Genomic DNA, 112,007 nt, shown 5'->3' on the forward strand with positions numbered 1-112,007 from the left:
TTTTGCAATGGACGCAAAGATGGAATCCGGCGCCGACCGCGCCCGATCGCTTGAGGTCTTTGCCGCGGTGGCCACGCACGGCAGCTTTTCCGCTGCGGGGCGCCTGCTCGGCCTGACTCCCTCAGCGGTCAGCCGCACCGTCGACCGGATCGAGGCGCGACTAGGTGTCCGCCTGCTGTTGCGTACTACGCGTGCGCTCACGCTCACTGCGGAAGGGCAGGCCTATCTGAGTGCCGCACGCCGCATCCTCACCGATCTGGACGACGCCGAACAGGCGATCGCCGATCAGGGCGCACCGCGTGGCCGGTTGCGGGTCAGCGCGGCGCTGTCGCACGGACGGCTGTGCATCGTTCCGTTGCTCGGCGAGTTTGCGCGCCTCTATCCGCACATCCTCGTCGATATCAGCCTGAGCGATTCGATCGTCGATGTCGCGGCGGGGCAGGCGGATGTCGCGATTCGCTTCGGCCCGCTCGCCGACAGTGGCCTCACCGCGCGCAAGCTGGGCGAGAATGGCCGGGTGATCGTCGCGTCGCCTGACTATCTCGCGCTGTACGGCACCCCGCGCGTGCCCACGGACCTGCACGACCATAATTGCCTCAACTTCAACTTCCGCCGTGCCGAACCGGTCTGGCCCTTCCGGTGTGAAGGCCGCGACGACGCACTCACGGTAAGCGGCAGTATCGAGGCCAACAATGGCGAGACGCTGGGCCAACTCGCGGCGGCCGGGGTCGGTATCACCCGCGTCGGCGCATTCAGCGTCGCGGATGAGCTCGCCGACGGCCGACTTGTGCCGATCCTTGAGGAATTCAATCCCGGCGATATCGAGGTGATCCACGCCGTGTTCGTCGGGGGAGCGAATACACCGGCCCGGGTCCGCGTCTTTGTCGATTTCCTTGCGGAACGGTTGCGCTGACTCCGACATGTTTTAGTCGCAAAGCCGTCCTAGCCACGCTCTGTCCCAGTCTCCCGAGGTTCATTGTCCCAGCCAGTCCCTCCTGCACCATCGTCGTTTGATCGGCTCCGCGAGCGCCTTGGGCCGCGGGCCGGCGGCATCGCGTTCGCGCTGCTGATCGAAGGGCTGGTGGTCGTGCTGCTGCTGTTCAGCCTCGCGCCAAAGCTGATGCCGCGTCGAGAACGGGCCTCGGACCTGACGGTGTTCACCGCGCCGCCCCCGCCTCCGCCGCCGGCCAAAGAAGCCGCACCGGCTGCGAGTTCCGTCGCGAAGCCCACGCCAATATCGGTCCAGGCCCCACCTAGCCCGACTGCGTCGGTTCCCGATCCGGTGGCGGAGGTGAAGCCGGAGCCTCCCGCGATCCTCAACATCCCGCTCAACCGGATTCCCGACATTGCGTCGCTTCCACGCGGCGCAGCGCCCGCGGCGCCGCGTGGTCGTGCTGCGGGGCCGCCCAACCTTGCCAGCCTGCCCGGCGATACGCCGCGGGTGGCGGGGCGGGGGCCGGGGGGTGAGGCGCTCTATGCCGAGCGCTGGTATCGCGAGCCCTATGACAGCGAGCTCTTAGGCTATCTCTCCACCGCGCGCGGGCCGGGCTGGGCGACGATCGCGTGCCGTACCGTCCCCGATTTCCGGGTCGAGGATTGCGTGAAGCTCGACGAATATCCGGACGGGTCGAACATCGCCCGTGCGGTTCTTGCCGCCGCCTGGCAGTTCCAGGTCCGTCCGCCGCGGCTCGGGGGCCAGTACAAGGTCGGCGAGTGGGTCCGTATCCGCATCGAGTATGATTTCAAGCGGCAGGCGCTGCCGCGTTGACGCCACGCGCGGCAAGTGTGGCGCGGATTGCCACCGCCGCCACCGCCAGCGCTGCAATCGCCTCCAGCGCGGGGAAGGCAAAGGGCAGAGCGATCACCGCGGCGGCGAATACCGGCAGCACCCATCGCGCCGCGCCATTCAGCTCGAACCGGTCGCGCACCAGCCATAGCGCGAGGAAGTAGATGCCAAGCGGGATCGCAACCGCCAGATCCCCGGCCTGTATCCCGATCTTCGAATGACCGGTGAGGATTTCGACCAGCACCGCGAACCCTGCGCCTACCGCCGCGCCCGATGCGAAGACGAACATATGGCCATAGCCCCATTGAAGGGCACGGCTCAGCCGGCTGCTCGAAAGCTGCGGCTCGCGCGCGAAATAGAGCCACCACATCGCAAAGGTAATGACGAGCGCGGACATCGCGGTGTGCACCAGCCGCACGTCGAAGCTGCCGTCCCATGCCTTCTCAAGCGCGAGCGTCGCAGCGAGCAGCACCTCGCCGAGTACGATGATCGTCAGCAGGCTATAGCGCTCGACGATATGGTGCCGGTGCCACGGCGTGGTGTTTGTTCGCTCCGCGATGGCTGGAACCGCGAGCTCGATAACCCAGCCGAGCAGGATCAGCGCGATGAATGCGGGGGCGTGCGGATCGCCGAGCAGATAGAGGCCGATCCAATAGGCCTGCGCGATCGCGATTCCGGCGGCATAGCGCAATGCGCAGGCTCGCCGCGCCGGATCGTGCCACGCCGCCCGTAGCCACAGCGCGATCATCGCTACGCGCATGATGGCATAGCCGGCCACCACCAGACTGATGTCGAGATGCGCGGAAAACCGCTCGATGCCCGCGGCGATCAGCAGCGCTCCGGCCATGATCACCATCGTCAGCAGCCGGGTCGGAGCGTCGTCATTGTCATAGGCGGAGGCGAACCAGGTGAAGTTCATCCACGCCCACCAGATCGCGAAGAAGGTGAACAGGTAGCGGACGATCCCTTCGCCCGCATGATCGGCTGCGATGCCATGGTGCAGCGATGCCGCGGCCGCCGCGATGGCGATCACGGTGACCAGATCGAACAGCAGCTCCAGCGGAGTGGCGGCGCGGTGCGGTTCGTGCGGATCGCGCGGTATCATCGGCCGGATTGCTGCGTGTCCCATGCTTTCCCCTTCCAATGTTGGAACCCATCTGCTTTGCCGGTCTGGCGATGCGATCTGAATTCCCCCTGCCGATGCCTTACGCTCCCCGCGCCATCGATGCCGCCAAAACACATGTATTGTGTCAACTTTGTCAACTTGCGACGGAGCTGCGCATATGACTCCCGCGGCTCGGACACAGGCAGCAATCGAGCTGCTCGATCAGATCATCGTTGCGGCACGTGATGGTGGCGCCTCCGCCGATGTCCTGATCCAGCGTGGGTTCGCCGCGCGCCGCTATGCCGGGTCGAAGGACCGGCGCGCGATTCGTGGGCTGATTTACGATGCGATCCGGCTGTGCGGGGAGCGCCCGGACAGTGGCCGGGCAGCGCTGCTGGCACTGGCGGAAGGGGACGCGGTGCTCGCGGATACGTTCGACGGTTCGTCCTATGGCCCGGCGGCGATCGGAGCGGATGAAGCTGCGGCTCAGCCCGGCGTCGCGCCGGAATGGCTGATGGCTGCGCTCGCGGCGTCGGGTATCGATGCCGATCAGGCTGCTGCCCTGCTCGGGCGCGCCTCTCTTGACCTGCGCGTCAACACGCTCAAGGCCAGCGTCGCACAGGTCCGCGCCGCCTTGCCTGAGGCGGTGCCGGTCGACGGGCTCGACGCCGCGCTGCGTCTCCCATCCGATACCTCGGTCGAGAAGACCCAACCCTATATCGACGGCTGGATCGAAGTGCAGGACGCGGGCAGCCAGATCGTCGCGCTCGCTGCCGGCGTACAGGCTGGGGTGCGGGTGGTGGATCTGTGTGCGGGCGGCGGCGGCAAGACGCTGGCGCTCGCCGCGGCGATGGAGAATTCCGGAGCTTTGCTCGCCAGCGATACCGACCGGCCCCGCCTGTCCCGGCTGATGCCGCGTGCTGAGCGGGCAGGGGTATCGATCGTTGAGACGCGGCTGCTCAATCCCGGGCACGAGGCTGAACCGCTTGCCGACTGGATGACAACGGCGGATGTGGTCCTGATCGACGCGCCCTGCTCTGGCACCGGCACCTGGCGCCGCAACCCGGAGGCGCGCTGGCGGCTTACCCCCGCGCGGCTCGGCAGGCTGGTCGAGACGCAGGCGCGGCTCCTCGACATCGGCGCCGGGCTGGTCAAACCCGGTGGTGCGCTCGTCCACATCGTCTGCTCGCTGCTCGATGCCGAGGGGGCAGGGCAAGTGGAAGCCTTCCTTGCGCGCCATTCCGGCTGGACCGCTGCGCCGCTTGCGCTTGCCCTGGGAACCCCGCATGGACCGGGGATGCGCCTTACCCCGCTGTCCCATTCGACCGACGGCTTTTTTGTCGCGAAGCTGCGGCGCCCATGATAGCCCTGCGGTTTCCACGTCCGGAGTCCCTGATGCGTATCACTTTGGTGTCTGCCGCCGCCGCGCTCGCGCTGCTCAGCGTCTCGACCTCGCTCTATGGCCAGCGTGCCGACGATCAGATCGATGCGCGCTCGGTGGCACTCCTCGAACGCGGCAAGGCGGCGCGGGCGGCCGGCAATCTCGATGGCGCGAACGACCTGATCGAAAGCGCGCTCGCGGTCGATCCGCGCAACCGCCAGGCCTTTATCGTGCTGGCGGAGATCGCGCGGACCCAAGGCCTGCCGGGCAAGTCGATCCGTTTTTACCGCGAAGCGCTGACACTCGAGCCGAACGACGTCGTCGCACTGCGCGGGCAGGGCGAAGCGATGGTGCAGAAGGGCGCTGTCGAGCGTGCCAAGGAGAATCTGGCACGGGTGAAGACGTTGTGCGGCAATGGCTGTGCGGAAGCGACCCAGCTCGCCGCCGCGATCGCCAAGGGCCCGCCCGCGACCGCGACCGCGCAGGCGGTGCCCGCGGCCAAGCCGGAAGAGAAGAAGAACTAGCGGGTCAGGCTGAAAGCGCGCGGGCGAGCGCGACGAATTCGTCTACGCTAACGGTCTCGGCGCGTCGTGTGGGATCGATTCCCAGCCTTTCGGCAGTCTCCACCGCGCCCGGCACGGCCCTCAGGCTCTGGCGCAGCATCTTGCGCCGCTGTCCGAACGCCGCTGCGGTCAGTTTCTCGAGCACCGCGAGCCTGACGCCCGGCGGCTCGTCGCCCGGCACGATGTGCACCACCGCTGACATCACCTTGGGCGGCGGCGTGAAGGCAGAGCGGTGGACGGGCATCGCGATCTTCGCGCTGCTCCGCCATTGGGCGAGCACCGCCAGCCGCCCATAGGCGCCAGTCCCGGGTGCGGCGACGATGCGCTCGGCGACTTCCTTCTGAAACATCAGCGTCAGGCTTGCCCACCATGGCTGCCACGCGGCCGACAGCCAGCCGACGGTCAGCGCAGTCCCGACATTGTAGGGCAGGTTCGACGCGATATGCGGCTTGCCGTCGAACAGCCCCGGAGCATCAACTTCCAGCGCATCGCCCTCGATCACGTGGAGCTTGCCCGGAAATGCCTCGCCCAGTTCGGCCAGCGCCGGGATGCAGCGCCGGTCGCGTTCCACCGCCGTCACCTTTGCGCCGGCTTGCAGCAGGGCGCGGGTCAGCCCACCGGGACCCGGGCCGACTTCGAACACTTCCTGCCCGTTCAGATCGCCAGGCACCCGCGCGATCCGGTCTAGCAGCTGCGAATCGAACAGGAAATTCTGCCCCAGCGCCTTGCTGGCGCTCAGCCCATGGTTGCGGATGACTTCACGAAGCGGGGGAAGGGCGGTCACGCCTCTGCCAGTGCCCGTTTCTCTGCCGCTTGGCCAGCCATGCGGATCGCTGCGACCATGGCACTCGGTTCGGCGAGATCCTGCCCGGCGATCCCGAACGCAGTGCCGTGGTCGGGCGAGGTGCGCACGATCGGCAGCCCAAGCGTCATGTTGACACCCTCGTCGAAATGCAGCGTCTTGAGTGCCACCAGCGCCTGATCGTGATAGGCGCAGATCGCGGCGTCATAGGTGGCGCGGGCGCGGGCGTGGAACATCGTGTCCGCGGCAAGCGGCCCGACCGCGTCGATCTCTTCGGCCTGCAACTGGCGGATCGCGGGCTCAAGAATATCGATCTCCTCGCGCCCGATGGCGCCGCCTTCGCCGGCATGCGGGTTGAGGCCGGCAAAGGCGAGCCGCGGCGCGTCGATCCCGAAATTGCGCGACAGGCCCCGTGCCGTCACTCGCGCCTTGGCGACGATCAGCTCGATCGAGATCGCCTGCGGCACAGCGGCAAGCGGGATATGCGTCGTCACCGGCACCACGCGCAGCGTCGGTCCGGCGAGCATCATCACCGCATTTTCCGGTGAGATACCGCAGCGTTCGGCGACGAACTCGGTTTGCCCGGGGTGCGTGAAGCCGATGCGATAGAGCTGTGCCTTGGACACCGGCCCCGTCACCAGCGCGCCCGCGGCACCCGATCGCGTCAGGCCGGTGGCCAGCTCAAGGCTGTCGAGCGCGCAGCGGGCGCCGGCATCGTCGGGCTGGCCGGGAATGATCTCCCCGGAACCGGCGACGGCAAGCACGGGCAGAGCTTCATCGAATAGGGCGCGGGCCTCGTCCGGGTTTGCGATTGTCGCAACGGGCCCGTCCCATACCGCCGCGATCGAACGCGGGTCACCGACGGCGAAGAAGACCGGCAGTGCCTGAAGCTCGCGATCCCGCCACGCCTTGGCAACGATCTCCGGTCCGATCCCGGCAGGATCGCCCAAGGCGACCGCAAGGGGGCGGACCGGGATGCTCATGGCTCAGCGATAGTCGATGATGGCGTCGCGGCGCAGATCGCGAAGGTAACGCTGCGCGCGCAGGTTCGTGCGCGTTTCCTCGATCCCGTTGCGGATCTCTTCAGCGCTGGGCAGCGATGCGGTTTTGGGGTCATCGCGGCCGCACAGTACCAATGCGCGCACGCCCTCTTCGGGCGAGCCGAAGGGCGGGGTCGCCTCACCGACCTGGAGCTTGAGGACGATGTCCTGCAGCTGCGGCGGCAGATCGCGCGCGCGCACCGCTTCATTGTCCACGACCTCCGCGCCCAGCGTCTCGGCGGCCTTGCCCACTGCGCCGCAGCCGGCGGTCGAGCGCAGCACCGTGGCGAACTCCGACGCTTTGGCCTGTGCCTGCGCCTGGCTGGTTCCAGCCGGGAATTTGACGGTGAGCTGGCGCAGGCTGAGCTTGGCGTCGCGCGGGTCGGCCATCAGCACCTGGCGCTTGTCGACGAGATAGAGGACCGAAAAGCCGCCCGGGACTTCGATCGGACCGGCAACCTGACCCACCTGCATCTGCTGCGCGGCCTGCGACAGCTGTGCAGGAAGCATACCGGCACGCACCCATCCCAGATCGCCGCCCTGCGCCGCGGTCGTCGCTTCCGAGAAGCGCGCGAAATATTCGAAGGGACGACCCTGCTGCATCTGCTGGATCATCTGCTGCATCGACTGGAATACTTCGCCCTGCCGTTCGGGCGTGGCGGAGATGTAAATCTCGCGCAGGTGGAACTCGTCGGTTCCCTTGGCTTCCTCCAGCCGGTCGATGATCGACTTCACCTCTTCGTCGCCGACGTTGATGAAGGCGCCGACCTTGCGCTGGATGACCCGTTGCCAGGCGATTTCACCCTCGATCTGACGTTTGAAGGAACGCTCCGACGCACCGATCTCGCGCAGCCATGCACGCATCTGGTCAGGGGTGCGCTGATAGCGGCTGGCGATCGAGGCAAAACTGCGGTCGATCTGATCGGCGCCGATCGTGATATCGTTCGACTTGGCTTCCTGGATCTGGATCGTTTCGTCGGTCAGCAGGCGAAGCACCTGGAGACGCAACCGATCCTGCTCCTCAGCGGTCAGCTTGAGCTGGTTGAGCGCAACGAACAGCGCGAAGCGCTGGTCGATGTCGGTGCGGGTGATCACATACCCGTTCACAAGCGCAGTCGGCTTGCGGACGTTGGGATCGGGCTTGCCCAGAAGCTGGATTTCCTTGGGCAGATCGAGGTTGGCGGCGCTGGACGGCGGCGTCTCGGTCGCCTGCTGCGCAGCGATTGCGGCGCTTCCCGCGATGCCAAGGATCAGAGCTGCCGACCGGCAGAAATATACGACCTTCGAAGTCATCTTCACCTGTACCTGAAACCTGTTCCCGTGGGGGAATGCGGCGTTTAATCGCCAATTGTGCCTGAACTGGGGCTTACATGATTTTAGTGACGGCACCAGCCCGCTCCCACGCTCCGTGTGCCGGACTGGTGTCGAGATTTAACCTAACGCCCCAAATTCTTGAGCGCCAGCGTCAAGAGGTAGCTGTTGCCGCGCCGGGCGTCACCGCTCGTCTGGTAGTCACGCTTCCAGGTGACGCCAAGGCGCAGGCAGTCGTCTTCATATTCGACGCCCAGACGGTGGCGGATCGGTTCGAATCCGTTGCCGAGCGAGGCAGAATCTTCCTCAGCGTTGGTAAGGTCGATGACCGCCGAGCCGAACACCGACCAGAAGCGCGTGACCTTCACCCGCGCGCCGACCCGCGCTTCCTCGCGGTCCTGCAGATCCTCAAGCGCGAAATCCACGTTCCGGTTGAGCCGGAGATAGCCGATCGTTGCAAAGGTGTCGCGTGAACCGACCGTCGCGTCGATCTCGTTGCGGCGGATCGCGAGATTGTCCTTGTCGAGCCGGTAGCGGTGCGTGAAGGATAGGAAGTCCTTGTAGCGCACCACCGTTCGTCCGACGATGTCGGAGAGGCGGTCGGTCAGCCCGGTGCCGTCGGGCAGGATGGTCGGCCGCGAATCGAGGCGGTAGCTCTGGCCGATATTCGCTTCGACTGACAGGCCTGGCAGGTAGAGCGCGTAATCCAGCCCGAAGGTGAAGCGCGTCGAATCCTCGAACCGGTCGTAGCCGGGGAAGCGGTTAAGCGCGAACAGGTTCGAATCTTCGAGGTCGACCGAACGCGCGTCCTCATTCGGGATGTCGAAATTCTCGAGCCTGGGTGCTGCGACCACCTGGAAGCGGGGGGTGATCCGCTGCACCCCACCGAACGCTTCGCCGATCAGCGGCCATTTGATGTCGAGCGCGAGCGCACCGATCGCGCGGCCGCGAAACCCCTCGAGTCCGCGATAGGTGATCTGGCTGGTCGCCGCGACATCGTCAGTATTGTAGAGGTCTCCGCGGCCATAGGCGGTCAACGTAACCTCCTGACCCCAGGCGGTGAGCTTGCGCAGGTCGTACCGCAGAGAAGCGAAGGCGCGCTGTGTATCCTGCCCGCTCGACCGGCCGATCGCGAGACTGTTGAGCTGAAGCTCGAATCGTCCACCCTCAAGCAGCGACTGACCGAAGCGCAGGCGATAGTCGATCTCGGGCAACGCGATCGGCTGAAGGCCTTGGCTCTCGCCAAGACGCAGCGTCTGCACCGCCCACCCGTTGATGCTGAGCAGCGAATTGCGGTCGATCCGCTCGATCCGGATATTGCTGCGCAGCCGGTCGTCGCTGGAGATGTCGTAGCGGCGCAGGAAGGTGCGGTCACTTGCGACGCGCAGCGATCCGCTCACGCTCCAATTAGGGTCGAGCTGGAAGCGTCCCGCCGCGTCGAGATAGCCGCGGAACGCGTATTTGTTCGGTACCGAGAGCGTCGGCGAGACGAAGTCGTCGCTGCGGCGGCTGTAGGTGCCATAACCGGACACGCGGAATGCGCCATTGCCGGTCAGCTGGCGGTACTCCGCCTGGACCATCGGCAGCGTCCTGGTGAAAATATGCGGGGTGACGGTGACGTCGCGATTGGGGCCCAAGGTGAAATAATAGGGCAGGGCGACCTCGAACCCGTTCACCGCGTCGAGACGGATGGAGGGGGCAAGCAGGCCGCTGGCGTTGCCGGCGCCAACCGAATGCGAGAAGGCCGGCAGCGGCAGCGTCGCAAATCCGAACAGCGAGACGCGCGCGCCCTGATAGCGCATCCGCTTCTTCGCCGGATCATAGACCACCCGCACCGCGGTGATCTTCCACGACGGCTCCTTGGGGCAGTTGCTGGCATCGACCACTGCGCAAGGGGTGTACGCCGCACGCTCGACATTGATGACGCCATTGGCATCGCGCGTGCCGCGTTCGGCGGCGAGACGCCCGCCCTGCTCAAGCACGACGAGCATATTGTCGATCGCGCCGTCCTTGAGCGAATCGGTCAGCTCGATCTTGTCGCCATAGGCGGTGTCGCCCTCGGGATTGGTCACGGCGATATTGCCGGTCGCAACGACCTGTCCGGTCTTGCGATTCCACGTCACCTTGTCGCCGCGCAGCCGGTTGCCGTCGCGGAACAACCGCACGTCGCCGCTCACCGTTACGACGTCACCTTCCGAGTCATACTCGGCGAGGTCGGCAGAGAACTGAATCTGGTCGGGGTCACCCGGCAGCGGTGTTTCCGACGGCGGTGGCGGATCGACCGGCCGATCCTGCAGGTCCTGCGCCGCGACGGCGGGTGCGACGCACAGCGCGAGCGGCAGAATCCCGGCGAGTAGCAGAGCCTTGCGCGTCACGTCCGAACCAAACCCCTTTTACACCGACCCGGCATCCGCGCCCGTTGCGCGCTTACCCGCCAACCCTATTGCACCCAGCGCCCGGCTTCGCAATCGCTAGGGGAAGCTGGCCTTTGCCGTTCGCCGCGCACTGGCCTAGAGAGACCGCAAAACCACAACGATCCACAGGAACAGGAAGCTTCATGCGCGTAACATTTTTCGCCGCCCGTCCCGTTGATGCGGGCGTGATCGCTCTGCCGGTCGAGAAGGACGGCCTCGATCGTGTGCCCGCCGGGGTGCTGGACGACGCGACGCTGGCGCTCGCGCGCGGCGCGGCGAAGGCGGGTCGGTTCGAGGGTGAAGCGGGCTCGATCGTCGAGATTTTCGTGCCCGGAGCCGAGGGTGCAAACCGCATCCTGCTGCTCGGCGTCGGCGCGGGGAGCGAGGCGGATTACGAGCGCGCGGGCGGCGCATTGACCGCGCGCTTCCTGACCTCCGGCGTTACGACGATTGCCGTCGATTTCGGCAGCCTCGGCGGTGCACCTTCGGCCCGTGCGACGGCGCGTCTGGCTTCGGCGGCGGTACAGCGCGGCTGGCGCCACGACGTCTATCGTACCCGGCTGACCGATAAGCAGAAGCCGACGCTCGACGCGATCGTCCTTGTCGGCGCGCCAGATGGCAGCGAGGATGCGTGGAAGGATCAGGCGGCGATCATCGACGGGTTGGACCTGACCCGCGGTCTCGTCTCCGATCCGCCCAACATCGTCTATCCCGAGAGCTTCGTCGAACGCTGCCGTCACCTCACCGAGCTCGGCATCGAGATCGAGGTGCTCGACACCGCGGCGATGGCGAAGCTCGGCATGGGCGCGCTGCTGGGCGTTGCGCAGGGCTCTGTCCGCGAAGGCCGGCTGCTGGCGATGCGCTGGAACGGCAGGGGATCGGGTGACATCGACGTCGCGCTGGTCGGTAAGGGCGTCACCTTCGACACCGGGGGCATCTCGATCAAGCCTGCCGCGGGCATGGAAGACATGAAGTGGGACATGGGCGGCGCCGGCGCCGTCGTGGGCGCGATGAAGGCGCTCGCCACGCGCAAGGCGAAGGCGAATGTCATCGGCGTGTGTGCGCTCGCGGAGAACATGCCCGACGGTAACGCCCAGCGCCCGGGCGATGTCGTCACATCGATGTCGGGCCAGACGATTGAGGTCATCAACACCGACGCCGAAGGGCGGCTGGTGCTGTGCGATGCGATCACCTGGGTCCAGCAGGTCCACAAGCCCAAGACCATCGTCGATCTCGCGACGCTGACCGGTGCGATGATCATCAGCCTGGGCAGCGAGCATGGCGGCCTGTTCGCCAATGACGACGGGCTTGCCGACGAGTTGCTTGCTGCGGGCCGTGCAACCGGCGACCTGCTGTGGCGCTTCCCGCTCGGCGACGCCTATAACAAGCTGATCGACAGCCCGATCGCGGACATGAAGAATGTCGGGCCGCGCGGCGCCGGATCGATCACGGCGGCGCAGTTCATCCAGCGTTTCGTCGACGAAGGCGTGCGCTGGGCACATCTCGACATCGCCGGGATGGTCTGGGCAGACAAGCCGGGCAGCACCTATGACAAGGGTGCGACTGGCTACGGCGTCAAGCTGCTCGACCGCTTCGTTCGCGACAATTTCGAGCGCTGAGAAGGCGTCTGACGCGCCGTTCCATGATCGCATGGGACGGTGTGCCGGACGTTGACGGACGCGAACGCATCGATAGTCTTCGGCCGCCGGCGCTTGCCGGCATTCGCCAGAGGGGAAGTCAGATGACGGTTTTGCAGATCAGTGCCGCCGCGTTGTTGATTGCGCTTACGCCCGTGGCCATGCCCGCGCCGCCAGCCTCAGCGGACCAGAGCCTGTGTCAGACCAACTGCGCGGGAAATCGTCTTTGCGAGTTCTGGCAGGACATTCTTTGCGCCTGATGCGCGACGCCTGAAGGCGCTGGAGGACTTGTGCAGGTCGATTTCTACCATCTCACCGTGACGCCGCTGGAGCGTGCGCTCCCCGGCATCGCGGTGAAGGTGGTGGAGAGCGGCCAGCGGTTGTTGATCGTCTCCGCTGACGAACACCAGCGCCAGCGGATCGACGGGTCGCTCTGGACCTGGCAGGTCGAAAGCTTCCTGCCGCATGCACAGGCAGGGGCAGGGAACGACAGCGTCCAGCCGGTGCTGATTGCGGGCGAGGTCGCTCCTGCCAATGGTGCGCGTTTCGTCGCGATGATCGACGGTGAATGGCGCGATGCGGCGCTCGAGTTCGACCGCGCGTTCCATTTTTTCGACGGGGACAAGATCGCTGAGGCGCGCGCGGCGTGGAAGCGGCTGGCAGACCGCGAGGGCGTCGAGCGCCGCTACTGGAAGCAGGACGAGAACGGGCGCTGGGGGCAGGCGGCATGAGGCATTCGCTTTGGCCCCTCGCGCTGGCCGCCATGATGATTACCACGGTCGCTGATGCACGAGAGGCGAACGCGCCGGAACCCGGCGATTTGCTTGTTGTCCGTGTCGGGGAGGCGCTGATACCCCCACGCGAATATGGCCATAGCGACGGACCTGTTGATCCGGCGCGCCACGACCCGATCGAGTCCGGGAAAATCTACGACATCGCCTATGCCGGAATCGTCAAGGGCAGGATGCGGTTTGAACGGCGAGGCTATTCGATCGCCGATCTGGTCAATCCTGCCTTCAGCCAGTTCGAGGATGCGCCGCGTGCGGCGCGTCGCGTCGTGATCTCCGACATCGTGCTGACCATTGTCGATGCCGGGCCGGATCGGCTGCGCTACCGCTGGGCCTACCTGAAAGGCGGGGGCGATCCGGTGTTAGATACTTCGGTGACCGACGAGAATCCCGGGATCGCGGTATCGGTCAAGGAGCGCTGAGGTGCGGCGCTTCGCGGCTCTCGCTATGTCGCTCATCCTGTCCGGCTGCTGGTCGGGTCCGCCGTTGTTCGATGCGCGCGATGCCGTGTCCGTCATCGCCGACGGCACCTATTATGCGCGAGAGCCGATCGCGCCGGGCGGCCCCTATCCGGTGGAGAAGCCGGGCGACGAGGTAATGACGGTGCGCCGTCAGGCGGACAATTCACTGCTGGTCACCAGCGGTGGCTCTGATGATGCCGAGCGCGTCGACTTGCGCGTCCTCGCCGTGCCGCTCGACCCGGCCCATGCCGACCGGTTCGTGCTGCAGATCGAACGCCGCCGCCGCGGCGAGCCGCGCCATGATGTAAGTTACATCCTGCTGGACACGCGCCCTTCGCCCGCGAGGCTGGTCATCCTGCCCTGTTCGTCTGCGGTGCGGAGCGCGGTTGAGGCGGGCGGCGGCTATGTCTCGCGCGACCCTAATTCGGGCGCACAATGCATTTTTCGAGACCGAACAGCGCTCCTGGGGCAGTTGCGCGCGTCCCTTGTCGCAGAGACGGCGCCCGGTAACGTGCTCGAGCTGATCAGGGTTTCGGACAAGCCCTGAGCGCACCCACCTTGCGGCGCGGCCCAAGCCCGGCTAGAGGCGCGCGCAATCCCCACCCCTAATGACAGGAGCCGCACGGCCATGGCCGCGAACCGGACCTTTTCGATCATCAAGCCCGATGCCACCCGCCGCAACCTGACCGGCGCGGTCACCAAGATGCTGGAGGAAGCGGGCCTGCGCGTCGTTGCCTCCAAGCGCATCCAGATGACCCGCGAGCAGGCCGAGGGCTTCTACGGCGTTCACCGCGAGCGTCCCTTCTTCAACGACCTGGTCGAGTTCATGATCTCGGGTCCGGTGGTCGTGCAGGTGCTGGAAGGCGAGAACGCCGTGCAGCGCAACCGCGACATCATGGGCGCAACGAACCCTGAGAACGCCGACGCCGGCACGATCCGCAAGGAACTGGCCGAATCGATCGAGGCGAACTCGGTTCATGGTTCGGACTCGGACGAGAATGCGGCGATCGAGATCGCCTATTTCTTCAAGCCGGAAGAACTGGTCGGCTGATTTCGGGCGCAGGCCTGAAGGACAAGGACAGGCCTCTCCCCGCTGTGGGGAGGGGCCTTTCTTTTTGGCCGTCTACTTCGTTCCCAGCCGCGCGGCTTCCTGAGCCCAGAGCGCGTCGATCCGTGCCCGATTGCCTCCGCGCTCACGGACCCGCGCCGCCTCGATCCGCAACTCGCGGCCCGCGAGCATCCGGCCATTGGTCCGCCATACCAGTTCGACGATCGCGCGGTCCTGCTTCGTTGCATCACCCGCACGATAGCTCACCGTCACCAGCACCGGCAGTCGCCCCTCGCGCTCGTCTGCGCCTTTGTCGGTGGCCGCGAGCACCGCGCCGCTGAACCAGCTCGATTCGATTCGCGGCAGCACCGGTGCCTGCTCCCCAACGCCAAGCGCCTTGGGAAATGCGACTACAGTGTCGAGAATTTCGTGAGCCGGGTCGCTCAGCACGACCTGACGTCCGCCTTCCACGCTCGCACGCAGGTCGAGTCGGGTTTCGGCGGCCTTCGCCTTGCTGGCCTCGACGGCCTTCTGGCTCGCCTCATTACGCTTGTCCGCCCAGCTTACCCAGAGCGACACCCCGGCGATGATCACGCCCGCCACCGCCACGATCTCACCGATTGTCAGCCAGCGTCGGCGGATCGCGCGGGCTTCGGCCTTTTCCGCAGGAGTTTCGTTCATGCGTTGCTGCATATCGTCCGGCGTGGACTGAGTCACCGTCGGGGCAGCGCGATCGCCGCGGAAAGTCCGCCGCCCTCGCGATTGGCCAGCGCGATGTCGCCGCCTGCCTCACGCACGATCGCGCGGGCGAGCGTCAGCCCCAGACCGACCCCGCCGGTGGTGCGGTTGCGCGAGGGGTCGAGTCGGGTGAAGGGGTCGAATACCGCAGCGACCTGCTCCGCGGGAATGCCGGGGCCGCGATCGGCAACCTCGATTCGCACGGTTGCCGCATCGGATGACAGCGTCACCTCACCGCCGCCGCCATATTTGACGGCATTCTCAATCAAATTGCGCACCGCGCGGCGCATCAGCGCGGGCCGCAGGCGGACGATCAGCCGCTGGCCGTCCTCATAACCGACGGCGTGGCCGAGCTCGCGGAAGTCGTCGACCACCGCGTCGATCAGCGCGGACAGGTCGGTCTCGGTCGGCGGTTCGCTCGGGCGGCCAAGGCGCGCCAGCGACAGGATATCGTCGAGCGTGCGGTTCATCTCATCGATCGTGTCGGCCATCCGCGCGCGATCTTCGTCGTCATCGACCGATTCGATCCGCACGCGCAGCGCGGCGAGGGGGGTGCGCAGGTCGTGCCCGATCGCGCCGAGCATCTGGTCCTTTTCGTCCAGCATTGCCGTCACGCGCTGGCCGAGTGCGTTATAGGCGCCGATCACCGCGCGTACGTCACTGGGGCCGGTCTCTTCGACCGGCTCGGCCTCGACCCCGGGCCGGAAGCGGCGTGCGGATGCTGCCAGGGCATGCAGCGGCCGCGAGATCCGCCGGGTCGCCCACAACACCGGCAGCAGCATGATGACGTAGAGGATGAGCGTCTGGCCCGCGAGCAGCCAGAACAGCCGGCGCGGATTGCCCGGCCAGGGGGCGATGGTCGTCACCCAGCCCTTGCCCGGCAGCTCGATCGCGATCAGCAGCGTCGGTCCGGGTTGTCTGTCGCGCACGCGGCGACGCTCCGCGAATGGCAGGGGCTCGTCGGACTCCGGGCGCAGGCCAGTGTCGATGCGACCCGCCGTCACTCCCTGTTCCGACAGCTGGCGGCGCAGTTCCTCCTGCACCTCGGGCCGGCGGGACAGGTAGGGTGGGATGGGGTTGCTGGCGGCCCGGCGAACCCGCCCGCGATCCTGCGGGATCGGGCGGCCGGTCTGCACCTCGCGTTCGAGCGCATCAGCGACGCGGGTCGCGACGGGGCGGGTCGCCTGCGCCAACCGGAAGCTGGAGCGGTCGCGTAGCGCCAGGCCGAAATTGATCGCCTGCGCCAGGAACAGCGCAATGGCGACCACCAGCGCCATCTGGCCCATCATGCTGCGGGGCCAAAGGGGGATGCGCCTCATAGCCGGGTGACGTCGCTCGCCAGCGTGTAACCGCCGCCCCATACGGTCTTGATGAGCGTGGGGTTCTTCGCGTCCGGCTCGATCTTCTTGCGCAGCCGGCTGACCTGATTGTCGATCGCGCGGTCGAATGCCGCCGCCTCGCGCCCCTGAGTCAGGTCGAGGAGCTGGTCGCGCGTCAGCACCGCGCGCGGGCGCATTACCAGCGCGAGCAGCAGGTTGTACTCGCCCGTCGACAGTGGCACCGACACGCCCTGACGGTCGACCAGCGCGCGCTCGCCGGTCTTGAGCACCCAGCCGGAAAAGGCGAAGCTGCCGCTTTCGGGCGCGTGCTGGCGGGTACCGCCTGCCTGCATCCGGCGCAGCACCACCTTGATCCGCGCCGCCAGCTCGCGCGGGCTGAAGGGCTTCACGACATAGTCGTCGGCGCCCATTTCCAGCCCGACGATCCGGTCGGTTTCTTCGCTCTTCGCAGTCAGCAGGATCACTGGGGTCTCGCTGGTCGCGCGGATATGGCGACAAAGACTGAGACCATCTTCGCCCGGCATCATGATGTCGAGCACGACCAGATCGATCGAATAGGCCGACAGGCGCGCGCGCGCCGCCTCGGCATCGGCGACCTGAGTTACACGGAAATTCTGCTTCGTCAGATACTGGGCCAGCGGTTCGCGGATCGATCGCTCGTCGTCGACGAGTAGCAAATGCGGAGTTTCTGCGGTCATCTCTGCCGGGGTAGCAGATTCGTCGGGTTCGGAAAGTGCCGGGCGGGCGGCACGGAGGAGGTCGTAAAGCCCGCCCGACACCGACGTCACTCGCCCTGGGGGGCAGGGGGCGGCGTCATTCCGCGGCGACCGCGCTGCGGCAACTCGGACGCCTCGATCTTGCCGTCCTTGTTCGTGTCCATCGCGGCGAAGCGCGCGGCGTTGCTTGTGTCGAACTCGGCGCGGGTGATGACGCCATCGCCATTGGCGTCAGCCTTCATGCCGTGGCGCTTGCCGCCATGCATCGGGCCGGGCGCGCCTTCGGTGGCATCGCCGCCACGGCGTCCGCCACCGCGCTTCCACCGTCCCTTGCCGCGCTCGTCGGCGCCGATCGTGCCATCGCCATTTGCGTCCATCCGGGCAAAGCGGGCTTCGGCGGCGGCGCGGTTCTCGGCCTTGCTGATCAGGCCGTCGCCATTGGTGTCGACGCGCTGGAGCATGCCTTCGCCGACCATGCCGCCGCGACGCCCGGCACCGGGCATGAAGTCGGCCATTTCGCCACCCTTGCGTTCCGTGATCGCGGCGCGCGCGGCGTCGTTACCGGCCTTGCGCTCATTGGCGTCGAGCTGGCCGTCCTTGTTGGTATCCATCCGGTCGAAGCGCGCGTCGGCGCGGGCAAGCATCTCGGCCTTGGTGATCGGCTTTTTCGGGGCGGCGTCGGGGGTTTCGCTCTGCATCGCGATCGCAACACCGGCGACCAGCATCGCGCCGAGCGCGCTGGCGGTCAGAAGAGTCTTCATCACAGGGCTCCTGTCGAGGGCGGCAGGGGGCGCCGCTGTGATGCTCTTACTGAACGCCCGCTGTCGCAGTCCTTTGTCAGCCAGACAGGAAAGTGTCGCAAATTGTATCGGGGCTCGCCCCGTGCAGCCTCCGTCGCCCCGGGGTTCGACCTTGCGCGATCGGGTGGATTCCGGAAATCGTCGGTCGGCGGCAAGCCGCCGCGAAGTTGACGAAATTACGCGGAACGCGGTTCATTCTGTCAACTTCGTCGCCTTTGTCGGGGGAGGTTCGGCCGGGCCGTTTTGCCGTGGGGGTCGACTGAATCAAAGAGCGGTGCTGAGCACCAAAGGACGCAAGCAAATCAATTCCAACATTGCAAGCGGGGCGGTTATCGGATGGCCAGCGGTCGCCAGCGCAAGACGCGTTAGTGCCTCATCTCCCGATCGCTTTCGAGGCGGTGGGGTCCTTCGGATGTAGCCCAAAGGCTCACGTCATTACTTGGATAAAGGGGATCGCCGACAGTGGTCCACCTCAGCCCAATTTCATAGGGTTCCTCGTCTTCGCCCGAGAAAAACTGATACTCGATCGTCCAGCCCAACCGCGCGAGTTCCGCCGCGTGGCGACTGGATCCCGTCCGTAGCAACCCACTTGGCATCCCTGCCTCCGAGAATGTAACGCTGGAACTATGGCCTTAATGGCGTGAGATACAACGCACGTAACGCGACTCTTCCCGACCGACCGGTTCTGCTGCGGCCTATCCGAAAATAGCCACCCCTTGCATCCCCTCCGCCACCCGCACCCCATCGGCGTTGGACATGCGCATCGACTGGCTGGAATAGCCGTCCCGCGCCCGGTCGGTCTCCGCTTCGAGCAGCCACCAGCCATCGCGCGTCGTGGCGCGGGGCTGGAGGATGTTGACGATCCAGGTGAGCGAGGAGAGCGGCGTCATCTTCTGGAACAGCTTGAACGCCGCGGGGGGCAGTGCGTCGCCCATCGCCATCAGTTCGACCTCGGGGTCCAGCCCCTCGCGGTCGATCAGCCGGCCCCAGCGCAGCCATTCGGTGGCGCCGGGCGCCTTGAGGTCGAAGAAGTTGAAGTTGCCGGTGAAGAACTCCGCCGGGCCGGTGTAGAGCGGCGCGTCGGCGGGCGGGGGGCGGTGGTCCGAGGGGGCCGTCACGTCATGGTCGATCGCCGACTGGAGCTGCGCCATGAAGACGAAGGTCGTGCGCAGGCCGAGGCCGGCTTCGGACACGATATCCGCCTGAATGAACGCAGCGTTGCGCCCGCGGCGCAGCTTGGTCGCGGTGACGGTGACGGGGCCGGAGAGCGGGCCGACAAACGCTACCTGCGCCGAGCGGAGCGGTGGCAGGTCGGGCTCAATCTGCTTCGCGGCAGCCAGAGCCAGCGCGGTCGACAGCCCGCCATAGGCAGTGCGGCCCTGGAGCCAATTGTTCGGGATTTCGGTGGTGAAGCCTGTATCGCTGCGCTGCGCCTGCACCAGAAGGGCGGGGAGCGAGGTCATACCGCAACCTCCAAATAGCGATCGCGCAGCTCGCGCTTGAGCACCTTGCCGATCGCGCTGCGCGGCAGTTCGTCGATCGGGAGCAGTGCGGCGAGCCGTTGGGTCTTGCCGAGCACGGCGTTGATTGCCGCCAGCACTTCGCTGGCCGGGGTTTCGTCGGCGGGGACGTAGAAGCCGACCGGTGTCTCCCCCCATTGTTCGGACGGCACGCCGACCACCGCGCAGTCGCGCACGGCAGGGAGCCGGACCAGCTCCGCTTCGATGTCGCTGGGATAGATGTTGAACCCGCCGGAGATGATCAGGTCCTTCTTGCGGTCCAAGAGGGTGAGGAAGCCCTCCGCGTCGAACCGGCCGACATCGCCGTGACGGATATAGCGGTTGCCGTCGGCATCGAACCATTCGGCGTCGGCGCTGGCCTGTTTGCGGCCGTGATAGCCGCTCATCATCGCCGGGCTGCGGCCCACCACTTCGCCCATCTCGCCCTGCGGCACCTCGTGCCCCTCGTCGTCGATCAAGCGGATGTCGTGGCCGGGCACCGGCATGCCGACGGTGTGGAGCTTGTTCGGGAACATGTTGCACATCAGCACACAGGTGCCGCCGCCCTCGGTCATGCCGTAATATTCGATCAGCATCCCCGGCCAGCGCGCCAGCACATCGGCCTTGAGCGCGGGGGAGAAGGGGGCGCTGGTGCAGGTCTTGATCCGGAAGGACGAGAGGTCGAAGCTGTCGAAATCCGCTTGAGCCATGATCCGCTGATACTGCACCGGGACCAGCATCGCATGGGTGCCGCGATGCTTCGCCGCCGCTTCGAGGAAGCCGCGCGCGTCGAACTTGCCGAGCAGCACCGCGGTGCCGCCCCAGCCGAGCGTCGGGATGAAGCTGACCAGCGTGGTGTTCGAGTAGAGCGGGGTGGCGATCATCGTCACCGCATCGCCGAACCCGGCGGCGGCATTGTGCACGATGTGCGCCCAGCGCATCGCATGCGGCTGAACGATCCCCTTGGGCGTGCCTGTGGTGCCCGAGGAATAGATGATGTTGAACGGATCCTCGGGCGCGATCGCGGCCGGGGCGGGCGTGGCCGCATCGCCGAGCCAGGCGTCGAACGCGATGCCCGCATCGCTCGCGTCGAGCGCGACCCGCTTCGCCGAAACCGGGCGGTCGCCGAGCGTTGCGGCGGCATCGGCATCGAGGAACACAACCCCGGTGCCGCTGTCGGCGATCATCGCCGCCATCTGGTCGCCGGTGGAGGAGGGGGCGACCGGGGCCGGGGCGCCGCCCGCGCGGATCGCGCCGAGGAAAATCACGGCATAGTCGAGGCCCATCGCGCCGACGATCGCCACCGCCTGTCCGGGGCTGAGGCCGTCGCGCTGGAGCGCCGCCGCGACCGCGTCCATGCGCGCATCGAGCTGAGCATAGGTGAGACCGGCATCGCCATGAATGATCGCGGCCTTGTCCCCGCGCTCGCGTGCATGGGCGGCGATCAGATCGGACAGGGTACCGAAGGGCTGGGACAGGATTTCGGCGGCGGTTTGCATGCTCTCTCCTCGATTCGGATGAGGTGCTAGGCGAAACCGCCATTGGCTGCCATACGCGATCTTCGAAAATGTGACATGGAGCGGATATGAGCGGTTCGATGGACGGCATGGTCGCGATCGTCACCGGCGGCGGAACCGGGATCGGCGCGGCGGTGGTGCGCAGGCTGGCGGAGCGTGGGGTGCGCTGCGTGATCAACTATGCATCGAGCAAGGACGCGGCCGAGGCGTTGGCGGCAGAGGTCGGCAACGGATCGATCGCGGTGCAGGCCGACATCGCCGACGATGCGCAATGCCGCGCGCTGGCACAGGCCGCGGTCGAGGCGTTCGGGCGGATCGACCTGCTGGTCAACAATTCGGGCAAGACCAAGTTCGCCAATCATGAGGATATGGAGGCGCTGAGTGCCGATGATTTCCTCGACATTTATCGGCTCAACACCGTCGCGCCGTTCCAGATGATCCGCGCCTGTGCCCCGGCGATGCGCGAGGGGCCGGCGAGCGCGGTGGTCAACATCGCATCGGTCGCCGGGGTGTTTGGCAACGGATCGTCGGTCGCCTATGCCGCGTCAAAGGGCGCGCTGGTGACGATGACGCAGAGCCTCGCCCGCGTCCTTGCGCCTGCGATCCGCGTCAACGCGGTCGCGCCCGGCTATGTCGGCACCGGCTGGTTCAGCGAGCGGATGACGCAGGAGGCGTTCGAGGCGTTCGAGAAGTTCATCGCGGGCCAGACGCCCATGCAGATGGCCGCGCATGCCGAGGATATCGCCGGGCCGGTGGTCAACCTGCTCGATCCCGCCAGCCGGGTTATCACCGGAGAGACAATGCTGCTCGATGCGGGTGCACATCTCGACATCGGGCTGTCGAGAAGGCCGGGCAAGGGCTAGCGCCGCGCCTCGGTCGCCATCCGCACCGCAAGCCCGGCCAGCACGGTTCCCATCAACCAGCGCTGGACCAGCGCGAAACCGGGGCGGCGCTGGAGGAAACTCGCGATGAACGCGGCCGAGATGATGATCGCCGTATTGACCGCGACGCTGGTCGCGATCTGCACCGACCCCAGCACGACGGCCTGACCCAGCACGCTACCCTTCGCCGGATCGATGAATTGCGGAAGCAGCGAGAGGTACATCACCGCGATCTTTGGGTTGAGCAGCGCGGTGAACAACCCCATCGAGAAGAGCCGTGCCGGGCCGTCCTGAGGCAGGTCCCTGACCTCGAAGCTCGATCGCCCGCCCGGCCGGATCGCCTGCCACGCCAGCCACAGCAGATAGGCGGCGCCCGCGATGCGGATCGCGTCATAGGCATAGGGCACGGCCATGATCAGTGCGGTCAGCCCATAAGCGGCGCACAACATGTAGGCGACGAAGCCGAGCGCGATCCCGCCCAGCGAGATCAGACCCGCGGTCCGTCCCTGACTGATCGAACGCGAGATCAGATAGATCATGTTCGGCCCCGGCGTCAGGACCATGCCCAGCGCGAGCGCCGCAAAGGTGAGCAGGTTTTGGGTTTCGGGCATCGCGTCCTCCAGTCAAGCCGATGCCCAGACGCGCGGCGAAAACCCGTCGCGCTTCCCGATGGTGGTCCATCTTCAAGCGTCAGTCGCGTGACGGTGCGGAGACGCTAGGCGCTCGCGCGGCGCGGGCAAACGCAGGGCTGCTATGATCGTCGCAATCGGAACTTTGTTGGCGCGGCGTTCTCGCATGCCGGCAGGGTGCGGGCGCTTTTCAGCCTTTCCTCACCTGCTGCTCATGTCACTCACCGCGAGGTGTGCGAAGGCGGGACGACAATTTCCAAGGAGGCAGGCATGACCGGATCGAGCAAAGCAATCGACACGAGCGCGAGCGGAAATTTGTCCTATCGCGCGGGAGTCGCCCTGGCAGCTCTGACATCGTTCCTGATCGTGTGGACCACGATCGTTCGCGACGACAGCACCGGCGAGGGCTTCTTCCTGCTGATCATGGCGCCGGTCGTCGGCGGGTTCGCCGCGCGGTTCCGGCCGGACGGTATGGCGCGGACGATGCTGGGCGTGGCGGTGATGCAGGCGCTGTTCACCCTTCTCATCGTGACCGCACCGGTGACCGCGCAGGTGCCGGACGGCGTGTTCAAGGCCTGGTTGTTCGGCGGGGTCTTCACGGTGCTGTGGCTCGCCTCAGCGACCCTGTTCCGTACCGCGGCGAAGGCGGATCGGGAGGGCTAGGACGGACCGGGCCGGCGCGACGATTGCCGTCGCGTTGCCCGATACCAGCCATGTGTTGACGCTCTGCGGTCCGGGAACTAGCGGCGCGCGTTCATGACAGGCAGGCGGGGAACAATGTTGACCACATCGCGCGCATGCGGGCTGCTTTTGGGGCTCGCATTGGCCGGGAGCTCGCTGCACGCCAAAATGCCGGCATCAGCGGCGACGACCGTAGCGACGCCGGCCGCGATCACTCTCGCCAACGAACAGACCCGGGCATTGCTGAAAGCAAAGATGGCGGAGCGGCACATCCCGGCGCTTCAGGTGGCGGTTATCGTTCAGGGGCGTGTCGTCATGTCCGAAGCCTATGGCGTCGCCAATGTGGAGCAGAAGCTTGCCGCCAGTCGCCAGACGCTGTTCCCGATCAACTCGGCAACCAAGTCATTTGCCGGGGTTGCAATCATGCAGCTTGTCGAAGCGGGGAAGGTCGATCTCGAGGCGCCGATCGCGCGCTATCTCGACGGGCTTCCCGAAGCGTGGCGCGCGATCCGGATTCGTCAACTGCTCGCGCATTCGTCTGGCCTGCCCAACATCGTGGATGAGAACGGCCTGATCGGCGGAGGCACGGATGCCGAAGCCTGGGCTAAGGTTCAGACGCTTCCGATGGATGGCGCGCCCGGGGCGGCGTTTGCCTATAACCAGACCAACTATGTCCTGCTGGGCCGGTTGATCGAGAAGATGAGCGGACGCCCGTTCGAGCAGTTTCTGGCCGAGCGTCAGTTCGCGCCTGCGAACATGGCGCATGCGCGGTTCGGGGACGGGTATGACATCGTACCCGGCCGTGCGGGCGTGTATATCCGTGAACGTGCGGGGCGCGGTTCCGGCGCTGCCGACCCGGATGCGCTCTATCACTGGATCGACAATATCCCGGTATCGACGCGCGCCGGTGCAGGTCTTTACACGACCGCGGACGATGTTGCTGCGTGGATCATCGCCTTGGAGCAGGGGCGCCTGCTGTCGAAACCGGCCAGTATCGACCGGATGTGGCAGCCGGACGTGCTCAACAGCGGGAAACCGAATATCTGGGCAATGGGCTGGCCGATCCTCTCCGGGACGAAGCGCCGCGCGGTCGGTGGTATCGGCGGTGGCCGGTCGACCTTCTTCGTTTATCCCGACGACGGCGTCGCAGTGATCGTGATGACCAATCTGGTCGGAGCCAATCCGCAGAATCTGATCGATACCATCGCCGGCTACTATATCGCGACCGCGCCGCGCCCGAGCCGATCAGCCGTTTCCCGGCCGTGAGATGAGGTGGTGCGGCCCCAGCCTCATCCCTCGATTTTCACGACCGGCAAATTGCTAACCTGCCGCAACGACCCTCAGGGGTTCCGGCTGCGCCGCATTGAATCTGCGGCCATATTCCGCGGCGAAGTTGCGGTGCACCTTTGCTGCAGAGCGATCGGCGGATGCGTCCGCCTGTGCCAGGCACATATCGCGGCGACGCGCGAGATACTCGTGATCTTGATCGGACATAGTGAGCCTCCGTCAAAAGCGGCAGCTCTCTGAATTGCTGTCGGTCGGCGCCGTGCTTGAAAACCCCGTTGCGCCAATATCGGGATGATGGACCTTGTCGGCGGCAGAGTCAAAATCGGCTGATTTCCGTAGACTGGGGCATGCTAAACGGTGTTGAAGTCCGCAACGGCCTGACCGAACACGATAAAATGCCCGTCAGGCCCCCGCACCACGAACTCGCGTTGTCCCCAATGCGGGTTGCGTAGCGCGGCCGGTCGCCCGCGGAGGCCGGGAAAGGAAAGGGCGGAATGAGCGCCGGCTCATCCCGCTCTCCGTAAGCGGGTCGGATACGGTGCCTACGCCTTCGCCGTGTTTCCTGCGGTCTGGCCGAACAGAATTTTCTTGTCCGCGTCGGTCATGGTCGGGTTGCCGGGACGGACTTCCTCGCCCTTCTCATAGGCGCGGATCGTCGCGGGGCGGGCTTTGACCGCTTCGAACCAGCGCCGGAGATGCGGGAAATCGTCGAGATTCTGACCCTGCGCCTCGTGCGGGACGATCCACGGATAGATTGCCATGTCGGCGATCGAATAGTCCTCGCCGGTAACGAACGGCTTCCCCGCGAGCTGGCGGTCGAGCACGCCGTAGAGGCGGTTGGTTTCGTCGATATAGCGCTTCTGCGCGTAGGGAATCTGCTCGGGCGCGTAGCGGTTGAAATGGTGGTTCTGCCCGGCCATCGGGCCAAGGCCGCCCATCTGCCACATCAGCCATTGCATCTGCACGACCTTGTCGCGCTGCGCCGGGCCGAAGAACTTGCCGGTCTTGTTGGCGAGATAGGTCAGGATCGCGCCGCTCTCGAACACGCTGATCGGCTCGCCGCCGTCGGCAGGATCGGTGTCGATGATCGCGGGCATGCGGTTGTTGGGGGCGATCTTGAGGAAATCGGGTTTGAACTGGTCGCCCTGACCGATGTTGACCGGATGGATGGTGTAGGGGAGCCCGGCCTCCTCAAGGAACAGTGTGATCTTGTGGCCGTTCGGGGTCGGCCAGTAATAGAGATCGATCATGTCGGGGGAAGCCTCCGGCTTGGGTTGCGGAAGCGAGATAGGAAGCCGTTTCGCCGGCGCAACTGCCGTTACGCGGCCGGTCCGGATTCGGCTTCTTCGCGCTTGTGGACCTTGGGCACGACGCGCAGCACGATGATGATCAGCGCGGCGAAGGCAAGGGCGGCGGCGACGACGAAATTGCCTGCGTTGAACCCGTGTTCCGCTCCCCCTGCCAACGCCTGGGTGAGCGCCAGCGGCCCGACGATCAGCGCGACGCTGTTTAGGCTGGCGATGCCGCCCTGCAGCGCGCCCTGACGGCTGGCGTCGGTCATGCGCGAGAGCAGGGCGTTCATCGACGGGAAGGCGAGCGCCTGGAACGCGCTGACCGCGAGGATGACGTAGATCATCCAGGTTTCGCGCGCGAAGACATAGGCGGTGAAGGCGAGCCCGCCCGCCGCCATGCCGAGCACGACGGTGCGTTCTTCGCCCCACGCCTTGATCGCGCGGCCGGTGACCAGCATCTGCACCGCGGCCATGCACAGGCCGGTGGCGGCGAGCGACAGGCCGATCATCTTCTCGTTCCAGCCGAGCGTGATCTCGCCGAAGAACGCCCAGGTCGCGGGATAGACCATGTGCGCCAGCTGCCACAGGAACATGGCGGCGAGCAGCCAGCCGGCGTTGCCCGCATGGAAGATCGGCTTGAACCCAGCGAAGATGTGCGCGTCGCCCCAGCGGAACGGGCGGCGGCCCTCCGGCTTGATCGTCTCGGGCAGCATGGTGAGGATCCAGATCGCGTTGAGCCCCGCCAGCACCGCCGCGGCGATGAACGGGGTTCGCGGACCGAAACCTGCAAGCAGGCCGCCGAGCGCCGGCCCGAGGACGAAGCCGATACCGAATGCTGCGCCCATCAGGCCGAAGGTGGCACCGCGTTTCTCGGGCGGGGTGACGTCGGCGAGGACGGCATTGGCTGGCCCGAATGAGGCGCCGGCGATCCCGGCGATGACACGGCCGAGGAACAGCCAGCCGATCGTCGGGGCAGCGGCCATCAGGGCATAGTCGATCGAGAAGGCGATCATCGAGAACAGTAGCACTGGTCGCCGTCCGATCGCGTCGCCGAGCGTACCGAGGATCGGACCCGCGAAGAACTGCGCGATTGCGAAGGCGAACAGCATGTAACCGCCGATCCGCGCGGCATCTTCAAGCCCGACATGGGCGAGCTCGACGATCAGCCGGGGAAGCACTGGCATGATGATGCCGAAGCCGATCGAGTCGACCATGACGGCGGCCAGCACGATGGGCACGGCACGATGATGGAAGCGCATGGGATCCCCTTTGGGTGCGGCTTTTAGCCGGTGCGCGGCGGCCTGTCGCGGGGGATTGCGAGACTGCTGCCAAAACGGCGCTTGACCTGCTTCTGGCCATACCGCAAACTCGAAAAATGACTTCGAGGCCGACTCCGACAGGGGGCGGGCCGGAGAGCAAAAGAGAACATGTCGGTGCCGATATTTGGTCGCGTGCAATAGCGCGTGTCTCCGGCGCGGAGGGTAAGAGGAGAGTAAAGTGGCAACCCTGGCAGAACCGGCGACCGAAAACGGACTCGATCCATTCCGTACCGAGGTGCGCGAATGGCTGGCGGAGAACTTCCCCGCGTCGCTCAAGGGCAAGGACAACACCATGTCCGCGGTCGAGGGGCCGACCGAGGAGACGCCCGACCAGGCCGCCTGGCGCAAGGCGATGGGCGCGAAGGGCTGGGGCGTCCCGACCTGGCCGGCCGACTATGGCGGCGGCGGCCTCTCCCGCGCGCAGGCCAAGATCCTGGCGGACGAGATGGCGAAGGTCGGCGCGTGGAACCCGATCGGCGGCATGGGCGTGATGATGTTCGGCCCGACCTTGCTGGAATATGGCAATGAGGCGCAGAAGCGCGAGCATATCCCGGCGATCGCCAAGGGCGAGGTGCGCTGGTGCCAGGGCTATTCGGAACCCAATGCCGGTTCCGACCTCGCCAATTTGCAATGCTTCGCTGAGGATAAGGGCGACCATTATCTGGTCAACGGCCAGAAGACCTGGACCAGCGGTGGGCAATGGGCGGACAAATGCTTCTGCATCGTCCGCACCGACAAGACGCAGAAACAGGGCGGCATCACCTTTGTCCTGATCGACATGGACACGCCGGGGGTCGAGGTGAAGCCGATCCAGATGATCAGCGGCATGTCGCCGTTCTGCGAGACCTTCTTCACCGATGTGAAGGTGCCCAAGGAAAACCGCGTCGGCGAGGAGGGGCAGGGCTGGACGATCGGCAAGCGTCTGCTTCAGCACGAGCGGACGAACCTGTCGGGCGGCGGATCGCGGCTGATGCCGAGCGGGCCGTCATTGGCCGATATCGCCAAGAAATATGTCGGCGCGGATGCTGAAGGCCGCGTCGCCGACCCCGATCTGCGCGCGCGGATCGCGAAATGGGAGATGGACTGGCGCGCCTTCCTGCTCACCGCGATGCGCGTGCAGGCGGAGAGCAAGGCGGCGGGCGGGGTTTCCGAGGTGTCGTCGATCCTCAAGACCGTCGGCACCAAGCTGGGGCAGGAGCGCGCCGAGCTGCTGATCGAGATCCAGGGGATCGAGGGACTAGGCTGGGAAGGCGAAGGCTTTAGCGAAGCGCAGCTCAAGGGTACGCGCGGCTGGCTCTTCGGCAAGGCGACGACGATCTATGGCGGGTCGACCGAGATCCAGAACAACATCATCGCCAAGCGGATTTTGGGGATGCTGGACCACCAGTGACGCGCCCATAGCCATCATCCCGGCCCTGTGCCGGGATCCACGGTGCCGCGGGCTCCGCGCGAGAGGCTCGATGACATCGTTCGACGCGCGGTGGATGCCGAACCAGTCCGGCATGACGAAGGGTTTTGAGAGGAAAGACAGATGGCGGTTCTGACTGACGAACAGACGATGCTGCGCGACATGGCACGCGACTGGGCGGGGAATGAAAGCCCGGTGAACGCGTGGCGCAAGGTGCGTGATGCCGATGAGCCGGCGGGCTATGATGCCGGCACCTGGACGACAATGGCCGAGATGGGCTGGACCGGGATCATCATTCCGGAAGCGCAGGGCGGCAGCGACTTTGGCTGGCTGAGCCTGGGGCTGGTGATCGAGGAACTGGGCAAGACGATGACGGCGAGCCCGCTCGCGGCATCGGCGGCGGCCGCATCGGCGATCCTGCTCGGCGGGAGCGAGCCGCAGAAGGCCAAGTGGCTGCCGCGCATCGCCAGCGGCGAGCTGGTGGCGACGCTGGCGGTGGACGAGGGGCCGCGCTTCGATCCGGCGGCGATCGCGGCAAAGGTCGAGGGCGGCACGCTCAGCGGCACCAAGGCGTTCGTCGCCGAGGGCGACAGCGCCGGGCTGTTCGTGGTTGCGGCGACCGACGGGCTGTATCTGGTCGAGGCTGGTGCTGGCGTGACGGTTTCGCGCCGGCATCTTGCCGACTTTCGCAGCCATGCGCAGGTGGTCTTCGACGGCGCGGCGGCGGACAAGCTGGCGGAGGGCGGCGACGGGCTGTTCGACGCGGTGCTCGATCGCGCGGCGGTGCTGGCGAGCGCCGAAATGCTGGGTATGGCCGGCGCGGCGTTCGACACGACGCTCGCTTATTTGAAGCAACGCGTGCAGTTCGGGCAGGTGCTGGCGACCTTCCAGGCGCTGCAGCATCGCATGGCCAATCTGTTCAGCGAGATCGAGTTGATGCGATCGGCGGTCGAGGCCGGCTTGGCCGCGATCGATCGGGGCGGGGACACGCGCCAGGCAGCGTCGCTGGCCAAGGGCAAGGCCAATGAGGTCGGCCATCTGATGAGCCGCGAGCTGATCCAGCTGCACGGCGGCATCGGCATGACCGACGAATATGACGCCGGCTTCACGCTCAAGCGGATGCGGGTGCTCGAGCAGATGTGGGGCAATGCGGCGTACCACCGCGACCGCTTCGCGCGGCTGAGCGGGTTCTGAGGGGCGGCCATAGTTCGGGGCGGTCGCTAATGGCCGCCCTGGCAATGGGCGAAGATCACTGATCCGGCTTTCAGATCGAACTCGACATCGATGTTTTGGCATCCGCCGTCGAAGATGAGCGGCAGGGCTTCGGCGTCCTTGAACCAGCGGCGTTCACCCGCCTTCATCCCGTCGGGCGGGGGGCAGTTGAGCGCGACCGCCCCGGCGCTCTTCGGCCCAAAGTCCCTGGCGATGCGGCAGGCCTCATCATTGCTGGGATGGTGTGGGATATAGTCGTGCGGGATATAATAGACTGCTGATACCCGATCCCGGGACTTGAACGCATAGGTTCGCGCATAGCGCTCGAGCGGCTCGGCGTCTGCCGACAGCTTCACCTGTCGCTCGATGCTGTCCATGATCTCGGCTTGTCGCCGCTCTTCGGGAGACGAGCAGGCCGAGAAGCAGAGGATCACGAACAGGGCAGTGTGCGGTTTCATGCCGGCCAGCGTCGCAGGCGCCGGAGCGCTCCGCAATGGGGTCCTTGGTGTGGTTGGGTGGGCCTTGAGGGGCGGCAGCAGCGATTGGAGAGGTGGCCGTCGGTTAGCGGGACCGATCCGGCTTCAAACCGCCAGGGTTCTAGCCACGATGAAGGGGATCGCACCCACGATCGCGACGATGACCATGCGGACGAGCAGATAGCTGCGGACGTCGCGGCGCGAGAACATGGTGCGCAGGTACCGAAAATTCCCGGCCAGGGTCAGCAGCGCGCCACTGAGGACGGCGTAGGCGAGAAACGTCGCGACTGGCACGCCTGAGAGGCCAAGCTTTGCCGGCAGAATGACCATGACGGCGAAGTTGACGGCGAATGGCAACAAGAGGTCGGGCCTGATGAAGGGCTGGATCATGCCTGACCGCCCCTGCGCGCGCGACGGATGATGCCGGCCAGCGCGAAAATCAGAAATTCGGCGGCGACGAGCGCGATCGACGCCCGCAAGCCGACATCGAACAGGGAGCGCGAGGTGCCCTTCAGGACGAAGCCGAGCAAGAGGAAGGGCAAGTTCCAGACAAGAATGCCAAGCGTCGCAGCAGTGAGGAATGAGATTGCCGGCAGCTTGAGGACTCCCGCGGGCAACCCGAGATAGACCCGCGCCACCGGAATCGTCTGGCCGAATGCCGTCGCCCGAAAGCGGTTGCGCCGATAGGACGCTGCCAGCCGCTGGTAGGTCGGCAGCGGGAACAGGACATATTTGCCGAAGCGCGCGACAAGCCGCTCTATGCGCCGTTCGCCCAGCGTGCGACCGATCGCGAACCACCCGGCCGAACCGCACAGCGAGCCGATCACCGTGATCCCGAGCACCATGGTCAATCGCGGCAGATCGGGCGCGCTCATCCCCAGCGCCATCAGCATGACATAGGACGGAACGACGGGGATGAACTTCTCAAGCGCCGTGACGAGGAAAACGCCCATCAATCCAAGGGATAGCAGGTCCGCAACCAGGTCGGGGCGAGGCATGCGTCAGTCTGCCTTCGCCTGGCGGGCGACGATCCGGTAGACCGAAGCCGGGGGTATATTCCGCCGGATCGTGGCGACGCGAAACGCTTCCAGGCCGAGCCGCTGAAGCACCGCTTCCGGGACCGGGCAGTTGCGGCCATAGGTGAACAAATAAAGCGGCGCGCCACCGCGCATCCGCATGAAGGTGGCGCGCAAAATCGCCTCGACCTTTGCCGGCTTCATGTTGAGCAGACCGAGCCCGCAAACCGCGGCCCCGAACAAATGCGAGGGCGACCCGTGCGTCTCGGCCAGGTCGGCGGCATCGATGCTGAGGATGTTTGCCTGCGGAAAGCGCCGCTTGAGCAGTCGCGCGAAGCCGTCGTCATATTCGACAAGGGTCAGATCGCGTTCCGCGACACCCCGATCGAGCAGCGCCTGCGTGAAAACCCCGGTCCCCGGGCCGAGTTCGAGCACCGGCCCGGTTCGCGCATCGATGTCACGCGTAATCAATTGAGCCAGCGCCTTGCTCGACGGGGCGATCGCCGCGACGCTCAGCGGGTTACCCAGCCAGGCGGTAAAGAAGCGGAGGCGGTCGAGGGACGATGTGACCGCCGGCTTGCGCATCCTGTTGGTCTTTTTATGGGCATTCCAACGCATAAAGGGGCGTCCAGTTCGTCTCATGATGCTTCGCATCGATCCGGTGGCGGCGACTAGCCAATTGGCGGCGGAAGGAAGCGCGAGGGGAAACATGGAATCATAGCGCTACCAATAGCGATGTACTATGGCAATACAGTGATACACTGACCGTGAATGCGGCGTGCATCTCAACCCTCCGCAGGCGGGCCGCAGATATCGATCCATTCGGCTTCGAGCAGGGTGGCGAGGCGATCCGGCGCGATTTCGACCGAGCTGTTGCGCGAGCCGGCGGCCGGGAAGACGGTGGCGAAGGCGCGCAGGCTGACGTCGCAATAGATCGGCAGCGGGTCGGGGAGGCCGAAGGGGGAGACGCCGCCGATCGGGTGGCTGGTGGCGGCGAGCGTCTGCTCCGGGTCGAGCATGCGCGGTTTGCCGCCGAGCGCTGCCTTGGTCTTCTGATTGTCGAGCCGGGCGTCGCCGCGCGCCACCACCAGCACCACGCGCTCATTGACGCGCAGCGCCAGCGTCTTGGCGATCTGTCCGGGCGTCACGCCGAGCGCCGCTGCCGCCTCGACGACGGTGGCGGTGCTTTGTTCGGCTTCGATGATCGACAGGTCAGGCGCGCGCCGGGACAGGTCGTCCCGTACCGATTCATAGCTCATGGCGGGCAAATAGAGCGGACGGCCTGAAACGCCAATGCGCTGATCACATCATTTCAAAGTTGATATAATAGACGTTGACGCTGCGGACGCGCCCGCCGCTGAACTCGACGATCATTCCGCTCCAGACGCCGCGCGGGTCGCGCCAGGAGAGCTGGCTCTGCTGCAGCATCATGCGGTGCAGTTCCGACTTCTCGTACAGCGCCGCGCCGCCGCGCCGGTCGTCGCCCCAGCCCGCGGGCACCACGATGTACCCGCCCGCTTCCGCCGCGCGGATCGCCGTCTCCTTTGAAGAGCCGATCGCGATTCCGAGCGCCGTGCCGTCGGTATAGGTCTCTGAGAAGTTGAACAAAGGCGGGCGGTAGCTGGCCGCGCGGTGCGGATCGGTTCTGCCGAGCTCATAGGATCGCGCATAGGCAAGCGCCCAGACGCCGATACCGACGGCGAGGACGATTCCGGGAAGGAGCCACTGCCAGCGCTCGCGCATCGGGTCAGCATATCGTGAATGCGACGCTGTGCAACGCGCGGCACGCGCACGGAAATGGGGCGGTTTCGAACAAGCGTTCAGCATACCCTATATGCTGCACTGCCGCGCGAAACGTCCGAACTCCGCTAGTGTAAGTGGCAATTTGCAACGGTTTTGTTGGCTTGACCGCAAGCCGTATAAACGATCTATTCGAGTTTGCGGTATGGAGCCGGGAGGCGCTCCAACCCGAACGGGAGTGGGATCTATGAAACGGATTAGCCTTTTCTCGGCTGCGGCCATTCCGGCGCTTGCCATTGCCACGGCGTCGCCCGCCTTCGCGCAGGATGCGCAGTCGGAAGCCGAGCCTGCGGCCGCCGCCGGGGAAATCGTCATTACTGCGCAGGGACGTGCGCAGCAGCTGGCCGACGTGCCGCTGGCCGTGTCTGCGGTGAATTCGGAGCAGATGCAGAATTCCGGGGCGAACGACATTCGCCAGCTCAATCAGGTCGCGCCGTCGCTGCTGGTGTCATCGACGGGCAGCGAGGCGAACGGATCGGCGCGCATCCGCGGCATCGGTACGGTGGGCGACAATCCCGGCCTCGAAAGCTCGGTCGCGGTGTTCATCGACGGCGTTTATCGCTCGCGCTCGGGCATCGGCCTCAACGAGCTGGGTGAGATCGAGCGCGTTGAGGTGCTGCGCGGGCCGCAGGGCACGCTGTTCGGGCGCAACGCATCGGCGGGCATCATCAGCATCGTGTCGAAGGCACCGTCGTTCAGCGGTTTTTCGGGCGGCGCGGAGGCGACTTACGGCAATTTCGACCTGTGGCGGTTCAGCGCCAACCTCAACGTGCCGCTGGGCGAGACGCTCGCAGCGCGGGTGGACGGCGTCTATGTGAAGCGCGACGGCTTCTACTATGACTCGACCAACAAGACCGACGTCAACGATCGCGACCGCTTCTTCGTGCGCGGACAATTGCTGTTCGAACCGTCGAGCGATCTGCGCATCCGCCTGATCGGCGACTATACCAAGCGCGACGAGAAGTGCTGCGGTGCGACCTATGTCAGCAACAGCGTCAATCCGTATATCGGCAATCTCAACAACCCTGCGATCCCGCTGCAGCAGCCCGGCGCAGTGCCCGGGCGCACCAACGACAGCGGCAACAATATCGTCAACGTGCTGACGGCGCTGGGCCAGAAGCCCGCGCTGCTCAACGCGGGCTGGTCGCGCGAGCTGTCGGTGTCGCCCGGCCGGACCTATGGCGGGCGCACCGAGGATTATGGCGTATCGCTTCAGGCCGACTGGAGCTTCGGCGACACGACGCTGACCTCGATCACCGGCTATCGCAATTACTTCAGCAGCCAGGCGTCGGACACCGACTATAGCGCGGTCGACATCCTCTATCGCGCCGACAATGACGGCTCCTCGCGCCGGTTCGAGACGTTCAGCCAGGAACTGCGGCTGCAGGGCGCGGCGTTCGGCGGCAAGCTCGACTGGCTGGTCGGCGGCTATTTCGCGAACGAGAAGCTGACCGCGACCGACAATCTGCGCTTCGGTAACCAATATGGACGGTTTGCGAGCTGTCGCATCGTTTCGCCGGGCGGGCTTTCGGCGCTGTATTCGCCGACCTCGCCCGCATGTCTTGCCGCGCGCCCGGCGCTGTTCGGCGCGGCCTCACCGCTGATCTACGCCGCGTTCGACAATCTCGATTCGATCAACGATCGCGGCACCACGCGCGACACCTATCGGCAGGACAGTCGTAACTGGGCGCTGTTCACGCACAACATCGTCCACATCACCGACACGCTCGATCTGACCCTGGGCCTGCGCTACACCAACGAGCGCAAGAAATTCCGCGCGGCGTTCGGCAACGACAACACTGCCTGCGTCGCCAATCAGGCGTTGCTCGGGGCCTTCGTCAACCCCAATAGCCCGGGGTTCAACACCGCGCTCTTCGCGGTCTCGCAATCGCTCATCAACCTGTCGTGTCAGGGCAATTCGACGTCTGAACTCAACGGCGTTTCGATCAGCGATGAGCGCAAGGAGGACCAGTTCACCGGCACCGCAATCCTGTCGTGGAAGCCGATGCAGGACCTGCTCCTCTATGCGAGCTTCTCGCGCGGGTACAAGGCGGGCGGCTTCAACCTCGACCGGTCGGCACTCAAGGCGCCGGTGGCGTCCTTCGCCAGTGCGGGAGGGGCGCAGGCGCTGGTCAAGAACCTGCAATTCGATCCCGAAGTCGTCGATGCGTTCGAGATTGGCGCGAAATACTCGACCGGGCCGTTCAGCCTGAACGTCTCGGTCTTCCGCCAGCAGTTCAAGAACTTCCAGCTCAACACGTTCGACGGCACGGTGTTCATCGTCCAGAACGTCAATGGCTGTAAGAAGGATCTGGGCGGCGCAGACCGCGACCAGAGCGCCAACCCCGGCTCTGCCAACTATATCGCGCCGGTGATCGCGCCGGGCACCGCGTTCGACCTCAATCCGGCGTTGAAGACCGGCGCGTGCGCAAAGGGCGATGTCGGCTATGGCGTGAGCTCGACCGGCGTCGAACTCGAGGCGACTTTGGTGCCGCATCGCGACATCCGCATGAGCCTTGGCCTGACCTATGCCAACACCAAATATCGCGATCATCTGGTCGGCAACGACAGCGGCGCGCCGCTCAATCCGGCGTTGCGGATGCTGCCCGGCGACAACCTCTCCAACGCGCCGGAGATCGTCGCCACCGGATCGTTCGCATGGACGCCGGATATCGGTTCGAGCGGCCTGTCGGGGCTGTTCTACGTCGACACCCGACTGACCGACGATTTCAACACCGGGTCGGACCTGTTCCCGCAAAAGGAGCAGACCAGCTATGTCGTGGTCAATGGCCGCGTCGGTATCCGCGGCAAGGACGAGCGCTGGGCGCTGGAATTCTGGGCGCAGAATTTGTTCAACGAGAAATATGCGCAGGTGGCGTTCAACTCGCCCTTCCAGCAGGGCGGGTCGACCACGCCGCCCTATGCGGCCGGGTTCACCGCGATGCCGTTCGCGGATCCGCAATTCCCGGGCGGCCGCCAGATGTTCTCACAGTTCCTGGCCGAGCCGCGTACCTATGGCATCACCGGGCGGATCAAGTTCTGAGGCGGAGGGTCGGGGGCATATTGATCGCGATGCCGTCACCCCGGCCTCGTGCCGGGGTCCACGGTGCTGCAGCGGCAACCCTCGAGCCTCTCGTCCAGCGCTTGCCTCCCGGTGGACCCCGGCACAAGGCCGGGGTGACGGATGGGGTCAATTGGAACGGATAATCAGGGCGAGTCCGGGTTTCAGGACTCGCCCTTTTTCATGAAGGGCGACGATGGCTGAACTATCGACGGACGAGGTCGCGATCCGGCGGCGCAAGGTGACGCTGGGACTGCTCACCGCCGCCTATTTCTTCAGCTATATGGACCGGCAGATCCTCGCGATCCTTCAGGAGGATATCCGCCGCGAGCTGCTGCTGTCCGACACGCAGCTCGGGCTGCTCGCGGGGTTCGCCTTTGCGATCTTCTACGCCACATTGGGCCTGCCGGTGGCGCGCTGGGCCGATCGCGGCAATCGCATCAACATCATCGCCATCGCGCTGACGTTATGGAGCGGGATGACCGCGGTGTGCGGGCTCGCCCAGAACTTCGTCCAGCTGCTGCTCGCACGGATCGGCGTGGGGATCGGCGAGGCCGGGTCGAGTCCGCCGAGCCATTCGATTATCGCCGACCTTTATCCGCCCGAGAAGCGCGCGGGGGCGATGGGCATCTACTCGCTCGGCGTCGTGCTGGGCGCGGCGGGCGGGACGATGATCGGCGGCACGCTCGCGCATTTCTTCGGCTGGCGCGTGGCGATGTTCGCGGTGGGTATCCCCGGCATCGTGCTGGCGGTGGTGATCAAGCTGTTCGTGGTCGAGCCGCGCCGTGGCCTGTCCGATCCGGGCCATGTGCCGGCGGCCCATGCCGCGATGCCCAGCTTTGGCGAGGGGTTCCGCTCGCTGTTCGCCAATCGTGCGGCGGTGCATCTGGTGATGGGCGTCACTATCACCTCGCTGATCGGCTATGGCCAGACGGCGTTCGGGCCGAGCTTCCTGATCCGTGCCGTCGGCCTCGACAAGCTCCAGATCGCATCGATCGTCGCGCCGGTCGGGGCGATTTGCGGGACGCTGTCGGCGGTGCTCGGCGGGTGGCTTGCCAACAAGGCGGCGGAGCGCTGGGGACTGCACAGTCAGGCGTGGCTGGTGCTGGTGATGAAGGGGGTGGGGCTGCCGCTGTCCTTCCTGTTCTTTGCATCGTCTGACCCGTGGATCGCGGTACCGATCTACTGGGCATCGCTGATCCTGGTGAACTCCTATCTCGGCCCGACCTTCGCGTTGATTCAGGGGCTGGCGCCGCTGCGGATGCGCGCCTTGTGGGCGGCGGTGACCTTGCTGGTCATCAACCTGATCGGGCTGGGGCTGGGACCGACGATGATCGGGGTGATTTCCGACGCGCTCAAGCCGTCGCTGGGCGACGCCGAAGCGTTGCGCTGGGCGATGCTGACCTTCGCTGCCGCGACGCCATGGGCGTTGTTTCATTACTGGCGCGCCGGGGTGTGGCTCAAGCGCGGCGCGGCGCTGGGCTGAGCCGCCTTCGACCGGGTCTGTGGCGTGAACGAACCAATTAGGCATATTATATACATTCATTCTTGATTGTATGTAACTGTGAGCATAGGCTCCGAAGGCCGGCGGAGATCGGCGAATGGGAGAGGATTATTCGCGCATCCGCGGTGGCGGGTGCGGGTCTGCACGCATGCGCACGCTCCTGCTCGCCTGCCTTTGTTCGGCCGGACCGTCCGGCTCGCCGTCAATCGCCGTGCCGCGGTTCGGGAACGAAGAACAATAAGCGCAAGGAGAGGCAGATGAAGGGATTAGCTCGGGCGATCACGCTCGTTTCCGCCGCCGCACTGGCCGTACCGGCCGCCGCCCAGTCGGTGCCGAACGCACCCACCGGACCCATCGAGACCAAATATTACGCCAACGGGCCATCCGCGACGACGCAGACGCGGTCGACGGCGGCGTGCGATTCCAAGGGCAACCAGTGCGATGTCTTTTACCCGAGCAACATGACAGCCTCGCAGGACCGGCTGCCGCTGGTGGTGTGGGCGAACGGCACCGGATCGACGCCGGACAATTACACACTGTGGCTCAAGCATCTCGCCAGCTGGGGCTTTGTCGTGGTGGCGACGCGCGACCAGCAGACCGGATACGGCAACACCGCGCTCGACTCGCTCGCCTATATGCGCGCCGAGGAAGCCAATCCGGCCAGCCCCTTCTATCACCGGATCGATTTCACCAAGGTGGGTGCAGCGGGCCATTCGCAGGGGGCGTCGGGGGCGGCGAATGCGATGTTCAACTCGAACGGCGTGATCACCACCACGGTAACGCTCGAGCTTCCGGCCCAGATGTGGTGCAATCCCGCGGACAATTGCTTGCTGACCCCGGCGCTGACCGGCGGCTCAGGATCGATCTTCTACGTCAGCGGCACCGCCGACAGCATGATCGCGCCCGACACCCAGAATGGCGGCACGCAGCTCAATTCGCAGACCGCCTATTATAACGCGACCCCGGCAACGATGCTCAAGGCCAAGGGGCTGCTGCGCGGCGCCAACCACAACGACATCAGCGGCACGCCGGGCTGCGGGCTGCTTGGTTTCCTGCGTGCCTGCTCCAATGGCGTGTATGGCTATATGGGCTTCCCGACCGCGTGGTTCGCATGGCGGCTGAAGGGCGACACGGCCGCTGGCGCCGCCTTCAAGACCGGCACCGGCGAGTTCTTCACCGCTGCCGCCTGGACCGGGCGGGTCAGCAACATCCCGTGAAGAAGCTATTCGTCATTGCGGCGATTGCACTCGTTGCGGTGGTCGCTGCCCTGATCGGGTGGCGGCCGTCGCAGAACGAACCCGAAGCCGGGGTGGTGGCGGTGACGCCGGTCGAGCGGCCGGGGGCGACAGCGTCCCCGGCTCAACCCGAGCCAGTGCCGAGCGCTTCTGCCACCCCGGTGCGGACGGCGATCGAGACCGCGATCCTCACCTCGATCGGCGATCCGGGTGCCGAGCTGCGCGGCGTCACCGTCCGCCGCGATGCGCCGCATATCGCGTGCGGAGAGAAACGGACGTCGAAGGATCGCGGCTTCCGGAGGTTCGTGTGGCTGGGGCATTTGAAGATGCTTGCGACCGATGACGGATCGGGCAGTTTTGCGGGTGTCGCTACGGTCTGCCGGGAGGGTCAGCCGGTCCCGTGAGTGGGGCGGCCACGCGCGTCGATTGCCCCCGCGCGGACCGCACCGTCGATCAGCAACCGGAGAAAATCGATCGAGCGCCGCATCTCATCGGGATGGGGCGCAAGGAGCTGTCCGATTGAAAGCCCGCGCACCGCCCACACGAGCAGGCGGATCCCGGGTAGCATTTCGGCTGCGTCCGCGCTGCCGAATTGCTGGTCGATCGCGGCTAGCGACATGCGCTCGACCGCTGCCTGCATCGGCGCGACGCGCGCGGCGAGGTCGGGGTCGCTGCGCGATGCCTGGAGGATTTCAAGTACGGCCAGCCCCGAAGGCTTGCTCAGCACTTCCCAGAGCATGTCAGGCCAGTCGGACAGCCGTGCGCCGCGGCCGCCGTCCGCCGCCATTTCCTGATAGGCGCGCTGTTCCCGCTCATAGACGGAACGAATGACCTCAGCCATCAGATCGGCGCGGGTCTTGAAATGATGGTGCAGCGCGCCGCGGGTCAAGCCGGCCTCGTCGGCGATCAGCTCGGTCGTGGCGCCGCTATATCCCTTGCGGTGGAGCAGCCGGATCGCCGCATCGAGCAGCGCCTCCCGCGTTTCCGCGGTCCGCTCGGTCTGTGTCCGTCGTTTCGGTATTGCCGCTGTCACATCGATCCTTTCCGCCCGCCAGTCTGGCGGGGCGGGGGAAGGTCCGTCAACCGGCGAAGGGTCAATCCTGACGCCGGAAAGCGGTCGCGAAGCGCGGCATTTCGCTGACCGACCGCACATAGGTGGGTGGGCTGCGCCGGGGCAGCAGCTGCTCGAGCGCGGCGCCGGTCGCGAGCAGCGGCCCGTCGCTCCACGCCGGACCGATCAGCGAGATGCCGAGCGGCAGTCCTTCGATCTGGCCCATCGGAAGGGTGAGGTGGGGGTAGCCTGCGATCGCGGCCATCGTCGTGATCGAGGTCATGCGCGGGCCGCTTCCGACGAGGTCGACGACAGGAGCCACATCGGTGGTGATGCCGATCAGCGCGCTTACCTTATACTCGGTGCAAAGCCGATCGATGCCCTCGGTGCCTGCCATCCGCCGTGCCTTGCTGACCAGCGCCTGCCAGGTGAGGGCGTCCGCAGACGGAGCGCCGAGCGCACGCACGAACAGCTCCTGCCCGAACAAGGCGGTCTCGCGCGGTTCGGCCCCGTTGAACGCGATCAGCTGCTCGAGCGATCGCACGCGCACTTCGGGCGCTGCCGCGGCGAGATAGTTGCCGATGCTTGTCCGGAAATCGGAGACGAAGATGTCGAGCTGCATCGCGCGGAGCGGCGCTTCGTCATAGCCGGGCACCTCGACGATCTCGGCGCCCGCGGCGCGCAGGCGGTCGAGCGTTTGCGCGAGCAAAGCCTGACGCGGGTCGCCCGGCGCCGCGGCGCCGTCGGGCCGGACGACACCGAGCCGGACGCCCTTGAGGCTGGGCGCGCGGACCCGCGCGGTATAATCCTCGCGCCGGCTCGCAGCCTCGGCGGTGGCGGGGTCGGCGCCATCGGGACCGGCGATGATCGAGAGCAGCAGCGCCGTATCGGCCACCGATCGCGCGAGCGTTCCCACCGTGTCCTGCACCGGCGACAGCGGAACGACATGGGTGCGCGGGACAAGGCCGAGCGTCGGCTTGTACCCGACCAGCCCGTTGAACGCCGCGGGGCCGATGATCGACGAGTTGGTCTCAGTGCCGAGCGCCACGGGCGCCAGGCTGGCGGCGACCGCGACCGCGCTGCCCGAGCTGGACCCGCCGGGGCTGCGGTCGAGCGCATAGGGATTGCGCGTCAGCCCGCCGATTGCGCTCCATCCGGCAAGACTGCGAAAACCGCGAAACTGCGCCCATTCGGACAGGTTCGCCTTGCCGAGGATGATCGCCCCGGCGGCGCGCAGCCGCGCGACCGCGGGCGAATCCCGGCCGGTGCGATTGCCCTTGAGCGCGAGCGATCCGGCGGTGGTCGGCAGCTCGCGGGTCTCGATATTGTCCTTGATGACGATCGGCACACCGTGGAGCGGCCCGCGCAGCTTGCCCTGCTTGCGCTCGGCATCGGCGCGTTTCGCTTCGTCCTGCGCGTTCGGGTTGAGCGCGATGATGCTCTGCAACTGCGGCCCGTTGCGGTCGATCGCTTCGATCCGCGCGAGATAGGCGTCGACGATGCGCGCCGAGCTCAGCTTGCCGCTTTCAAGATCGGCGACCAGCTCGGACAGCGAACGCTCGATCACCTCGGAACGGTAGCGCGACGGATCGGCAGCGCGGGTGCCACCCGGCGGCGATGCGGCGGCGGCGTGCGTGCCGTTCATGGTCAGCAGGGCGAGGGCAAGCGCAAGACGAAGATGGGAGTGCATCGAAACTCTCTGCTGGAGGAGGGTGGCCGCTCGCACGCCGGGGTGGCTCCCATCGGCGTACGAGCGACCATAAGCTCACTGGCGATAGGTGACCGTCAGGCCGAAGGTTCGCGGCCGGATCGTCTGGGCGTAATAGGTCGGATCGGTCGCCAGCCCGTTGCGGGTCAGGTTGAGCCGGGGGCTGTTGTCGAACAGATTGTTGACGAACACAGATGCGTCGAGCGTCTTGCCGCGATAGCCGATCCGCGCGCTGGTCTCGCCGAACCCGTCATTCTCGCTCAGCGTCGGATCATAGCCCGAGGCCTGAGGATTGTCGAAGCGCGCGAACCGGCCGTTGTTGCGGCTGCGATATTCGTGGATGAAGCGCAGATAGCCTTCGCCCGATCCGATCGGGGCGGAATATTCGCCCGTCAGCGTGATCTTCCAGGGCGGCACGTCGCTGACCACCGCGCCCTTTTCGACGAGGTAGACGCCGTTGGTGACGATCGAGCTCTTGTAGCGCGTCTTGTTATAGCCGACCGCGGCGTTGAGCGAGAGGCCGGGCAGCGGGGCTGCCGACACGTTGATGTCGAACCCGTTGCTCTTTGCTGCGCCGAGGTTGGCGATGAAGCCGCTCGCGCATCCGCTGAACTGGACGTAGCTCTGGATGTCGCTCCAGTCGACATGATAGGCGCTGGCCTCGAACCGCAGCTTGCCGAGCTTTGCCTTGGCGCCCGCCTCATAGCTCCACAGCGAGTCCGAATTATATTCGGTCGGTGCGCTCGCCAGCCCGAGCTGGGCGAGCGCGGCGTTGCAGAGCGGGGTCGATTGCGTCCCTTGATTGGCGCCGCCGATGCGGAAGCCCTTGGCCGCGCTGACATAGAGCAAGGGCCCGCCTTCGGGCTTCCACGACAGGCTGACGCGCGGGGTGAAGGGGGTGTCCTGCTGCGACCCCGACGCCGACTTAGGCCCGCGGTTGAACGGCCCGTTGAGATCCTCGCGGAACGAGAAGCGCGTGTCGGCGATGCGCCCGCCCGCGGTGAGCGTCAGGTCGCCGAGGCGGACGTCGACGTTCGCGAACGCGGCGAGCTGTTCCTCGCGATAAATGCCGTCGGTAGTGTAGCGTACGATCCCGTCGATCGCGGGCGAATTGAAGAAACCGGCGAAGAAATTCGCATAATAGGGGTCTTCGATCCGCGCCGCGAACCCCTGTTTGTTGCGCTGGTAAAAGCCGCCGATCAGCCAGCTGATCGTGCCTTCCGCATCGGATTGCAGGCGGATTTCCTGGGTGAAATTGTCCTGGCGGCTGCGCGTGCGGCTGACCGCGCCGGTGAAGGCGGCGGGGAGTTGCTGCGGGATCGGCAACTGCCCGCTGAACAGGCGGTACAGGCCGAAATCGAGCGTGCTGAAGTCGATGTCGCTGCGCGCACGCCGAACCAGATAGGAGCTGACCGAGGTCGCGGTGAGCGTGCCAATCTCCGCCTCGATCTTGAGCGCGGGAAGGTAGAAGCGGTCGCGCATCGGCTGGGCGAGCAGACGCCCGCTCTTCAGCACGCCGTCTTCGGGCCGCGACAGGCGCGGATAATATTGGCCGCGGTCGTGCAGGTGCAGGTCCTGAAAGTTGAAGGACGGCAGGATGCGAACGCCGCCAAGATCGAGGTTGACGACTGCCTTGAAGGTCTTGGTCGTGGCGCGGTCCGAATTCGCATCGACCACGGCGCCGGTGCGTTCGTCGACCCGGTCGATATAGCCGCCGTCGCGGCGCCAGGATCCGCTGAGCCGCACGCCCGCGACGCCTTCGATCAGCGGAAAGCCGACCGCCGCGCCGGCTTCGTACGACATGCCGCCATGCTCGGTCGCCGCGACCTCGCCGCGCGCATAGATATCCGTACCCGAGACATCCGGGACCGGGGTGATGAAGCGGATCGTGCCGCCCATCGATCCGGCGCCGAACAACGTGCCTTGCGGGCCGCGCAGCACTTCGACCCGTTCGAGGTCGAAGATGGCGGGAAGCGGCGCACCGGCTTCGCTGGCGTTGGTGTTGCGCGGCTGGACCGGCGTGTCGTCGATATAGATGCCGGTGGTTGCCGCGCCGACCACCGACTGGATCCCGCGTACCGCGATGTTGGGCGGCTGGAAGCTGCTTTGCGGAATCAGCGACAGGCCCGGCGTCTGCGCGATCAGGTCGCCGACATCGCGGATGCCCTGTTCGTCGAGCTTCGTGCGGTCATAGCCGGCGACACTGGCTGGCACATCGCTCAGCCGCTCGCTGCGGCGGTTGGCGGTGACCACGACTTCGTCGGGCAATTCCGCTTCCTGTGCGGGTGCGGTCTGGGCGTGCGCCGCGCCGGTTCCTGCCGCCAGCGCGCAGGTTCCGGCCATCCCGAGTCCGGCGATCAGCAGCCGGTGTGCGTTGAACTTGTGCATATTTCCTCCCCGATCCGGGACTGCGGCGGGTCTCCTCTTGCGGGCCTCGCCGTCGAAATCCGTCCCTGCCCGCGATTATCGGGGGCCGTTGCGGCGCGGGCCATCGGCAAGAGGGCTGGATTCGCGCCAATTGACGGTCAGGCTGCGCCACGGACCGGGCAGGGGCATTCCCGAGGCACGAAGACCCGCATAGATTAAGGCGACCAACAGGACCGGGACGAGATGGGACAGGACGGCATCACCGCGCAGGCGGGCGATTCGGGGGCACGGACGATCACTTTCGTCGCGTTCGACCAGGTCGCCCTGATCGACCTGTTCGGCCCGCTCGAAGTGTTCGTGATCGCAAACAGCATGGCCGGCGGCGGGCGCTATCGGATCGAGCTGGCGTCACTGCGCGGGGGGACGATCGTGGGGGTAGGGGGCGTGCGGATCGAGACGATCGCGCTCGACGATGCAATGGCTGCGGACGCGGATACACTGATCGTCGCGGGTAGCGGTGCGATCCTGCCCGAGGCCGAACTGGCGGCGCTTGTCCCCTGGCTGAACGCGCATGGCCCCGCCTATCGGCGGGTGTGTTCGGTGTGCACGGGTGCGGTCATCCTCGCGCGTGCCGGGCTGCTCGACGGACGCCGCGCGACCACGCATTGGGCTGCGCTCGACGCGCTTCAGCGCGAGCATCCTGGCGTTGCGGTCGAACGCGGGCCCGTCTTTGTCGAGGATCGCGATGTGTGGACCTCGGCGGGGGTGACGGCGGGGATCGACCTTGCCCTCGCGCTGGTCGAGCGTGACCTTGGCCATCGGATCGCGATGGCGGTGGCGCGGACGTTGGTCGTGTTCATGCGCCGGCCGGGCGGGCAGCCCCAGCTCAGCCATGTGCTCGCCGCGCAGACCGCGTCGGACCCGGCCTTCTCCAACCTGCTCGCGTGGATTGCCGATAATCTTGCTCGCGATTTGTCGGTCGCGCGGCTGGCCGAGCAGGTCGGGATGAGCGTCCGTAGCTTTGGCAGGCTGTTCCGGCAGGCGGTGGGCGACACGCCCGTCCGCACGGTCGAACAGCTGCGGTTGCGCGCTGCAGCCGACGCGCTGACGACGGGCGACCGATCGATCAAGGACGTGGCGCGTGTGACCGGCTTCGGATCAAGTCAGAATCTGCGCCGCGCCTTTCTTCAGCATCATGGCGTGACGCCGGGGATCTATCGCGAGCGCCACGCAGAAGGGGCCGCTTAGGGCTTCGTCACCCCGGCCTTGTGCCGGGGTGACGCCTGAAAAAATGTCGGCCGGAAACCCGGATGCCGATCAGTCCTACCCCACCAGTTCCTTGAGCGGGGTTGCGGCGTCGGCGAGCTTCGCCGGATCGATCGCGAGGCGTTCGACCACCAGTTTGCGACCCTGAACATAGTCCTTGGTCGCATTGACGCAGTCGAGCGCGATGACGTGGCCGTCCTTCAAATAGATGACCGAGAAGCTGCGCGTGGCGGGATCGCCGCGCACCACGCTCGCGTCATGGCCGGTCGAAAGGCCGACGGTCTGGAGCTTAAGGTCATACTGGTTCGACCAGAACCATGGCACCGCGTCATAATGCACTTCGACCCCGGCGATGGTCTTTGCCGCGACGGTCGCCTGATCATTGGCGTTCTGCACCGACTCCAGCCGCACCGGCATGTCGTCGGCATAATGATTGGCGTGGAGCGCGCAGTCGCCGATCGCGAAAATGTCGGGCAGCGACGTGCGGCAATGCCCGTCCACCGCGACGCCGTTACCGCCCTCTGCGCCCGCGTCGATCAGCGGCTGGACGGCGGGAATGATGCCGATGCCGACGATCACCATTTCTGCCGGAATGACCGTGCCGTCCTTGAGGCGGACGCCCGTTGCCTTGCCGTCTGTCGTTTCGATACAGTCGACCGCGACGCCCAGCCGGACATCGACGCCGTGCGCGCGATGCTCGTCCTCGAAGAAGCGCGACAGCGGCTCGCCGGCGACGCGCGCGAGCACCCGGTCAAGCGCTTCCAATAGCACGACGCGCTTGCCCGCCTTGGCGAGCACCGCGGCGGCCTCGAGCCCGATATAGCCGCCGCCGATCACCACCGCCTGAGTCACGTCCGGCAGTTCGGCGACCATCCGGTCGGCGTCGGCGCGGGTGCGTACGGTGTGGACGCCCGTGGCATCGTTTCCGCTACAGCCCAGCCGTCGCGGTGCGCCGCCCGTCGCCCAGATCAGATGGCCATAGCCGATGCTCGCGCCGTCCGCGGTCGTGACATGATGGCCTTCGGGATCGACGCTCGCGACGCGGCGGCCCAGCAGCATCGCGACCTTGCGCTCCTCCCAGAAGGCGGGGGGACGGATCAGGATGCGCTCGAACGCTTTCTCGCCCGAGAAATACTCTTTCGACAGCGGCGGACGCTCATAGGGAAATTCGGGTTCGTCGCCGATGATCGCGATGCTCCCTTCGAACTTGGCCTGGCGCAGCGCGATCGCCGCCTGTGCCCCGCCATGTCCCGCTCCCACGATCAATATGTCGTACCGTTCCATAAGCCCCTCACTCGTCCCGCGCCGCCAGGATGCGCACCAGATCTTCCAGCAGCTCCGCGCGGTCTTTTCCCAGCGCCTCGCGAAGCTCTTGATCGAAGTCAAGCGCGCGCGCGGACAGATCGTCGAACACGGCGCGGCCCTTGTCGGTCAGTTGAAGCCGCTCGGTCCGGCGGTCGCTGGGAGATTGTTCGCGTTGCAGCAACCCCTCGGCCTCAAGCGTGCTCACCGCACGGCTGAGCTTGGATTTTTCCGTATGCGACCGGCGCGAAACCGCGGCGGCGGTCATCTCGCCGTAGCTGCCCAGATGCGCGAGGATCCGCCACTCGGTCCGGCTGATGCCATAGCTTTCGCGATACGCGACCTCGAACCGCTTGCCGGTCCGCTCCGCAGCCTGATTGAGCAGATAGGGCAGGAATCGTTCGAGGTCGAAATCGCCCCGTTTCTGATCGCCTTGGTTCGACATGCCCGCTCCTGATCGCCCGACCGATTGCTTATCGTTGCATATGCATCTATTGCAAGGTCTAATGGTTGCATATGCAACGAATCGGTGATGGAGGCCGCGATGACCGCGAGCGTTTTGGCAGCGACCGGCTACATGCCGGGGTTCGGCAACGACTTTGAGACCGAGGCGCTGCCGGGCGCGCTGCCGCAGGGGCAGAACTCGCCGCAGCGTTGCCCCTATGGCCTTTATGCCGAGCAATTGTCGGGGACGGCGTTCACCGCGCCGCGCGGGCAGAATGAGCGCAGCTGGTGCTATCGCATCCGCCCGAGCGTGCGGCATGTCGGACGGTTCGAGGCGATCGACGTCCCGCACTGGAAGTCGGCGCCGCATGTCCTTCCCGACGTCACCAGTCTTGGGCAGTATCGCTGGGATCCGGTGCCGCATTCGGGGGAGGCGCTGACCTGGATCACGGGGATGCGCACGGTGACCACAGCGGGGGACGTCAACACCCAGACCGGGATGGCGAGCCATGTCTATCTGGTCACGCAATCGATGGTCGACGCCTATTTCTATTCGGCGGACGGCGAATTGCTGGTTGTGCCACAGGAAGGGCGTCTGCGCTTCTGCACCGAGCTCGGCGTCCTCGAAATCGCCCCCGGCGAGATCGCCGTGCTGCCCCGTGGCCTCGTCTATCGCGTCGACGTGATCGAGGGGCCATGCCGCGGTTTCGTCTGCGAGAATTACGGGCAGCCCTTCGACCTGCCCGAGCGCGGTCCGATCGGCGCGAACTGCATGGCCAATCCGCGCGATTTCAAGACGCCGGTCGCGGCGTTCGAGGACCGCGACGTGCCATCGACGGTGACGCTCAAATGGTGCGGCCAGTTTCATCGCACCGCAATCGGCCATAGCCCGCTCGATGTGGTTGCGTGGCATGGCAATTACGCGCCGTACAAATACGACCTCGCCACCTACAGCCCGGTCGGGGCGATCCTGTTTGACCATCCCGATCCGTCGATCTTCACTGTGCTGACCGCGCGCTCGGAGATTCCGGGGACCGCGAATATCGACTTCGTGCTGTTCCGCGAGCGCTGGCTGGTCGCCGAGCACAGCTTCCGCCCGCCCTGGTATCACAAGAATGTGATGAGCGAGCTGATGGGAAATATCTATGGCGCCTATGACGCCAAGCCCGACGGCTTCGCGCCGGGGGCGATGAGTCTTCACAACTGCATGCTGCCGCACGGGCCGGACCGTAACGCGTTCGAGAAGGCGAGCACCGCTGACCTTGCGCCCGAGAAGCTCGATCGCACGATGAGCTTCATGTTCGAGACGCGTTTCCCGCAGCACCTGACCCGCTGGGCGGCCGACGAGGCGCCGATGCAGCCCGATTATGCCGATTGCTGGGACGGGCTGGACAAGAAGTTCGACGGCACGCCCGATCCGGCGTGACGCCGCTCCCTTAATCTTCCTCTGAAAGGCCGATATGCCCCTGTTGCGATCCTGGGTGGATAGCGCGAATGCGTCCGCTTGCCCGTTTCCCCTTAATAACCTGCCGTGTGGCGTGTTCAGCACGAGGGATACTCCAGCACGCTGCGGCGTCGCGATCGGCGACCGGATTGCCGACATCGCTGCACTCGAAGCCGCAGGCGTGGTGAAGTTGGCGGATACGCCGCTGTTCGCCGAGCCGTCATGGAATGCAGTGATGGCGGCGGGGCCCGCGGTGTGGCGGGCGTTGCGCGAAGCACTGACCGACCTGCTCGCCGAAGGGTCAGCGCAGCGCGAGGCGGTCGAGCCGCACCTCGTTCCCATGGCGGATGCGCGGATGCACCTGCCGTTCCGGGTCGCGGGATACACTGATTTCTATGCAAGCCGTCAGCACGCCTTCAATGTCGGGACGATGTTCCGCGGGCCGGAGAATGCGCTTCCGCCCAACTGGCTGCACATACCGATCGGTTACAATGGCCGCGCATCGTCGGTCGTCGTCTCGGGCACTGAGGTGCGGCGGCCGTGGGGGCAAGTGAAGGCTCCCGATGAGCCGGCACCCTGCTTCGCCCCGTCCGCGCGGTTCGATATCGAGCTTGAACTGGGCGCGGTCGTCGGCACCGGGTCCGTCGATCCCGTCACGGTGGCGGAAGCGGATGCCATGATCTTTGGCTATGTGCTGCTCAATGACTGGTCGGCGCGCGACATCCAGGCTTGGGAATACCAGCCGCTCGGCCCGTTCCAGGGCAAGGCTACCGCGACCACGATCGGCGCGTGGATCGTGACCCGCGCGGCGCTCGAGCCGTTCCGTGCACAGGGTCCGGTGCGCGAGAAAGCGCTGCTGCCCTATCTCGATGAGCCGGGGCCGATGCTCTACGCCATCAACCTTGAAGTCGGCCTGACCCCCCCGGCGGGGGAGGAGACGGTCGTCAGCCGCACCAGCTATCGCGAAATGTATTATTCCGCCGCGCAGCAGCTCGCGCACCACACCACCGCAGGATGCCGGATGGATGTCGGCGATCTTCTGGGCACGGGTACGATCTCGGGGCCCGACGCCGGTAGCTATGGCAGCCTGCTCGAGCTGAGCTGGGGCGGGAAACAGCCGATTCGTCTGGACGATGGCGAGCGGCGCAGCTTCCTCGAGGACGGCGACGCGGTCGCGTTGCGCGGCTGGTGTGAAGGCGATGGATACCGGATCGGATTCGGCGATTGCGAAGGCCGGATTCTTCCGGCGCACGCGGATCCGTACCAGCGCGGCTGAAGCCTGATTCGCCGATTACAATGGGCCGCCCGGCGCTCCGGCACCGGGCGGCTTTGTTGTATTTGCAACCTTTTTTGTCACGCATAGCGAAACGTTGTTACGTATATTGACACGATTACAGTTCTGTTTAAGGTCGATGGGACACGTTCAAACACACATAATAAAGGGGTGGCCCAATGCGGTTCAGGGACGGACAGGGAGTGGAGAAGAAGCTGAAGATGCGGGCGCTGTTGCTCGCCACGGCGATTTGCGGCGCGCCGGTTGCGGCGGCCGCGCAGACCGCGCCAGCGGGTGAGCCGACGGCAGCCGAAGAGGCGCCGGAGCAGGAAATCGTCCTGACCGGCAGCCGGATTTCGCGCCGCGACCTCGATGCACCCACGCCGACCAAGGTGCTGAGCGCCGAGGCGCTCGAAGTGCGCGGAACCGCCAGCGTCGGCGAGTTCCTGGCGGAAGTGCCGTCGTTCCGGAACACGCAGGGTCCGCAGACCAACACTGCAGGCACGCTGGGCACCGGGCAATTCTCTGCGGATCTGCGCGCGCTGGGTGTCATTCGCACCCTGACGCTGGTGGATGGCCGCCGCTTCGTTCCGTCCGCTGCGACCGGACAAGTCGATCTCAACCTGATCCCGCAGATCCTGGTCGATCGCCTCGACGTCGTCACCGGCGGCGCATCGGCGACCTATGGCTCGGACGCGGTGTCGGGCGTGGTCAACGTCCTGCTCAACAAGCGGCTCGAGGGCATCAAGGGCGATTTCTCGATGGGGATCAGCGACCGCGGCGACGCGCGCGAGACCCGCGCTGCGCTGGCATTCGGCGCGCCCTTCGCCGATGGCCGCGGCCATATCGTGATCGGCGGCGAATATGTGAAGTCGAAAGGGGTCAACGATCCCTTCGGTCGCGAAGCCTTTGCCGAGCAGCCGGGTCTGGTCTCGTACGTCGGCGCACGCCCGGCCGGTGCGCCGTCGCGCGTCTATGAGCGCGGCGTCTCGTTCATCAACATGGCCTATGGTGGCCTGATCACCGGCGTGAACGCCGATCTCAATGCCGGCAACGGTGCGGACGTGCTGCGTGGCATCCAGTTCGGCCCGAACGGCGCGCCCACGGCATTCAACTATGGCAACTTCGCCAACTATGGCAGCGGCAGCACGCTGGCGAGCAACTTCACGGGCGGCAACAAGGGCCTCTATCCGCAGGATGGCTGGACGCTGATCGTCCCGAGCACCCGCCGTGTGGCGTTCGGCCATATCGACTATGAGGTGACCGACGGGCTCAACCTGTTCGTCGAGGCGAGCTACGGTCGCAGCGGCGGCTATGGCAATTCCCCGCCAGTGCGCGATCAGGGCTCGGCCGCGACGATCCTGCGCGACAATGCCTATCTCCATTCGTCGATCCGCGACATCATGACCGCGAACGGCATCACTTCGTTCACGCTGGGCCGGCCTTATAACGACTTCGGGCCGATCACGCGTGCGAACGAGAACACGACCGAGCGCTTCGTCGGCGGGTTCGACTATGATTTCGGTGGCGGCTGGAAGATCGACGGCTATTATCAATATGGCCGCAACGTCCTGAACGCGAACGTCGCCAATCTGCGCATCGAGAGCAATTTCCGCTTCGCGACCGATGCGGTGAATGTCGGCGGGCAGATCGTCTGCGCGGCAACGCAGGCGAACGGCACGGTGACCTCGACCGGTCAGGTGCTCAACCGCTTCAATTCGGCGGCTGCGGGCTGCACACCGATCAACCTGTTCGGCCAGGGTTCGCCGAGCAAGGCGGCGATCGATTACGTCACCGGCGACGTCTTCTATCAGGTCACCACCAAGCAGCAGGTCGCTGCGCTGACTATGCAGGGCGAGCTGTTCAAGCTGCCCGGCGGCGCCTTTGCGGTCGCGTTCGGCGGCGAATGGCGCAAGGAGGAAGCCTCGGCCATCTCCGACGCGCTCTCGCAGGCGAACGGCTTCAACTACAGCAACCCCAAGCCCTATGCGGGTGGTTATGACGTGAAGGAGGTCTTTGCAGAGGCCGTCGCGCCGATCTTGCGCGACCAGCCCTTCGCGCACCACCTCGAGCTCAACGGCGCGATCCGCTACACCGACTATTCGACTTCGGGCGGAGTCACGACGTGGAAGCTGGGCGGCATCTACGCGCCGTTCTCCGACTTGCGTCTCCGCGCCACCCGGTCGCGCGATATCCGCGCGCCCAACAATGCGGAACTGTTCGCGACCACCGCGGGTCTCGCGCAGCTGCGCAATCCGTGGAGTGGCGTGACGACGCAGATCACCACGCTGAACCAGCCCAGCCCGACGCTGAAGCCTGAAAAGGCCGATACCTGGACCGTCGGCGGGGTATTCACGCCGCGGTTCATCCCTGGCCTCACGCTCTCGGTCGACTATTACGATATCAACATCAAGGGCGCGATCTCGAGCTTCTCGTCCCAGTCGATCCTCGACAACTGCTTTGCCGAAACGGGCACGCCCTTCTTCTGCAACTTCGTCACCCGGACGGGTTCGGGAGCGGCGACGGTGGTCGATCAGGTGGCAGTGCAACTGCTCAACATCGCAGGGGTGCGGACCCGCGGCTTCGACTTCGCCGCCACGTACCGGACGCGCATCGGTGAGAACGAGCTGACGCTTCGCGGCATGGCGTCCTACGTCAAGGATCTGATCTTCGATGATGGTACCGGTGCTGCGCCCCGCTTCAACGCAGCGGGCGTGATCCAGTCGCTGGGCGGACGGATCGACCGTGCCGGATCGGTCGGCGGCACGGCGTTCACCGCCGGGCAGCAGACCAGCGCGACCAACACGCCGAGCTGGACCGCGACGGGATCGATCACCTGGGCGCACAAGCCGGTGAGCGTGAACCTGCAGGGCCGCTATGTCGGCGGCGGCAAGTTCGACTCGACGCTGGTCGGGCCGGGCGACAAATATTACGACGCCGCCTCACCCATCTCGATTGGTAACAACCGGGTCGACAGCCGCTTCTACCTCGATCTGTCGGCGCAGGTCGACGTGATCAAGGACGGCAACCGTAAGCTGCAGTTCTACATGAACGTCAACAACCTGACGGACAAGGAACCGCCGTTCCCGGTGACCGCGATCGCGGGCATGTATGATCGCATGGGGCGCTATTATCGTGCCGGCCTGCGCTTCAGCTACTGACGAGCAGGTGGCCGCGCTCAGGGAGACTCTGGGCGCGGCCATGTTCGTCGATGACCGCGTCGCACGCGACGCCCATCTTCAGGACATGACCGGCAAATGGCCGAGCGACGCGATTGCCGTCGCTCGGCCATCGTCGCCTGAGGAGGTGGCGGCGCTGGTGAGCCATGCCGCCGCCAACGGCCTTTCAATCGTGCCGCAGGGCGGCAACACCGGGCTGGTCGGCGGTTGCGCCGCGGAGCCGGAGCAGCGCGCGGTGCTGGTGTCGTCGCGACGTCTCAATGCCGTGCGCAGCATCGACCCGCATGTCCCCGCGGTGATCGCAGACCGGGGTGCGAGACGCTTGCCTTTGGTCATGTCGGCGACGGCAACATCCACTTCTCCGTACATCGCGGCAAGAATCACCCCGAGCGGTTCGCGGAAGCGGCCGAAGAATTGTCAGCGGCGATCGAGGCGGTGGCGCTCGCGCATGGCGGATCGATCTGTGCTGAGCATGGGGTCGGCCGGCGGATGCGCTCTGCCGTCGCCGCCGCGCTGGGTGAGGCGGAATTGGATCTGTTCCGCAGCATCAAGCGGACCATCGACCCGTGGAACATAATGAACCCCGGGGCGGTGATCGCCTAGCGTTAATCGCGCAACACGAACTTCGCGTTGGCCTCGACCGCTACGCCGAAGGGCAGGGCGGCGACGCCGATCGAGGTGCGGGTGTGGCGGCCGCGTTCGCCGAGCACTTCGACGATCAGGTTGGATGCGCCGCTGATGACCTGGCTCTGCTCGCTGAAATCGGGGGTGCAGGCGACGAAGCCGTTGAGCTCGAGGCAGCAATCGACGCGGTCGGCATCGTCGCCGGTCGCCTCCGTCAGCCAGGCGAGGATGTTGAGCGCGCTGAGCTCGGCCGCCTGCGCGCCCTGTTCGGTCGAAAGCTGCGCGCCGAGCTGTCCGAGAAAGGGCTTTTCGCCCTCAAACTGTGCGATCATGCCCGAAACGTGAACAACGTTGCCTACATGGCGATAGAGCAGGAACGGCGTGTCCTTCTGCACCACGCGCGGGAGGCGATGGCCGGCGCGGATGACGGCGTCGGAAATGCGGTTGATGGCGGTCATTGACGCTCCTGCGGTCTTGGATTGATGCACGATAGAGTCGCATATCGTGACAACGTATCGTAAATCGAGACACGAGAGGTGGCAATGGATCGCCGGACAATGATCGCAGGCGCAAGCGGCCTTGCCGCGACGCTGGCAATGGGCGCACCGCTGCGCGCGAAGGAAGGGGAGAAGGCCGTGGAGCAGAAGCCGTTCACCATCGGGATGATCGTGTTCGACATGATGACGAACCTCGATTTCGTCGGGCCGTTCGACATCCTGTCCCGGGTGCGCGGCGCGCGGACGATCCTGCTCGCCAAGTCGCTCGATCCGATCACCACCGATTCCAAATATCGCCTGCTGCCCGAAATGCGGCTGGCCGACGCACCTGAGCTCGACATGATCTTCCTGCCCGGCGGGCCGGGGACGACCAGTATGATCGAGGATGCGGAGATGCTGGCCTTCCTGCGCGAGCGGGCACCGCGTGCGAAGTGGATCACCTCGGTCTGCACCGGCGCGCTGGTTCTGGGCGCGGCGGGGCTGCTCAAGGGCTACAAGGCAGCGACGCACTGGAGTGCGATGGACATCCTGCCGGTGCTCGGCGCGACCCCGGTCGACGAGCGGGTGGTGATGGATCGCAACCGCGTCACCGGCGGTGGCGTGACCGCGGGGATCGACTTCGCGCTGACGCTGATCGCACACATCTGGGGCGAGGATCAGGCCAAGCTGATCCAGCTGGGCAACGAGTATAACCCGCAGCCGCCGTTCGATGCTGGGCACCCGAAGCGCGCACCCGAAGTCGCCGCGCGCTATCGCGAACTGACCAGGGGAATGACCAACGCCCGGATGGAAGCGGCCAAGCGCGCGGTGGCGAAGCTGGGGGCGTAGTGGCGGCGACACGCCATCCACTCAACCAGGGTTCGGGAGCTCAGGGTGCGTTCCACCATCGATGACGATTTCACGTTCGCCGCGGCTGGCGACACGTTGCAGGTCCGCGCGCAATTGCCGACCGACGACAAGGGTTTCCTTGCCGTCACCGAAGTGGTGCAGGCGGCCGATGTCGCCTTCGCCAATGGCGAGATGACGTGTTTCGATCTCACCACCTTCGACGGCCATCCTGCCGCGCAGACCGGAGGCGGGTTCACGCTGGGCAGTCCAGACGTGCCCGCCGACCTCAAGGCGCAGGGCTTCTCACTGATCGCACGCGCGAATAACCATGCCGCGGACTGGGGCGTCGCGGGAATGCGCGAGACCGACCGGTTGTTCGCGCAGCAGGGGCTGGTGATAGCGGGGACAGGGGAGAGCCGCGCTCAGGCGCGTGCGCCCCGTTATCACCAGTCGCACAAGGGGCGGGTTGCACTGGTCGCCACGACCGCGACCTTCACGCTTCAGTCCGAGGCGGGGGCGCCGCTGGGGCAGGCGCGGGCGCGGCCGGGGGTGGCGGCGCTGCGGGTCAAGCCGTCAGTCCATGTCGGACAGGGCGTGATCGACGCGCTGCGCACGGACTATGGCGAGCAGGCCACGCCTGCGGTGGTGACCTGGACCACCGATCGCGCCAGCGCGCCGAGCGGGCGACCGGACCAGCTTAACATCTTCGGCGTCAACTTCAGGGCGAGCGAGACGCCCGGCGTCAGCTATGAGATGAACCCGGTCGACCTGGCGGAGACGATGGCGTCGATCCGGCAGGCGCGGGCGGCGTCCGACTTCGTCGCCTTCAGCGTCCACGCGCACGAGAGTGCGACCGGCCGGTTCAACGATCAGGAGCAGCCGGACTTCATGCCCGTGCTGGCGCATGCCGCGATCGATGCGGGCGCCGACATCTTTCTGGGGCACGGGCCGCACGTGCTGCGCGGGATCGAGATCTACCGGGGCAAGCCGGTCTTTTACGGCCTGGGCAACTACTTCTTCCAGCTCGACCTGCTGGAGGGGCTCCCGCGCGACATCCTCAACCCGGCCTATCTGTCCGAGCATGAGCAGGTCGCGCCATTGCTGGCCAAGGGGTTTGGCGACACGGCCACCTGGGAGAGTGTCGTCGCGGTCAGTCGCTTTTCCCGCGGCGTGGTACGCAAGATCGAACTGCACCCGATCGATCTGGGCGCCGACCTGCCGTCGAGCCGGCGCGGGGTGCCGCGCCGGGCATCGCGGGCCAAAGCGAACGCGATCATCCGGCGGATCGCGGAACTGTCCGCGCCCTATGGCACTGCGATCGCCGAGAGCGACGGGATCGGGGTGATCTCCGTCGCGCCCTGAAGCAGCGTCAGCCGGGCATATAGGCGAGGCATTCCACCTCGGTCAGCGCGCCGCCGACCAGCTTGGCCGCGCCGAACGCGCTGCGTGCGGGGAGGCGGTCGGATGCGAAATACTCAAGATAGACCGCATTGAACTCGGGCCACTGGTCCATGTCCGCCAGCATCACGGTGCACTTGAAGATCGCATCCATGCCGAGGCCGAAGCTGGCGAGCTCGTCCTTGATGTTCTCCATCGTCTGGCGCGTCTGTGCGGCAAGGCCTTCGGGCTTGCTGCCATCGGGCAGGTTGCCGATCTTGCCCGACAGATGCAGGACATCGCCGACGCGGACGGCGCGCGAGAAGGGCGAGCCCGGGCGGCCGCCGGGGAAATACTCGATGTCAGGGCGGGTCGTGTCGTTCATGCCAATATCCTCATCACATTGCCGCCCATCACCTTCGCCGCCTCATCCTGCGCCAGCCCGCGTGCGAGCAGGGTGCCGGCGAGGGCAGGCCAGTCGCGATAGCTGGGCAGGACGCTGCGGTAGGTGAAATCCATGTCGGTCCCGATCGCGACATGATCGACGCCAAGCTGGTCGATCATGCGCAGGATCGTATCGACAAAGTCATCGAAGTTCGCTTGCGCAAAGCCCGCGGGGACGCAGCCGACCACGCCGCCGGTCGCGGTGACGAGGCGTGCGTGCTCGAGCGAGATCAGCCGCGGGTGCGGGCCGGCGACCGGACCGATGTTGGAATGCGACAGCAGCATCGGTCGCATCGCGATCGAGGTGGCGTGCTTCACCGTTGCGAAGCTGGCGTGGGAGAGGTCGACCAACACCCCTTCGGCTTCCATTGCCCGGATCGTCGCCCGGCCGAGCGGGGTAAGGCCGTGATGCACCGGCGCCTCGGTCTGGGTGTCGCCGATCTGGTTGACCCTATAGTGGATGATCGTGATCGAGCGGACGCCCAGGGCTGCGGCGTGTGCTATCCGGTCGAACCGGTCGTCGATAAAATCGCCGCCCTCGACCGAGATGAACCCGGCGAGACCGCCCGAGGCGTGTGCGGCGCGGATGTCGGCGCCGCTGCGGGCGATGGCGATATCGTTCGTGTCGAACAGGGCGCGGGCCGTGTCGATCTGGCGCAGATGATCGTCATGGGCCTCGCCCGGCGCAAAGGCGCGAACTGCGCCGAGACCGCGCTCGGTCTTTCCAAGGACCGCAAGGTCGGCGACGGTCGCGAACATCGCGCCGGCAAGGCCGCCCTGACGCATATCCGTGACCGCCCGTTCCGGATCGGGCGGGGGATAGGAATCGACAAAGGCGCTGCGTGGTGCCCCGGCCATGAAGAAGCGGCCAGGATGGGCGTGGAGGTCGAAGGTCGGGTGACGCCGCAGGAAGGCAATGCCAGCCGCGCGGCGTTCAGCATCCACTGACGGCGGACGCGGCGGCGCCGTCGCTGCCCCAGCAGGAGGCATGGCGCAGATCACGCACATCGGCGATCATTCTCCGCCATTATCGGCATTTTTCCGCGTTTCGCATTGCGGTCCTTCGACTGGCTATTGTAACGTATAACGTCACAGCGTATCGTATAACGAAACAACCGGAGATCACAATGTTCGCAGAACTCGCCGAGCCGCCGCTCGATCCGATCCTCGGGCTGGCACAATTGCTCGCGCGCGATACCAGCCCCGACAAGGTCGATCTGGGCATCGGTATCTATCAGGACGAGCAGGGGCAGGTCCCGGTTCTCGATTGCGTCAAAGCGGCCGAGCGCTGGCTGGTCGAGACCCAGCCAAGCAAGCGCTACCTCTCCTCGGCGGGCAATGCGGACTATAACACCCAGACCCGCGGGCTATTGTTCGGCGAGGGCAGCGACGGGTTCGCGCGCAGCCGCACCATCCAGGCGCCCGGCGGCACCGGCGCGCTGCGGCTGGCGTCGGACCTGCTGTACAAGCTGCGTCCCGGCGGGCGCGTGTTCATTCCCGGCCCGACCTGGCCCAATCATCCCGGCATCCTGAAGGCGAGCGGCCATGAAGTCGTCGTCTACCCCTATTACGACATGGCGACAGGCGCGCTGCGTTTCGATGAGATGATGGCGACACTCGCCGATCTCGGCGCGAACGACACGCTGTTGCTGCATGGCTGCTGCCACAACCCGACGGGCGCCGACCTCGACCTCGACCAATGGGGCGCGGTCGCCGATCTCGTGGCGAAGGCGGGCGCGGCGGTGCTGGTCGATCTTGCCTATCTCGGCCTGGGCGACGGCGTCGATCAGGACGCGGCTGGTCTGCGCCTGCTGGCGACGCGAATCCCCGAATTCCTGGTCGCCAGCTCCTATTCCAAGAATTTCGCGCTCTATCGCGAGCGTGTCGGCGCACTCACTTTGGTCGGCGGGAACGAGCAGGCGGCGGTGCTGGCGCATGCCCATTCGCTGCCGGTCGCACGCACGCTCTGGTCGATGCCGCCCGATCACGGCGCGGCGGTGGTCGCACGCATCCTGAGCGATCCGGAATCGCGGCAGGGCTGGACCAGCGAGCTGACCACGATGCGCGAACGGATCAACGGGGTGCGCGGGCGGCTGGCGGCGCGGCTCGCCGAGCATGGCGGTCGCGACTATGGCTTCATTGCGAACCAGCGCGGGATGTTCACGATGCTCGGCATCGCGCCTGAGGGCGTCGAGACGTTGCGCCGCGACCATCACGTCCACCTCACCAGCTCGGGCCGCGTCAATGTCGCCGGCCTCAACAACAATAATGTCGAGCGGGTCGCAGATGCGATCGCCGCCGTCAGCCAGAATTGAGCGGAGTAATATAGAATGGCCAAGCCGTTTGCCTCGTCGACCGATCTGACAGAAAAGACCGAGACCCTCGAAATCGTTGCGGACGGCGTCTATGCGCTGACCGCCGAGGGCGACCCCAATGTCGGCGTAATCGAGGGCGAGGACTTCATCGTCGCCATCGAGGCGCGCGCGACCCCGGCTGCCGCGCGCGACTGGCTGGCGAAGCTGCGCGAGCATACCGACAAGCCCGTCCGCTATCTGATCCTGACGCATTATCACGCGGTGCGCGTGCTGGGTGCGAGCGCGTTCGATGCGCAGGACATCATCATGAGCAACGCCACCGCGGCGCTGGTCGAGGAGCGCGGCGAGCAGGATTGGGCGAGCGAGTTCGGCCGGATGCCGCGGCTGTTCAAGCAGCATGAGGAGATCCCCGGCCTGACGCGACCGTCGATCACCTTCTCCAACAGCTATGCCATCGACCTCGGCGGAGATCGCGGGCGGATCGACCTGCAATTCTGCGGGCGCGGTCATACCGAGGGCGACATCGTCGTGTGGCACGAGAAGAGCGGCACGCTGTTCGCCGGCGACCTGGTCGAGGCGCAGGCCGCGCTCTACACCGGCGATGCGTTCCACTTCGACTGGGCGACCGGCACGCTCGACAAGGTCAAGGCCTATCAGGCCGAGCATCTGATCGGCGGACGCGGCGCGGTGGCGCATGGCCGTGCGGCGGTGGATGCTGCGGTCGAGCAGACGCGCGAGTTCCTGAACGGCATGATCGAGCATGTCGGCGCGGCGCACAAGAATGGCGGCACGCTGAAGGACGCGTTCGAGGCGACGCATACCGCGCTCGGTCCCAAATTCGGGCACTGGCCGATCTTCGAACATTGCCTGCCGTTCAACGTCCAGCGCCTGTGGGACGAGTTCGACGGGATCGAGCGGCCGCGCATCTGGACGATGGAGCGCGATCGCGAGGTCTGGGCGCAGCTGCAGGGCTGATCCGATGGCGAACCTGCCCAACATTCCGGTGTGGCGCGAAATGGGTGTCACACCCGCCCCGGCGAGCGCGCTGGAGTCCGCTGCGGTCGTGGTCGTCGGCGCGGGTCCGATCGGCCTGGCGATGGCGCTCGACCTCGGGCGGCGCGGACATCGTGTCGTCGTGCTTTCGCAGCTCGATTTCGTCGCGGCTGGATCCAAGGCGATCTGCTTCGCCAAGCGCTCGCTCGACATCTTCGACCGGCTCGGCGTCGGCGATGCGATCGTCGACAAGGGCGTGATCTGGAATGTGGGCAAGGTGTTCTGGGGGGATCGCGCCGATCCGGTGTTCCAGTTCGACATGCTGCCGGTGAAGAACCAGAAGCGGCCCGGCTTCATCAATATCCAGCAATATCATGTCGAGGAGCGGCTGATCGACGCGCTGTCGGCGCTGCCTAATGTCGAGCTGCGCTGGGGCCACAAGCTGTCGGCGATCGCGCCCAATGCCGACGGCGCGCTGATCGCGGTCGAGACCGACTGCGGCAATTACACCATCGATGCGGGCTGGGTGATTGCGTGCGACGGCAGCCGCTCGGCGGTGCGTACGCATCTGGGGCTCGATTTCGACGGGCGGGTGTTTGAAGACAATTTCCTGATCGCCGACGTCAAGATGAAGGGCGAGCGGCCTTCGGAACGCTGGTTCTGGTTCGACCCGCCGTTCAACCCCGGCCAGTCGGCACTGATGCACAAGCAGCCCGACGATGTCTGGCGGCTCGATTTCCAGCTCGGCTGGAACATCGATCGCGCTGCAGCGATGCGGCCGGAGAATGTCGAGCCGCTGGTCCGCGCGATGCTGGGTGACGACGTCGCGTTCGAGGAGGAGTGGTACAGCGTCTACACCTTCCAGTGCCGCAGGATGGCGCGCTTCGTCCATGGCCGGGTGGTCTTCGCAGGGGACAGCGCGCATCTCGTGTCGCCGTTCGGCGCGCGCGGGTGCAATGGCGGGCTTGCCGATGTCGACAATCTCGGCTGGAAGCTTGACCTGATCCTGCGCGGCGAGGCCGGGGCGGGACTGCTCGAAAGCTACAATGACGAGGCGATTACGATCGCCGACGAGAATATCCTGAACTCGAGCCGGTCGACCGATTTCATGACGCCCAAATCGGCCGCGAGCCGCATCCTGCGTGATGCTGTGCTCGAACTGGCGAGCGAAGTGCCGTTCGCTCGCCCGTTCGTGAACTCGGGGCGATTGTCGACCGCGGTCGCGCTACCCGGCAGCCCGCTTAATACTCCGGATGCCGACGACTGGCAGGGGCAGGGCGTTACGCCGGGCTATCCCGCGCTTGATGCGCCGGTGGGCGACGGGTGGCTGCTCGAACAACTCGATGCCGGGTTCACGCTGCTGGTCGATGGCGTCGCGCCGGAGATTACGGGGCTTGCCGTGATCGCGGTGGGTGAGGGCGATGACGTATTGCGCGAGCGCTATGCGATGGCGCCGGGCTCGGCTTGTCTGATCCGCCCGGATCATCATGTCTGCGCGCGCTGGCGCCGGCCCGATGCGGCGGCGATCCAGGCTGCGCTCGCACGCGCGAAGGGGAATTGAGATGAGCGCGCTGATAACCGACCCCAACATTGCCGGCGTCGATGATGTCTATGAACAGCTGATCGCCATTCTCGACGGAGAGTCCGTCGAGAACAGCCTCAAGGTCGCCATGCGGCTCAACCTGATCCTGATGAACCATGTCGGCGACCGCGCGGTCATCGCCGAGGCGCTCGCGCTGGCGGCGGGTCAGCCGCGCGGGTAGATGTGGCGCGAGCCCAGCGCATGCGAGCAGCGCTGGGCACAAGCGAGCAGCGAGTCGACTAGCCAGGGCTCGGGTGAGCCGGGGGCCATCGTGTCGCTCGCCAGCATCACCGTGACCGCGGCGACGATGGTGTCCCGGTCGAACACCGGCGCGGCGAGCGCGCTGTGCCCGATGCCATATTTGTTGACCCCCCAGCTATAGTGCCGCGCCTGCACCGCCGCGATCTCGCGTTCGAAAGTCTCGCGGTCTTCGATGCGGAAATTGTCGCCGCGCGATTCCGCATGGTCGAGCAGCTCGCGCCGCCGCTCGCGCGGCTGGAACGCGAAGCAGACGCGCGCCGTTGGCGATTCGGGCAGGCTGAGCATCAGCCCCGGCTGGACGTCGATCCGCATCGCCGCGCGCGCGGGCAGACAGCTGACCACCACTGCATCCCCGCCGGCGACCGTGCACAGCAAGACGGTGCAACCGGTCGACGCGTTAAGCTCCTCGAGCGGGGCGTGCAGCAATTGGGGGAGCTGCATCCGCCCCGCAGCGATCTGGCCCCAGCGGCCGATCCGCCAGCCGAGCTGGAAGCCGCGCCCGCCGCTGCCACGCGCGACCAGTCCGAGCATCTCGAGGTTGCTCAGGTGCCGCGACACGCGCGACTTGGTCATGCCCAGCGTCTCGGCCATTTCCTGCACGCCGATCGGGCGTTCGCTCTCTGCCAGGAAGTCGAGAATCCACGCGGCGGTCGCCACCGTCGCGATCGAGGCGGGCGTGTCCGGGGCGCGGCGTCGCAAGTCGCGGTCTGTCATGCCCTGACCCTAGCATTTGTTGCGCTATACGCAACTATTACCGGTGCGTGTTGCGCATAGCGTTCCAAGTTCCATAATCCGTCTCACGAGAGGATGGAGTCGAGCGGTGAGGGCCGAACAGAATCAACGTTTCACGCAGGTTGGGCCGGGCACGCCGATGGGCGAGCTGCTGCGTCGCTACTGGCACCCCTTTGCGGCGATCGCAGAGGTGGATGAACTTGGGGTCAAGCCGGTGCGGTTGCTCGGTGAGAACCTCGTCGCGTTCCGGACGAAAAACGGCAGCTACGGGCTGGTCGATCGTCAGTGTCCGCACCGCCGCGCCGACATGCTCAACGGCATCATCGAGGATGATGGTCTGCGTTGCAGCTATCACGGCTGGTGCTTCGCGAGCTCGGGCCAGTGCATCGAGCAGCCTTTCGAAGACATCGCCAACCCCAAGGCGCGCTTCAAGGACAAGATCCGCACCAAGGCCTATCCAGTCGAGGCGAAGGCGGGGATGCTGTGGGCCTATATGGGGCCGCAGCCCGCGCCGCTGGTTCCCAATTGGGAGCCGTTCACGTGGGAAAACGGGTTCCAGCAGGTGGTGTTCGCGGACGTTCCCTGCAACTGGTTCCAGTGCCAGGAGAATAGCTGCGACCCGGTCCATTTCGAGTGGATGCATCGCAACTGGACCTCGGTGCTCAAGGGTGACGGCAGCTATGGCCCGACGCATCTGGAGCTGGCGTTCGAAGAGTTCGAATTCGGCCATATCTACAAGCGCGTGCGCGAGGATACCGACAAGGACAATCCGCACTGGACCGTCGGCGCGACGGCACTGTGGCCCAACGGCTTTTTCCTGGGCGACCATATCGAATGGCGCGTGCCGATCGACGACGAGAACACGCTGTCGGTGACGTGGATGTTCCACCGCGTACCGGTGGACCGCGAGCCGTTCGTCCAGCCGCGCATCCCCTATTGGACGGGCCCCGTGAAGGACGCGAACGGCGACTGGATCACCAGCCATGTGATGAACCAGGACATTGTCGCCTGGGTCGGGCAGGGCACGATCGCCGATCGCACCAAGGAGCATCTGGGCAAGAGCGACTGGGGCATCGTGATGATGCGCCGCAGCTTCGAGGCCAATATGAAGATCGTCGAAGCAGGCGAGGGCGATCCCAAGGCGGTGATCCGCGATGCCGAGTTCAACCGCTGCGTCGAGCTGCCAATCAAGCACAAGGAGCTCTTCACGGCGTCGATGACGCTCGAGGAGAGCCGGCGGCTGGGCGACACGCTGCAGTACCGGATCAACCGGCCTGACTATCAGCATCAGGTCGGCCAGCCCGACGCGGTGAAGCGCGAATATCAGATCGCGATGGGGATGATCCCCGAGGACGCGACCGAAACCATCTGAAAATCAATAGAATATCGAGGGAGTCGACGGCATGAAACTGGGTACGATCCGAATTGATGGCAAGCCGACGGTGATTGCCCGCGTTGCCGACGACAAGGCCGTGGCGCTCGACGCCTATCGCTGGATGGAAGACCTGATCGAGGCGGGCAATGCCGGTCTCGACACCGCAAACGAGGCAATTCAGGCCGCGCTTGCAGGCAAGCTTCCGGTGATCGACCTGTCGGCGAGCACCGACTGGATGGCGCCGAACCCGCGCCCGTCGAAGATTCTGGGCTGCGCGGTCAACAACAACAATCTGAACAGCAAGGCGATGAAGCCGATGACGGCGCCGATGTTCTTCATCAAGGGGCGCTCGGCACTCACCGGTCACAACAAGACGATCGACATCCTCAAGGACCATGGTCCGTCGATCCCCGAGCCAGAGCCCGTCGTGGTGTTCGGCAAGACCGCCAAGAATGTGCCGCCCGAAAAGGCGCTCGACTATGTGTTCGGTTATACGCTGACCAACGACGTCACCGCGAGCGGGGTCAAGTTCGGCGAGGATTCGATCGCGCTCAAGCAGACCGCCGACATCGTCAAGCCGCACCACACCGCCTGGCGTCCGCAGTTCGAGGACGACAATAACTGGCTGCTGTTCATCTATCACTCCAAGTCCAAGGCGGCGGACACCTTCGCGGCGATGGGCCCGTGGCTGACCACCAAGGACGAGGTGCCGAACCCCAACAAGCTGCTGGTGCGCGGCTATATCGACGGCGAGTGCTTCACCGACGATTCGACCGCCAACTATTTCTTCCCGGTCGAGCAGGTGATCTCGACCGCGTCGAAATGGTTCACGATGGAGCCGGGCGACTGCATCCACACCGGCACCGCGTCGAAGGGCACCGAGAAGCACCCGCGCGGTAATATCGGCACCTATCTGTCGGGCTATGACGGCAAGCTGTGCGACGTCGAGATTGACGGGCTTGGCCGCCTGTCCAACCGCATCAACCTGGAGAAGTGAGCATGTCGGTGCCGGTAATCGACGTCCACACGCATATGCTGAGCGATGCGTGGCTCAACGACATCCGCGCGCACGGCGCACCCAAATATGGGGTCAAGCCGACCGCGGCAGGGCAGGACAGCGTGTGGATGAGCGGCGCGCCGTTCGTCACGCTGTTCCCTGAGATGTTCGACTATGACCTGCGTGTCGCGAACATGGACAAGGCCGGCGTCGACATCGCCATCGTCTCGCTGACCTGTCCCAGCGCCTATTGGGGCGGGGAAGCGGTAAGCACCCGCGTGTCGCGTGAGATGAACGCGCACATGGCGCACCAGCAGGGCCGCTTCCCGGACCGCATCCGCTTCTTCGCGACTTTGCCCTGGCAGTATCCAGCCAGCGCGGTGACCGTGCTCAAGGAAGCCGTCGCGCTCGGCGCGGTCGGCGTGTTCGTCAGCGCCAATATCGACGGCAAGAGCCTGACGGCGCCCGAGTTCGCTCCGATCTGGCAGGCGATCGACGATCTGGCGCTGCCCGTGCTGGTCCATCCTACCGCGCCGCAGGGCGCAGCCGAGATGGGATTGCAGGAATATGGGCTGGTGCCGCCGATCGGCTTCATGATCGACACCACGCTGGCGGTATCGCGCATGATCCTCGACGGGTTCATCGACCGCTATCCCAATCTGGCGATCATCGCCGGGCATGGCGGCGCGACGCTGCCGTATCTCGCCGGTCGCCTCGACCGTTGCCACGAGATGATCCCGGCGTGCTCGGAGAAGATCAAGGACAAGCCGTCGAGCTATCTTCGCCGCATCTATTATGACACCGTCGTCTATGAGAAGAGCGCGCTCGACCTGTGTATCGAGGTCGCGGGCGGACCGGAGCGAGTGATGTACGGATCGGACTATCCCCACAATATCGGGGACATGGCGGGTTGCCTTGCCCGGGTGAACGCACTCGATCCCGCCGCCGCGAAGCTGGTGAAGAGCGGCACCGCGCAGAAGCTGTTCAAGCTGTGAGCGGGCCCCGCCTGATCGTCGACGGGAAAGCGCTGGCGACGGCGGAAACCTTTGCAGTGATCGACCCCGCTACGGGGCAGCCGTTCGCGGATGCCCCGCTGGCGAGCCGTGCCGATCTTGACCGTGCAGTCGATGCGGCGCGTCGCGCATTCCCAAGCTGGGCGGCGACGCCGATCGACGCGCGCGCGCAGGCGATCCTGGCGATCGCCGATGCGCTGGAGAGCGCGAAAGACGAGCTGGCGACGCTCCTGTCGAACGAGCAGGGCAAGCCGGTGCCCAATGCCGGGGGCGAGATCATGGGATCGGTCGGCTGGGCACGCGCCACCGCGGCGTTGCGCCCGCCGGTCGACGTGATCAAGGACGATGACAGCGTCCGGGTCGAGGTACATCGCAAGCCGCTGGGCGTGGTCGCGTCGATCAGTCCGTGGAACTTCCCGGTGATGATCGCGATCTGGCACATCATCCCGGCGTTGCTCTCAGGCAATACGGTGGTGATGAAGCCATCGTCCTACACACCGTTGACGGCGCTGCGCATGGTCGAGATCGCCAATGCGCATCTGCCCGCGGGCGTGCTCAACTCGGTGACGGGCGAGGGTGATATCGGCCGGGCGATGTCCGAACATGCCGGTATCGACAAGATTGTCTTCACCGGCTCCACGCCGACTGGCCGCTCGATCATGGCGAGCGGGGCGGCGAACCTCAAGCGGCTGACGCTCGAGCTGGGCGGCAACGACGCCGCGATCGTGCTGCCCGATGCCAATGTCGACAAGATCGCGTCAAAGATCTTCGCCAAGGCGTTCGGCAATAGCGGCCAGATCTGCGCCGCGGTGAAGCGGGTCTATGTCCATGACAGCCTGCACGATGCGCTCGCGGAGAAGCTTGCCGAGATGGCGCGCGCCGCCGTGGTCGGCGCGGGCAGCGAGGCCGGGAGCCAGTTCGGCCCGGTCCAGAACCGCGCGCAGTTCGATCTGGTGCGCGGTCTGGCCGACGATGCCCGCGCCAGGGGCGGCCGGTTCCTTGCCGGTGGCGAACCGATGGAGCGCGACGGCTATTTCTTCCCGCTCTCGATCGTGGTCGACGTGACCGACGGGATGCGGGTGGTGGACGAGGAACAGTTCGGCCCGATCCTGCCGGTGATCCGCTATTCGGACCCCGAGGACGCGCTCGCGCGCGCCAACGCCAATGAGAATGGTCTGGGCGGATCGGTCTGGTCGTCGGATGTCGACGCCGCGATCGCGCTGGCGCAGCGGCTCGAATGCGGGACCGCCTGGGTCAACGATCATGCCAGCATCTCGCCCGACGCGCCGTTCGGCGGCGCCAAGCAATCGGGCATCGGCACCGAATTCGGCCTCTATGGGCTGGAAGAATATATGCAGCTTCAGACTATCAGGGTGGCGAAGATCTGAAGCGCTTCGAGAGGGTACGGGATGTTTCAGTTCAACCAGGCATTCCGCGATGAGTTCAGCGCCAACTGGCGCGTGCTGGCGATCGCGATCACGGCTTTGTTCTTCGGATTTTCGGCGCCGGCCTATGCGCTGCCGTTCATCTATCCGGAGGTGATCAAGGAATTCGGCTGGACACGCGAGCAGGCGACTCTGCTGGCGACCGCCAAATATCTGACCGGCGTGATTGCCTGTCTGGTGTTCGGGCGCTTCCTCGACATTGCGGGTGCGTGGAAGGCGCTGATGACCTCGATCGTCGTCGGCGGCTTCGCACTGCTCGGCTTCGCCTTTGTCGGTGGGCTGACGAGCTATTATGCGGTCGGTGTGCTGCTCGGCATCGCCGGGCCGGGCGCGATGGTGTCGTGCTTCGTGCTGGTCGGCCGGACCTTCCGCGCGTCGCAGGGGACCGCGACGGGTATGGTGCTGCTGGGCACGGCGATCGGCGGTGTGGTGATGCCGATCGTCACCGCCGAGCTGATCCAGGCATTCGGCTGGCGCAACGGCATGGCCTCGCTGTCCGCGGGCATCTGGCTCGTCGCGGTCCCGGCGCTGATCTACGGGATGCTGCGGGTGCCGATCACCGAGCAGGCGGCGACCGCCAGCGACGCCAGCGAGAGCGTCGGCGTACGCGAATATTTCGGCAAGATGATGCGCGGATCGAGCTTCTGGCTGATGTCGATCGCCTTCTTCCTCGTCACCATCGTCGATCAGGCGCTGACCCAGCATCAGGTGCTGATGTTGCTCGATGCCGGTCTCAGCAAGGACGAAGGGGCGTGGGCGGTGAGCGGGATCAGCGTGGTCGCGATCTTTGGCCGCGTGCTGGCGGGCAATATCCTCGACCGCAGCTCCAACCGCGGGCTGGCGGGGCTGTACTTCCTGCTCACCACCTGTGCGATCCTGTCGTTCGCCCTGACCAACCCGATCGTGCTGGTGTGCTATATCGTGGTGCGCGCGATGGGCCATTCGAGCGTGATGGTCGACGGTCCGGTGATCTCGCGGCACACCTATGGCACCCAGCATCTCGGGCTGCTGACGGGCCTGCTGACGGCGATGGCCAACCTCGGTTCAGCCACCGGTCCCTGGGTGATGGGGCGGATGTATGATGCGGGCCAGTCCTATCAGTCGGCGCTGGTCCTGTTCATGATCCTGCCGGCGGTGTCGGCGATCTGCATCTGGTTCGTGAACCCGCGCGCATGGAAGGCCCAGCGTGCGGACGCGCAGCGGCGGCAGGACCAGCCGGCCGAAGGCAGTCCGGCGGTGGGCTTGCCGGCGTCAGGCTGAGAGGTGGGTTAGCAGGGCGGCAGGATCGATGTTGCCGCCCGACAGGATCGCGGCGACCTTGCGCCCCGAATGGTTGGGTGAGCACGCCGCCGCATAGGCGATCGCACTCTGCGCCTCGACGATCAGATGGCAATCGAACGCTAGCGTCCGGAACGCCGCCAGCGCCTCGGCCTCGCTGACCACCACCACGCCGTCGACCAGTTCACGCAACAGCGGCCACATGATTTCGAGCACCGATTGCATGCCGGGGCCGTTGGCGAAGGTCGCGCGGCGTTCGAACGGGACCGGGCCGCCGGCTGCGAATGCGGCGGCGAGGGGCGCGGCGGCATCGATCTCGCACGCCAGCACCTTCACCCCGGCCTGCATCGCGCGCATCGCGGCGGCGATGCCGGAGACCATCCCGCCGCCGCCGAACGGCACGATCACCGTATCGACCTGCGGCCATTGATCGACCAGCTCCAGCGCCATCGTGCCGTTGCCGATGATGCCGTCTTCCTCGCACACCGGGTGGAGGAAGCGTGCTTCGGGATCGCCGGCGTCGCGGGTTTCCATGATCCGCCACCAGTCGGGAAAGGCGTGCGGCACTACGGTGACGCCGAGCCGTTCCAGCGCCGCGAGCTTCACTGCGGCGGCATTGGCCGGAACATGGCAGGTGAGGCGGAAGCCGCGCGCCGCGCCGACCATCGCTACGGCCGGGGCGAAATTGCCCGCGCTTGCCGTGACCAGACCATGAGCGGCCGCATCGTCAGGGAGTTGCTCGACGATGTTGGCGGCGCAGCGGATCTTGAACGAGCCACCGGGCTGGAGATTCTCGCACTTGATGCGGATCTCGCGGCCGTCGGGAGCGGGCGCCGCGAGCAGGGGTGTGACGATCGCGTGCGGCGCGATCCGGGCGGCGGCGGCGCGGAAATCGGCTTCCGTCTTGCCCAGGATCGCGTCGCACAGGCTCATGACCGGCGTTCGCCGATCGTGTTGCGCAGGATACCGATCCCCTCGACTTCCAGCTCAATGATGTCGCCCGGCTCGAGATAGCGGCCGGTTTCGAACCCGCAGCCATTGCCCGCGGTGCCGGATCCGAACACGTCGCCGGGGTAGAGTGTCTCGTCGCGCGACACGAACGCGATGCACTTGGCAAAGCTGAACTGCATGCCCGAAGAATTGCTGCGCCCCTGGACCTCGCCGTTAATGCGCGATTCCATCGCGAGGTTGGACACGTCGGGCAGCTCGTCGCGGGTGACGATCCACGGCCCCATCGCGTTGCCGGTGTCGAAATCCTTGCCCTTGGACGGCCCCATGCGGAATTGCTGGTCGCGCACCTGCTCGTCGCGTGCGGAGAAGTCGTTGTAGATCATGTAGCCGAAGATGTGCGCATCGGCGTCGGCTTCTGCGATGTCCGCGCCGCGCTTGCCGATCACCGCGGCGAACTCCAGCTCATAGTCCATCGTGCCGCTGAAGCGCGGCCACTGGATCTCCGAGCCATGGCCCGAACAGGTCATGCGGTTGCCCTTGAAATAATAGGGCCGCTGGTACCAGCTCGCGGGCAGATCATAGGCGCCGCTCGCCTTGAAGCCGGCATAGGCGGCCTCGGGGTCGGGCTGGCTCGACGCGCGCATCCGCATGCTTGCCTCGAGCGCCTGAAGACAATGCAGCTCGAAGTTGGCGAAGTCGCGGATCGAGTTGGGCACGGGCAAAGGGGGCAGGAACCGCACGTCCGCGGCGGCGTGGCGATGATCGCCGCGGTCGCGGGCGAGCAGGTCGTGCACGGCATCGAGCGCGGGTTCGCCGGCTTCGATCAGCGCCAGCATCGTCGCGAGCGACGGATCGGCGCCGGCCGCAGCAAGATCGAGGATCGAGCCGTCGGCCGCCACCACTCCGGTCCGCGCACCCCGGCCGGTATCAAAGCTGACGAGTTTCATCGCTTTCTCTCCATTTTAATATCGTAATTCGTTACGAAGTAACGCATAGCGTTACAATACAGTCCGTCAATCGACCGAAGGAGGAAGCATGGCGCAGATCGTTCTGGGTATCGGTTGTGCACATACGCCCCAGCTGCACACGCTGGCGCATGACTGGGATATTCGCGCCGCGCGCGACCGGCAGGACGGAATTCCGCTGTGGTTCAAGGGACGCAAGCTGCTCTATGCGGAGCTTGAGGCGGAGCGTGCAGGCGAGAATATCGGCGCACAGCTCGACCTCCCGACCCGGCAGGCAGCGCTCGACAAGAGCTTTGCGGCGATGGACACGCTCCATGCGGCGTACAAGGCGGCCGATCCCGACGTGGTCGTGATCATCGGCAACGACCAGCACGAGATCTTCTCTGAGATGGTGCCGACCTTTGCGGTGATCGCGGCGGACGAGATCGCCAACATTCCGCGCACCGGCGAACAGAAGTCACGGCTGCCCGTCGGGATCGAGATTTCGGATCACGGCCATCTGCCCGATGCGCCGACCGTCTATCCCGGCCATCGCGAATTCGGCACGCATCTCGCCCGCCATCTGGTGCGCGAGAGTCAGTTCGACGTGACGCTGTGTCATGAGAAGCCGACCGTCAGCAACGACAAGTCGCTCCTGTACGGCATGCCGCACGCTTATGGGTTCCTCTACAAGAACATCATGCGCGACCATATCCGGCCGCACGTGCCGGTCGACGTCAATTGCTGGTATTACGACAACAGCCCCAGCGCGGCGCGCAGCCATGATTTCGGCAGTGCGGTGGCACGGGCGATCGCGGCGTGGGACAGCGATGCGCGCGTCGCGGTGCTAACCACCGGCGGCCTTACGCATTTCGTCGTCGATCCCGAATGGGACGCGCGCTTCCTGAAGGCGATGCGCACGCGCGACCATGTCTGGCTGCGGTCGATTCCGCAGAAGGAACTGATGGCCGGCACGTCCGAATGCAAGAGCTGGATCGCGACTTCGGCAGCGATGGATACGGCGGGGCTTTCGATGGAAGTCGTCGACTATCAGAAGCTGTACCGGACCGAAGGCGGCACCGGTTCATCCTGCGCCTTCACGCTCTGGAGCTAAGGAATCCGGCCCTGCCGCGACGCAGGGCCAGCACGCGCTCTCATCCGGTCATCCACAAGGTACTGGCGTTGGGTGGCCGGATGGGGGACCGGTATCGCAGGTTCAGCATTGCTGAAGCGCCCGTCTCGCTTATCGTGACGACCGATGTTAGGGGGCAAGAATGAGCGATCCGACCGAAGGCATGGATGACGACGCCGGCTCTGCCCGGGTGAAAAGCGTCGAAGTCACCGTCCAGATTCTGGAAGTACTGACCGAAGCATCCGATCCGGTGCGCGTGACCGACATGGCACGCCAGCTCGACATGACCAAAGCGCGCGTGTCGCGCCACCTCCAGACGCTCACGCGGCTGGGTCTGGTCGATCGTGCGCGCGAGGGTGAGGGCTATGTCTTCGGGCGCAAGCTGCTCAAGTTCGGCCGCGCCGCGGTCTATCGCAGCAACCTTGTCCAGCTTGCCCGGCCGTTCCTGCAGGATCTGTTCAACGCCACCGGCCATACCTCACTGCTCGCCACGCCCACCCGTGGCGGCGCGATGGTGGTGCATTCGGTGCAGAACCAGTTCGAGCCGGGGATCATGATCCATCCAGGCACGCTGCTGACCCTGCCCAATTCGCCCGCCGCGCGGCTGATCTATTTCTTCGAGAACCAGAAGCCGACCCCGCCGCGCGTGATCGCTAATCTGAAGCGCTATGGCGCCGATTTCGAGGCTAATCCGCGCGGAACCGGTCTTGGCGGCGTCGCTGCACCGATCTTCGAACCCGACGGCCTGATCGCGGGAACCGTCGGCATCATCCTGTCGTCGTCGCTGCTGATGCCCGATCCCGACGAGGATCTGCTCTCGCAGGTCCGCTACACCGCGGCACGCCTTCAGAACGAATATGCCGAGGGCGCGCTCTCCGCGCTCATGCCTGAGCGCGAAGGCGACGATAGCGAGGCCTGACCCTGGTCAGTCAGGGAATGGGGTAATCAGCAGCCGGTCGAGGAAATCCTCGCACTTTGCGAGCTGTTCGAGCGTGACGAACTCATCGGGCTTGTGCGCCTGCTCGATCGATCCCGGGCCGCACAGCACCGACTGGATGTTCTTCGCCTGGAAGAGTCCAGCTTCCGAGCCATAGGCGACGAATGCTGGTGCCGCGTTGGAGCCTGCGAGCCGCTGGACATAGCGGGTAAGTGGCGCTTCCGCCTCGACCGCGAAGCCGGGTACGCGCCCGTTCATCACGATCTCGATATCGGCGGTCTCGCTCACCGCGCGCATCTCGGGCAGCAATTCGCTGTCGATATAGTGGCGCAGCTCGGCGATGATCGCGTCGGGATCGGTATCGGGCAGGGTACGGATGTCGAAGCGGAACTTGCACACCGCCGGGACGATGTTGCTGGCCTGTCCGCCTTCGATTACGCCGACCGACACGGTCGAATAGGGGACCGAGTAGCCTTCGTTGCGCGGTTCGCTCTCACGCAGGCGCGCGCCGATCGCCTCGATCCGCGCAATCACGCGCGCGGCGAAGAAGATCGCGTTGACGCCATAGGGCGCGAGCGAGCTGTGCGCTTCGAGGCCGCGGATGGTGCAGCCATAGGCGCTGCCGGTCTTGTGCCCGATGACGACATCCATCGAGGTCGGCTCGCCCACCACGCAGCCGCGCGGGCGCACGCCGCGCGCGACGAGGTCGTCGAGCATATAGCCGACGCCCTTGCACCCGATCTCCTCGTCGAAGGAGAAAGCGAGGTGAACGGGCTCGGCACGCTCCGCCGCCGCCAGTGCAGGCACCTTGGCGAGGGTGGCGGCGATGAACCCCTTCATGTCGCAGGTACCGCGCCCGAACAGCTTGCCGTCGCGTTCGTCGAGCACGAACGGATCGCTGCTCCAGTCCTGACCATCGACTGACACCACGTCGCTATGGCCGGACAGGACGATGCCGCCTTCGCCCGAGCCGATGGTGGCGAACAGGTTCGCCTTGCCCGGATCGGCGCCATGGCTCAGCACCGACTCCACGCCGTGCGCGGCGAGATAGTCGCGCACCCAGTGGATCAGTTCGAGGTTCGAATCCCGGCTGACGGTCGGAAACCCGACCAGCGTACGCAGGATATCGACCGTGGCCGCCGACGGGCGGCGCTCAGCGGACCTTGCGGCCATGGACATGCTTCCAGGGGGAGGCGGTCGAATCCGAGTCCATCGGCACTTCGATCAGCACGGGGCCGTCGACGGTCTTTGCGGTCGCCAGCGCGGCGGCGAGGCCTTCGGGGCCCACGGCGCGCAAGCCGGTCGCGCCGAACGACTGGGCGAGCGTCACAAAGTCCGGATTGTGCAGATTCGATGCGATCAGGCGGCCGCCATATTTGTTCGCCTGAATGCGGCGGACATTGCCGAAATTGCCGTCGTTGAACACGATCGCGATCAGCGGGATGCGGTGCAGCACCGCGGTCGCAAGCTCGGGCATGGTGTACATGAACCCGCCATCGCCATTGACCGAGATCGTGCGCCGCTGGCCGGCGCCGACCTGTGCGCCCAACGCAGTCGCGAAGCCATAGCCCAGCGTACCCTGATAGCTCGAATTGACGTAGCTACGCGGGGTGTAGATCGGCAGCGCATAGCGCGAGGCGTAACCCACCTGCGTCATCTCATCGACGAACACATCGTCCTCGGCCATCGCAGCGCGGATCACGTCAAGATAGCCGACCTGCGGCTGGATCTCGGCGGCGACTTCCTCGCGGAAGGCAGCGCGGATCGCGGCGAATTCGGCGGTGCGCGGCGCGGGTGAGAGGTTCTTCCCGGCCAGCGCCTCGACCAGCTTCGCGGTCGCCTCGGCCGCATCGGCGACGATGCCGACCGCGGGTGCGACGATGCGGTTGATTTCGGTCTGGTCGAGGTCGATGTGAACGACCTTGAGCCCGCCGCCCATGCCCCATTCGCGCAGCTGGGTCAGGCGCGAGCCGATGCCGATCACCACATCGACGTCGGGCCAGTGCGGCAGCGCGGCGGCGGCGGGAAGGGCGTAGTCGTCGTCCGAGCGGACCGTGCCACGGCCGAGATGGCGGCTGACGATCGGCGCCTGAATCTGTTCGGCGAGCGCGCGGATTTCACGGCCGGCGTCCTGCGCGCCGCTGCCGATGACGATCATCGGGTTGCGCGCACCGGCGATCAGCGTCGCAGCCTGTTCGATCGCGTCGGGATCCGCGAGCGGATTGGCGAGCGAGGGCAGCGCGTCGGGATAGGCGAAGAAACCGGTCTGCGCGAGGATATCGGGCGGAATCTCGAGCGCCACCGGGCGCGGGCGGCCGGTCAGCAGCTGGCGGAACGCTTCGTCGAGCAGGCCGGGGATCTCGCTCGCATGCGTTGCGCGCGCGCTCCACTTGGTCAGGCTGCGCAGCAGGCCGTCCTGATCGTTGATCTCGTGCAGCGCACCATAGCGGCGGTCGATCAGCGCGCTGTTGACGGTGCTGGTCAGGCAGAGCACGCGGGCGTTGCAGGCATAGGCGGTCGAGAGCGCCGCGCCCGCATTGAGCAGGCCGGGGCCGGGGACGACCGCGCAAATGCCGGGCTTGCCGGTGACCATCGCATAGCCGAACGCCATATAGGCGGCGCCCTGTTCGTGACGGCTGTGAAGCACGCGGATGTCGCCACCGCCGCGCTGGAGTCCGTCGAACAGTTCGTCGAGCTGGACGCCGGGAACACCGAACACCGTATCGACATTCCACCGATGCAGTCCGGCCACCAGCGCGTCGCCGCCCGTCATCCGCACGCCGCTGGCAACCGCCGTCCCTGTCCGCTCTGCAACTGTCACGATTCACGCCCTCCGTTGTAACGTATTGCGAGACTATGTCGCGTATATCGTGATAAAACGCAATGGCATTTGTCCTGCTTCGGCTATATCGTGCCATCGAAGCCCGAGACAGGCATTCATTTGGCGTGTCGATCAGGGCAGCCGCACACGATGCGAGATACGCAATGGAACGCAAGGCTCCGATCCGCACCCTGATCCTCGCGTTCGATGGTATCAACCTGCTCGATATCGGCGGTCCGCTGCAGGCGCTGGAGGCCAGCGAGCGGCAGCGCGGGACACCTGAACGCTACGAGACGCTGGTCGCATCGGTGCAGGGCGGCGTGGTCCAGACCTCGGCGCGGATGCCGATCGTGACCCGCACGCTCGCCGAGCTCGATGGACTGGACATCGATACGGTGATCGTCGGGGGCGGCAGCTCGAAGGAAGGGCCGCTCGCGCCGCCCGAACTGGTCGAATGGCTGGTCGCGCGTGAAGCGAGTATTCGCAGGGTCTGCTCGATCTGCGCCGGCGCGTTCATTCTCGCTACGGCGGGGTTATTGGAGGGGCGACGGGCAACCACCCATTGGCATTGGGCGGCGACGCTTCAGGCGCGCTATCCCGAGATCCGCGTCGAACCCGATTCGATCTATGTCAGCGACGGCAAATTCTGGACCTCTGCCGGGGTCACCGCCGGGATCGACCTGACGCTGGCGCTGATCGAGCAGGATTATGGCCACCGGGTTGCGATCGAGGCGGCGCGGCGGCTGGTGGTCTTCATGAAGCGGCCCGGCGGACAGGCGCAATTCTCGGTCCCGCTGCTGCTCCAGAGCGGCAAGGACGAGCGGTTCGAGGCACTTCATGCGTGGATGCGCGAGAATCTGACGCGCGACCTGCGCGTCGAACAGCTTGCCGCGCAGGCCGGCATGTCCGAACGCTCCTTCACCCGCGCGTACACCGCCAGCGTCGGATCGACCCCGGCGCGTTCGGTCGAAGCGATGCGCGTCGAGGCGGCGACTGGACTGCTCGAATCGACGCGGCTGTCGCTCAAGCAGGTGGCGGCGACGGCGGGGTTCGGCGACGAACAGAATCTGCGCCGGGTGTTCGTGCGGCGTTTTGGCGTGAACCCACTGGCCTATCGCGAGCGCTTTGCCGCGCCGGACCGGGGAAGTTCTGGCGGGAATTGAACGGCGCTTGTCCTTTCGGTCGAGCCCGCCCGAAGATAGCCCGACGCCAAGGCCGCGCAGTCGCGCGGCGATCCGAGGAGACAGGGTATGGAAGAAGATCGGTCGGGGGCGGCAGGTCCGGAGGGGCGGCGCGGCTTCTTGAAGACGATGGGAGCGGCCGGGCTGTCGAGCTATATGCTGGCGCTGAGCCAGGCGGCCTACGCGCAACAGGCTGGACATGCCGGGCATGCGGGCCACGGTCAGCCGGCGCGGCCGATGCACGGCGTGCTGGGCAAGGCAGGGGCGGGACCCGACCGCCCCAGGATCGCGATGCTCGTCCACCCGAAGATGGTGATGCAGGATCTGGTCGGGCCGCTCACCGTGTTCAACCTGATGCACAGCGAAATCCATCTCGTGTGGAAGACGCTCGACCCGGTGACGACCGATCTCGGCATTCCCGTGACGCCGTCGACGGCGTTCCGCGACTGCCCGGAGAATCTCGACGTGCTGTTCGCGCCCGGCGGGCTTGAAGGCACCACCGCTTGCATGGACGATGCCGAAGTGATCGAGTTCTTCGCGCATCACGGCAAGACCGCGCGCTTCGTCACCAGCGACTGCACCGGATCGCTGCTGCTGGGCGCGGCCGGGTTGCTGCGCGGCTATCGCGCTGCGAGCCACTGGACCGTGCGCGACGTCGTGGGTTTGATGGGGGGCATCCCCTCGACCAAGCGGGTCGAGGTCGACCGCAACCGCATCACCGGGGGCGGGGTCACGGCGGGGATCGATTTCGGGCTGACCGTCGCGGCGATGCTGCGTAGCCCTGAGGCCGCGCAGCAAATCCAGCTGACGATCGAATATGCGCCCGAGCCGCCGTTCAACGCCGGCCGGCCCGAGACTGCGCCCAAGGCGATCACCGATCGCCTCACCGCCGCACGCGCACCCGCGGTCGGACGCGCGCGCGACAAGGCCCGGGCCGCCGCGGCACTCTTCAAGGGATAGCGGCTTGCTTGTCAGCGCCGCCGCTCCCCCTTAGACTTTCCCGGGTTCTGCCTGGGTGAAGGGGGAGCGGCGTCGATGCTTTTGATTGTCCTTGCACTGGCGGGCCAGCAGGCTGGAGCCGAGCGGCCAGCCGCGCCGCCGGATGTCGTCATCACCGGTAACCGGATGCGTGACGCTTTGGAGACCTGCCTCACGCGCGGCTGCCCGCCCGAAGAAGAGGTCAACGCTGCGATGAAAGCGGGCATGGAGAGTTTCTCCGCAGGCCGCTACGTAGAGGCCAAGGCGATCCTGCGACGCGCGATTTCCCGAAACAGGCAATATGCCGCGCGCATGCCCGGCCCGATTTCGGACCTCTATTCCACCTATGCCGACGTGACCGAGCATGAGGGCGACGACCAGGCGTTCCGTTACGCCACGCGCGAGAGCGTCGCCGTGGTGCGCGATGCGCTGGGCCGTGAGCATTCGCAGGCGCTGAGCGTCTCCGGCCGCCTGGGCGATATGTGGGCCAAGCTCGGCGACCCGGCCAACGCTGACCGCGTCTATCGCGCAGTGGCCGGAGAGGCAGAGCGCGCCGGCAAGGCTGACATCGCCGCAGGGCTGACCTTTCGCCGCGCCTGGCTGGCGCTTAGCGTCCAGGATCTGGCGCGGGCGCGCAGCCTGCTTGAACAACTTGAGCGCAGCTATGGCGAGGATGCGCGCTTCGCGGGGGTGTTGCCCGTGCTGCGGGCACGGATCGCCATTGCAAAGGGAGATGAAAGCGGGACGGACGAACTGATCGCCGCGCTGCGCGGCGCGGGCGGGACGGAGCCCGTGATGCTGCACGAGCCGCGCTATCCCGAGTTCAGCCATTCCGGACCTTCAGGGGTAGCGATAGACGACAGCGACACGATGGCCGCGTTTATTAACGCCAAGTTCGACAGTCCGGACATCAAATGGGCCGATATCGGTTATTGGATCCGGCCCGACGGCCGGCCCGGCGAGGTCGAGATTCTGCGTCCCGCAAAGGGTGCGCAATGGGCGAAGCCGCTGGTCAAGCATGTCGCGGCACGCCGGTTCCTTCCCGTCAAGCCGGACGCAAGCGGTGTCGGAACCTATCGTGTCGAGCGGTTCACCTTGCGTCCTTCTTACGCGGCGCCCATCGGATCGCTCGTCCCGCGACGCACGGGTGCGCCGAGGTTGCATGCGATCGACCTGACGAAGCTTGCGCGGGGCGACGATACGCCGCGCCCGTGAGGCGCGATCAGAAGTCCAGCACCCGGTCGTCGAACAGGCCGAACACGATGGTCGAGGCGTAGAAAGCGACCGCTTTGTCCCGCGGCATGGTGCCGGCCCATTTGCGCATGTCGAATGCGGCATTCTGGAGCGCCATCATCGTCTGGCTGACGACAAGCGGATCGATCGCGCGGATCGAACCTTCAGCGATGCCGTCCGACAACATTCCGGCATAGCGGCGCGCGATGCGGTTCGAGCGGTCGACCATTGCGGTGCGCACGCGCGGCGGCAGGCCGGAGAGCGCGGTGGTGCGCAGCAGCGGTCCGCGTTCGGAGAACTGCACGTCGAGCAGGGTCGCGACGATGCTGGTAACCTTGTGCCAGTGATCCCCGGGGCCTTCCTCGGCGAGCCGCTGGGCGTCGGCGATGATATCGAAGCTGCGTTTGTAGCATTCGATCACCAGCTCGTCCTTCGCGTCGAGATGGTGGTAGAAGCTGCCCTTGGTGACGTTGAGCTCGCTGGCGATCTTCTGGACCGACGCGCCGCGATAGCCGAGCTCGTTGATCAGGCGCGTTGCGGCGAGCAGGAACGCCTCGCGCCCCGGCTCTGCCTCGTCATGCGTCAGATCGAGCATCTCGGGCTTCCACGCCGCGCCCTCCGCGGCGATGCCGTGGCGGAACACGTCCATCAGCCGCGCTTCGACCCGCGGATACTCGTCGATTTCGTAGCGGACCAGCCATGCGGGCAGCCAGAAGGTGTTCTCGAGCAGAACGTGCGCGCGTGCGCCGCGCAGGTCGGTCTCCGTACGGCTGCCCTCTTCGCCCCACAAGGCACGCGTGCGGCGGAAGATATGCTGCCAGCGCGCCATCAGCCGCACACGCATATCGCCTTCCATCGCGCGCAGATCGGACAGGATCGCAAACGCCTTTTCCTCGCCGCGGTCGATCCGGGCGAGCCGTTCCATGTTGATCGAGAGGAAGCGGGCGATGCGGGTTTCGGGCGTGCCCTCCTGATGCGCTTCGTCGAGCATCGCGTCGAGCCGGTCGAGTGTCACCTCGAACGCCGCGGCGGCAAGGTCCTCTTTGCGCTTGAAATAATAGGTGACGCTGGTGGTGTTGAGCCCCACGCGCTGCGCGACGTCCGCAAAGGTCATGCCCTTCGCGCTCTGTTCGTTGATCACATCGGCTGCCGCGGCGAGGATCGCGTCGCGCTTCGCCTTGAACCGTTTCGTCTCGCCCCGCGCTTCGGCGGGGAGCCCCTCTTCGACTACCATCCGGCCAGATTAGCAGCTTTGATTCGAAGGAACAGTCCTAAAGCGGGCAGGGCGGCGCACGGTGGATACGCTACGGAAAAATGGGCCGCGCCCCACTTTACCGAAAAACGGGTATGGCGTATTCGAGTCGAAACGAGCGATGCAAGGAGAAGGATGATGGACTTCACGCTGACCGAGCGCGAAACCTATTTCCGCGACCGCGTGAGGGGGTTCATCGACCAGCACGTCCGCCCACGCGACGGCGACTATCACACCCAGGCCTATACCGGAGAACGCTGGAAGGTGCTGCCGGTGATCGAGGAGCTGAAGGTCGTCGCCAAGGCGCAGGGGCTGTGGAATTTCTTCATGCCGCCGCACTCCGGGCAGAAGCATGTCGACGACAGCTTCGAGTTTGAGGGCACTCAGCTCACCAACCTCGAATACGCATTGTGTGCCGAGGAGATGGGGCGTGCCGGCTGGGCGAGCGAGGTCTTCAACTGTTCGGCGCCGGACACCGGCAATATGGAAGTGCTGCATCGTTACGGCACGCGCGACCAGAAGGGTCGCTGGCTCAAACCGCTGATGCACGGCGAAATCCGCTCGGCCTTTCTGATGACGGAGCCTGAGGTCGCCTCGTCCGACGCGACCAACATCCAGACCTCGATGGTCCGCGACGGCGACCATTATGTCATCAACGGGCGCAAATGGTGGTCGTCGGGGGTGGGCGATCCGCGCTGCGCCGTCGCGATCGTGATGGGCAAGACCAACCCCGATGCCTCGCGCCATTCGCAGCAGAGCCAGATTCTCGTGCCGATGGACGCGCCCGGTGTCAGGGTCGAGCGGATGCTTTCGGTTTTCGGGTATGATCACGCGCCGCATGGCCATGGCGAAGTGGTGCTCGAGAATGTCCGCGTGCCGGTGGAGAATATCCTGCTCGGCGAAGGGCGCGGGTTCGAGATCGCGCAGGGCCGGCTCGGGCCGGGGCGTATCCATCATTGCATGCGCTCGATCGGGGTTGCGGAGGGCGCACTCGAACTGATGTGCAAGCGGCTTCTCAGCCGCGTCGCCTTCGGCAAGCGCATCGCCGACCATTCGATCTGGGAGCAGCGCGTCGCGGAGGCGCGCTCGAACCTCGAGATGATGCGTCTGCTGTGCCTCAAGGCTGCCGACATGATGGACAAGGCGGGCAACAAGTCCGCGCAGGGCGAGATCGCGATGATCAAGGCGATGGGGCCGCGCATGACGCTGCAGATTCTCGACGATGCGATCCAGGCTTTCGGCGGCGCGGGGGTCTCGGGCGACACGCCGCTCGCCAGCGCCTGGGCGAGCATGCGCACGCTGCGCTTTGCCGACGGTCCGGACGAGGTGCACAATCGCGCCATCGCCCGCGCCGAGTTCGGCAAGTACGGGGACTTCAAGGCCGATCGCCCGTCGAGCGGCGACCTGGCCGCGTCGCGTTAAGGGAGAGTTTGGTGAAGGCAGCGGTCCTGTTCGAGGCGAAACGTCCCCTCGAGATCCACGACATCACAATCGACAAGCCCGGCCCGCGCGAGGTGCTGATCCGCACCGCGGCGTGCGGGGTGTGCCGCTCGGACCTCCATTTCGTCGACGGTGCCTATCCGCACGTCATGCCGACCGTGCCGGGGCACGAGGCATCGGGCGTGGTCGAGGCGGTGGGCAGCGAGGTCACGCGGATCAAGCCGGGCGACCATGTCATCACCTTCTTCACCGTGTTCTGCGGGTCATGCGAGTTCTGCGTGTCCGGACGGCCGTCGCTATGCGTCGACAGCTCGACGCGGCGGCCCAAGGACGCCGAGTCCAAGCTGCGCCTGTCCGACGGCACGCCGATCGCGCATTTCCTCAACCTCTCGGCGTTCGCCGAGCAGATGCTGGTGCATGAGAATGCCTGCGTCGCGATCAGCAAGGACATGCCGCTCGACCGTGCGGCGCTGCTCGGCTGCGCGGTGATTACCGGCGCGGGGGCGATCTTTCGCGACAGCAAGGTGACCCCGGGCGAGACGGTGGCGGTGATCGGCTGCGGCGGCATCGGCTTGTCGGCGGTCAATGCCGCCAAGATCGCCGGCGCAGGCAAGGTCATCGCGATCGATCCGGTGCCGGAGAAGCGCGAGATTGCGCGGAAAATGGGCGCGACGCATGTCTTCGACGCCATGACCGACGATCTGGTCAAGCAGGTCGCCAAGCTCACCGATGGCGGCGTCGACTATGCGATCGAGGCGGTCGGGCGGCCCAATACCGCCGAGCTGGCATGGAACCTGCTCCGCCGCGGCGGCACCGCGACGATCCTGGGGATGATCGCGCCGGGCCAGTCGGTCAGCATCCCCGGCCCGACCTTCCTGACGGGCAAGAAGCTGCAGGGATCGCTGTTGGGGTCGATGCGCTTCCCGGTCGATCTGCCGCGGCTGGTACAGATGTATCTCGACGGACTGCTCGACCTCGACACGATGGTCGCCGAGCGCATCAAGCTCGCGGACATCAACCATGCCTTCGACAACCTGCGCAAGGGTGACGCCGTGCGCTCGGTGATCGAGTTCACATGAGCGCGCCCGCGGGCCATCGCGGCGGGCAGCCGATGGAGGCGGTGAGCGACCTCGACACCGCAAAGCTGACGGCATGGATGGAGGCGAATGTTGCCGGGTTTGCGGGACCGCTGACCTACGCCAAATTCCCGGGCGGGCAGTCGAACCCGACCTATCGTATCGATGCGGTCAGCGGGACCTACGTGCTGCGGCGCAAGCCGTTCGGCCCGCTGCTGCCGTCGGCGCATGCAGTAGATCGCGAGTATCGGCTGATCGCCGGGCTGCACCCGACCGGCTTTCCGGTGCCGCGGCCCTATGGGCTGTGCGAGGACGATGATGTCGTAGGCTCGGCCTTCTACATCATGGAGCGGGTCGAGGGTGTGACGTATTGGGACGGTGCGCTGCCCGGCATGACGCCGGCGCAACGCACCGCGATCTATCACGAAATGTGCGACCGGCTCGCGCAGCTGCACAACACGGATTACGCGGCCGCGGGCCTTGGCGACTATGGCAAGCCCGGCAGCTATTTCGAGCGGCAGGTGGGGCGCTGGACAAAACAATACCGGCTCGCCCAGACCGACGACCTGCCCGATGTCGAGAAGCTGATCGAATGGCTTCCGCGCACGCTGCCGCCGCAGACGCGCACCAGCATCGTCCATGGCGACTATCGTATAGACAATATGATCTTCGACGCGGACACCCCGCGGGTGAAGGCTGTGCTCGACTGGGAGCTGTCGACGCTGGGCGATCCGATGGCGGATTTCTCGTACCTGCTGATGAACTGGTTCGTTCCCGCCAACGGTGCGTCGGGCATCGCCGGGATCACGGGGGCGGAGACCGGAATCCCCACCGTCGATGCGATGGTCGAGCGCTATTGCGCCGCCACAGGGCGCGACGGCATCCCCGACCTCAACTGGTATTTCGCCTTCGGCACGTTCCGGCTGATGAGCATCGTCCAGGGGATCAAGAAGCGGCTGCTCGACGGCAATGCCAGCAATGCACATGCGGAGGAAACCGCCGCGCGCGTGCCGGGACTGGCGGCGAGCGCATGGGACTTCGCGCGGAAAGCGGGAGCATAGGATGAAGCTGTTCGACCTGACCGGTAAGGTCGCGATCGTCACCGGCAGCTCGCGCGGGATCGGCAAGGCCTCGGCCGAGGCGCTCGCCGATCATGGCGCGAAGGTGGTGATCTCCAGTCGCAAGCAGGATGCGTGCGACGAAGTCGCGGCGGCGATCAACGCGAAGCATGGTGAGGGCACCGCGATCGCGGTCGCCGCCAGCATCTCCGACAAGGCTGCGCTGCAACATTTGGTGGACGAGACGCGCCGCGCGTTCGGCCGGATCGACATCCTTGTCTGCAACGCCGCGTCCAACCCCTATTACGGGCCGCTGGCGGACATCGCGGACGATCAGTTCCGCAAGATCCTCGATAACAACATCGTCTCCAACCACTGGCTGATCCAGATGACCGCACCCGAGATGCGTGAGCGCAAGGATGGCGCGATCATCATCATTTCCTCGATCGGCGGACTGCGCGGATCGCCGGTGATCGGGGCTTACAACGTGTCCAAGGCTGCGGATTTCCAGCTCGCGCGCAACTATGCGGTCGAATACGGACCCGACAATGTCCGCGTGAACTGTATCGCACCGGGCCTGATCAAGACCGACTTCGCGCGCGCATTGTGGGAGGATCCCGCGGCGGAGGCACGGGTGAACAAGGGTACCCCACTACGCCGGTTAGGCGATCCCGAGGATATTGCGGGCGCAGTGGTCTATCTCGCTTCGCCCGCGGGCCGGTACATGACCGGGCAGGCGATGGTCGTCGATGGCGGGGTGACGATCTGATGGCGCGCTTTGCGGACAAGTCGATCATCGTCACCGGCGCCGGTAGCGGCATCGGACGCGCCGCCGCACTCCTGTTCGCGGCCGAGGGCGGCAAGGTCATCGTTGCCGACAGGACCGAAGGTGCCGATGAAACTGCGGCGATGATCGCCGCGGCAGGCGGCACGGCCAAGGCGATCCGCATGGACGCGGGCAGCGAGGCGGACGTGATTGCGACGGTCGATCTCGCAGTCGCCGAATATGGCGGGCTGGACGTGCTGTTCGCCAATGCCGGCATCTCGGGCGGGATGGCCAACATCTTCGACACCACGCCCGAGCTGATCGCCGAAGTGTTGCGCGTGAACCTGATTGGGCCGCTGCTGGCGATCAAACATGGTGCGCCGAAAATCGCCGAGCGCGCCAAAGAAGCGGGGCGGGGCGGGGCGATCGTGCTGACCGCCAGTGTGGCCGGAATCCGCTCGGGCGCGGGCAGCCCGGCCTATTCGGCGTCCAAGGCGGGGGTGATCAATCTGGCGGCCGTTGCTGCGCAGCAATTGTCGGGGTCGAATGTGCGTGTCAACGCGCTGTGCCCGGGGTTGACCGAGACGGGCATGACCAAGCCGACCTTCGACTATGCGCGTGAAGCAGGGAAGACCGACCGGATCGGCCGGCTCAACCCGTTGCACCGTGGGGCGCAGGCCGAGGAGCTGGCGCGCGCGGCTTTGTTCCTGGCCTCGGACGATGCGAGCTATGTCAACGGACAGGCGCTTGCGGTGGATGGTGGACTGTCGTCGAGCCATCCGGTGACCCGTCAGGAATACGGCAAGACCGCCGTTTGACAGGCTAGCCGATTCCCAGCACTTTTCCTCCCAAATGGGGGAGAGGGGAATGCGCAGAATTCTTGTCGGACTGGCGGCTGCCGGCGTTCTGGCAGGCGCGATGCCTGCAGCGGCGCAGGACGGCAGCGAGGAGATCATCGTCACCGGGATGCGCAGGCTCGTCATCGACGATGACGCGGAGCGCGTCGTCGAGAAGCCGATCCTCACCCCTGCGCCGGTGCAGATGCTGCGCCGTACCGCCGACTTCGCCGTGCAGCAGGTGGTCGTGGTGAGCGACGCGGTGCTGGAGGAGGACGCGCACAAGGAGGTGCAGGCGATGACGCGCAAGGCGATCGACCTGTCCAATGCGTCCGGCGTTCAGCTCTCCAGCGGCGAGATCGTCGTCGAGCCGCTCAACGTCGCTAATTACAAAGACTTGAAGATCGAAGAGATCGACGAGGACGAGATCGACGGTGAGGCGGTGAAGTTCCTGGTCAAGGTACCGCTGGCGCCCGGCATCGACGCCAAGGCGGCGCTCGCGAAGATCGAAAAGTTCATCAAGGCGGTCCCCTTGGTCGGCCGCGCGCAGATCAAGGCGTATAGCGAGCTGACACTGTCGGTGGTCAATCCCGAACAGTATCGCGGCGCGATCATCGATCTGGTGGCGAAGGACACGGGGACCACCAGCGGGCGTTTCGGTGCGGGCTATGGGGTCGAGGTCACCGGGCTCGACAAGCCTGTCCAGTGGAAACGCGCGAGCCTGACCGAGGTACAGCTGTTCCTGCCCTCGAACAGCACCGTGCGGCCGCGCAATTGAGCAGGGGTAGAAAGACCATGCGGATCCTGTCCAAACTCCTGATTGCCGTCACCCTTACCGCGAGCGCCGCCCCGGCATTCGCGCAGGAGATGGTCGTCACTGCCTCCCGCCGAGCGCCAGATGCCTATGGCGAGGATATGAGCGGGGTGCTTCCGACGCGGCTTCCGATCAATCACCTGAAGCGCAGCGCCGACTATGTGGTGCAGCCAGTGTTGATCACGGACGACACGCGCGATGCGCTGAAACGCAAGGAAGAGCTCGAGGCGACCCTGCGCAGCACGATCGGCAGCGCGGGCAAGGCGGGGGTGGAGCTTGCGACCGGCAGCTATCTGCTCCAGCCGCTGACGCTCACCAACTTCAACACGCTCAGCTATTCCGGCGACGGCCGGCCGGATACCTCGCGGGCGAGCTTTCTGGTCAAGGTGCGGCTGACGCCCGGCATGACCCTTGCTGCGGCGAAGGCGCAGATATCGAAGTTCGTCAACGCGGTGCCGCTGACCGGGCGGGCAATGCTCAGGGTGTCGGGCGAGCCGGTGCTCAGCGTGATCAATCCCGATCAGTATCGCGGCGCGATCATCGACGTGATCGCCGCCGATGCAGCGGAACAGTCGAAGCGCTTTGGCGCGGGCTATGGTGTGGCGGTGAGCGGCATCGACCGTCCGGTGGAATGGGCGCGAGCAGGCGCGACCGAGGTGTTCCTGTACTTGCCCTCGACCTACACGGTGCGACGGGACTGAGCGGCTTTACCCCCGCAGCCGCATCAGCCCTTCCTGCGTGGTGCTGGCGACCAGTCGCCCGTCGCGGGTGAAGATCTTGCCGCGGTTGAAGCCGCGGGCATGGCCCGCCCAGGGACTGTCGGTGGCGTAGAGCAGCCACTCGTCCGCTCGGAACGGCTCGTGCAGCCACACCGCATGGTCGAGGCTCGCGGTCTGAAGGTCGGGCCGCAGCCAGGTCAGGCCGTGCGGCAGCAACGCGGTGCCGAGCAGTGACATATCCGAGGCATAGGACAGCACCGCGCGATGTGTTGCAGGATCGTCGGGCAAAGGCGCGATCGCGCGGAACCAGCTGTACCAGATCGGCGGCGCTTTCTCCGGGTTGATCCAGTCGCGCGGGTTGACCGGGCGGATCTCGATCGGGCGGCGGCGCAGGAAGAAGGGGCGCAGATTCTCCGGGATCTGGTCGATCTTCTCGCGCCGCAACTCCTGTTCGTTGCGCAGGCCATCGGGCGGCGGCACGTCGGGCATCGCGTCCTGATGATGCAGTCCTTCCTCGGCGCGCTGGAACGACGCGGTCATATTGAGGATCGGCACGCCTCGCTGCATCGCGATCACCCGGCGGTTGGCGAAGCTGCCGCCGTCGAAATCGCGCACCACGCGATAGGTGATCGGATGATCCTCGTTCCCCGGTCGCATGAAATAGGCGTGGAGCGAGTGCGCGACCTTGTCCTCGACCGAGCGTTGCGCTGCCTGCAAGCCCTGAGCGATCACCTGCCCGCCGAACACGCGCCCGCGCCCGCCCGGCTGGCGGTGGCCGCGATAGAGATCGGCGTCGAGTTCCTCGACGTCGAGCAGGGTCAGCAGCTCCTGGACGATCTCCGCATCGGTGCGCCGGGGTTTGATCTCATCCGCCATCAGTAGCCGCTTGCCCTCGCCAGCTGGTCGGCATGGAAATTGGCGTCGCCGAACACCTCCGCCAGCACGCGGCCGCGCTTCATGTAGAAGCCGATGTCGAACTCGTCGGTCATGCCGATGCCGCCATGCATCTGCACCCCTTCCTGCACCGCGAGCGTCGAGGCAAGCCCTGCCATCGCCTTGGCGACCGACACGGCCTCATCGGCCTTGGCGTCGCCTGCATCGAGCAGCTGCTGTGCCTTGAGCACCGCGGCGCGCGCGACCTCAAGCTCGGTATAGAGATGCGCCGCGCGATGCTGGAGCGCCTGGAAGCTGCCGATCAGCGTGCCGAACTGCTTGCGTTCCTTGAGATACCGGACGGTGAGGTCCATCGCTCCGCCGCCCACGCCGAGCGACTCCGCCGCCGCGCCGGTGCGGCCGGCGGCGAGCAGCGCGCTCAGTACCGAGCGCCCGCCATCGACCTCACCGATCACCGCATCGGCATCGACTTCGACGCCGTCGAAGGTCAGGCGCGAGGCGAGGCTGGAATCGGCCAGTCGCTGTGGATCGGCGGTCAGGCCGGCCGCATCCTTCGGCACCGCGAACAACGTGACGCCGGCCTCATCCTCGGGCGAGCCGGCGGTGCGTGCCGCGACGATCAGCAGGTCGGCGACATGGCCGTGCGTCACGAACTGCTTGGTGCCCGAAAGCTTGAAGCCATTGCCCGAACGCTCGGCCTTCATGCCGATCGCGTTGCCATGCTTGCCGCGTTCATCGATCGCCAGCGCGGCGACGGTCTCGCCCGACAGGATGCCGGGGAACCAGCGTTCGCGCTGCGCGCTGCCCTTGAGCGCTTCCACCGCTGCGACCGCGGTGGTGAGGAAGGGGGAGGGAGAGAGGTTGCGGCCGATCTCTTCCAGCACCACGCCCGCCTCGACATGGCCCAGACCAAGGCCGCCATCGACCTCAGGAATCAGGATGCCGGTAAAGCCCATCTCGGCGAACTGCTTCCATAGATCGCGGGAAAAGCCGGTCGCGTCATTGCCGTCGCGCAGCCCGCGCATATGCGAAACCGGCGCGGCTTCACCTACAAATTGCTGCGCAGCATCGCGGAGCATCGTCTGTTCTTCGTTGAGGTAGAGAGGCATCGACTCATTCCTTCGTCATCCCGGCCTTGTGCCGGGAACCACCGCGCCGGCAGCGCTGGTGGAGAGGTAGACCCCGGCACAAGGCCGGGGTGACGGTGTTCGGTTCAGCCGCCCGGCAGCTCCAGGATTCGCTTGGCGATGATGTTGAGCTGGACCTCGCTGGTCCCACCCTCGATCGAATTGGCCTTGGTTCGCAGCCAGGCACGCGGCGCAGCACCATTGTTTGACGCGGCGCTCTCCCATTCAAGCGAGTCCGATCCGCCCGCCGCCATTTCCAGCTCGTGCCGTGCCTTGTTCAGCTCGGTGCCGTAATATTTCATCATGCTCGGCTGGGCAGGGTGCGCGCGGCCTGCCTTCAACTCATCGAGGAAGCGTTCGGACATCGCCCCGAAGGCGCGGGCGCGGACCTCGTGCAGCGCGATCTGGCCGCGCAGCAGCGGGTCGGCGAGGCGGCCGTCATCGTCCAGCCCCATCCGCGCCACGGCATTGCCGATCAGCGTGCCGCCGCTCGACAGGCCAAGTCCCATGCCGCTGATCATCTCGCGCTCATGGCCGAGCAGATATTTGGCGACGTCCCAGCCCTTGTTGAGCTCGCCCACCAGGTTGGCCTTGGGCACCTTCACATCGTCGAAGAAGGTCTCGCAGAAGGGCGAATAGCCGCTGATCAGCAGGATCGGCTTGGTCGACACGCCGGGTGAGGCCATGTCGAACAGCAGGAAGCTGATCCCGGCCTGCTTGACGCTCTTGTCGGTGCGGACGAGGCAGAAGATCCAGTCGGCCTTGTCGGCATAGCTGGTCCACACCTTCTGCCCGTTGACGAGGTAATGGTCGCCTTGGTCTTCAGCGGACGTCGCGAGCGCGGCGAGGTCGCTGCCCGCATTCGGCTCCGAATAGCCCTGGCACCAGCGGATATCGCCACGCGCGATCTTCGTGAGATGCTCGAGCTTCTGCTCCTCATTGCCGTATTTCAGCAGTGCCGGGCCGAGCATCGAGATGCCGAAGCTGCTCAGCGGATTGCGGCAGCCGAGCGCGCGCATCTCCTCGCGCAGGATCTTGCTCTCAGCTGGCGAAAGCCCGCCGCCGCCATAGGCCTGGGGCCAGTCGGGCACGGTCCAGCCGCGCTCGGCCATGCGGTCCATCCACGTCTTCTGGTCTGGCGTCAGCGCCGACTGGTCGCGCCCGCCCCAGACGGTGTCCTTCTCGCTGCGCGCCGGTTCGCGCATCGATGCGGGGCAATTCGCCTCCAGCCATGCGCGCGTCTCGGCGCGGAAACTCTCAAGCTCACTCATTGCAGCACTCCGTGGAGAAGGTCGGCGATCGCGATGGCACGGTGGTCGTCGCGATAATCGGTGATCACCTGCAGACCGATGGGCAGACCGCCGGCGGTGGTTCCGGCAGGGAAGGCGGTGGCGGGAAGGCCGGGATAGGTGGCGATGCCCGCCCAGACGAGCTGCGCGTCATAGCTCGTGTCCTGTCCGTCCACGGTCAGCCGCCGGTCGTTATAGGGATCGTCGCGATGCGCGAAGGCGGTGACGACATTGGCCGGCGTCACGACCGCGTCGAACTCGTCGAACAGTCGGCCCCACGTGCGGCGGTTGCGCGCTTGCGCGTCGAGCTGATCGAACCAGTCCGACAGGCTCGCGGCCTGACCGTTCGGCCCGGGTGCGCCGCGTGCGAAGGTGATCGCCAGCATCTTGCAATAGGCGCGATGCTGCGCGGCGAGATCGGGCAGCAGGTCGCTCGACCGCGCGATATGGATCCTCGCGCGCGCTGCCGCATCGTCGAGGCGGTCGAGTGCGCTGCGGATCGCAGGATCGGTCGGCGCGGCCGGATGCTGGTCGAGCAGCAGCAACCGCTTGCTGCTGGGGTCGAGGAACCGCCCGGCGCGTGGCAACGGCGTATCCGCGAGGATATCGAGCATCGCGGCAAGGTCAGCGGCATCGCGCGCCATCGGCCCGACCACGCCCAGCGGTAGCGGTGCTCCGTCGCTGCCGGGGAAGCGGTGGCCATAGGCGTCGATCAGCTCATAGCTCGGCTTGTGGCCCCACACGCCGCAGAAAGCGGAAGGCACGCGGATCGATCCGCCGATATCCGAACCGATCTCGATCGGCACAAACCCGGCTGCCAGCGCCGCCGCCGACCCGCCCGAGGAACCACCCGCGGTGCGGCTCAGGTCGTGGGGATTGGCGGTCCGGCCATAGACCGGGTTATCGGACTGCCAGTCGGCGAGGCCCGGTGCGACATTGGTCTTGCCGAGAATGATCGCGCCCGCGGCCTTCATCCGCTGGACCACCACCGCGTCGCTGGTGGCGAGGTTGTTTGCTGCGTGGGCGAAGCCCCAGCTGGTCGGCAGCCCGGCGACGTCGAACGCTTCCTTGACCGTCATCGGTACGCCGAGAAAGGGCTGGCGCTCGCCGCGCGCAACCGCCGCGTCGGCTCGATCCGCAGCCTCCAGCGCCCGCGCGAAATCGCGGACGACGACCGCGTTCACCGCTCCGTCGCCTGCCTCGATCCGTGCGATCGCCAGTTCGCATTGCACGCGCGCGCTGGTCTCGCCGGCGGCGATGGCTGCGGCGATCCCGAGCGCGCTGGTCCCGGCCCATGCATCGGTCGCCCGATGCGGTGCCGGGACAGCCAGGTCAGCCATTGAACTTCCCGCCGCTTTCGGCCTTCTCGCGGAGCAGCTTGGAGATTTCGAAGCCGTGCTTCTCCAGCCCCGCGACGATGGTCTTGAGGCCGACCTGATCGGCCCAGAACATCGGGCCGCCGCGATAGGGAGGCCAGCCATAGCCATAGATCCACACGACATCGATGTCCGACGCGCGCTGGGCCATGCCCTCCTCCAGGATCTTCGCGCCCTCATTGACCATCGTGTAGAGCGTGCGCTCGATGATCTCCTCGTCGGTCACCTCATGCTGCGGGGTGCCGGTCTTGGTGCGGAATTCCTCGATGATCTCCGCCACGCGGGGCGAGGGCGACGGATTGCGCTTGTCGTCATAGTCGTAGAAGCCGGCCTTGGTCTTCTGGCCCCAGCGGTTCTCGGCGGCGAGTGCGTCGCGGATATTCTCGATCCGGGTCGGGTCGCGGTGCCAGCCAATGTCGACGCCGGCGAGGTCGCTCATCGCGAACGGCCCCATCGGCATCCCGAACTCGACATGGACCTTGTCGACCTGCTCCGGGGTTGCGCCTTCGTGGAGCAGCTTCATCGCCTCCATCTGGCGCGGGATCAGCATGCGGTTGCCGATGAAGCCGTAACAAACGCCCGCAACCACCGCGACTTTCTTGATCTTCTTGGCCAGATCCATTGCTGTCATCAGCACGTCGCCCGCGGTCTTGGCGCCGCGCGCCACTTCGAGCAGCTTCATGATGTTGGCGGGCGAGAAGAAGTGCAGGCCCAGCACGTCCTGCGGGCGATTAGTTGCCGCAGCGATCTCGTCGATGTTGAGGTAGCTGGTGTTCGACGCGAGGATCGCGCCCGGCTTGGCGATCTTGTCGAGCTTGCCGAAGATGTCCTTCTTGACGTCCATATTCTCGTACACGGCCTCGATGATGAGGTCGCACTCGGCGAGGTCTTCCAGATTGAGCGTGGGTTTGAGCAGCCCCATCGCGCCTTCGACCTGCTCGGCGGTCATCCGGCCCTTGGCGGCGGTCGCCTCGTAATTCTTGCGGATCGTGCCGGTGCCGCGGTCGAGCGCTTCCTGCTGCATCTCGGCGATCGTCACCGGGATGCCTGCCGACAGGAAGTTCATGCTGATGCCGCCGCCCATCGTGCCGGCGCCGATCACGCCGACGCGCTTGATCGGACGCAGCTGGGTATCCTCGGGCACGCCGTCGATCTTCGCGGCCTTGCGCTCGGCGAAGAAGATGTGGCGCAGCGCCGCACTCTGCGCACCCATGATGAGCTTCATGAACCCCATGCGCTCGCGCTGTACGCCCTCGGCATAGGGCTTGCCCGCCGTCTCTTCGATCACCGCGATGATCTCGGCCGGGGCGTCCATGTTGCGGAAGCGCTTGGCGTTGGTCTTGCGGAACGCGTCGAACACGCCCGCTTCCACCGTCACCGGCTGCTCGCTGGTACGGGGCAGGGGACGCGCGGCGGCAACCTCGTTGGCATAGGCGATCGCGTCGGCGGTCAGGCTGTCCTCACCGGCGAGACGATCGACGAGCCCTGCGTCCCTGGCCGCGCTGGCCGAAACCGGATCGCCCTTGGTCGCCAGCTCGAGCGCGAACTCGATGCCCGCAACGCGCGGCAGCCGCTGCGTGCCGCCCGCGCCGGGCAGGATGCCGAGCTTGACCTCAGGCAGGCCGAACTTGGCCGAGGGCACGGCGATGCGATAATGGCACGCCAGCGCGACCTCGCACCCGCCGCCCAGGGCAGTGCCGTGGACGGCCGCGACGACCGGCTTCTCGCTCGCCTCGATCAGGTCGACCAGCACCGGAAGCGACGGCTCCTGCATCGGCTTGCCGAATTCGGTGATGTCGGCGCCGGCGAAGAAGGTGCGCCCGTCGCAGCGGATCACCGCGGCCTTCAGGCTGTCGTCGCCCGCCAGTTCCTTGATCGCCGCGTCCAGTCCCTGTCGCACCGCCGCGCCGAGCGCGTTCACCGGCGGGTTGTTCGAGGTGATGACAAGGATCTCGCCCTGACGTTCGGTGGTGATGGGGGAGGTCATTGGTCCTGTACTTCCTTCTTCTGGTCGTCATCCCCGCGAAGGCGGGGATCCATTGGCGCTGATGTTGCGGATCCTGCCGGAACGTCAGCCCTGAATGGATTCCCGCCTTCGCGGGAATGACGGGGTAAGGGTTGGGTTCGAAATCATGTCAGCGCAGAGTAGATCATCGTCTTGAGTTCACGCCGGATCGGGTAAGCGCCCGACGGCGAAAGCTGGGTCATGAACACCATCGTGATCCGTTCGACCGGATCGACGAAGAAGGCGGTCGAGAACATCCCGCCCCAGTAAAACTCGCCCACCGATCCGGGGATCATCGACTTGGCCGGGCTAAGGTTGACCGCGAAGCCCAACCCGAAGCCGGTGCCGGCATTGCTGGTCTCGCTGAACAGCGATCGCGACAGGCTGGCGAGATCGCCGCCGCCGGGCAGGTGGTTCTGCGTCATCAGCTCAAGCGTCTTGCGCCCGATGATCCGCACCCCCTCCAGCGTGCCGCCATTGAGCAGCATCGTCGCGAAGCGGTGATAGTCGAGCGAGGTCGAGACGAGGCCACCGCCACCCGAGACCAAAGTAGGCCGCCGGCTCCACGCCGACTTGGCGCCTTCGTCGTACATGACCCGTGATCCTTGAATCAGGGTCCAGCAGTCGGTCAGCCGGCCGATCTTGTCCTCAGACACCCAGAAGCCGGTATCCGCCATGCCGAGTGGTGCGAAGATACGCTCCTCGAACACGCGGTCGAGCGGCATACCCGCAACCCGCTCGACCACCGCGCCGAGCACGTCGGTCGACACCGAATAATTCCATGCCTCGCCCGGCGAGAATTCAAGCGGCAGCTTGCCCAGCGCCGCGATGAAGCCGTCGAGGTCGAGATTGCCGTGCCAGTTCTCGATCTTCCCGGCGCGATAGGCCGCATCGATATTGCTGCGGTTCTGGAAGCCGTAGGTCAGGCCCGACGTGTGACGCAGCAGGTCGATCATCCGCATCGGCTCGGCGGTCGGCCTGGTGATGAACGGTACCCCGGCGCCGCCGCCATTATAGACGCCGACGCCCTTCAGCTCGGGCAGGACGTGATGGACCGGCGTGTCGAGCGCGACCTTGCCTTCCTCGACCAGCTGCATGAACGCGATCGAGGTAACCGGCTTGGTCATCGACGCGACGCGGAAGATCGAGGCCTCGTCGACCGGCGCGCCACTTTCCCGCGCGGCGCCCTGATGGCTGAAATGCGCGATCCGCCCGTCGCGGGCGACCAGCAGCTGTGCATGCGGCAGCAGGCCGCTGTCGAGATAGCGCGCCTTGATGAACGCATCGATCGCGCCGAGCCGGTCGGCGTCGAAGCCCGTCGAGGCGGGCGGTGCGAAGCTGGCGGCGTCCATACCTTTAGTTCGAATCCTTGCTTCCGGCGGTTTGCCCCACCTGTCGCTTCCCTATTGCGTTTGGCGGCATATGAATCAAGAATAACCTGAAACTCGGGTCGGTGGAAACGCCAAACCGAAAATTCAACAAAGCTGGCCAGACGCCGGCAACAACGCTGGAGAGTGTGCCGTGGCCGCCGAACCGATCATCCCGCTCGACCCCAACTGGCCGAAGATGACGCTAGGGCAAGCACAGGCGCTGATGACCGCCCCCGGCCAGAAGTTCGAAATGGATGAGGTCGAGATCCGCGGCGTACCTACCCGCGTCTGGAAAAATGCCCCGCCTAACCTCGCCTGGCTGATTCAGGCATCGCGGATGCACGGCGACCGGCTGTTCACGATCCACGAGGACGAGCGCGTCAGCTTCGAGGCGAATTTTCGCGCCGTCGCCCACCTCGCGACGCAGCTGCGCGCGATGGGGGTGAAGAAAGGCGACCGCGTTGCGCTGGCGATGCGCAACGTGCCCGAATGGCCGGTCGTGTTCTTCGCCGCGGTCAGTATCGGTGCGATTCTGGTGCCGCTCAACGCCTGGTGGACTGCCGGCGAGCTCAACTACGGCCTGCGCGATTCGGGCAGCAGCGTGCTGGTCACCGATGGCGAGCGCTACGACCGGCTTGCCGATGTGCTGCCGGGGCTGCCCGATCTCAGGCACGTGCTGGTCAGCCGTCCGCGCGGCGCGCTTGCCGAAGGCGTGCGGCAACTGGAGGATCTGATCGGCAGGCCCGGCGACTGGGCATCGCTCGCCGATGTTCCGCTGCCCGCCGAACCCTCGCTTGAGCCCGAGGATGATGCGACGATCTTCTACACCAGCGGCACCACCGGCCACCCCAAGGGCGCGCTCGGCACGCACCGCAACCTCCTCACCAACATCCTTTCGGCGGGCTATGGCTCGATCCGCGCGTTCCTGCGGCGCGGCGAGATGCCGCCCGAGCTGACCCCCAAGGTCGGGCTGATGGTGATTCCGTTGTTCCACGTTACCGCCTGTTCGGCGAGCCTGATGGGGTCGGTCTTCGCTGGCCATACCTCGATCTTCATGCGCAGATGGGATGTCGAGCAGGCGATGGAGATCATCCAGCGTGAGAAGGTGAGCCTGACCGGCGGCGTGCCGACCATCGCCTGGCAGCTGCTCGAGCATCCCGCGCGCGCCAATTACGACCTCTCCAGCCTCGAGGCGATCGCCTATGGCGGCGCGCCATCGGCGCCCGAGCTGGTCAGGCGTATCTACACCGAATTCGGTGCGCTGCCCGGCAATGGCTGGGGCATGACCGAGACGATGGCGACGGTCACTGGCAATTCGGCGGAGGATTATCTCAACCGACCGACCAGCGCCGGCCCGCCGGTGCCCGTCGCCGATCTCAAGATCATGGACCCGGAAGGCGAGCACGAACTGCCCGTGGGCGAGGTTGGCGAGCTATGGGCCAAGGGGCCGATGATCGTGAAGGGCTATTGGAACAAGCCCGAGGACACAGCCGCCACCTTCCGCGACGGCTGGGTGCGCACCGGCGATCTCGCCCGGGTCGATGAGGAGGGTTTCCTGTTCATCGTCGATCGCGCCAAGGACATTGTGATCCGCGGCGGCGAGAATATCTACTCGTCTGAGGTCGAAGACGTGCTCTACGCGCATCCAGCGGTCACCGACGCCGCACTGATCGGCATCCCTCACCGCACGCTGGGCGAGGAGCCGGTGGCGGTGGTCCACCTTGCCCCCGGCACTCAGGCGAGCGAGGCCGAGCTGCAGCAATGGGTCCGCGATCGCCTCGCGGGGTTCAAGGTGCCCGTCGCGATCCGGTTCACGAAGGATACGCTCCCGCGCAACGCCAACGGCAAGATCCTCAAAAAGGATCTGAAGGGCTTGTTTGCGGAAGAAGCCGCGGCTTAGCCCTCGAAGGCGTAGTGGAGCCGGACGCAACCGCGATCGAGCGTCTTGGCGGAGAGCAGGCGCGGCGAGGAGGCAAAGCCGGTCGGCGGGAACAGCGGTTTTCCGCCCCCGATCAGCTCGGGCATGACGTAGATCTCGATCGCATCGAGCGCGCCGCGTTCGAGAAACGCCATCTGCAGCTGTCCGCCGCCGAGCATCCACACATCGCCATCGTCGAGCGCGCGCAGCTCGGCGATTAGGGAATCGACGTTGCTGCGCGTCTCCAGCGCTCCCTTGGGCGCGTCGATCGGCCGTGAGGTGACCACCCGCACGCGCTGTTCAGCATAGGGCCAGGGCCCGTCGTCCTTTGCGAGGAAGTCATAGGTGCCGCGGCCCATCACTACGGTGCGGATGCCCTTCAGGAACTCGCCATAGTCATGCTCGCCCAGATCGAGTCCGTCATAGTTGAACAGCCAGTCCAGCCCGTCGTCGGGGGTGGCGATGAACCCGTCGAGGGTGGCGGCGATGTAACCCAGAATCCGTGCCATCGAGATACTCCCTTGGCAATAAACGAACGATCGTTCATAAAATATCCATGGGACGGCGCAAGACGATTTCGGACGAGCGGGTGCTGGACGCGCTGCTCGCGGCGCTCAGGATCGAAGGGCCCGACAGGCTGAGCTTCGCGATGGCGTCGAAGGCGGCCGGGCTGGCGCCGGCGACGCTTGTCCAGCGCTTCGGCGCGCGTGAGGCGATGGTGGAGGCGGTGCTGTTGCATGCGTGGGACCTGCTCGATCGTGCGACCGCTGAAGCTGATACGCAGGAACCGGCAACGCCGGACGGCGCGATCGCGCTGCTGATGTGCCTGACCCCGGCCGAGACCGCGGCGAACGACCTGACCGATGGTCTGCTCCTGCTGCGCGAGGATTTCCGCAACCCGGTGCTGCGCGCCCGCGGACTGGCTTGGGGCCGGGCGCTCGCACAGGCGCTCGGCCGCCGCCTCGCCGCCGGGCCTGAGGATGCCGAACGGCTGGGCTGGCAGATGGCGCGGCTGTGGCAAGGGGCGCTGATCTGGTGGGGCTTCACCCGTGACGGCGATGTGCGCATCCATGTCGAGGGTGTACTGAGCGACTGGTGTCGTAGCGCCGGCGTCGCCTAGGCGTCGTCCTCAGGAAGATGCGGCCTGGCGTCGCCGTGGGCGAAGGGCTTCGACCCCAACAGCGATGCCCGCGCCTGCGGCATAGGCGACGAAGTCCCATGCTTCGAATCCCATCCCCAACACCGTTCGCGCAAGGACACTATGGGATAGCCCAAGCAGGTGCACGATGCCGATGAGCTGACCCAGTTCGACGGCGACAGCCACCGCGAACGCGGCTGTTGCGGCACCCGTCACGCCGATTCGCAGCACCGCGCGCAGGCCGAGATAGACGAGGATGACCGCCAGAACGTCGCCCAGATAGGGACGCACGAACCGATCACGCACATAGAGCGCGATCAGCACTTCGATCGCGAAGACCAGCAGAGCCAGCAGCGCATAGCCGCGATGGAAGCGGAGGCATTTCATGCGGTCAGGCCGCGTGGCCCGGCAACACCTGCGCGACGGCGGCGCGCCACCCGTCCAGCCGGGATCGGCGCCCGGCGTCATCGAGTTTCGGCTCGAACCTCTCTACCGTCCCGCGCATGGTCGCTGCGTCTTCCAGCCCCGCGAACATCCCGCACCCTACGCCCGCCAGCATCGCAGCCCCCAGCGCGGTGGTCTCGGTAAGGCCCGGCCGCTCCACGGTTACGTCGAGCAGATCGGCCAGATCCTGTGCGATCCAGTCATTCTCCACCATGCCGCCGTCGATGCGCAGGCTCGACCAGTCGGCGGCGTCCGCTGCAAAGGCGGCCTTCAGGTCGTGACTCTGGTGCGCCATCGCCTCCAGCGCGGCGCGGACGATATGGGCTCTGGTGCTGGCGAGGCTCAGCCCGCTGATCGCACCGCGCGCCTCCGGCTCCCAATATGGCGCGCCAAGGCCGGTGAGGGCGGGGACGAAATAGACGCCGCCATTGTCGGGAACCGACCGCGCAAGGGGCTCGGTCTCCGCGGCGTTGGCGATCAGCCCCAGCGAATCGCGCAGCCACTTCACCACGCTGCCCGCGACGAACACCGACCCCTCGATCGCATAGGTGCGCCGCCCGCCGAGCTGCCACAGCACGGTCGACAGCAGCCGGTTCCTCGAAGTGGGCTGGCGCTCGCCTGCATTGGTCAGCACGAATGCGCCGGTGCCATAGGTCGCCTTGGTATCGCCCGGCGACAGGCATGCCTGCCCGATCGTTGCGGCCTGCTGGTCACCGGCCATGCCGCAGATCGGGATAGACCCGCCGAACAGCGTCGTCTCTCCAAAGCGGCCGGCGCAATCGACGATCTCGGGCAGGGCAGGGCGGGGCGCACCGAACAGATCGATCAGCCCGTCGCTCCACCCGCCGCTGCCAAGCCCCATCAGCAGCGTGCGTGAGGCATTGGTCGCATCGGTGATGTGCAGGCCTTGGGTAAGCTTCCATACCAGCCAGCTCTCGATCGTGCCGATCGCAAGCCGGTCGCCCGCTTCGCTCAGCTGCGGCCAGTTCGCCATCGCCCAGGCGATCTTGGTCCCGCTGAAATAGGGGTCGAGCAACAGCCCGGTGCGCGCCTGCACACCGGGTTCTTCGCCCGCTTCCTTGAGGTCACGGCAGATCGCGGCGCTGCGCCGGTCCTGCCACACGATCGCGGGCGCGAGTGGCTCGCCGGTCGCCTTGTCCCAGAATACCACCGTCTCGCGCTGGTTGGTGATGCCGATCGCGGCGATCTGATCGGCACCGCCTGCGGCTTCGACCATCGCGGCGGCGCAGCGCTGCGTCTTCTCCCAGATTTCGGCGGCGTCATGCTCGACCAGCCCCGGCCCCGGATAATGCTGCGTCAGTTCGGCGGATTGGCTTGCGAGCGGTGTCCCGTCCGGCGCGAACAACATCGCGCGGGTCGAGGTCGTCCCCTCGTCGATGACCAGTAGCTTCTCTCCCATGACGGGTACGTTAGCCGGGATTACAAGCCGCGCAAATCACGCTAGAAAGCCGTTGAAAGGTGGGCGAAACTTGGTCGAACAGGCGGGCACGGGAGAGGGAACGGAAACCGGGGCGGTGTCGTATCCCGCGCCACCGCTTCAGCCGATCGTTGCGCCCGCTCCAAGCAGCGAGGCGGAGAATCGCCGCGACCGGTTGATCGCCGCGCTCACGCTGATGATCGGCGCGGGGCTGTTCCTCGCGCTTCCCTTCGCGCTGCAGGCCGGTTCGGCCTTCTTCCTGCCGCTCACTGCCGCTTTGGTCATCGCGGTTGCGCTGGTGCCCGTGCTCGAATGGCTCGAGCGGCATCGCGTGCCCGCGCCGCTCGCCTCGCTGATCTGCGTACTGCTGTTTCTCACCGCGGCTAATGCTGCGATCGTCTCGATCGTCGTGCCCGCCTGGGGCTGGCTCAGCGCGATCCCTGAGCGGATCCACAATATCCAGTCGAACGTCAGGCCGCTGATCGATTTCTACGCCAATCTCGAAACCTTCGTGAACAAGACGATTCAGGATTTCGCGCAGAGCCCGATTCGCCCGACCCGCGCGGCTGCCGAGCCGCCGCGCTCGCTGCTCGAATTCGTCGCCACCGCAGCGCCGACCGCGTTTATCGAGATGTTCTTCGCGATCCTCGTGATCTACTTCTTTCTGTCGGGCTGGACGCGGCTGCGGCGCAAGGCGATCACCAGCCGGACGAGCTTCGGTGGCGCGATGGCGACCGCACGGGTGATTCAGGACGTGGTCGACGACACCTCGGCCTATCTGGGGACGATCACCGCGATCAACGTGACGCTGGGCCTGCTGGTCGCGGGGGCGTTGTGGCTGATCGGGATGCCCAGTCCGCTGATGTGGGGCGGCATCGTCACGCTGCTCAACTATATCCCTTATCTGGGGCCGATCTTTGCCGCCATGCTGCTCGCGCTGGGCGGGCTCATGACCTATCAGGATGTCTGGACCGCGCTGCTGCCCGCGGGGATCATGATCGTCTTCCACCTGATCGAGGCGAATGTGGTGACTCCGCTGATCGTGGGGCGGCGGCTGACGATCAATCCGATCATGATCCTGATCTCATTGAGCTTCTGGGGATGGGTGTGGGGCACGCCGGGTGCGCTGCTGGCCGTGCCGCTGCTGATCATTTTCCAGACCGTGCTCAACGCTGCGGGCAAGCCCGACATCGCCGGATTCCTGTTTGAGCATGGCACGCTGGTGGCCGGCGGAAGCCCGTTACCTCCGGCTACGCAAAATAATCCCGGGAATGCGCGCGAAAGGGCTGTTGACAGCCCCGAACCCCCCGTCTAGTTGCCGCGCTCTCGCAAGGGAAGGCGCTTCGGCGCAGGACTTAAGCGGGTGTAGCTCAGTTGGTTAGAGCGCCGGCCTGTCACGCCGGAGGTCGCGGGTTCGAGCCCCGTCACTCGCGCCATCCTCTTCAGGATGGCGACCCCTTCAAGATCATCGCGTCGATGGATAAACGCCCCGCGCCGATCGTCGCGAAGAGCAATCCGATCACCACCAAAGCTGCCGCCGGAAAGGCCGGACGGATGCCCAGCGGCGCATCGACCATCACCAGCGCGACGATGAAGTTGAAGGCGCAGATCAGCCCCGCCCAGCGAATCGCAAATCCGGCGATGAAGGCGACTCCGGTCAGGAACTGCGCATAGACCGACAGGGGAGCCATCAGCCCCGGCATCGCGAAGCCCTTAAGGGTGAGGAATTTCTCGAACTCGGCCATCCGATCGGCGCTGACGATATTGTCCCACACGCCAAAGATCAGGAACGCGCCCACCACCAGCCGCATCGCCAGCAATGCCAGATCCGCGCCGCCCGCAAGCTGCGGCAAGATCAGCCAATTCTTGTTCATGATTTCCTCCCCGGTTGTATCTAGTCGCAATCCTCCGTGCGCAGCGGGATCGCCGCGCTCTGCTTGTGTACCCGTTTGACGAAGCCGGTCTCGTATCGCCGTACCGCCGGATCGTTCTGGAAGAGCCGTTCGGCGAGGTCGTTGTAATTGGCCATGTCGCGCGCACTGATCAGCACCGCGAGGTCGTTGACGCCCGCAACGTCGAGGATCATCTGCACCTCTGGCACCGCTACCAGCTTTGCACGCAGCGCGGCGATACCGCGTTCCTCAGCATGCTCGTGGACCTGAACGTTGACCAGTGCGCGCAGCCGCCGGTCGCTCAGCCGGGGCGATACCACCGCGGTGTCCATTGTGATCCATCCCTCGGCGCGCAGCCGCCGCACGCGTCGCGTGACGGCGGAGGCAGAGAGGGGCACTTCGCGCGCGAGTTCCTCGGCGGTCGCCAGCGCATCCGCCTGCAACAGATTGAGCAACTGGATGTCGAACGCGTCGAGCTTGCCCATCTTCGCCGCCTGCACCTCCGCTTATGCCGATTTTCGTCGCATAGCCGTTTCAGTTCGCCCGCAAAAGGCGTGTTGGTCGGGTATAACACGTCGCATGTCGAATGATGGAGAGTATGGATGCGTAAGCAAGTTCTGGCGGCCGCGATACTGGCAGTAGTGGCGCCGCCCGCAATGGCCCAGACCCTGACCACCGTGCAGGCCACGGCGCCCGCAGCGCCCTATGACGCCGCCGAGGCGAAGAAGGCGGTGGCGAAGCTCGCCGACGAGATTGAGAAGACCTTCGTCTTTCCCGATGTCGCCAAACGCTATTCGGCCGCGCTGCGCGCCAAGCTGGCGGCGGGCAGCTATGACGCCCTCACCGACCGTGCGGGGCTGGCCAGCGCGGTGACCGCGGACCTTCAGGCGGTGGCACCCGACGGCCATCTGGCTATGTTCCCGTCCAACGGTCCGCCCCCGCCGCCGCCGGCTGCTCAGGGCGGGCCGAAGCTCCCTGCGTCCGCGCCGATGGAGCAGGCGGAGATGATCGCGCCCGGCATCGCCTTTGTCCGTTTCAACGGTTTCTACGGTCAGCCTGAGACACTCAAGGCCTTCACGGATTTTCTCGACAAGAATGCCGGGGCAAAGACTCTCATCATCGATGCGCGCACGCACCGCGGGGGCGGGCTCGAGGAAATGGACGTCCTGTTCCCGCGCATCTTCGCCACGGCGCAGCCGGTGATGGTGATGGACACCCGCGCTTCTGTCGCCGAGGCTGAAGGTCCGCTGCCCTATCGTTCGCTGGTCAAGGTCGACGCGCCGGCCGAGCTGGCGCGCAGCGAGCATCGCGTCACCCCGATCAGCCCGAAATCGCCATGGACGAAGGCGAAGATCTATTACCTCACCTCCGGCCGCACCGGTTCGGCTGCCGAGCATCTCGCCTCGGTGCTCAAGAACACCCGGCGCGGGACCCTGATCGGTGAGGTCACCGGAGGCGCCGGCCATTATGGCGGTGGCGTCGAGCTGCCGGGCGGCTACGCGGCCTTCATCCCCTTTGGTCGCAGCTATTTCCCGGGCGGCGACGGCTGGGAAGGGACGGGGGTCGCTCCCGATGTCCAGGTCGCCCCGGCGAAGGCACTGGTCGAGGCGCTCACCCGCGAAGGCATCGCCCCGGCTCAGGCGGAGGCGATCTCGGCCACGCATATGCCGACCGGCACGATGGAACGCCGCAAACCGCGCAAGCCCTGACGCAGCTTCACCCGGCCACCATTTCGGTGGCCGGGTGAGCTCAGACGGCGGCTGCCGTCTCAGGCATAGGTGCGGACGGCCTTGCTCTCGTTCCGGAGCGCAAGGATCTGGAGCTCCGCGAACAATCCCACCGCCAGCGCCTGTGCGGTGATAAAGGCATAGCCGAATGCGTTGGGGCTGACGAAGAACGCCATCGTCGCGAAGCTCGCGATCACCCAGGCGATGTTGATCGCGATCACCGCGATGACGCCGCCGCGCGCTGGCCTGACCGCCATCGCCAGAACCAGCGCGAGAAACGGGACCAGGGCGAGGCCCGCGCTGCGGATCAGCGGTTCGGGCAGATCGGTGAGGCCGGCGGTCAGGCCTGCGGCGGCGATGGCGAGGACGGCGGTAGCGCCGGTGCCGACGAAATCGACGACCATGGTCTGGCGGACATTGAGCGGAAAGCGGATCATCGTGGGTCTCCATTGCGATCGTGCGGCATCCCCGCCGCGGTGATTGCAATTTCGCCGAGCTCGCGAATCATTCCAATTACGTCACAGGTAATGGGCGTTTCGGCCTATCCACAGCGATCCGCCGCACGCCCCCTTGCACCCCCCGGCACAGCCGCTAAACGCGCCCGTTCACCTTATTAGCACCTTATTTGGAGCGGGACATGAGCGACTCGATTTCGGCCGAGCAGCTGCGCCTTCTGATCGAGCGGATCGAGCGGCTGGAAGAAGAGAAAAAGGGCATCAGCGACGACATCAAGGATGTCTACACCGAAGCCAAGTCGACCGGGTTCGACGCCAAGACGATCCGCACCATCGTGCGCCTGCGCAAGATGGAGAAGCACCAGCTCGACGAGCAGGACGCGCTTCTCGAAACCTATCGCAACGCGCTGGGCATGAGCTAATGCTTGTTCGGTTCAGCGGTCGCTGAACCGGATTGCGGCACCAGCCCGCTCCCCCACCCGGCCACCCAACGCCAGTATGATATGGGTGGCCGGGTGGGGGAGCGGGCTGGTGCCGCGTCGGCGAAGCCGACACAAGCAAAGGAATCTCCCTTATGATTCTTACGACCACCAGCACCGTCGATGGCCACAGCGTCACCCGTTATCACGGCATCGTGACGGCTGAGGTCATCATCGGCGCGAACATCTTCCGCGATATCTTCGCGGGCATCCGCGACATCGTCGGTGGCCGTTCGGGCAGCTATGAGCGTCCGCTCAAGGAAGCCCGCAAGACTGCGCTCGATGAGCTGGTGGACGAGGCTCGCGCGCTGGGCGCCAATGGCGTGATCGGCATCGACTTCGATTACGAGGTGATCGGCAAGGGCGGGTCGATGCTGATGGTCTCTGCCTCGGGCACTGCAGTGACCGTGAGCGGCGTTTAGGCCATTCGTCATCCCGGCCTTGTGCCGGGATCCACCGTGCCGCACGCAATGGCCTTCAGTCCCTTTCGCATCGCGCGCCGAAAAGTGCTCCCCGGCACGGCGCTGGCGCGACGGGTAAGCATTGCGCGCCGCCCCGCCTCTCGCCTAGAGACGCCGCCACACATTTGCATAGAGACGACCCATGGCAGGCCATTCCAAATTCAAGAACATCATGCACCGCAAGGGCGCGCAGGATAAGAAGCGCTCGGGCATGTTCTCCAAGCTCAGCCGCGAAATCACCGTCGCGGCCAAGATGGGCTTGCCCGATCCCGACATGAATCCGCGCCTGCGCGCAGCGGTCAACGCCGCCAAGGCGCAGTCGATGCCCAAGGACAATATCCAGCGCGCGATCGACAAGGCGTCGAAGGGCGACGGCGAGAATTACGAAGAAATCCGCTACGAGGGCTTCGGCCCGGGCGGCGTGTCGCTGATCATCGAGGCGCTGTCCGACAACCGCAACCGCACCGCGACCAACGTCCGTACCGCCGTCTCCAAGAATGGCGGCAACCTTGGCGCGTCGGGCTCGGTCAGCCACGCCTTCGACCGCGTCGGCCTGATCAATTATCCCGCCAGCGCAGGCGATGCCGAAAAGGTGTTCGAGGCCGCGCTCGAAGCGGGTGCAGAGGACGTCACGTCGAGCGAGGACGGCCATGAGATCTGGACCGCCAACGCCGACCTGCACGAAGTCGCCAAGGCGCTCGAGCCAGTGCTGGGTGAGGCCGAGGGCGCGAAACTCGCCTGGCGCCCGCAGACGATGGTCGAGGTCGACGAGAGCGACGCCGCGACCCTGTTCAAGCTGATCGACGCGCTGGACGATGACGATGACGTCCAGACCGTATGGGGCAATTACGAAGTATCCGACGCAGTGATGGAAAAGCTCGGATAATCCTCTCCCGAACGGGGAGGGGATCGTGCCGAAGGCATGGTGAGGGGGGCTGCCGCAAGCAGACTCCCCTCGGACCCGATGGGGAGGCGTAGATGCGAACCTTGCTCCTGACTGGCCTCGCACTCACGCTTGCGGCGCCCACAGCAGTGCCGGTCACAGCCGCTCCATCTTCCGCTCCCGCCAGCCAATGCCGCGCGGACGAGACGATCGTCTACACCTGCAACTTCGGCAAGGCGGTGGGCAGCGTCTGCTCGGGCAGCGGCAAGCTCCATTATCGCTATGGTCCGGTGGGCAAGCCCGACATAGCGATCTCCAGCACGCCTGATTGGAGCAATGTCAGCCGCAAGGTCGTGGTCGGCGGCGGCGGCGGTTCGCAGCCCTCTCTCCGCTTCACCCGCGCCGATTACAGCTACGTCGTCTTCTGGGGCACCGCGGGGAACCTGACCGTTCGGCCGGGCAAGCTCTGGTCGGGCATCCATGTCCGCCGCGGCGACAAGGACCTGGCGACGCTTTCATGCAGAAGCGGCGCCCACCCGGTCGGTCGCATCCCCGATGCGGTGCCTGAGGATACCGACGTCAGCTTCGATCGATGGTATTGATGCCATGATCCTTCTCGGCTTCCTGCTTACCCTGTTGGCGCCCGCCGCGGCGCCGGTAACCCCCGCACCTTCACCTGCGCCGGCCAGCCAATGCCGCACCGGCGAGAAAATCGTCTATACCTGCGGCTTCGGCAAGTCGGTTGGCAGTATCTGCGCGAACGGCGGCAAGCTTCACTACCGCTACGGTCCACTCAGTAAGCCCGCGATCGACATCGCGAGCGATGCCAAGTGGAGCAATGTCCGCCGCGGCTTCATCGTCGGCGGGGGCGGGGGATCGCAGCGGCATCTGCGCTTCACGCGCGGCGATCACAGCTATGTCGTCTTCTGGGGTGTCGGCGGGCAATATACGCAGGTCCCGGGCGCGATCTGGTCGGGCATCCATGTGAGCGAAGGCAAGACGGATCTCGCCACGCTGCGTTGCAAGCGCGCGGCATCGCCTTCGGACGACTGGGAAGATCTCGCCTACGACGCGCCCGAGGAAGACGATCCCCAGTTCGAAATGTGGTTCTGATGATTCTTCTCGGCCTCGATCCCGGCCTCGGCACCACCGGCTGGGGGTTGATCCGCGCTGAAGGCAATCGCCTCAGTCACCTCGCCAACGGCCAGCTCAAAACCGATGCCAAGGCGCCGCTGCCGCGCCGCCTCGCGCATCTCGACGCGATGCTCGTCGCCCTGATTGCCGATCACGCGCCGCAGGGTGCGGCGGTGGAGGAGGTGTTCGTCAACTCCAACCCGCAATCGACACTCAAGCTCGCCCATGCCCGCGGCGTCGCCATCGCCGCGGCGGCGCGTGCCGGGCTCGATGTCGGCGAATATGCCCCGCGCCTCGTCAAGAAGGCGGTGGTCGGCACCGGCAATGCCGAGAAGGCGCAGGTCCACGCGATGGTGTCGCGCCTGCTCCCCGGCGTAAAGATCGCGGGCGCCGACGCGGCGGATGCGCTCGCGGTGGCGATCTGCCACGCCCACCATCTCGCCAGCGCACGGGCATTGTCGCGCTAGCGTCAGGCGGCGCGGGCGAGAAGAAGGGCTGGCGCTGGTCCATCGCTGTCGTTGGCGGGCGGGCTGGGTCGCCGGGTCCGCTGCATGCGGCGCGCGCGCGATCTCTGCCCCGGCAGGTGCATCTTCACCCACGTCACTAGCCCACGCAGCCGCACCGAGGCGGCGGTGGCGATCGCCACAGCGACGGCATCAATTGCTGCCGTAAACTCGATGCTGGCCAGCAATCCGATCAGCTCCGGGGCGAACAGGCTGACGAACCGCAGTCCTGCCTCTCCCATGATCCAGAAGATCAGGCTCGCGAACAGCATCAGCACGGCGACGAAGATCGCCTGACCGCGGCTGAAACGGTTCAGCCATGCGGCAGGGCGCCCGATCAGCGCGGTTCGCATGAACTGCCCGGTCCGTGTGGTCCCGGCGAGCAGCAATGCGGCCCACCCCAGCAGCAATCCGATCGTCAGCATCCAGTATGTCCCCCTGTCCCTTGTATGAGATGGGGCGACCGCCGCGTCTGCCAAGGGCCGGGCCGCAATTTCGCTTTCCTACGCCGCACTGTTCCGTTTATGTACCGGCATGGTCTGTCGCCTCTCTTCCGATATCGCGGAATCCCGGTCGCTTGCTCACGCGTGCAAGCGCCCTCGCGCGCGTAGGAGCGGGACGTTTGTGACCTTCCGGTATCTGGATACCGCTCGATGATCGCGCATCTCAACGGCCATCTCACCGCGACCGGCATCGACCATGCGGTGATCGACGTGAACGGTGTCGGCTATCTCGTCGGCGCCTCGGCCAGAACGCTGGCGGCGCTCGGCAGCCTTGGCGATTTCGTCACCGTGCATACCGAGATGCTGGTCTCAGAGGATTCGATGCGCCTGATGGGCTTCGCCTCGGCTGAGGAGCGTGACTGGTTTCGCCTGCTCACCAGCGTTCAGGGGGTGGGGGCCAAGGTCGCACTGGCGATCCTCTCGATCCTCTCGCCGGCTGAGGTGCAGACCGCGGTCGCCCGCGCCGATGCCGCGATGATCGCGCGCGCCAACGGCGTCGGTCCGAAACTGGCGCAGCGCATCGTCAACGAACTGAAGGACAAGGCCGGCGGCATCGCGCTTGGCGGCGGGGCGGGGGCTGCAGTCCCCGCGAGCGGTGCGGCGCACGACGCGGTCTCGGCGATGCTCAACCTCGGCTTCAAGCCCGCCGAGGCGAGCAATGCGGTCAACGCCGCCGCCGACGAACTCGGGCCGGGCGTAACCCTCGACGCGCTGGTGAGGCTGGCGCTGCGGAAGGCGGCGAAGTGACTGCTCCTGAAGTAGAACAGCTACTCGTAGCCTGTCCTTTTTTGGCGACACATCTGAACGCGGACGATTTCGACCTTTCGACGGTGATTTTTGGCGCGACTGCACAATTGTTGATTGAGCGGACACTGTCGCAGCCCGAAGAGAATGCCGTTTTCGCTCATTTCAACGATCTGGCTGAACGAGGCGATGTCGAAGAAACGCTGGGAACCGGGGCAATCGAGTTGTTCAATGACACCCCTGCTGCGCAACAATTAGCTCGGGAAAAGCTGACGGGTCGGGCGCGAACCATGCTCGATCAATTTCGCGAACTTTGGGGGCAGCCTGACTATGGTCGTTCGGCATGACTGACGACCGCATCCTTACCGCCTCCCGCCGTCCCGAGGACGTCGACGCCGCGCTGCGCCCCAAGTCGCTCGACGAGTTCGTCGGCCAGCGTGCCGCGCGCGACAATCTGCGCGTGTTCATCGACGCTGCCCGGCAACGCGGCGACGCGCTCGACCATGTCCTGTTCTTCGGCCCGCCCGGCCTCGGCAAGACCACGCTCGCGCAGATCATCGCCAGGGAAATGGGCGTGGGCTTCCGCGCCACCTCCGGCCCGGTCATCGCCAAGTCGGGTGATCTCGCCGCCTTGCTCACCAATCTCGAGGATGGCGACGTCCTCTTCATCGACGAGATTCACCGCCTCGCCCCCGCGGTCGAGGAAGTGCTCTACCCCGCGATGGAGGATCGCGCGCTCGACCTGATGATCGGCGAGGGACCCTCGGCGCGCTCGGTCCGCATCGATCTGCCGCGTTTCACTTTGGTTGGCGCGACAACGCGGCAGGGACTGCTCACCACGCCGCTGAGGGACCGTTTCGGCATTCCCGTGCGCCTGCAATTTTACACCGTGGATGAGCTGCAGCGCGTCGTCACCCGCGCTGCGGGCCTGCTCGACCTCGGCATCGCCCCCGATGGCGCGACCGAGATTGCCCGCCGCGCGCGCGGTACCCCGCGTATCGCCGGCCGCCTGCTGCGCCGCGTGCGCGATTTCGCCAATGTCGCGGGCGAGACCATCGTCCACGCCCGCGCTGCCGACGCCGCGCTCAACCGGCTTGAGGTCGACGCGCTCGGCCTCGACGCGATGGACCGCCGCTACCTCACCATGATCGCCGATATCTACAAGGGCGGCCCGGTGGGCGTCGAAACCCTCGCCGCGGGCCTCAGCGAGCCGCGCGACACGGTCGAGGAGGTGATCGAGCCGTACCTCATACAGATCGGCATGATCGCCCGCACCGCGCGCGGCCGCTGCCTCAACGCCGCCGGCTGGAAGCATCTCGGCCTCAACCCGCCCGCCGGATCGCAGGACGGGTTGTTCGATGGAAAATAGCGCGGCCGCTCAGCCGAAGATGCGGGTGACGTCCCGGTCGGCCATGCCGCCATTCTCGCGCGGGTCGGCGCCATATTTGTTCTCGCCCTTCGTACCGGGCAGAAAACCGGCGACCCCCATCGCGACCGGACCGATGAGCGGAATCACGAGCAGCGTCACGACGACCACGGCGTACAGCCATCCCGGCTGATCGCTGTCGTGCAACCGCCGGACGCCGACGGCGAGGCCGGGGATGATGGCACCGAGCGCGAGAAAGAGGCACGGCAGGAACCACAGAATGAAGGTGACTCCCTCGTTCGTCATGCTCGTGGCGACCACGGGCAACAGCGCCAGCGCGAAGAGCACGATCCAGATGAGGATGTGAAACAGCCAGAACTCGGTCCGGGTCGATCGCCCGCGAAAGTCCGTGTAGCGGACCCAGGGCTGCACAATGACGTTCACGATACCCCCCATCGATTCGGATGCGATCCTAACCGAGCCGGGGTCGATAGCAATCAGGCCGCTTCGCCGCGATCGGCGTCGGCCGGTCAATCCGGGAACCGGGGTGAGCGCCGCCCACCCCGTCTCTCTTACAGGCCTTCGACAGCCTTGCTGACCATGATGTTCACCGCAACGCGGCGGTTCTGCGCCTTGCCTTCAGGCGTCGTATTGTCCGCCAGCGGGTCGGCTTCGGCCATCCCGGTCGGGGTCAGCACGCGATAGGGCTTCCATTTGCACGCCTGCTGCAGATAGTTGACGACGCTGCTCGCGCGCTTCTCGCTCAACGTCTGGTTGAGCTCCTGGCTTCCCGTCGAATCGGTGTAGCCGACGACGAGCAGCAGGGCGTTGTCCATTCCCTCGGCCTGCTGCGCCGCGGCGCAGAGATCGGCCTTCGCCTGGGCTGACAGCACCGCCTTGCCCGTGTCGAAGTTCACGTTGGTCGTGCCCTTGATGTTATACTGGTCGATATCGCCTACTCGGCTGCGCAGCGCATCGGTCGCCGCGGTCTGCTCGGCAAAGCGCTGGTCGGTGCCGTTATGGATCATCGACGCGGTCCGCAGGTCCTTGTTCTGCAGGTTGATCTGGCTCGCCACCAGACCGTCGCCCGACTGCAGGGTCTTGACCGTCACCGGCAGACCGTTGAGCAGCGAGGCGGACGCGAGCTTGCTGCCGCCAAGGCCCAGAAACCCGCCGCTGCCTCTGATCTTGGTGGCGTCGCTGACCACGACGACTGCCTTGGTCCCGTCGGCGGTGGTGACCTGCACTTTGTCGCCGCTGCGTGCAGAGATGATGCCCTTGATTTCCGGGCCCTTGGTCATCTCGGCCGCTACGGGCGCGGCCGGGGCGGTGCCATAGATGGATACGTCCGCCGGCTGCTGGGTCTGCTCCTGAGCGGCAAGGCTCGCAGGGGCTGCCCCGGCAAGCATCGCCACCAGCAAGAGCGCCCGGGGGCTATTTGAAACTACTCGCATACGTCACTCCTAAACTTGACCGGTCGAGCGAGTGTCCTCGCATCCGCTCGTCAATTCCCGCCGCTGGAAGGTGCAACCGGTCGTCAAAGCCCCCTCCATCTTGTTTCATGGACTGCGCCACAGAAATGCAGCGCCAGAACCCATGGGTAGCTGGGTGATCGTCGCAACCGCTCACTCGAATTAACGATCCCGATGCGTGGGCCTTGTGCCGCTAACTGGTGCGCAGCGTGCGACGGACCGATGCGGCGCATATGCGATTCAGCCCGTATCGGGGTGACAATGCGCATCGCGAGAGTCCTCATCGCGTGTCCGGGGCCGGGCCGCTCCCCGGCCACCGCCCGCCACCCCGGGCCTACGCCGCGGGCGGCAATCCGTCTTCCTCCGGCTCCTCCGCATCCTCCGGCTCCACCGCTTCGGCCCCGGCCTGCTCCCATGGCACTTCGCCCTCGATGAACGGCTCCCAGTCCTCCAGCTCTACCGCCGGCTCCAACTCGCCGCGCCATTCAAGCGCGCCCGGCGGCACCCGCACGAACGGCGAGTCGGGATCCTCTTCCTCGGCGTCACGTCCGGCCAGACCGCCTGCGTCCATCGCTGCATCCAGCGTCCGCCGCCGCGCCGCGCAGGCCTCAAGCGCGGCAGAGATCGCCGCCTGCGCCTCGCCGTCCAGCGTCACCCCGGCGAACGCCTCGATCCGCGCCGCGGCGCCGGCGATCTGCCTCGCGCCATC

111 protein-coding genes, 1 tRNA gene, 1 pseudogene and 1 riboswitch (1 of these 114 running past the window's edge) are annotated in these 112,007 nt (G+C 66.0%); of the genes and pseudogenes, 62 read left to right on the forward strand and 51 right to left on the reverse strand.

Going from position 1 to position 112,007, the window contains the following annotated elements; all coding sequences use genetic code 11:
* Positions 1-7 precede the first annotated feature (7 nt).
* Complete coding sequence (locus tag AC07NK_RS11470) at positions 8-913, forward strand: LysR family transcriptional regulator (protein WP_495170726.1); 906 nt, start codon at positions 8-10, stop codon at positions 911-913.
* A 63-nt stretch (positions 914-976) separates the two neighbouring features.
* On the forward strand, positions 977-1,768 hold the full coding sequence (locus AC07NK_RS11475) for a hypothetical protein (RefSeq protein WP_495170727.1): 792 nt from the start codon (positions 977-979) through the stop codon (positions 1,766-1,768).
* Here AC07NK_RS11475 and AC07NK_RS11480 read toward each other — a convergent pair.
* Entirely contained in the window at positions 1,743-2,915 is a 1,173-nt protein-coding gene (locus tag AC07NK_RS11480; protein ID WP_495170728.1) for a low temperature requirement protein A, read from the reverse strand. The two genes, AC07NK_RS11475 and AC07NK_RS11480, sit on opposite strands and share 26 nt — an antisense overlap.
* Before the next feature lie 154 nt (positions 2,916-3,069).
* Between AC07NK_RS11480 and AC07NK_RS11485 the strand changes: the two genes are divergently transcribed.
* Both AC07NK_RS11485 and AC07NK_RS11490 read left to right on the forward strand, forming a co-directional pair.
* Complete coding sequence (locus AC07NK_RS11485; protein WP_495170729.1) at positions 3,070-4,254, forward strand: RsmB/NOP family class I SAM-dependent RNA methyltransferase; 1,185 nt, start codon at positions 3,070-3,072, stop codon at positions 4,252-4,254.
* A gap of 32 nt (positions 4,255-4,286) precedes the next feature.
* Positions 4,287-4,796, forward strand: coding sequence for a tetratricopeptide repeat protein (locus AC07NK_RS11490; RefSeq protein WP_495170730.1), 510 nt, complete (start codon positions 4,287-4,289; stop codon positions 4,794-4,796).
* Positions 4,797-4,800: 4 nt separating this feature from the next.
* On the opposite strand, the gene rsmA is transcribed toward AC07NK_RS11490, so the two are convergent.
* From rsmA to AC07NK_RS11510, 4 genes are all read right to left on the reverse strand, one after another.
* Positions 4,801-5,619 (reverse strand): 16S rRNA (adenine(1518)-N(6)/adenine(1519)-N(6))-dimethyltransferase RsmA, encoded by an 819-nt coding sequence (gene rsmA / locus AC07NK_RS11495; protein ID WP_495170731.1) that lies wholly within the window; start codon positions 5,617-5,619, stop codon positions 4,801-4,803.
* A complete protein-coding gene (pdxA, locus tag AC07NK_RS11500; RefSeq protein WP_495170732.1) occupies positions 5,616-6,620 on the reverse strand; it encodes a 4-hydroxythreonine-4-phosphate dehydrogenase PdxA in 1,005 nt (334 codons plus the stop codon). The genes rsmA and pdxA overlap by 4 nt, the downstream gene beginning before the upstream one ends.
* A 3-nt stretch (positions 6,621-6,623) precedes the next feature.
* Positions 6,624-7,970: a peptidylprolyl isomerase gene (locus AC07NK_RS11505; protein WP_495170733.1), complete on the reverse strand. Its 1,347-nt coding sequence runs from the start codon at positions 7,968-7,970 to the stop codon at positions 6,624-6,626.
* 143 nt (positions 7,971-8,113) lie between these two features.
* On the reverse strand, positions 8,114-10,363 hold the full coding sequence (locus AC07NK_RS11510) for an LPS-assembly protein LptD (RefSeq protein ID WP_495170734.1): 2,250 nt from the start codon (positions 10,361-10,363) through the stop codon (positions 8,114-8,116).
* Between the two features lie 182 nt (positions 10,364-10,545).
* Here AC07NK_RS11510 and AC07NK_RS11515 point away from each other — a divergent pair, with 182 nt between their 5' ends.
* The 6 genes from AC07NK_RS11515 (at position 10,546) to ndk (ending at position 14,339) form a co-directional block, all read left to right on the forward strand.
* A complete protein-coding gene (locus AC07NK_RS11515; RefSeq protein WP_495170735.1) occupies positions 10,546-12,021 on the forward strand; it encodes a leucyl aminopeptidase in 1,476 nt (491 codons plus the stop codon).
* Positions 12,022-12,044: 23 nt separating this feature from the next.
* On the forward strand, positions 12,045-12,299 hold the full coding sequence (locus AC07NK_RS11520; protein ID WP_495170736.1) for a hypothetical protein: 255 nt from the start codon (positions 12,045-12,047) through the stop codon (positions 12,297-12,299).
* A gap of 30 nt (positions 12,300-12,329) precedes the next feature.
* A complete protein-coding gene (locus tag AC07NK_RS11525; RefSeq protein WP_495170737.1) occupies positions 12,330-12,770 on the forward strand; it encodes a DNA polymerase III subunit chi in 441 nt (146 codons plus the stop codon).
* Positions 12,767-13,249, forward strand: a complete 483-nt coding sequence (locus AC07NK_RS11530; RefSeq protein WP_495170738.1) for a hypothetical protein — start codon at positions 12,767-12,769, stop codon at positions 13,247-13,249. The genes AC07NK_RS11525 and AC07NK_RS11530 overlap by 4 nt, the downstream gene beginning before the upstream one ends.
* A 1-nt stretch (position 13,250) precedes the next feature.
* Positions 13,251-13,835 carry a hypothetical protein gene (locus AC07NK_RS11535; RefSeq protein ID WP_495170739.1) on the forward strand — a complete coding sequence of 195 codons (585 nt, stop codon included), beginning with the start codon at positions 13,251-13,253 and terminating at the stop codon, positions 13,833-13,835.
* An 81-nt stretch (positions 13,836-13,916) separates the two neighbouring features.
* Positions 13,917-14,339 (forward strand): nucleoside-diphosphate kinase, encoded by a 423-nt coding sequence (ndk, locus tag AC07NK_RS11540; protein ID WP_495170740.1) that lies wholly within the window; start codon positions 13,917-13,919, stop codon positions 14,337-14,339.
* 72 nt (positions 14,340-14,411) lie between these two features.
* On the opposite strand, the gene AC07NK_RS11545 is transcribed toward ndk, so the two are convergent.
* The 6 genes from AC07NK_RS11545 to AC07NK_RS11570 all read right to left on the reverse strand — a co-directional run bounded on the left by AC07NK_RS11545 (position 14,412) and on the right by AC07NK_RS11570 (position 20,928).
* Positions 14,412-15,017, reverse strand: coding sequence for a hypothetical protein (locus AC07NK_RS11545; protein ID WP_495170741.1), 606 nt, complete (start codon positions 15,015-15,017; stop codon positions 14,412-14,414).
* 32 nt (positions 15,018-15,049) lie between these two features.
* The gene (locus tag AC07NK_RS11550; RefSeq protein ID WP_495170742.1) at positions 15,050-16,393 is read right to left on the reverse strand and encodes a sensor histidine kinase; all 1,344 of its coding nucleotides are present in this window, start codon (positions 16,391-16,393) and stop codon (positions 15,050-15,052) included.
* Complete coding sequence (locus AC07NK_RS11555) at positions 16,390-17,112, reverse strand: response regulator (protein ID WP_495170743.1); 723 nt, start codon at positions 17,110-17,112, stop codon at positions 16,390-16,392. The genes AC07NK_RS11550 and AC07NK_RS11555 overlap by 4 nt, the downstream gene beginning before the upstream one ends.
* A gap of 86 nt (positions 17,113-17,198) precedes the next feature.
* Positions 17,199-17,891 (reverse strand): hypothetical protein, encoded by a 693-nt coding sequence (locus AC07NK_RS11560; RefSeq protein ID WP_495170744.1) that lies wholly within the window; start codon positions 17,889-17,891, stop codon positions 17,199-17,201.
* 734 nt (positions 17,892-18,625) lie between these two features.
* The gene (locus tag AC07NK_RS11565; RefSeq protein ID WP_495170745.1) at positions 18,626-19,393 is read right to left on the reverse strand and encodes a thioesterase family protein; all 768 of its coding nucleotides are present in this window, start codon (positions 19,391-19,393) and stop codon (positions 18,626-18,628) included.
* Entirely contained in the window at positions 19,390-20,928 is a 1,539-nt protein-coding gene (locus tag AC07NK_RS11570; protein WP_495170746.1) for a class I adenylate-forming enzyme family protein, read from the reverse strand. Before AC07NK_RS11570 ends, AC07NK_RS11565 begins: the two co-directional genes overlap by 4 nt.
* A gap of 86 nt (positions 20,929-21,014) precedes the next feature.
* Between AC07NK_RS11570 and AC07NK_RS11575 the strand changes: the two genes are divergently transcribed.
* Complete coding sequence (locus AC07NK_RS11575; protein ID WP_495170747.1) at positions 21,015-21,809, forward strand: SDR family NAD(P)-dependent oxidoreductase; 795 nt, start codon at positions 21,015-21,017, stop codon at positions 21,807-21,809.
* On the opposite strand, the gene AC07NK_RS11580 is transcribed toward AC07NK_RS11575, so the two are convergent.
* Complete coding sequence (locus AC07NK_RS11580; protein WP_495170748.1) at positions 21,806-22,438, reverse strand: LysE family translocator; 633 nt, start codon at positions 22,436-22,438, stop codon at positions 21,806-21,808. The two genes, AC07NK_RS11575 and AC07NK_RS11580, sit on opposite strands and share 4 nt — an antisense overlap.
* 15 nt (positions 22,439-22,453) lie before the next feature.
* Positions 22,454-22,535, reverse strand: a riboswitch (ZMP/ZTP riboswitch).
* 191 nt (positions 22,536-22,726) lie between these two features.
* On the opposite strand from AC07NK_RS11580, the gene AC07NK_RS11585 reads away from it, so the two are divergent.
* Together AC07NK_RS11585 and AC07NK_RS11590 are read left to right on the forward strand one after the other, a co-directional pair.
* Complete coding sequence (locus tag AC07NK_RS11585; RefSeq protein ID WP_495170749.1) at positions 22,727-23,119, forward strand: hypothetical protein; 393 nt, start codon at positions 22,727-22,729, stop codon at positions 23,117-23,119.
* Between the two features lie 114 nt (positions 23,120-23,233).
* The gene (locus AC07NK_RS11590) at positions 23,234-24,403 is read left to right on the forward strand and encodes a serine hydrolase domain-containing protein (protein WP_495170750.1); all 1,170 of its coding nucleotides are present in this window, start codon (positions 23,234-23,236) and stop codon (positions 24,401-24,403) included.
* Between the two features lie 563 nt (positions 24,404-24,966).
* Here the strand turns inward: AC07NK_RS11590 and AC07NK_RS11595 are convergent.
* Both AC07NK_RS11595 and AC07NK_RS11600 read right to left on the reverse strand, forming a co-directional pair.
* Positions 24,967-25,674, reverse strand: a complete 708-nt coding sequence (locus AC07NK_RS11595) for a glutathione binding-like protein (RefSeq protein ID WP_495170751.1) — start codon at positions 25,672-25,674, stop codon at positions 24,967-24,969.
* A 68-nt stretch (positions 25,675-25,742) separates the two neighbouring features.
* On the reverse strand, positions 25,743-26,975 hold the full coding sequence (locus AC07NK_RS11600) for a TCR/Tet family MFS transporter (protein WP_495170752.1): 1,233 nt from the start codon (positions 26,973-26,975) through the stop codon (positions 25,743-25,745).
* A gap of 238 nt (positions 26,976-27,213) precedes the next feature.
* On the opposite strand from AC07NK_RS11600, the gene AC07NK_RS11605 reads away from it, so the two are divergent.
* Positions 27,214-28,425 (forward strand): acyl-CoA dehydrogenase family protein, encoded by a 1,212-nt coding sequence (locus AC07NK_RS11605; RefSeq protein ID WP_495170753.1) that lies wholly within the window; start codon positions 27,214-27,216, stop codon positions 28,423-28,425.
* A 141-nt stretch (positions 28,426-28,566) separates the two neighbouring features.
* On the forward strand, positions 28,567-29,637 hold the full coding sequence (locus tag AC07NK_RS11610; RefSeq protein ID WP_495170754.1) for an acyl-CoA dehydrogenase family protein: 1,071 nt from the start codon (positions 28,567-28,569) through the stop codon (positions 29,635-29,637).
* Between the two features lie 26 nt (positions 29,638-29,663).
* Here AC07NK_RS11610 and AC07NK_RS11615 read toward each other — a convergent pair whose 3' ends face one another.
* From AC07NK_RS11615 to AC07NK_RS11640, 6 genes are all read right to left on the reverse strand, one after another.
* Positions 29,664-30,113 carry a hypothetical protein gene (locus AC07NK_RS11615; RefSeq protein WP_495170755.1) on the reverse strand — a complete coding sequence of 150 codons (450 nt, stop codon included), beginning with the start codon at positions 30,111-30,113 and terminating at the stop codon, positions 29,664-29,666.
* 123 nt (positions 30,114-30,236) lie between these two features.
* Positions 30,237-30,521 (reverse strand): hypothetical protein, encoded by a 285-nt coding sequence (locus tag AC07NK_RS11620; protein ID WP_495170756.1) that lies wholly within the window; start codon positions 30,519-30,521, stop codon positions 30,237-30,239.
* Positions 30,518-31,129, reverse strand: coding sequence for a DedA family protein (locus tag AC07NK_RS11625; RefSeq protein WP_495170757.1), 612 nt, complete (start codon positions 31,127-31,129; stop codon positions 30,518-30,520). Before AC07NK_RS11625 ends, AC07NK_RS11620 begins: the two co-directional genes overlap by 4 nt.
* Before the next feature lie 3 nt (positions 31,130-31,132).
* Positions 31,133-31,732 carry a class I SAM-dependent methyltransferase gene (locus AC07NK_RS11630; RefSeq protein ID WP_495170758.1) on the reverse strand — a complete coding sequence of 200 codons (600 nt, stop codon included), beginning with the start codon at positions 31,730-31,732 and terminating at the stop codon, positions 31,133-31,135.
* A gap of 200 nt (positions 31,733-31,932) precedes the next feature.
* Positions 31,933-32,406 (reverse strand): YbaK/EbsC family protein, encoded by a 474-nt coding sequence (locus tag AC07NK_RS11635; protein ID WP_495170759.1) that lies wholly within the window; start codon positions 32,404-32,406, stop codon positions 31,933-31,935.
* A 43-nt stretch (positions 32,407-32,449) separates the two neighbouring features.
* Positions 32,450-32,890: a hypothetical protein gene (locus AC07NK_RS11640; RefSeq protein WP_495170760.1), complete on the reverse strand. Its 441-nt coding sequence runs from the start codon at positions 32,888-32,890 to the stop codon at positions 32,450-32,452.
* Positions 32,891-33,134: 244 nt separating this feature from the next.
* On the opposite strand from AC07NK_RS11640, the gene AC07NK_RS11645 reads away from it, so the two are divergent.
* The 4 genes from AC07NK_RS11645 to AC07NK_RS11660 all read left to right on the forward strand — a co-directional run bounded on the left by AC07NK_RS11645 (position 33,135) and on the right by AC07NK_RS11660 (position 39,151).
* Positions 33,135-35,990, forward strand: coding sequence for a TonB-dependent receptor (locus AC07NK_RS11645; RefSeq protein WP_495170761.1), 2,856 nt, complete (start codon positions 33,135-33,137; stop codon positions 35,988-35,990).
* A gap of 214 nt (positions 35,991-36,204) precedes the next feature.
* Positions 36,205-37,494: a spinster family MFS transporter gene (locus AC07NK_RS11650; RefSeq protein ID WP_495170762.1), complete on the forward strand. Its 1,290-nt coding sequence runs from the start codon at positions 36,205-36,207 to the stop codon at positions 37,492-37,494.
* A gap of 275 nt (positions 37,495-37,769) precedes the next feature.
* Positions 37,770-38,729, forward strand: a complete 960-nt coding sequence (locus tag AC07NK_RS11655; RefSeq protein ID WP_495170763.1) for a poly(ethylene terephthalate) hydrolase family protein — start codon at positions 37,770-37,772, stop codon at positions 38,727-38,729.
* Positions 38,726-39,151, forward strand: coding sequence for a hypothetical protein (locus tag AC07NK_RS11660; RefSeq protein WP_495170764.1), 426 nt, complete (start codon positions 38,726-38,728; stop codon positions 39,149-39,151). Before AC07NK_RS11655 ends, AC07NK_RS11660 begins: the two co-directional genes overlap by 4 nt.
* Here the strand turns inward: AC07NK_RS11660 and AC07NK_RS11665 are convergent.
* From AC07NK_RS11665 to AC07NK_RS11675, 3 genes are all read right to left on the reverse strand, one after another.
* A complete protein-coding gene (locus AC07NK_RS11665) occupies positions 39,136-39,780 on the reverse strand; it encodes a TetR/AcrR family transcriptional regulator (protein ID WP_495170765.1) in 645 nt (214 codons plus the stop codon). The two genes, AC07NK_RS11660 and AC07NK_RS11665, sit on opposite strands and share 16 nt — an antisense overlap.
* A gap of 61 nt (positions 39,781-39,841) precedes the next feature.
* The gene (locus tag AC07NK_RS11670) at positions 39,842-41,488 is read right to left on the reverse strand and encodes an amidase (RefSeq protein ID WP_495170766.1); all 1,647 of its coding nucleotides are present in this window, start codon (positions 41,486-41,488) and stop codon (positions 39,842-39,844) included.
* Positions 41,489-41,563: 75 nt separating this feature from the next.
* Positions 41,564-43,894: a TonB-dependent receptor gene (locus tag AC07NK_RS11675; RefSeq protein ID WP_495170767.1), complete on the reverse strand. Its 2,331-nt coding sequence runs from the start codon at positions 43,892-43,894 to the stop codon at positions 41,564-41,566.
* Between the two features lie 222 nt (positions 43,895-44,116).
* On the opposite strand from AC07NK_RS11675, the gene AC07NK_RS11680 reads away from it, so the two are divergent.
* Positions 44,117-45,121, forward strand: a complete 1,005-nt coding sequence (locus tag AC07NK_RS11680) for a GlxA family transcriptional regulator (RefSeq protein WP_495170768.1) — start codon at positions 44,117-44,119, stop codon at positions 45,119-45,121.
* A 75-nt stretch (positions 45,122-45,196) separates the two neighbouring features.
* On the opposite strand, the gene AC07NK_RS11685 is transcribed toward AC07NK_RS11680, so the two are convergent.
* Together AC07NK_RS11685 and AC07NK_RS11690 are read right to left on the reverse strand one after the other, a co-directional pair.
* The gene (locus tag AC07NK_RS11685) at positions 45,197-46,423 is read right to left on the reverse strand and encodes an NAD(P)/FAD-dependent oxidoreductase (protein ID WP_495170769.1); all 1,227 of its coding nucleotides are present in this window, start codon (positions 46,421-46,423) and stop codon (positions 45,197-45,199) included.
* Positions 46,424-46,430: 7 nt separating this feature from the next.
* On the reverse strand, positions 46,431-46,886 hold the full coding sequence (locus AC07NK_RS11690; RefSeq protein WP_495170770.1) for a MarR family winged helix-turn-helix transcriptional regulator: 456 nt from the start codon (positions 46,884-46,886) through the stop codon (positions 46,431-46,433).
* 99 nt (positions 46,887-46,985) lie between these two features.
* Here AC07NK_RS11690 and hmgA point away from each other — a divergent pair, with 99 nt between their 5' ends.
* From hmgA to AC07NK_RS11705, 3 genes are all read left to right on the forward strand, one after another.
* Entirely contained in the window at positions 46,986-48,311 is a 1,326-nt protein-coding gene (hmgA, locus tag AC07NK_RS11695) for a homogentisate 1,2-dioxygenase (protein WP_495170771.1), read from the forward strand.
* A gap of 34 nt (positions 48,312-48,345) precedes the next feature.
* The gene (fahA, locus tag AC07NK_RS11700; RefSeq protein WP_495170772.1) at positions 48,346-49,605 is read left to right on the forward strand and encodes a fumarylacetoacetase; all 1,260 of its coding nucleotides are present in this window, start codon (positions 48,346-48,348) and stop codon (positions 49,603-49,605) included.
* A gap of 176 nt (positions 49,606-49,781) precedes the next feature.
* Complete coding sequence (locus tag AC07NK_RS11705; RefSeq protein ID WP_495170773.1) at positions 49,782-52,763, forward strand: TonB-dependent receptor plug domain-containing protein; 2,982 nt, start codon at positions 49,782-49,784, stop codon at positions 52,761-52,763.
* On the opposite strand, the gene AC07NK_RS11710 is transcribed toward AC07NK_RS11705, so the two are convergent.
* On the reverse strand, positions 52,753-52,929 hold the full coding sequence (locus tag AC07NK_RS11710; RefSeq protein ID WP_495170774.1) for a hypothetical protein: 177 nt from the start codon (positions 52,927-52,929) through the stop codon (positions 52,753-52,755). The two genes, AC07NK_RS11705 and AC07NK_RS11710, sit on opposite strands and share 11 nt — an antisense overlap.
* On the opposite strand from AC07NK_RS11710, the pseudogene AC07NK_RS11715 reads away from it, so the two are divergent.
* Together AC07NK_RS11715 and AC07NK_RS11720 are read left to right on the forward strand one after the other, a co-directional pair.
* A pseudogene (locus AC07NK_RS11715) lies at positions 52,849-53,040 on the forward strand (FAD-binding protein); the annotation flags it as partial. The gene AC07NK_RS11710 and the pseudogene AC07NK_RS11715 sit on opposite strands and share 81 nt — an antisense overlap.
* On the forward strand, positions 52,989-53,384 hold the full coding sequence (locus AC07NK_RS11720) for an FAD-binding oxidoreductase (protein ID WP_495170775.1): 396 nt from the start codon (positions 52,989-52,991) through the stop codon (positions 53,382-53,384). The pseudogene AC07NK_RS11715 and the gene AC07NK_RS11720, both read left to right, overlap by 52 nt.
* 2 nt (positions 53,385-53,386) lie before the next feature.
* Here the strand turns inward: AC07NK_RS11720 and AC07NK_RS11725 are convergent, their stop codons facing one another.
* Complete coding sequence (locus tag AC07NK_RS11725; protein WP_495170776.1) at positions 53,387-53,863, reverse strand: RidA family protein; 477 nt, start codon at positions 53,861-53,863, stop codon at positions 53,387-53,389.
* A 99-nt stretch (positions 53,864-53,962) separates the two neighbouring features.
* On the opposite strand from AC07NK_RS11725, the gene AC07NK_RS11730 reads away from it, so the two are divergent.
* Both AC07NK_RS11730 and AC07NK_RS11735 read left to right on the forward strand, forming a co-directional pair.
* Positions 53,963-54,730 (forward strand): DJ-1/PfpI family protein, encoded by a 768-nt coding sequence (locus AC07NK_RS11730; protein ID WP_495170777.1) that lies wholly within the window; start codon positions 53,963-53,965, stop codon positions 54,728-54,730.
* Positions 54,731-54,775: 45 nt separating this feature from the next.
* Positions 54,776-56,092, forward strand: coding sequence for a CapA family protein (locus AC07NK_RS11735; protein WP_495170778.1), 1,317 nt, complete (start codon positions 54,776-54,778; stop codon positions 56,090-56,092).
* A 7-nt stretch (positions 56,093-56,099) separates the two neighbouring features.
* Here the strand turns inward: AC07NK_RS11735 and AC07NK_RS11740 are convergent, their stop codons facing one another.
* On the reverse strand, positions 56,100-56,492 hold the full coding sequence (locus tag AC07NK_RS11740; RefSeq protein WP_495170779.1) for a RidA family protein: 393 nt from the start codon (positions 56,490-56,492) through the stop codon (positions 56,100-56,102).
* Positions 56,489-57,496, reverse strand: coding sequence for a dipeptidase (locus tag AC07NK_RS11745; protein WP_495170780.1), 1,008 nt, complete (start codon positions 57,494-57,496; stop codon positions 56,489-56,491). Before AC07NK_RS11745 ends, AC07NK_RS11740 begins: the two co-directional genes overlap by 4 nt.
* Before the next feature lie 182 nt (positions 57,497-57,678).
* Between AC07NK_RS11745 and AC07NK_RS11750 the strand changes: the two genes are divergently transcribed.
* Genes AC07NK_RS11750 through AC07NK_RS11765 form a run of 4 tightly spaced genes read left to right on the forward strand, consistent with a single transcriptional unit; the run spans position 57,679 to position 61,622 of the window.
* The gene (locus AC07NK_RS11750) at positions 57,679-58,866 is read left to right on the forward strand and encodes an amino acid aminotransferase (RefSeq protein ID WP_495170781.1); all 1,188 of its coding nucleotides are present in this window, start codon (positions 57,679-57,681) and stop codon (positions 58,864-58,866) included.
* A 15-nt stretch (positions 58,867-58,881) separates the two neighbouring features.
* Positions 58,882-59,841 (forward strand): MBL fold metallo-hydrolase, encoded by a 960-nt coding sequence (locus AC07NK_RS11755; RefSeq protein WP_495170782.1) that lies wholly within the window; start codon positions 58,882-58,884, stop codon positions 59,839-59,841.
* A 4-nt stretch (positions 59,842-59,845) separates the two neighbouring features.
* Positions 59,846-61,420: an FAD-dependent oxidoreductase gene (locus AC07NK_RS11760; protein ID WP_495170783.1), complete on the forward strand. Its 1,575-nt coding sequence runs from the start codon at positions 59,846-59,848 to the stop codon at positions 61,418-61,420.
* A 1-nt stretch (position 61,421) separates the two neighbouring features.
* Positions 61,422-61,622, forward strand: a complete 201-nt coding sequence (locus AC07NK_RS11765; RefSeq protein ID WP_495170784.1) for a DUF2783 domain-containing protein — start codon at positions 61,422-61,424, stop codon at positions 61,620-61,622.
* On the opposite strand, the gene AC07NK_RS11770 is transcribed toward AC07NK_RS11765, so the two are convergent.
* Positions 61,607-62,416, reverse strand: coding sequence for an IclR family transcriptional regulator (locus tag AC07NK_RS11770; protein WP_495170785.1), 810 nt, complete (start codon positions 62,414-62,416; stop codon positions 61,607-61,609). The genes AC07NK_RS11765 and AC07NK_RS11770 overlap by 16 nt on opposite strands.
* Positions 62,417-62,522: 106 nt before the next feature.
* Between AC07NK_RS11770 and AC07NK_RS11775 the strand changes: the two genes are divergently transcribed.
* The 5 genes from AC07NK_RS11775 to AC07NK_RS11795 are packed head-to-tail and all read left to right on the forward strand — an operon-like array spanning position 62,523 to position 68,524.
* A complete protein-coding gene (locus AC07NK_RS11775) occupies positions 62,523-63,806 on the forward strand; it encodes a Rieske 2Fe-2S domain-containing protein (protein ID WP_495170786.1) in 1,284 nt (427 codons plus the stop codon).
* A 31-nt stretch (positions 63,807-63,837) separates the two neighbouring features.
* Complete coding sequence (locus AC07NK_RS11780; RefSeq protein ID WP_495170787.1) at positions 63,838-64,806, forward strand: fumarylacetoacetate hydrolase family protein; 969 nt, start codon at positions 63,838-63,840, stop codon at positions 64,804-64,806.
* A 2-nt stretch (positions 64,807-64,808) separates the two neighbouring features.
* Positions 64,809-65,801 (forward strand): amidohydrolase family protein, encoded by a 993-nt coding sequence (locus AC07NK_RS11785; protein WP_495170788.1) that lies wholly within the window; start codon positions 64,809-64,811, stop codon positions 65,799-65,801.
* The gene (locus AC07NK_RS11790; RefSeq protein WP_495170789.1) at positions 65,798-67,207 is read left to right on the forward strand and encodes an aldehyde dehydrogenase family protein; all 1,410 of its coding nucleotides are present in this window, start codon (positions 65,798-65,800) and stop codon (positions 67,205-67,207) included. Before AC07NK_RS11785 ends, AC07NK_RS11790 begins: the two co-directional genes overlap by 4 nt.
* A gap of 21 nt (positions 67,208-67,228) precedes the next feature.
* Complete coding sequence (locus AC07NK_RS11795; protein WP_495170790.1) at positions 67,229-68,524, forward strand: MFS transporter; 1,296 nt, start codon at positions 67,229-67,231, stop codon at positions 68,522-68,524.
* On the opposite strand, the gene AC07NK_RS11800 is transcribed toward AC07NK_RS11795, so the two are convergent.
* Together AC07NK_RS11800 and AC07NK_RS11805 are read right to left on the reverse strand one after the other, a co-directional pair.
* On the reverse strand, positions 68,516-69,475 hold the full coding sequence (locus tag AC07NK_RS11800; RefSeq protein WP_495170791.1) for a pyridoxal-phosphate dependent enzyme: 960 nt from the start codon (positions 69,473-69,475) through the stop codon (positions 68,516-68,518). The two genes, AC07NK_RS11795 and AC07NK_RS11800, sit on opposite strands and share 9 nt — an antisense overlap.
* The gene (locus tag AC07NK_RS11805) at positions 69,472-70,440 is read right to left on the reverse strand and encodes a fumarylacetoacetate hydrolase family protein (RefSeq protein ID WP_495170792.1); all 969 of its coding nucleotides are present in this window, start codon (positions 70,438-70,440) and stop codon (positions 69,472-69,474) included. Before AC07NK_RS11805 ends, AC07NK_RS11800 begins: the two co-directional genes overlap by 4 nt.
* 88 nt (positions 70,441-70,528) lie before the next feature.
* Here AC07NK_RS11805 and AC07NK_RS11810 point away from each other — a divergent pair, with 88 nt between their 5' ends.
* Positions 70,529-71,551: a DODA-type extradiol aromatic ring-opening family dioxygenase gene (locus tag AC07NK_RS11810; protein WP_495170793.1), complete on the forward strand. Its 1,023-nt coding sequence runs from the start codon at positions 70,529-70,531 to the stop codon at positions 71,549-71,551.
* A 160-nt stretch (positions 71,552-71,711) separates the two neighbouring features.
* Positions 71,712-72,488 (forward strand): IclR family transcriptional regulator, encoded by a 777-nt coding sequence (locus AC07NK_RS11815; protein ID WP_495170794.1) that lies wholly within the window; start codon positions 71,712-71,714, stop codon positions 72,486-72,488.
* Positions 72,489-72,494: 6 nt separating this feature from the next.
* On the opposite strand, the gene argE is transcribed toward AC07NK_RS11815, so the two are convergent.
* Entirely contained in the window at positions 72,495-73,679 is a 1,185-nt protein-coding gene (gene argE, locus AC07NK_RS11820) for an acetylornithine deacetylase (RefSeq protein ID WP_495170795.1), read from the reverse strand.
* Positions 73,660-75,327, reverse strand: coding sequence for a thiamine pyrophosphate-dependent enzyme (locus tag AC07NK_RS11825; RefSeq protein ID WP_495170796.1), 1,668 nt, complete (start codon positions 75,325-75,327; stop codon positions 73,660-73,662). Before AC07NK_RS11825 ends, argE begins: the two co-directional genes overlap by 20 nt.
* A 164-nt stretch (positions 75,328-75,491) precedes the next feature.
* On the opposite strand from AC07NK_RS11825, the gene AC07NK_RS11830 reads away from it, so the two are divergent.
* From AC07NK_RS11830 to AC07NK_RS11840, 3 genes are all read left to right on the forward strand, one after another.
* Entirely contained in the window at positions 75,492-76,490 is a 999-nt protein-coding gene (locus AC07NK_RS11830; protein WP_495170797.1) for a GlxA family transcriptional regulator, read from the forward strand.
* Positions 76,491-76,577: 87 nt separating this feature from the next.
* Positions 76,578-77,468, forward strand: coding sequence for a DJ-1/PfpI family protein (locus tag AC07NK_RS11835; RefSeq protein ID WP_495170798.1), 891 nt, complete (start codon positions 76,578-76,580; stop codon positions 77,466-77,468).
* Between the two features lie 75 nt (positions 77,469-77,543).
* Complete coding sequence (locus tag AC07NK_RS11840; RefSeq protein ID WP_495170799.1) at positions 77,544-78,701, forward strand: tetratricopeptide repeat protein; 1,158 nt, start codon at positions 77,544-77,546, stop codon at positions 78,699-78,701.
* A 7-nt stretch (positions 78,702-78,708) separates the two neighbouring features.
* On the opposite strand, the gene AC07NK_RS11845 is transcribed toward AC07NK_RS11840, so the two are convergent.
* Entirely contained in the window at positions 78,709-79,953 is a 1,245-nt protein-coding gene (locus tag AC07NK_RS11845; RefSeq protein WP_495170800.1) for a TetR/AcrR family transcriptional regulator, read from the reverse strand.
* 156 nt (positions 79,954-80,109) lie between these two features.
* Here AC07NK_RS11845 and AC07NK_RS11850 point away from each other — a divergent pair, with 156 nt between their 5' ends.
* Genes AC07NK_RS11850 through AC07NK_RS11880 form a run of 7 tightly spaced genes read left to right on the forward strand, consistent with a single transcriptional unit; the run spans position 80,110 to position 86,662 of the window.
* Entirely contained in the window at positions 80,110-81,393 is a 1,284-nt protein-coding gene (locus AC07NK_RS11850) for an acyl-CoA dehydrogenase family protein (RefSeq protein WP_495170801.1), read from the forward strand.
* A gap of 11 nt (positions 81,394-81,404) precedes the next feature.
* On the forward strand, positions 81,405-82,490 hold the full coding sequence (locus AC07NK_RS11855; RefSeq protein ID WP_495170802.1) for a Zn-dependent alcohol dehydrogenase: 1,086 nt from the start codon (positions 81,405-81,407) through the stop codon (positions 82,488-82,490).
* Complete coding sequence (locus tag AC07NK_RS11860; RefSeq protein WP_495170803.1) at positions 82,487-83,548, forward strand: phosphotransferase family protein; 1,062 nt, start codon at positions 82,487-82,489, stop codon at positions 83,546-83,548. The genes AC07NK_RS11855 and AC07NK_RS11860 overlap by 4 nt, the downstream gene beginning before the upstream one ends.
* A gap of 1 nt (position 83,549) precedes the next feature.
* The gene (locus AC07NK_RS11865) at positions 83,550-84,314 is read left to right on the forward strand and encodes an SDR family oxidoreductase (RefSeq protein WP_495170804.1); all 765 of its coding nucleotides are present in this window, start codon (positions 83,550-83,552) and stop codon (positions 84,312-84,314) included.
* Positions 84,314-85,129, forward strand: a complete 816-nt coding sequence (locus AC07NK_RS11870) for an SDR family NAD(P)-dependent oxidoreductase (RefSeq protein WP_495170805.1) — start codon at positions 84,314-84,316, stop codon at positions 85,127-85,129. Before AC07NK_RS11865 ends, AC07NK_RS11870 begins: the two co-directional genes overlap by 1 nt.
* A gap of 49 nt (positions 85,130-85,178) precedes the next feature.
* Positions 85,179-85,925 (forward strand): TonB-dependent receptor, encoded by a 747-nt coding sequence (locus AC07NK_RS11875; RefSeq protein ID WP_495170806.1) that lies wholly within the window; start codon positions 85,179-85,181, stop codon positions 85,923-85,925.
* A gap of 17 nt (positions 85,926-85,942) precedes the next feature.
* Positions 85,943-86,662 (forward strand): TonB-dependent receptor, encoded by a 720-nt coding sequence (locus AC07NK_RS11880; RefSeq protein ID WP_495170807.1) that lies wholly within the window; start codon positions 85,943-85,945, stop codon positions 86,660-86,662.
* A 6-nt stretch (positions 86,663-86,668) separates the two neighbouring features.
* On the opposite strand, the gene AC07NK_RS11885 is transcribed toward AC07NK_RS11880, so the two are convergent.
* The 6 genes from AC07NK_RS11885 to AC07NK_RS11910 all read right to left on the reverse strand — a co-directional run bounded on the left by AC07NK_RS11885 (position 86,669) and on the right by AC07NK_RS11910 (position 94,723).
* Positions 86,669-87,556 (reverse strand): acyl-CoA thioesterase, encoded by an 888-nt coding sequence (locus AC07NK_RS11885; protein WP_495170808.1) that lies wholly within the window; start codon positions 87,554-87,556, stop codon positions 86,669-86,671.
* Positions 87,556-88,683 carry an acyl-CoA dehydrogenase family protein gene (locus AC07NK_RS11890; protein WP_495170809.1) on the reverse strand — a complete coding sequence of 376 codons (1,128 nt, stop codon included), beginning with the start codon at positions 88,681-88,683 and terminating at the stop codon, positions 87,556-87,558. Before AC07NK_RS11890 ends, AC07NK_RS11885 begins: the two co-directional genes overlap by 1 nt.
* Positions 88,684-88,787: 104 nt before the next feature.
* Positions 88,788-89,972, reverse strand: a complete 1,185-nt coding sequence (locus AC07NK_RS11895) for an acyl-CoA dehydrogenase family protein (protein ID WP_495170810.1) — start codon at positions 89,970-89,972, stop codon at positions 88,788-88,790.
* Entirely contained in the window at positions 89,969-91,330 is a 1,362-nt protein-coding gene (locus AC07NK_RS11900; RefSeq protein ID WP_495170811.1) for an amidase family protein, read from the reverse strand. Before AC07NK_RS11900 ends, AC07NK_RS11895 begins: the two co-directional genes overlap by 4 nt.
* Complete coding sequence (locus AC07NK_RS11905) at positions 91,323-93,353, reverse strand: 3-hydroxyacyl-CoA dehydrogenase NAD-binding domain-containing protein (RefSeq protein ID WP_495170812.1); 2,031 nt, start codon at positions 93,351-93,353, stop codon at positions 91,323-91,325. Before AC07NK_RS11905 ends, AC07NK_RS11900 begins: the two co-directional genes overlap by 8 nt.
* A 143-nt stretch (positions 93,354-93,496) precedes the next feature.
* Entirely contained in the window at positions 93,497-94,723 is a 1,227-nt protein-coding gene (locus AC07NK_RS11910) for a serine hydrolase domain-containing protein (protein WP_495170813.1), read from the reverse strand.
* 214 nt (positions 94,724-94,937) lie between these two features.
* Here AC07NK_RS11910 and AC07NK_RS11915 point away from each other — a divergent pair, with 214 nt between their 5' ends.
* Positions 94,938-96,641 carry a class I adenylate-forming enzyme family protein gene (locus tag AC07NK_RS11915; RefSeq protein WP_495171007.1) on the forward strand — a complete coding sequence of 568 codons (1,704 nt, stop codon included), beginning with the start codon at positions 94,938-94,940 and terminating at the stop codon, positions 96,639-96,641.
* On the opposite strand, the gene AC07NK_RS11920 is transcribed toward AC07NK_RS11915, so the two are convergent.
* Positions 96,638-97,168, reverse strand: coding sequence for a dihydrofolate reductase family protein (locus AC07NK_RS11920; protein ID WP_495170814.1), 531 nt, complete (start codon positions 97,166-97,168; stop codon positions 96,638-96,640). The genes AC07NK_RS11915 and AC07NK_RS11920 overlap by 4 nt on opposite strands.
* Before the next feature lie 47 nt (positions 97,169-97,215).
* Between AC07NK_RS11920 and AC07NK_RS11925 the strand changes: the two genes are divergently transcribed.
* On the forward strand, positions 97,216-97,779 hold the full coding sequence (locus AC07NK_RS11925) for a TetR/AcrR family transcriptional regulator (RefSeq protein WP_495170815.1): 564 nt from the start codon (positions 97,216-97,218) through the stop codon (positions 97,777-97,779).
* Between the two features lie 9 nt (positions 97,780-97,788).
* On the opposite strand, the gene AC07NK_RS11930 is transcribed toward AC07NK_RS11925, so the two are convergent.
* Positions 97,789-98,184 (reverse strand): ribosomal maturation YjgA family protein, encoded by a 396-nt coding sequence (locus AC07NK_RS11930; RefSeq protein ID WP_495170816.1) that lies wholly within the window; start codon positions 98,182-98,184, stop codon positions 97,789-97,791.
* 4 nt (positions 98,185-98,188) lie between these two features.
* The gene (gene glpK, locus AC07NK_RS11935; RefSeq protein WP_495170817.1) at positions 98,189-99,661 is read right to left on the reverse strand and encodes a glycerol kinase GlpK; all 1,473 of its coding nucleotides are present in this window, start codon (positions 99,659-99,661) and stop codon (positions 98,189-98,191) included.
* A 115-nt stretch (positions 99,662-99,776) separates the two neighbouring features.
* Here glpK and AC07NK_RS11940 point away from each other — a divergent pair, with 115 nt between their 5' ends.
* On the forward strand, positions 99,777-100,994 hold the full coding sequence (locus AC07NK_RS11940; protein ID WP_495170818.1) for an AI-2E family transporter: 1,218 nt from the start codon (positions 99,777-99,779) through the stop codon (positions 100,992-100,994).
* Positions 100,995-101,038: 44 nt separating this feature from the next.
* A tRNA-Asp gene (locus tag AC07NK_RS11945) sits at positions 101,039-101,115 on the forward strand.
* Positions 101,116-101,121: 6 nt separating this feature from the next.
* Here AC07NK_RS11945 and AC07NK_RS11950 read toward each other — a convergent pair.
* Positions 101,122-101,553: a DoxX family protein gene (locus tag AC07NK_RS11950; RefSeq protein ID WP_495170819.1), complete on the reverse strand. Its 432-nt coding sequence runs from the start codon at positions 101,551-101,553 to the stop codon at positions 101,122-101,124.
* A gap of 20 nt (positions 101,554-101,573) precedes the next feature.
* Complete coding sequence (locus AC07NK_RS11955; protein WP_495170820.1) at positions 101,574-102,056, reverse strand: Lrp/AsnC family transcriptional regulator; 483 nt, start codon at positions 102,054-102,056, stop codon at positions 101,574-101,576.
* A 117-nt stretch (positions 102,057-102,173) separates the two neighbouring features.
* On the opposite strand from AC07NK_RS11955, the gene AC07NK_RS11960 reads away from it, so the two are divergent.
* Positions 102,174-103,280 carry a S41 family peptidase gene (locus tag AC07NK_RS11960; RefSeq protein ID WP_495170821.1) on the forward strand — a complete coding sequence of 369 codons (1,107 nt, stop codon included), beginning with the start codon at positions 102,174-102,176 and terminating at the stop codon, positions 103,278-103,280.
* Positions 103,281-103,339: 59 nt separating this feature from the next.
* Here AC07NK_RS11960 and AC07NK_RS11965 read toward each other — a convergent pair whose 3' ends face one another.
* The gene (locus AC07NK_RS11965) at positions 103,340-103,735 is read right to left on the reverse strand and encodes a hypothetical protein (protein WP_495170822.1); all 396 of its coding nucleotides are present in this window, start codon (positions 103,733-103,735) and stop codon (positions 103,340-103,342) included.
* A gap of 200 nt (positions 103,736-103,935) precedes the next feature.
* On the opposite strand from AC07NK_RS11965, the gene AC07NK_RS11970 reads away from it, so the two are divergent.
* The 6 genes from AC07NK_RS11970 to ruvC all read left to right on the forward strand — a co-directional run bounded on the left by AC07NK_RS11970 (position 103,936) and on the right by ruvC (position 107,177).
* Positions 103,936-104,175 (forward strand): DUF2312 domain-containing protein, encoded by a 240-nt coding sequence (locus AC07NK_RS11970; protein ID WP_495163170.1) that lies wholly within the window; start codon positions 103,936-103,938, stop codon positions 104,173-104,175.
* 152 nt (positions 104,176-104,327) lie between these two features.
* Entirely contained in the window at positions 104,328-104,654 is a 327-nt protein-coding gene (locus AC07NK_RS11975) for a heavy metal-binding domain-containing protein (RefSeq protein WP_495170823.1), read from the forward strand.
* Positions 104,655-104,835: 181 nt separating this feature from the next.
* Positions 104,836-105,579, forward strand: a complete 744-nt coding sequence (locus AC07NK_RS11980; protein WP_495170824.1) for a YebC/PmpR family DNA-binding transcriptional regulator — start codon at positions 104,836-104,838, stop codon at positions 105,577-105,579.
* A gap of 92 nt (positions 105,580-105,671) precedes the next feature.
* Positions 105,672-106,178, forward strand: a complete 507-nt coding sequence (locus tag AC07NK_RS11985; protein WP_495170825.1) for a hypothetical protein — start codon at positions 105,672-105,674, stop codon at positions 106,176-106,178.
* A 4-nt stretch (positions 106,179-106,182) separates the two neighbouring features.
* The gene (locus AC07NK_RS11990) at positions 106,183-106,689 is read left to right on the forward strand and encodes a hypothetical protein (RefSeq protein WP_495170826.1); all 507 of its coding nucleotides are present in this window, start codon (positions 106,183-106,185) and stop codon (positions 106,687-106,689) included.
* Positions 106,689-107,177, forward strand: a complete 489-nt coding sequence (gene ruvC / locus AC07NK_RS11995) for a crossover junction endodeoxyribonuclease RuvC (protein WP_495170827.1) — start codon at positions 106,689-106,691, stop codon at positions 107,175-107,177. Before AC07NK_RS11990 ends, ruvC begins: the two co-directional genes overlap by 1 nt.
* A gap of 2 nt (positions 107,178-107,179) precedes the next feature.
* On the opposite strand, the gene AC07NK_RS12000 is transcribed toward ruvC, so the two are convergent.
* Complete coding sequence (locus AC07NK_RS12000; RefSeq protein WP_495170828.1) at positions 107,180-107,638, reverse strand: hypothetical protein; 459 nt, start codon at positions 107,636-107,638, stop codon at positions 107,180-107,182.
* Positions 107,639-107,866: 228 nt separating this feature from the next.
* Between AC07NK_RS12000 and ruvA the strand changes: the two genes are divergently transcribed.
* From ruvA to ruvB, 3 genes are read left to right on the forward strand one after another with little or no spacing between them, the layout of a single operon-like run.
* Positions 107,867-108,463 carry a Holliday junction branch migration protein RuvA gene (ruvA, locus tag AC07NK_RS12005; RefSeq protein ID WP_495170829.1) on the forward strand — a complete coding sequence of 199 codons (597 nt, stop codon included), beginning with the start codon at positions 107,867-107,869 and terminating at the stop codon, positions 108,461-108,463.
* A complete protein-coding gene (locus AC07NK_RS12010) occupies positions 108,460-108,807 on the forward strand; it encodes a hypothetical protein (RefSeq protein WP_495170830.1) in 348 nt (115 codons plus the stop codon). The genes ruvA and AC07NK_RS12010 overlap by 4 nt, the downstream gene beginning before the upstream one ends.
* Positions 108,804-109,829, forward strand: coding sequence for a Holliday junction branch migration DNA helicase RuvB (gene ruvB, locus AC07NK_RS12015; RefSeq protein WP_495170831.1), 1,026 nt, complete (start codon positions 108,804-108,806; stop codon positions 109,827-109,829). Before AC07NK_RS12010 ends, ruvB begins: the two co-directional genes overlap by 4 nt.
* Positions 109,830-109,838: 9 nt before the next feature.
* Here the strand turns inward: ruvB and AC07NK_RS12020 are convergent, their stop codons facing one another.
* From AC07NK_RS12020 to AC07NK_RS12030, 3 genes are all read right to left on the reverse strand, one after another.
* Entirely contained in the window at positions 109,839-110,270 is a 432-nt protein-coding gene (locus AC07NK_RS12020) for a DUF805 domain-containing protein (RefSeq protein WP_495170832.1), read from the reverse strand.
* A gap of 128 nt (positions 110,271-110,398) precedes the next feature.
* A complete protein-coding gene (locus AC07NK_RS12025; protein ID WP_495170833.1) occupies positions 110,399-111,280 on the reverse strand; it encodes an OmpA family protein in 882 nt (293 codons plus the stop codon).
* A 352-nt stretch (positions 111,281-111,632) separates the two neighbouring features.
* Positions 111,633-112,007, reverse strand: the final stretch of a protein-coding gene (locus AC07NK_RS12030) for a hypothetical protein (RefSeq protein ID WP_495170834.1). 534 nt of this gene lie beyond the right edge of the window; the window shows 375 of its 909 coding nt (coding positions 535-909); its start codon lies beyond the right edge, outside the window; it ends in the stop codon at positions 111,633-111,635.

The organism is Sphingomonas sp. GW821-FHT09B04 (genome assembly GCF_059418285.1).

Coding starts and splice junctions, on each gene's coding strand:
- AC07NK_RS11575 (WP_495170747.1), top strand. CDS start 21,015: ATGAGCGGTTCGATGGACGGCATGGTCGCGATCGTCACCGGCGGCGGA.
- AC07NK_RS11780 (WP_495170787.1), top strand. CDS start 63,838: ATGAAACTGGGTACGATCCGAATTGATGGCAAGCCGACGGTGATTGCC.
- AC07NK_RS11835 (WP_495170798.1), top strand. CDS start 76,578: ATGGAAGAAGATCGGTCGGGGGCGGCAGGTCCGGAGGGGCGGCGCGGC.
- AC07NK_RS11570 (WP_495170746.1), bottom strand. CDS start 20,928: ATGCAAACCGCCGCCGAAATCCTGTCCCAGCCCTTCGGTACCCTGTCC.
- AC07NK_RS11640 (WP_495170760.1), bottom strand. CDS start 32,890: ATGCGCGAGCGCTGGCAGTGGCTCCTTCCCGGAATCGTCCTCGCCGTC.
- AC07NK_RS11765 (WP_495170784.1), top strand. CDS start 61,422: ATGAGCGCGCTGATAACCGACCCCAACATTGCCGGCGTCGATGATGTC.
- argE (WP_495170795.1), bottom strand. CDS start 73,679: ATGGCCGCAAGGTCCGCTGAGCGCCGCCCGTCGGCGGCCACGGTCGAT.
- AC07NK_RS11630 (WP_495170758.1), bottom strand. CDS start 31,732: ATGCGCAAGCCGGCGGTCACATCGTCCCTCGACCGCCTCCGCTTCTTT.
- AC07NK_RS11980 (WP_495170824.1), top strand. CDS start 104,836: ATGGCAGGCCATTCCAAATTCAAGAACATCATGCACCGCAAGGGCGCG.
- AC07NK_RS11870 (WP_495170805.1), top strand. CDS start 84,314: ATGGCGCGCTTTGCGGACAAGTCGATCATCGTCACCGGCGCCGGTAGC.
- ruvC (WP_495170827.1), top strand. CDS start 106,689: ATGATTCTTCTCGGCCTCGATCCCGGCCTCGGCACCACCGGCTGGGGG.
- AC07NK_RS11800 (WP_495170791.1), bottom strand. CDS start 69,475: ATGAGCCTGTGCGACGCGATCCTGGGCAAGACGGAAGCCGATTTCCGC.
- AC07NK_RS11845 (WP_495170800.1), bottom strand. CDS start 79,953: ATGGTAGTCGAAGAGGGGCTCCCCGCCGAAGCGCGGGGCGAGACGAAA.
- AC07NK_RS11970 (WP_495163170.1), top strand. CDS start 103,936: ATGAGCGACTCGATTTCGGCCGAGCAGCTGCGCCTTCTGATCGAGCGG.
- AC07NK_RS11815 (WP_495170794.1), top strand. CDS start 71,712: ATGAGCGATCCGACCGAAGGCATGGATGACGACGCCGGCTCTGCCCGG.
- AC07NK_RS11610 (WP_495170754.1), top strand. CDS start 28,567: ATGGCGGTTCTGACTGACGAACAGACGATGCTGCGCGACATGGCACGC.
- AC07NK_RS11725 (WP_495170776.1), bottom strand. CDS start 53,863: ATGACCGCCATCAACCGCATTTCCGACGCCGTCATCCGCGCCGGCCAT.
- AC07NK_RS11655 (WP_495170763.1), top strand. CDS start 37,770: ATGAAGGGATTAGCTCGGGCGATCACGCTCGTTTCCGCCGCCGCACTG.
- AC07NK_RS11750 (WP_495170781.1), top strand. CDS start 57,679: ATGTTCGCAGAACTCGCCGAGCCGCCGCTCGATCCGATCCTCGGGCTG.
- AC07NK_RS12000 (WP_495170828.1), bottom strand. CDS start 107,638: ATGCTGACGATCGGATTGCTGCTGGGGTGGGCCGCATTGCTGCTCGCC.
- AC07NK_RS11685 (WP_495170769.1), bottom strand. CDS start 46,423: ATGGAACGGTACGACATATTGATCGTGGGAGCGGGACATGGCGGGGCA.
- AC07NK_RS11955 (WP_495170820.1), bottom strand. CDS start 102,056: ATGGGCAAGCTCGACGCGTTCGACATCCAGTTGCTCAATCTGTTGCAG.
- AC07NK_RS11585 (WP_495170749.1), top strand. CDS start 22,727: ATGACCGGATCGAGCAAAGCAATCGACACGAGCGCGAGCGGAAATTTG.
- AC07NK_RS11615 (WP_495170755.1), bottom strand. CDS start 30,113: ATGAAACCGCACACTGCCCTGTTCGTGATCCTCTGCTTCTCGGCCTGC.
- AC07NK_RS11930 (WP_495170816.1), bottom strand. CDS start 98,184: ATGAAATGCCTCCGCTTCCATCGCGGCTATGCGCTGCTGGCTCTGCTG.
- AC07NK_RS11730 (WP_495170777.1), top strand. CDS start 53,963: ATGATCGCAGGCGCAAGCGGCCTTGCCGCGACGCTGGCAATGGGCGCA.
- AC07NK_RS11480 (WP_495170728.1), bottom strand. CDS start 2,915: ATGGGACACGCAGCAATCCGGCCGATGATACCGCGCGATCCGCACGAA.
- AC07NK_RS11915 (WP_495171007.1), top strand. CDS start 94,938: ATGACGCTAGGGCAAGCACAGGCGCTGATGACCGCCCCCGGCCAGAAG.
- AC07NK_RS11880 (WP_495170807.1), top strand. CDS start 85,943: ATGCGGATCCTGTCCAAACTCCTGATTGCCGTCACCCTTACCGCGAGC.
- ruvB (WP_495170831.1), top strand. CDS start 108,804: ATGACTGACGACCGCATCCTTACCGCCTCCCGCCGTCCCGAGGACGTC.
- AC07NK_RS11560 (WP_495170744.1), bottom strand. CDS start 17,891: ATGAAGACTCTTCTGACCGCCAGCGCGCTCGGCGCGATGCTGGTCGCC.
- ndk (WP_495170740.1), top strand. CDS start 13,917: ATGGCCGCGAACCGGACCTTTTCGATCATCAAGCCCGATGCCACCCGC.
- AC07NK_RS11805 (WP_495170792.1), bottom strand. CDS start 70,440: ATGAAACTCGTCAGCTTTGATACCGGCCGGGGTGCGCGGACCGGAGTG.
- AC07NK_RS11505 (WP_495170733.1), bottom strand. CDS start 7,970: ATGACTTCGAAGGTCGTATATTTCTGCCGGTCGGCAGCTCTGATCCTT.
- ruvA (WP_495170829.1), top strand. CDS start 107,867: ATGATCGCGCATCTCAACGGCCATCTCACCGCGACCGGCATCGACCAT.
- AC07NK_RS11650 (WP_495170762.1), top strand. CDS start 36,205: ATGGCTGAACTATCGACGGACGAGGTCGCGATCCGGCGGCGCAAGGTG.
- AC07NK_RS11895 (WP_495170810.1), bottom strand. CDS start 89,972: ATGAGTGAGCTTGAGAGTTTCCGCGCCGAGACGCGCGCATGGCTGGAG.
- AC07NK_RS11520 (WP_495170736.1), top strand. CDS start 12,045: ATGATCGCATGGGACGGTGTGCCGGACGTTGACGGACGCGAACGCATC.
- AC07NK_RS11755 (WP_495170782.1), top strand. CDS start 58,882: ATGGCCAAGCCGTTTGCCTCGTCGACCGATCTGACAGAAAAGACCGAG.
- AC07NK_RS11675 (WP_495170767.1), bottom strand. CDS start 43,894: ATGCACAAGTTCAACGCACACCGGCTGCTGATCGCCGGACTCGGGATG.
- AC07NK_RS11795 (WP_495170790.1), top strand. CDS start 67,229: ATGTTTCAGTTCAACCAGGCATTCCGCGATGAGTTCAGCGCCAACTGG.
- AC07NK_RS11865 (WP_495170804.1), top strand. CDS start 83,550: ATGAAGCTGTTCGACCTGACCGGTAAGGTCGCGATCGTCACCGGCAGC.
- AC07NK_RS11645 (WP_495170761.1), top strand. CDS start 33,135: ATGAAACGGATTAGCCTTTTCTCGGCTGCGGCCATTCCGGCGCTTGCC.
- AC07NK_RS11565 (WP_495170745.1), bottom strand. CDS start 19,393: ATGACCTCGCTCCCCGCCCTTCTGGTGCAGGCGCAGCGCAGCGATACA.
- AC07NK_RS11960 (WP_495170821.1), top strand. CDS start 102,174: ATGCGTAAGCAAGTTCTGGCGGCCGCGATACTGGCAGTAGTGGCGCCG.
- AC07NK_RS11635 (WP_495170759.1), bottom strand. CDS start 32,406: ATGAGCTATGAATCGGTACGGGACGACCTGTCCCGGCGCGCGCCTGAC.
- AC07NK_RS11950 (WP_495170819.1), bottom strand. CDS start 101,553: ATGAACAAGAATTGGCTGATCTTGCCGCAGCTTGCGGGCGGCGCGGAT.
- AC07NK_RS11545 (WP_495170741.1), bottom strand. CDS start 15,017: ATGAACGAAACTCCTGCGGAAAAGGCCGAAGCCCGCGCGATCCGCCGA.
- fahA (WP_495170772.1), top strand. CDS start 48,346: ATGCCCCTGTTGCGATCCTGGGTGGATAGCGCGAATGCGTCCGCTTGC.
- AC07NK_RS11875 (WP_495170806.1), top strand. CDS start 85,179: ATGCGCAGAATTCTTGTCGGACTGGCGGCTGCCGGCGTTCTGGCAGGC.
- AC07NK_RS11740 (WP_495170779.1), bottom strand. CDS start 56,492: ATGAACGACACGACCCGCCCTGACATCGAGTATTTCCCCGGCGGCCGC.
- AC07NK_RS11595 (WP_495170751.1), bottom strand. CDS start 25,674: ATGATCGATCTCTATTACTGGCCGACCCCGAACGGCCACAAGATCACA.
- AC07NK_RS11705 (WP_495170773.1), top strand. CDS start 49,782: ATGCGGTTCAGGGACGGACAGGGAGTGGAGAAGAAGCTGAAGATGCGG.
- AC07NK_RS11690 (WP_495170770.1), bottom strand. CDS start 46,886: ATGTCGAACCAAGGCGATCAGAAACGGGGCGATTTCGACCTCGAACGA.
- AC07NK_RS11860 (WP_495170803.1), top strand. CDS start 82,487: ATGAGCGCGCCCGCGGGCCATCGCGGCGGGCAGCCGATGGAGGCGGTG.
- AC07NK_RS11555 (WP_495170743.1), bottom strand. CDS start 17,112: ATGACCGCAGAAACTCCGCATTTGCTACTCGTCGACGACGAGCGATCG.
- AC07NK_RS11990 (WP_495170826.1), top strand. CDS start 106,183: ATGATCCTTCTCGGCTTCCTGCTTACCCTGTTGGCGCCCGCCGCGGCG.
- AC07NK_RS11850 (WP_495170801.1), top strand. CDS start 80,110: ATGGACTTCACGCTGACCGAGCGCGAAACCTATTTCCGCGACCGCGTG.
- AC07NK_RS11485 (WP_495170729.1), top strand. CDS start 3,070: ATGACTCCCGCGGCTCGGACACAGGCAGCAATCGAGCTGCTCGATCAG.
- AC07NK_RS11985 (WP_495170825.1), top strand. CDS start 105,672: ATGCGAACCTTGCTCCTGACTGGCCTCGCACTCACGCTTGCGGCGCCC.
- AC07NK_RS11620 (WP_495170756.1), bottom strand. CDS start 30,521: ATGATCCAGCCCTTCATCAGGCCCGACCTCTTGTTGCCATTCGCCGTC.
- AC07NK_RS11530 (WP_495170738.1), top strand. CDS start 12,767: ATGAGGCATTCGCTTTGGCCCCTCGCGCTGGCCGCCATGATGATTACC.
- AC07NK_RS11905 (WP_495170812.1), bottom strand. CDS start 93,353: ATGACCTCCCCCATCACCACCGAACGTCAGGGCGAGATCCTTGTCATC.
- AC07NK_RS11965 (WP_495170822.1), bottom strand. CDS start 103,735: ATGATCCGCTTTCCGCTCAATGTCCGCCAGACCATGGTCGTCGATTTC.
- AC07NK_RS11580 (WP_495170748.1), bottom strand. CDS start 22,438: ATGCCCGAAACCCAAAACCTGCTCACCTTTGCGGCGCTCGCGCTGGGC.
- AC07NK_RS11840 (WP_495170799.1), top strand. CDS start 77,544: ATGCTTTTGATTGTCCTTGCACTGGCGGGCCAGCAGGCTGGAGCCGAG.
- AC07NK_RS11470 (WP_495170726.1), top strand. CDS start 8: ATGGACGCAAAGATGGAATCCGGCGCCGACCGCGCCCGATCGCTTGAG.
- AC07NK_RS11920 (WP_495170814.1), bottom strand. CDS start 97,168: ATGGCACGGATTCTGGGTTACATCGCCGCCACCCTCGACGGGTTCATC.
- AC07NK_RS11900 (WP_495170811.1), bottom strand. CDS start 91,330: ATGGCTGACCTGGCTGTCCCGGCACCGCATCGGGCGACCGATGCATGG.
- AC07NK_RS11810 (WP_495170793.1), top strand. CDS start 70,529: ATGGCGCAGATCGTTCTGGGTATCGGTTGTGCACATACGCCCCAGCTG.
- AC07NK_RS11890 (WP_495170809.1), bottom strand. CDS start 88,683: ATGCCTCTCTACCTCAACGAAGAACAGACGATGCTCCGCGATGCTGCG.
- AC07NK_RS11710 (WP_495170774.1), bottom strand. CDS start 52,929: ATGGCTCACCAGCGCCGCCACCTCCTCAGGCGACGATGGCCGAGCGAC.
- AC07NK_RS11680 (WP_495170768.1), top strand. CDS start 44,117: ATGGGACAGGACGGCATCACCGCGCAGGCGGGCGATTCGGGGGCACGG.
- AC07NK_RS11760 (WP_495170783.1), top strand. CDS start 59,846: ATGGCGAACCTGCCCAACATTCCGGTGTGGCGCGAAATGGGTGTCACA.
- AC07NK_RS11590 (WP_495170750.1), top strand. CDS start 23,234: ATGTTGACCACATCGCGCGCATGCGGGCTGCTTTTGGGGCTCGCATTG.
- AC07NK_RS12025 (WP_495170833.1), bottom strand. CDS start 111,280: ATGCGAGTAGTTTCAAATAGCCCCCGGGCGCTCTTGCTGGTGGCGATG.
- glpK (WP_495170817.1), bottom strand. CDS start 99,661: ATGGGAGAGAAGCTACTGGTCATCGACGAGGGGACGACCTCGACCCGC.
- pdxA (WP_495170732.1), bottom strand. CDS start 6,620: ATGAGCATCCCGGTCCGCCCCCTTGCGGTCGCCTTGGGCGATCCTGCC.
- AC07NK_RS11830 (WP_495170797.1), top strand. CDS start 75,492: ATGGAACGCAAGGCTCCGATCCGCACCCTGATCCTCGCGTTCGATGGT.
- AC07NK_RS11625 (WP_495170757.1), bottom strand. CDS start 31,129: ATGCCTCGCCCCGACCTGGTTGCGGACCTGCTATCCCTTGGATTGATG.
- AC07NK_RS11785 (WP_495170788.1), top strand. CDS start 64,809: ATGTCGGTGCCGGTAATCGACGTCCACACGCATATGCTGAGCGATGCG.
- AC07NK_RS11600 (WP_495170752.1), bottom strand. CDS start 26,975: ATGCGCTTCCATCATCGTGCCGTGCCCATCGTGCTGGCCGCCGTCATG.
- AC07NK_RS11670 (WP_495170766.1), bottom strand. CDS start 41,488: ATGCACTCCCATCTTCGTCTTGCGCTTGCCCTCGCCCTGCTGACCATG.
- AC07NK_RS11770 (WP_495170785.1), bottom strand. CDS start 62,416: ATGACAGACCGCGACTTGCGACGCCGCGCCCCGGACACGCCCGCCTCG.
- AC07NK_RS11975 (WP_495170823.1), top strand. CDS start 104,328: ATGATTCTTACGACCACCAGCACCGTCGATGGCCACAGCGTCACCCGT.
- AC07NK_RS11550 (WP_495170742.1), bottom strand. CDS start 16,393: ATGAGGCGCATCCCCCTTTGGCCCCGCAGCATGATGGGCCAGATGGCG.
- AC07NK_RS11910 (WP_495170813.1), bottom strand. CDS start 94,723: ATGGACGCCGCCAGCTTCGCACCGCCCGCCTCGACGGGCTTCGACGCC.
- AC07NK_RS11490 (WP_495170730.1), top strand. CDS start 4,287: ATGCGTATCACTTTGGTGTCTGCCGCCGCCGCGCTCGCGCTGCTCAGC.
- AC07NK_RS11885 (WP_495170808.1), bottom strand. CDS start 87,556: ATGGCGGATGAGATCAAACCCCGGCGCACCGATGCGGAGATCGTCCAG.
- hmgA (WP_495170771.1), top strand. CDS start 46,986: ATGACCGCGAGCGTTTTGGCAGCGACCGGCTACATGCCGGGGTTCGGC.
- AC07NK_RS11925 (WP_495170815.1), top strand. CDS start 97,216: ATGGGACGGCGCAAGACGATTTCGGACGAGCGGGTGCTGGACGCGCTG.
- AC07NK_RS11515 (WP_495170735.1), top strand. CDS start 10,546: ATGCGCGTAACATTTTTCGCCGCCCGTCCCGTTGATGCGGGCGTGATC.